The 114,024-nt window shown below is 64.5% G+C and carries 98 protein-coding genes, 1 tRNA gene and 1 pseudogene (2 of these 100 cut by a window edge); 44 read left to right on the forward strand and 56 right to left on the reverse strand.

Annotation, left to right across the window (positions count from 1 at the left end):
* Positions 1-441 carry the 3' end of a DNA topoisomerase IV subunit A gene (gene parC / locus ASF04_RS02465; protein WP_056137821.1) on the forward strand. 1,905 nt of this gene lie to the left of the window's left edge, so 441 of the gene's 2,346 nt are visible here — the last part of the coding sequence; the start codon falls outside the window, past its left edge; it ends in the stop codon at positions 439-441.
* Positions 442-508: 67 nt separating this feature from the next.
* On the opposite strand, the gene ASF04_RS02470 is transcribed toward parC, so the two are convergent.
* From ASF04_RS02470 to ASF04_RS02495, 6 genes are all read right to left on the reverse strand, one after another.
* A complete protein-coding gene (locus tag ASF04_RS02470; RefSeq protein ID WP_056137823.1) occupies positions 509-811 on the reverse strand; it encodes a hypothetical protein in 303 nt (100 codons plus the stop codon).
* 68 nt (positions 812-879) lie between these two features.
* Positions 880-1,347 carry a hypothetical protein gene (locus ASF04_RS02475; RefSeq protein WP_056137824.1) on the reverse strand — a complete coding sequence of 156 codons (468 nt, stop codon included), beginning with the start codon at positions 1,345-1,347 and terminating at the stop codon, positions 880-882.
* Positions 1,348-1,512: 165 nt separating this feature from the next.
* A complete protein-coding gene (locus ASF04_RS02480; protein ID WP_056137826.1) occupies positions 1,513-3,039 on the reverse strand; it encodes an IgA Peptidase M64 in 1,527 nt (508 codons plus the stop codon).
* Positions 3,040-3,103: 64 nt separating this feature from the next.
* Entirely contained in the window at positions 3,104-4,363 is a 1,260-nt protein-coding gene (locus ASF04_RS02485; protein ID WP_082488502.1) for a cyanophycinase, read from the reverse strand.
* 64 nt (positions 4,364-4,427) lie between these two features.
* Positions 4,428-5,735 carry a cyanophycinase gene (locus ASF04_RS02490; RefSeq protein WP_056137828.1) on the reverse strand — a complete coding sequence of 436 codons (1,308 nt, stop codon included), beginning with the start codon at positions 5,733-5,735 and terminating at the stop codon, positions 4,428-4,430.
* Between the two features lie 131 nt (positions 5,736-5,866).
* The gene (locus ASF04_RS02495) at positions 5,867-8,662 is read right to left on the reverse strand and encodes a TonB-dependent receptor (protein WP_229204887.1); all 2,796 of its coding nucleotides are present in this window, start codon (positions 8,660-8,662) and stop codon (positions 5,867-5,869) included.
* Positions 8,663-8,874: 212 nt separating this feature from the next.
* Here ASF04_RS02495 and ASF04_RS02500 point away from each other — a divergent pair, with 212 nt between their 5' ends.
* From ASF04_RS02500 to argH, 3 genes are all read left to right on the forward strand, one after another.
* The gene (locus tag ASF04_RS02500) at positions 8,875-9,999 is read left to right on the forward strand and encodes a succinylglutamate desuccinylase/aspartoacylase family protein (RefSeq protein WP_056137830.1); all 1,125 of its coding nucleotides are present in this window, start codon (positions 8,875-8,877) and stop codon (positions 9,997-9,999) included.
* 24 nt (positions 10,000-10,023) lie between these two features.
* Complete coding sequence (locus ASF04_RS02505) at positions 10,024-11,418, forward strand: YfcC family protein (RefSeq protein WP_056137832.1); 1,395 nt, start codon at positions 10,024-10,026, stop codon at positions 11,416-11,418.
* 122 nt (positions 11,419-11,540) lie between these two features.
* On the forward strand, positions 11,541-12,935 hold the full coding sequence (gene argH, locus ASF04_RS02510; protein WP_056137834.1) for an argininosuccinate lyase: 1,395 nt from the start codon (positions 11,541-11,543) through the stop codon (positions 12,933-12,935).
* Between the two features lie 4 nt (positions 12,936-12,939).
* On the opposite strand, the gene ASF04_RS02515 is transcribed toward argH, so the two are convergent.
* On the reverse strand, positions 12,940-13,596 hold the full coding sequence (locus tag ASF04_RS02515) for a hypothetical protein (protein ID WP_056137837.1): 657 nt from the start codon (positions 13,594-13,596) through the stop codon (positions 12,940-12,942).
* A gap of 303 nt (positions 13,597-13,899) precedes the next feature.
* Here ASF04_RS02515 and ASF04_RS02520 point away from each other — a divergent pair, with 303 nt between their 5' ends.
* A complete protein-coding gene (locus ASF04_RS02520) occupies positions 13,900-16,446 on the forward strand; it encodes a M4 family metallopeptidase (protein ID WP_056137839.1) in 2,547 nt (848 codons plus the stop codon).
* Positions 16,447-16,602: 156 nt separating this feature from the next.
* Entirely contained in the window at positions 16,603-18,459 is a 1,857-nt protein-coding gene (locus ASF04_RS02525) for a M4 family metallopeptidase (RefSeq protein WP_056137841.1), read from the forward strand.
* A 10-nt stretch (positions 18,460-18,469) separates the two neighbouring features.
* Here ASF04_RS02525 and ASF04_RS02530 read toward each other — a convergent pair whose 3' ends face one another.
* Positions 18,470-20,119, reverse strand: coding sequence for a hypothetical protein (locus ASF04_RS02530; protein ID WP_056137843.1), 1,650 nt, complete (start codon positions 20,117-20,119; stop codon positions 18,470-18,472).
* Between the two features lie 112 nt (positions 20,120-20,231).
* Between ASF04_RS02530 and ASF04_RS02535 the strand changes: the two genes are divergently transcribed.
* Positions 20,232-21,455 carry a Xaa-Pro peptidase family protein gene (locus ASF04_RS02535; protein ID WP_056137845.1) on the forward strand — a complete coding sequence of 408 codons (1,224 nt, stop codon included), beginning with the start codon at positions 20,232-20,234 and terminating at the stop codon, positions 21,453-21,455.
* On the opposite strand, the gene ASF04_RS02540 is transcribed toward ASF04_RS02535, so the two are convergent.
* The 13 genes from ASF04_RS02540 to paaA form a co-directional block, all read right to left on the reverse strand.
* Positions 21,452-21,880, reverse strand: a complete 429-nt coding sequence (locus ASF04_RS02540; RefSeq protein WP_056137846.1) for a hypothetical protein — start codon at positions 21,878-21,880, stop codon at positions 21,452-21,454. The two genes, ASF04_RS02535 and ASF04_RS02540, sit on opposite strands and share 4 nt — an antisense overlap.
* 85 nt (positions 21,881-21,965) lie before the next feature.
* The gene (gene paaZ / locus ASF04_RS02545) at positions 21,966-24,011 is read right to left on the reverse strand and encodes a phenylacetic acid degradation bifunctional protein PaaZ (RefSeq protein WP_056137849.1); all 2,046 of its coding nucleotides are present in this window, start codon (positions 24,009-24,011) and stop codon (positions 21,966-21,968) included.
* Positions 24,012-24,038: 27 nt separating this feature from the next.
* Positions 24,039-24,650, reverse strand: a complete 612-nt coding sequence (gene paaY / locus ASF04_RS02550; RefSeq protein WP_056137851.1) for a phenylacetic acid degradation protein PaaY — start codon at positions 24,648-24,650, stop codon at positions 24,039-24,041.
* 2 nt (positions 24,651-24,652) lie between these two features.
* Entirely contained in the window at positions 24,653-25,867 is a 1,215-nt protein-coding gene (gene pcaF, locus ASF04_RS02555; protein WP_056137853.1) for a 3-oxoadipyl-CoA thiolase, read from the reverse strand.
* Positions 25,868-25,877: 10 nt separating this feature from the next.
* Positions 25,878-27,209, reverse strand: a complete 1,332-nt coding sequence (paaK, locus tag ASF04_RS02560) for a phenylacetate--CoA ligase PaaK (RefSeq protein ID WP_056137856.1) — start codon at positions 27,207-27,209, stop codon at positions 25,878-25,880.
* A 15-nt stretch (positions 27,210-27,224) separates the two neighbouring features.
* Entirely contained in the window at positions 27,225-27,674 is a 450-nt protein-coding gene (gene paaI / locus ASF04_RS02565) for a hydroxyphenylacetyl-CoA thioesterase PaaI (protein ID WP_056137858.1), read from the reverse strand.
* The gene (paaH, locus tag ASF04_RS02570) at positions 27,667-29,244 is read right to left on the reverse strand and encodes a 3-hydroxyacyl-CoA dehydrogenase PaaH (RefSeq protein ID WP_056137860.1); all 1,578 of its coding nucleotides are present in this window, start codon (positions 29,242-29,244) and stop codon (positions 27,667-27,669) included. Before paaH ends, paaI begins: the two co-directional genes overlap by 8 nt.
* A 1-nt stretch (position 29,245) precedes the next feature.
* The gene (gene paaG, locus ASF04_RS02575; protein ID WP_056137862.1) at positions 29,246-30,052 is read right to left on the reverse strand and encodes a 2-(1,2-epoxy-1,2-dihydrophenyl)acetyl-CoA isomerase PaaG; all 807 of its coding nucleotides are present in this window, start codon (positions 30,050-30,052) and stop codon (positions 29,246-29,248) included.
* A gap of 12 nt (positions 30,053-30,064) precedes the next feature.
* A complete protein-coding gene (gene paaE / locus ASF04_RS02580) occupies positions 30,065-31,150 on the reverse strand; it encodes a 1,2-phenylacetyl-CoA epoxidase subunit PaaE (protein ID WP_056137864.1) in 1,086 nt (361 codons plus the stop codon).
* Positions 31,151-31,160: 10 nt separating this feature from the next.
* A complete protein-coding gene (gene paaD, locus ASF04_RS02585; RefSeq protein ID WP_056138405.1) occupies positions 31,161-31,754 on the reverse strand; it encodes a 1,2-phenylacetyl-CoA epoxidase subunit PaaD in 594 nt (197 codons plus the stop codon).
* Positions 31,755-31,859: 105 nt separating this feature from the next.
* Positions 31,860-32,612 carry a 1,2-phenylacetyl-CoA epoxidase subunit PaaC gene (paaC, locus tag ASF04_RS02590; protein WP_056137866.1) on the reverse strand — a complete coding sequence of 251 codons (753 nt, stop codon included), beginning with the start codon at positions 32,610-32,612 and terminating at the stop codon, positions 31,860-31,862.
* 9 nt (positions 32,613-32,621) lie between these two features.
* The gene (gene paaB, locus ASF04_RS02595) at positions 32,622-32,930 is read right to left on the reverse strand and encodes a 1,2-phenylacetyl-CoA epoxidase subunit PaaB (protein WP_056137868.1); all 309 of its coding nucleotides are present in this window, start codon (positions 32,928-32,930) and stop codon (positions 32,622-32,624) included.
* Positions 32,927-33,916, reverse strand: a complete 990-nt coding sequence (paaA, locus tag ASF04_RS02600; RefSeq protein WP_056137870.1) for a 1,2-phenylacetyl-CoA epoxidase subunit PaaA — start codon at positions 33,914-33,916, stop codon at positions 32,927-32,929. The genes paaB and paaA overlap by 4 nt, the downstream gene beginning before the upstream one ends.
* A 144-nt stretch (positions 33,917-34,060) precedes the next feature.
* Here paaA and paaX point away from each other — a divergent pair, with 144 nt between their 5' ends.
* From paaX to ASF04_RS02615, 3 genes are all read left to right on the forward strand, one after another.
* The gene (gene paaX, locus ASF04_RS02605; protein WP_082488504.1) at positions 34,061-34,999 is read left to right on the forward strand and encodes a phenylacetic acid degradation operon negative regulatory protein PaaX; all 939 of its coding nucleotides are present in this window, start codon (positions 34,061-34,063) and stop codon (positions 34,997-34,999) included.
* Between the two features lie 107 nt (positions 35,000-35,106).
* A complete protein-coding gene (locus tag ASF04_RS02610) occupies positions 35,107-36,237 on the forward strand; it encodes a M14-type cytosolic carboxypeptidase (protein WP_056137872.1) in 1,131 nt (376 codons plus the stop codon).
* A gap of 104 nt (positions 36,238-36,341) precedes the next feature.
* On the forward strand, positions 36,342-37,730 hold the full coding sequence (locus ASF04_RS02615) for a hypothetical protein (protein WP_156368507.1): 1,389 nt from the start codon (positions 36,342-36,344) through the stop codon (positions 37,728-37,730).
* Between the two features lie 88 nt (positions 37,731-37,818).
* On the opposite strand, the gene pmbA is transcribed toward ASF04_RS02615, so the two are convergent.
* The gene (gene pmbA / locus ASF04_RS02620) at positions 37,819-39,171 is read right to left on the reverse strand and encodes a metalloprotease PmbA (RefSeq protein WP_056137876.1); all 1,353 of its coding nucleotides are present in this window, start codon (positions 39,169-39,171) and stop codon (positions 37,819-37,821) included.
* Between the two features lie 94 nt (positions 39,172-39,265).
* Between pmbA and yjgA the strand changes: the two genes are divergently transcribed.
* The 3 genes from yjgA to ASF04_RS02635 all read left to right on the forward strand — a co-directional run bounded on the left by yjgA (position 39,266) and on the right by ASF04_RS02635 (position 41,257).
* Entirely contained in the window at positions 39,266-39,865 is a 600-nt protein-coding gene (gene yjgA, locus ASF04_RS02625) for a ribosome biogenesis factor YjgA (protein ID WP_019923207.1), read from the forward strand.
* Positions 39,855-40,475 (forward strand): molybdopterin adenylyltransferase, encoded by a 621-nt coding sequence (mog, locus tag ASF04_RS02630; RefSeq protein WP_056137877.1) that lies wholly within the window; start codon positions 39,855-39,857, stop codon positions 40,473-40,475. Before yjgA ends, mog begins: the two co-directional genes overlap by 11 nt.
* A gap of 116 nt (positions 40,476-40,591) precedes the next feature.
* Positions 40,592-41,257, forward strand: coding sequence for an alpha/beta hydrolase (locus ASF04_RS02635; RefSeq protein ID WP_056137879.1), 666 nt, complete (start codon positions 40,592-40,594; stop codon positions 41,255-41,257).
* Positions 41,258-41,457: 200 nt separating this feature from the next.
* Here the strand turns inward: ASF04_RS02635 and ASF04_RS02640 are convergent, their stop codons facing one another.
* On the reverse strand, positions 41,458-42,012 hold the full coding sequence (locus tag ASF04_RS02640) for a carboxymuconolactone decarboxylase family protein (protein WP_056137881.1): 555 nt from the start codon (positions 42,010-42,012) through the stop codon (positions 41,458-41,460).
* A gap of 118 nt (positions 42,013-42,130) precedes the next feature.
* Here ASF04_RS02640 and ASF04_RS02645 point away from each other — a divergent pair, with 118 nt between their 5' ends.
* Entirely contained in the window at positions 42,131-43,489 is a 1,359-nt protein-coding gene (locus tag ASF04_RS02645) for an aspartate aminotransferase family protein (protein WP_056137882.1), read from the forward strand.
* Positions 43,490-43,545: 56 nt separating this feature from the next.
* On the opposite strand, the gene ASF04_RS02650 is transcribed toward ASF04_RS02645, so the two are convergent.
* The 5 genes from ASF04_RS02650 to ASF04_RS02670 form a co-directional block, all read right to left on the reverse strand.
* Positions 43,546-44,256 carry a hypothetical protein gene (locus tag ASF04_RS02650; RefSeq protein ID WP_056137883.1) on the reverse strand — a complete coding sequence of 237 codons (711 nt, stop codon included), beginning with the start codon at positions 44,254-44,256 and terminating at the stop codon, positions 43,546-43,548.
* 95 nt (positions 44,257-44,351) lie between these two features.
* Positions 44,352-45,209, reverse strand: a complete 858-nt coding sequence (locus ASF04_RS02655) for a fumarylacetoacetate hydrolase family protein (RefSeq protein ID WP_056137884.1) — start codon at positions 45,207-45,209, stop codon at positions 44,352-44,354.
* Positions 45,210-45,253: 44 nt separating this feature from the next.
* The gene (locus tag ASF04_RS02660) at positions 45,254-46,135 is read right to left on the reverse strand and encodes a 2OG-Fe(II) oxygenase (RefSeq protein WP_056137885.1); all 882 of its coding nucleotides are present in this window, start codon (positions 46,133-46,135) and stop codon (positions 45,254-45,256) included.
* Between the two features lie 4 nt (positions 46,136-46,139).
* A complete protein-coding gene (locus ASF04_RS02665; RefSeq protein WP_229204888.1) occupies positions 46,140-47,498 on the reverse strand; it encodes an MFS transporter in 1,359 nt (452 codons plus the stop codon).
* A 4-nt stretch (positions 47,499-47,502) separates the two neighbouring features.
* Entirely contained in the window at positions 47,503-49,023 is a 1,521-nt protein-coding gene (locus tag ASF04_RS02670; protein ID WP_229204889.1) for a KamA family radical SAM protein, read from the reverse strand.
* 230 nt (positions 49,024-49,253) lie between these two features.
* Here ASF04_RS02670 and ASF04_RS02675 point away from each other — a divergent pair, with 230 nt between their 5' ends.
* Positions 49,254-49,721 (forward strand): cache domain-containing protein, encoded by a 468-nt coding sequence (locus tag ASF04_RS02675; RefSeq protein WP_156368508.1) that lies wholly within the window; start codon positions 49,254-49,256, stop codon positions 49,719-49,721.
* Positions 49,722-49,744: 23 nt separating this feature from the next.
* Complete coding sequence (locus ASF04_RS02680; protein ID WP_056137886.1) at positions 49,745-51,442, forward strand: methyl-accepting chemotaxis protein; 1,698 nt, start codon at positions 49,745-49,747, stop codon at positions 51,440-51,442.
* On the opposite strand, the gene ASF04_RS02685 is transcribed toward ASF04_RS02680, so the two are convergent.
* Positions 51,344-51,922 (reverse strand): DNA-3-methyladenine glycosylase, encoded by a 579-nt coding sequence (locus ASF04_RS02685; protein WP_056137887.1) that lies wholly within the window; start codon positions 51,920-51,922, stop codon positions 51,344-51,346. The genes ASF04_RS02680 and ASF04_RS02685 overlap by 99 nt on opposite strands.
* A gap of 200 nt (positions 51,923-52,122) precedes the next feature.
* On the opposite strand from ASF04_RS02685, the gene ASF04_RS02690 reads away from it, so the two are divergent.
* The 3 genes from ASF04_RS02690 to ASF04_RS02700 all read left to right on the forward strand — a co-directional run bounded on the left by ASF04_RS02690 (position 52,123) and on the right by ASF04_RS02700 (position 55,557).
* A complete protein-coding gene (locus ASF04_RS02690) occupies positions 52,123-52,989 on the forward strand; it encodes an HDOD domain-containing protein (protein ID WP_056137889.1) in 867 nt (288 codons plus the stop codon).
* Positions 52,990-53,004: 15 nt separating this feature from the next.
* A complete protein-coding gene (locus ASF04_RS02695) occupies positions 53,005-54,225 on the forward strand; it encodes a DUF2863 family protein (RefSeq protein ID WP_056137891.1) in 1,221 nt (406 codons plus the stop codon).
* 129 nt (positions 54,226-54,354) lie between these two features.
* Complete coding sequence (locus ASF04_RS02700) at positions 54,355-55,557, forward strand: tetratricopeptide repeat protein (protein ID WP_056137893.1); 1,203 nt, start codon at positions 54,355-54,357, stop codon at positions 55,555-55,557.
* Between the two features lie 22 nt (positions 55,558-55,579).
* On the opposite strand, the gene ASF04_RS02705 is transcribed toward ASF04_RS02700, so the two are convergent.
* Positions 55,580-56,212, reverse strand: a complete 633-nt coding sequence (locus ASF04_RS02705) for a hypothetical protein (RefSeq protein WP_156368509.1) — start codon at positions 56,210-56,212, stop codon at positions 55,580-55,582.
* A 96-nt stretch (positions 56,213-56,308) separates the two neighbouring features.
* On the opposite strand from ASF04_RS02705, the gene ASF04_RS02710 reads away from it, so the two are divergent.
* Positions 56,309-56,995 carry a GNAT family N-acetyltransferase gene (locus ASF04_RS02710; RefSeq protein WP_056137897.1) on the forward strand — a complete coding sequence of 229 codons (687 nt, stop codon included), beginning with the start codon at positions 56,309-56,311 and terminating at the stop codon, positions 56,993-56,995.
* Positions 56,996-57,005: 10 nt separating this feature from the next.
* On the opposite strand, the gene ASF04_RS28655 is transcribed toward ASF04_RS02710, so the two are convergent.
* From ASF04_RS28655 to ASF04_RS27810, 4 genes are all read right to left on the reverse strand, one after another.
* A complete protein-coding gene (locus tag ASF04_RS28655) occupies positions 57,006-57,299 on the reverse strand; it encodes a type II toxin-antitoxin system RelE/ParE family toxin (RefSeq protein WP_082488505.1) in 294 nt (97 codons plus the stop codon).
* A complete protein-coding gene (locus tag ASF04_RS02715) occupies positions 57,296-57,520 on the reverse strand; it encodes an addiction module protein (RefSeq protein ID WP_056137898.1) in 225 nt (74 codons plus the stop codon). Before ASF04_RS02715 ends, ASF04_RS28655 begins: the two co-directional genes overlap by 4 nt.
* Positions 57,521-57,611: 91 nt before the next feature.
* Positions 57,612-58,118: a DNA-deoxyinosine glycosylase gene (locus ASF04_RS02720; RefSeq protein WP_056137901.1), complete on the reverse strand. Its 507-nt coding sequence runs from the start codon at positions 58,116-58,118 to the stop codon at positions 57,612-57,614.
* A gap of 39 nt (positions 58,119-58,157) precedes the next feature.
* Positions 58,158-58,295, reverse strand: a complete 138-nt coding sequence (locus ASF04_RS27810) for a hypothetical protein (RefSeq protein WP_164474757.1) — start codon at positions 58,293-58,295, stop codon at positions 58,158-58,160.
* 164 nt (positions 58,296-58,459) lie between these two features.
* Here ASF04_RS27810 and ASF04_RS02725 point away from each other — a divergent pair, with 164 nt between their 5' ends.
* On the forward strand, positions 58,460-59,368 hold the full coding sequence (locus ASF04_RS02725; protein WP_056137904.1) for a DMT family transporter: 909 nt from the start codon (positions 58,460-58,462) through the stop codon (positions 59,366-59,368).
* Positions 59,365-59,856, forward strand: a complete 492-nt coding sequence (locus ASF04_RS02730; protein WP_019923227.1) for a GNAT family N-acetyltransferase — start codon at positions 59,365-59,367, stop codon at positions 59,854-59,856. Before ASF04_RS02725 ends, ASF04_RS02730 begins: the two co-directional genes overlap by 4 nt.
* Before the next feature lie 186 nt (positions 59,857-60,042).
* On the opposite strand, the gene ASF04_RS02735 is transcribed toward ASF04_RS02730, so the two are convergent.
* The 8 genes from ASF04_RS02735 to ASF04_RS02770 form a co-directional block, all read right to left on the reverse strand.
* A complete protein-coding gene (locus ASF04_RS02735) occupies positions 60,043-61,623 on the reverse strand; it encodes a glycine betaine ABC transporter substrate-binding protein (protein ID WP_082488540.1) in 1,581 nt (526 codons plus the stop codon).
* Between the two features lie 97 nt (positions 61,624-61,720).
* A complete protein-coding gene (gene hutI, locus ASF04_RS02740; protein ID WP_056137907.1) occupies positions 61,721-62,941 on the reverse strand; it encodes an imidazolonepropionase in 1,221 nt (406 codons plus the stop codon).
* Between the two features lie 9 nt (positions 62,942-62,950).
* On the reverse strand, positions 62,951-63,526 hold the full coding sequence (locus tag ASF04_RS02745; RefSeq protein ID WP_056137909.1) for a HutD family protein: 576 nt from the start codon (positions 63,524-63,526) through the stop codon (positions 62,951-62,953).
* Entirely contained in the window at positions 63,523-64,887 is a 1,365-nt protein-coding gene (locus tag ASF04_RS02750; protein ID WP_056137910.1) for a formimidoylglutamate deiminase, read from the reverse strand. Before ASF04_RS02750 ends, ASF04_RS02745 begins: the two co-directional genes overlap by 4 nt.
* Positions 64,884-65,672, reverse strand: coding sequence for an N-formylglutamate deformylase (gene hutG, locus ASF04_RS02755; RefSeq protein WP_056137912.1), 789 nt, complete (start codon positions 65,670-65,672; stop codon positions 64,884-64,886). Before hutG ends, ASF04_RS02750 begins: the two co-directional genes overlap by 4 nt.
* 14 nt (positions 65,673-65,686) lie before the next feature.
* A complete protein-coding gene (gene hutH, locus ASF04_RS02760; protein WP_056137914.1) occupies positions 65,687-67,231 on the reverse strand; it encodes a histidine ammonia-lyase in 1,545 nt (514 codons plus the stop codon).
* The gene (gene hutU, locus ASF04_RS02765; protein WP_056137918.1) at positions 67,228-68,919 is read right to left on the reverse strand and encodes a urocanate hydratase; all 1,692 of its coding nucleotides are present in this window, start codon (positions 68,917-68,919) and stop codon (positions 67,228-67,230) included. The genes hutH and hutU overlap by 4 nt, the downstream gene beginning before the upstream one ends.
* An 86-nt stretch (positions 68,920-69,005) precedes the next feature.
* Positions 69,006-70,685 (reverse strand): amidohydrolase, encoded by a 1,680-nt coding sequence (locus ASF04_RS02770; RefSeq protein WP_056137920.1) that lies wholly within the window; start codon positions 70,683-70,685, stop codon positions 69,006-69,008.
* Positions 70,686-70,781: 96 nt separating this feature from the next.
* On the opposite strand from ASF04_RS02770, the gene msbA reads away from it, so the two are divergent.
* Positions 70,782-72,629: a lipid A export permease/ATP-binding protein MsbA gene (gene msbA, locus ASF04_RS02775; RefSeq protein WP_056137922.1), complete on the forward strand. Its 1,848-nt coding sequence runs from the start codon at positions 70,782-70,784 to the stop codon at positions 72,627-72,629.
* Positions 72,630-72,654: 25 nt separating this feature from the next.
* Here the strand turns inward: msbA and ada are convergent, their stop codons facing one another.
* Complete coding sequence (gene ada, locus ASF04_RS02780; RefSeq protein WP_056137924.1) at positions 72,655-73,752, reverse strand: bifunctional DNA-binding transcriptional regulator/O6-methylguanine-DNA methyltransferase Ada; 1,098 nt, start codon at positions 73,750-73,752, stop codon at positions 72,655-72,657.
* A gap of 130 nt (positions 73,753-73,882) precedes the next feature.
* On the opposite strand from ada, the gene hutC reads away from it, so the two are divergent.
* From hutC to ASF04_RS02810, 6 genes are all read left to right on the forward strand, one after another.
* A complete protein-coding gene (hutC, locus tag ASF04_RS02785) occupies positions 73,883-74,614 on the forward strand; it encodes a histidine utilization repressor (RefSeq protein ID WP_056137926.1) in 732 nt (243 codons plus the stop codon).
* A gap of 288 nt (positions 74,615-74,902) precedes the next feature.
* Entirely contained in the window at positions 74,903-79,129 is a 4,227-nt protein-coding gene (locus ASF04_RS02790; protein ID WP_229204890.1) for a PAS domain S-box protein, read from the forward strand.
* Positions 79,130-79,328: 199 nt separating this feature from the next.
* Positions 79,329-79,655 (forward strand): thioredoxin TrxA, encoded by a 327-nt coding sequence (gene trxA / locus ASF04_RS02795; RefSeq protein WP_019923242.1) that lies wholly within the window; start codon positions 79,329-79,331, stop codon positions 79,653-79,655.
* A 171-nt stretch (positions 79,656-79,826) separates the two neighbouring features.
* A complete protein-coding gene (gene rho / locus ASF04_RS02800; protein ID WP_026637540.1) occupies positions 79,827-81,089 on the forward strand; it encodes a transcription termination factor Rho in 1,263 nt (420 codons plus the stop codon).
* Between the two features lie 168 nt (positions 81,090-81,257).
* Entirely contained in the window at positions 81,258-81,527 is a 270-nt protein-coding gene (locus ASF04_RS02805; RefSeq protein WP_056137927.1) for a type B 50S ribosomal protein L31, read from the forward strand.
* Between the two features lie 115 nt (positions 81,528-81,642).
* Positions 81,643-83,367: a glycosyltransferase family 39 protein gene (locus ASF04_RS02810; RefSeq protein WP_056137929.1), complete on the forward strand. Its 1,725-nt coding sequence runs from the start codon at positions 81,643-81,645 to the stop codon at positions 83,365-83,367.
* A gap of 44 nt (positions 83,368-83,411) precedes the next feature.
* On the opposite strand, the gene ASF04_RS02815 is transcribed toward ASF04_RS02810, so the two are convergent.
* Positions 83,412-83,804 carry a hypothetical protein gene (locus tag ASF04_RS02815; protein WP_056137930.1) on the reverse strand — a complete coding sequence of 131 codons (393 nt, stop codon included), beginning with the start codon at positions 83,802-83,804 and terminating at the stop codon, positions 83,412-83,414.
* Between the two features lie 27 nt (positions 83,805-83,831).
* Positions 83,832-84,212, reverse strand: a complete 381-nt coding sequence (locus ASF04_RS27265; RefSeq protein ID WP_156368510.1) for a hypothetical protein — start codon at positions 84,210-84,212, stop codon at positions 83,832-83,834.
* An 89-nt stretch (positions 84,213-84,301) separates the two neighbouring features.
* Here ASF04_RS27265 and ASF04_RS02820 point away from each other — a divergent pair, with 89 nt between their 5' ends.
* The 5 genes from ASF04_RS02820 to ASF04_RS28660 all read left to right on the forward strand — a co-directional run bounded on the left by ASF04_RS02820 (position 84,302) and on the right by ASF04_RS28660 (position 88,465).
* The gene (locus ASF04_RS02820) at positions 84,302-86,221 is read left to right on the forward strand and encodes an AAA family ATPase (protein WP_056137932.1); all 1,920 of its coding nucleotides are present in this window, start codon (positions 84,302-84,304) and stop codon (positions 86,219-86,221) included.
* A 78-nt stretch (positions 86,222-86,299) separates the two neighbouring features.
* Positions 86,300-86,384, forward strand: a tRNA-Leu gene (locus tag ASF04_RS02825).
* A 178-nt stretch (positions 86,385-86,562) separates the two neighbouring features.
* Positions 86,563-86,814 (forward strand): Arm DNA-binding domain-containing protein, encoded by a 252-nt coding sequence (locus ASF04_RS27270; protein ID WP_156368511.1) that lies wholly within the window; start codon positions 86,563-86,565, stop codon positions 86,812-86,814.
* Positions 86,815-87,367: 553 nt separating this feature from the next.
* The gene (locus tag ASF04_RS27275) at positions 87,368-87,841 is read left to right on the forward strand and encodes a hypothetical protein (protein WP_156368512.1); all 474 of its coding nucleotides are present in this window, start codon (positions 87,368-87,370) and stop codon (positions 87,839-87,841) included.
* A gap of 309 nt (positions 87,842-88,150) precedes the next feature.
* Entirely contained in the window at positions 88,151-88,465 is a 315-nt protein-coding gene (locus ASF04_RS28660; protein WP_373922120.1) for an ankyrin repeat domain-containing protein, read from the forward strand.
* A 152-nt stretch (positions 88,466-88,617) separates the two neighbouring features.
* Here the strand turns inward: ASF04_RS28660 and ASF04_RS26465 are convergent.
* Positions 88,618-88,734, reverse strand: a pseudogene (locus tag ASF04_RS26465) (IS3 family transposase); the annotation flags it as partial.
* A 526-nt stretch (positions 88,735-89,260) separates the two neighbouring features.
* On the opposite strand from ASF04_RS26465, the gene ASF04_RS02830 reads away from it, so the two are divergent.
* The 3 genes from ASF04_RS02830 (at position 89,261) to ASF04_RS02840 (ending at position 91,368) form a co-directional block, all read left to right on the forward strand.
* Entirely contained in the window at positions 89,261-89,845 is a 585-nt protein-coding gene (locus ASF04_RS02830) for a hypothetical protein (RefSeq protein WP_156368513.1), read from the forward strand.
* Positions 89,846-89,948: 103 nt separating this feature from the next.
* A complete protein-coding gene (locus tag ASF04_RS02835) occupies positions 89,949-90,455 on the forward strand; it encodes a hypothetical protein (RefSeq protein ID WP_229204891.1) in 507 nt (168 codons plus the stop codon).
* 214 nt (positions 90,456-90,669) lie between these two features.
* Positions 90,670-91,368, forward strand: coding sequence for a choice-of-anchor J domain-containing protein (locus tag ASF04_RS02840; RefSeq protein ID WP_229204892.1), 699 nt, complete (start codon positions 90,670-90,672; stop codon positions 91,366-91,368).
* A 13-nt stretch (positions 91,369-91,381) separates the two neighbouring features.
* On the opposite strand, the gene ASF04_RS02845 is transcribed toward ASF04_RS02840, so the two are convergent.
* The gene (locus tag ASF04_RS02845) at positions 91,382-92,701 is read right to left on the reverse strand and encodes a BNR repeat-containing protein (protein WP_056137941.1); all 1,320 of its coding nucleotides are present in this window, start codon (positions 92,699-92,701) and stop codon (positions 91,382-91,384) included.
* Positions 92,702-92,796: 95 nt separating this feature from the next.
* Between ASF04_RS02845 and ASF04_RS02850 the strand changes: the two genes are divergently transcribed.
* From ASF04_RS02850 to ASF04_RS02860, 3 genes are all read left to right on the forward strand, one after another.
* The gene (locus ASF04_RS02850) at positions 92,797-93,243 is read left to right on the forward strand and encodes a hypothetical protein (RefSeq protein ID WP_056137944.1); all 447 of its coding nucleotides are present in this window, start codon (positions 92,797-92,799) and stop codon (positions 93,241-93,243) included.
* A 134-nt stretch (positions 93,244-93,377) separates the two neighbouring features.
* The gene (locus ASF04_RS02855; RefSeq protein ID WP_056137946.1) at positions 93,378-96,863 is read left to right on the forward strand and encodes an MHYT domain-containing protein; all 3,486 of its coding nucleotides are present in this window, start codon (positions 93,378-93,380) and stop codon (positions 96,861-96,863) included.
* A gap of 4 nt (positions 96,864-96,867) precedes the next feature.
* On the forward strand, positions 96,868-97,866 hold the full coding sequence (locus ASF04_RS02860; protein WP_056137948.1) for a two-component system response regulator: 999 nt from the start codon (positions 96,868-96,870) through the stop codon (positions 97,864-97,866).
* On the opposite strand, the gene ASF04_RS02865 is transcribed toward ASF04_RS02860, so the two are convergent.
* The 8 genes from ASF04_RS02865 to ASF04_RS02900 form a co-directional block, all read right to left on the reverse strand.
* Positions 97,863-99,083 carry a pyridoxal phosphate-dependent aminotransferase family protein gene (locus tag ASF04_RS02865; RefSeq protein ID WP_019923831.1) on the reverse strand — a complete coding sequence of 407 codons (1,221 nt, stop codon included), beginning with the start codon at positions 99,081-99,083 and terminating at the stop codon, positions 97,863-97,865. The genes ASF04_RS02860 and ASF04_RS02865 overlap by 4 nt on opposite strands.
* A 75-nt stretch (positions 99,084-99,158) precedes the next feature.
* Positions 99,159-100,568, reverse strand: coding sequence for a HAMP domain-containing sensor histidine kinase (locus ASF04_RS02870; protein WP_056137950.1), 1,410 nt, complete (start codon positions 100,566-100,568; stop codon positions 99,159-99,161).
* Positions 100,561-101,277 (reverse strand): response regulator transcription factor, encoded by a 717-nt coding sequence (locus ASF04_RS02875; RefSeq protein WP_040378091.1) that lies wholly within the window; start codon positions 101,275-101,277, stop codon positions 100,561-100,563. Before ASF04_RS02875 ends, ASF04_RS02870 begins: the two co-directional genes overlap by 8 nt.
* A 200-nt stretch (positions 101,278-101,477) precedes the next feature.
* Positions 101,478-102,599: a glycosyltransferase family 4 protein gene (locus ASF04_RS02880; protein ID WP_056137952.1), complete on the reverse strand. Its 1,122-nt coding sequence runs from the start codon at positions 102,597-102,599 to the stop codon at positions 101,478-101,480.
* A gap of 11 nt (positions 102,600-102,610) precedes the next feature.
* Positions 102,611-103,783, reverse strand: a complete 1,173-nt coding sequence (locus ASF04_RS02885; protein WP_056137954.1) for a glycosyltransferase family 1 protein — start codon at positions 103,781-103,783, stop codon at positions 102,611-102,613.
* A complete protein-coding gene (locus ASF04_RS02890) occupies positions 103,780-104,712 on the reverse strand; it encodes an NAD-dependent epimerase/dehydratase family protein (protein WP_082488509.1) in 933 nt (310 codons plus the stop codon). Before ASF04_RS02890 ends, ASF04_RS02885 begins: the two co-directional genes overlap by 4 nt.
* Positions 104,713-104,722: 10 nt before the next feature.
* Positions 104,723-105,766 (reverse strand): GDP-mannose 4,6-dehydratase, encoded by a 1,044-nt coding sequence (gene gmd / locus ASF04_RS02895; protein WP_056137956.1) that lies wholly within the window; start codon positions 105,764-105,766, stop codon positions 104,723-104,725.
* Positions 105,767-105,935: 169 nt separating this feature from the next.
* Positions 105,936-108,251, reverse strand: a complete 2,316-nt coding sequence (locus tag ASF04_RS02900) for an NADP-dependent malic enzyme (RefSeq protein WP_056137957.1) — start codon at positions 108,249-108,251, stop codon at positions 105,936-105,938.
* Between the two features lie 291 nt (positions 108,252-108,542).
* On the opposite strand from ASF04_RS02900, the gene thiL reads away from it, so the two are divergent.
* A complete protein-coding gene (thiL, locus tag ASF04_RS02905; protein WP_056137958.1) occupies positions 108,543-109,517 on the forward strand; it encodes a thiamine-phosphate kinase in 975 nt (324 codons plus the stop codon).
* Here thiL and ASF04_RS02910 read toward each other — a convergent pair.
* Positions 109,502-112,138, reverse strand: a complete 2,637-nt coding sequence (locus ASF04_RS02910; RefSeq protein ID WP_056137959.1) for an EAL domain-containing protein — start codon at positions 112,136-112,138, stop codon at positions 109,502-109,504. The two genes, thiL and ASF04_RS02910, sit on opposite strands and share 16 nt — an antisense overlap.
* 212 nt (positions 112,139-112,350) lie before the next feature.
* Between ASF04_RS02910 and ASF04_RS02915 the strand changes: the two genes are divergently transcribed.
* The 3 genes from ASF04_RS02915 to ASF04_RS02925 form a co-directional block, all read left to right on the forward strand.
* Positions 112,351-112,836, forward strand: a complete 486-nt coding sequence (locus tag ASF04_RS02915; protein WP_056137961.1) for a CinA family protein — start codon at positions 112,351-112,353, stop codon at positions 112,834-112,836.
* A gap of 94 nt (positions 112,837-112,930) precedes the next feature.
* A complete protein-coding gene (locus tag ASF04_RS02920; RefSeq protein WP_056137963.1) occupies positions 112,931-113,671 on the forward strand; it encodes a hypothetical protein in 741 nt (246 codons plus the stop codon).
* A 6-nt stretch (positions 113,672-113,677) separates the two neighbouring features.
* Positions 113,678-114,024, forward strand: the 5' portion of a protein-coding gene (locus ASF04_RS02925) for a hypothetical protein (RefSeq protein ID WP_082488510.1). The gene runs 184 nt beyond the window's last position; 347 of the gene's 531 nt are visible here — the first part of the coding sequence; the start codon lies at positions 113,678-113,680; the stop codon falls past the right edge of the window.

Consider the following 114,024-nt stretch of genomic DNA (forward strand, 5'->3'; position numbering starts at 1 on the left):
ATGCTGACCACCAGCGCCGGTTTCGGTTTCCTCGCCAAGGCGGCCGACATGGTCAGCCGCATCCGTGGCGGCAAATCGTTTATCACCTTGGACGAAGGCGACGTGCCGCTGCCGCCATCGGTGGTCGGTCCGGAAGCTTCCGCCGTGGCAGCGCTGTCGGCCAATGCCCGCGTGCTGGTGTTCGGACTGGACGAGATGAAGGTGCTGACCAACGGCGGTCGCGGCGTGATCGTGATGGAGCTCGAGGACAAGGAAACGCTGGTCTCGGCCAAGCCGATCAGCCAGAAAGGCGTGATCGTCAGCGGTATCGGCCGTGGCGCCAAGCCGCAGGATGTGCGACTGTCGGCGTCCGGGCTGGCAGAGCACATCGGCAAGCGCGCCCGCAAGGGCAAGGCACTGGCCACCCGCATCAAGCCGAGCGGACTGACGCCGATCGTGTAACGACAACGCGCAGCAACAAGCCGTCATCCCGCAGCAGCGGCATGACGGCTTTTTTTATATCAGCGAATCAAGAGGATGCTGCCAGCAGCCAGTCGCGGCCCCGGCCGTCGAGCGCGACTGCGATCACGTCTTCGGGCAGGGTGTACACGGTCGCCCAGGTTGCCCGGCCATCGGCGCTATTGGACGGAAAGCTGGCCGTTTCGATCGGCCAGTGATACTTGCGCTTCAAGGTCCGCACGATGGCGGCCAGAGTGACCCGGCCGCGCAGCGGTTCGGCGCCGGTCTGGTCGGCGTTGGAGAGTAAAACAGCCAGCACCGCACCGCGCGCGGTGCGGGGGCCGGGAAATACGGGAGAGAGTTTGCGGATCATACAGGTATTCTAAATAAAAAACGGGCACACCCTCACAGGTGCGCCCGTTCTTCTAACCGCGCAGCTGATTAGTGCTTGGCAGCGGCTTCTTTGACGTCGGCAGCGGCTTTGGCGCGCACTGCGTCGGTCTTGTTGGCGGCCAGCGCTTTGTCTTCGGTGGCGTCAACGGTTTTCTTGATGGCTTTGGCGTCCGCTTTCACGGTTTTCTTTTCAGCCTTCTCGACTGCCTTGGCGACGTCTTTCTGGCCTTCGGCAGCAACTTTGGCTTTGTCTTCAGGATCGGCTTTGGCCACTTTTTCGTTGGCTTTGGCAGCTTCGGTGTTTACCTTGGCTTGCTGTTCAGCGTGGACCTGGTCGGCCTTGTTGACAGCCTTGTTGGCTTTTTTGTCGGCCTTGGCTTCAACCTTGGCTTCTTTTTGCTGGGCCTTGGCGATGTCTTTGTTGGCTTCGGTCTGGGCGCGGGTTACTTCCGGCGTTTGGGCGAAGGCAGCGGTAGCGAACAGGCCGGCGATCAGGGTAGCGACGATTTTGCTCATGATAGTTCCTCTCAATTATGTTTGGATACGTTCTTATTTAGGTGGGCAAGACCATCAAAGGCCCCGCCTGCTAAACGCTTTCCGCTTTTTGGTAGAAGCGCTAGGTCACGTAACCAGAATATCCAAAACCCCGAAAGTTGACTGTTCGGTACCGTACCAAACCCTTTATTTGATTGCAGGACGGGAATAAAGGTCGATGATGGTGGTCACCGCATCGGCGCACACCGAACAGAACTTGTCGCTGCGATCGAACATCAAACATTGCATCTCGGGCCGGTAATAACCGGTGGCTTCGTAGTTGGCGCCTTCGAATGCGCCCACCGTGTGCCGGTGCGGATCGCGCGAGAACAGTGCGTTGCTCTGCTCCAGGTCGCGATGAAACAGTGCGCTCATTTCCGACTCGGGACGGTTGGCCGCCCGCAGCGCGGCGCGTTCCTTCTGATACGCGCGCGACGCGGTTTCGTACGCTTCCTTCGGCCATGGGGTGGGTAGCGGGGTGCCGTCCTTGACGAATTTTTTCCATTTCAGTTTGGCCGGGTCGCGCAGCGCCGTGGCGTTGGGTTCCCACGGTTCGCGGCGGGCGCCACCGGTGGCGTAGGCCACGGGCGACGTGTAGTACTCGTCGGCCAGGCCGGCAAAATGGTGGCCGAATTCGTGCACGAACAAATAATTGGCCCAGTCGTTGTTGGCCGCCGCCGTGCTGAACTGGCCGAAGATGCCGCCGCCGCCATAGGTGTCGTTGTTGACCAGGATTTCGATGAACTCGTACGACGCGTTCTGCGCCAGCTCGCGCAGCGCGCGGTTATCCAGCGTGAGCACGTAGCGCTCGCTGCCGAAGATGTCGTAGCGCGTGCCCAGCGGCGACGCATGGTGCACGCCGGTCGATGGCCGCGACACGCCCGATTCAGCCGTGGGCAGCGCCAGCGCCCACACATTGAAGTCATTGGCGCGCTCCTTGAACGGCGAGACACTGAACAAGTGGTCGGCCAGCTTGCGCGCGGTCGCTTCGAATTTTTTCATCTCGCCGGCGGTGTAGCCGTCGCCGAGGATCAACAGGTCCACCTTGTCCTTCGGCGCGCCGTTGACGCGGATGCCGATCGGCTTCACCGGGGCGGCGGCCTGCTTGCGCACCACGTCCATGGCGTTGGTATCGACGCGCGTGGACCACACCACCGAGAACGCGCCGCGCTCGTCGCGCTTCAGGATGCGCACACGCACCGGCTTGTCGGGCTTGGGGAAGCGTACCGATTCCTGGAAGCCGCGATTGGTATGGGCAGCTTCTTCGGTGCTGGCCCATTCGGCAAACACCGTGGAAAAACCGCGCGAATACAGCAGCTCACCCGATTCGGCATCGACCACTTCCACCAGGTTGTTGCCGCGATTGGTGTCGTCGATGGTGCTGCGCATGTCGCCGGGCCACGGCAGCGGCTCGATCACCACGCGATCGACCGCGTATTGTTCGTTGAGGGCGTTGCCGCTGTGGATATAGTCGAGACGGACGGTGGCCGGTTGTGCCGATGATGCCGCAGCGTTGGCGGTGGTAGCGGTGTTGGTAGCGGCGGTGGCGCTGGCGGTTGCTGTGGTGGCGGTCGCAGCGATCACAGCATTGGCGGCGGTGGCGGTGGCAGCGGTGAAACCGGCAGCGGCAATGCAGGCAGCGGCAAGCGCGCCGATCAGGTTGTTACGGGACATGCGGGCCTCGCGAAGGTCGAAACGTCCATTCTAGTGCCTGCATCCCGCGCGGCCAATACCTGAATCAGTTGCGCCGCGCCGGCACGGGCCCGGGGTCGAGCTGGCGGATATCGAGCCGCATATTCAGGATCGAATAGCTGTGCGTCTCGGGTTTTACATAGCCCACGCTGTCGGGCGTCTTGCGGAAGGTGAACTGGAACCCGGGCGCGAGTGCGCCCTCGCCGCCCATCTCGCGGCCGCTGGTGGCGATCCCGATGGCCTCGTTCTCGTGGTTGTTGATCAGGTTTTCCATCAGCTCGACCACCGCGTTGCGGCCGAGGATGTCGCTTGAATACACGGGCTGGCGCAGCAGTTCGCGGCCATCGGCCAGGCGGCCGCCGGCCTTGTCGGGCGCCGGCGTGAACGTGTGCGTGGCCAGGTCGTAGCGGTCGCCCCGGTCCAGGTAACTGAGCACCGCGTTGGAGACGTTGAAGCCGGCGCGGGCGCTGTCGGTAGTGGCGCGCGTGAGGTCGATCAGCAGCGCACCCTTGACGCCGATGATTTCCACCTGCCGCCGCCGGTCCACCACCATGGCCGTGTTCTCGTCGATGCCGAGGCCGAACTTGTAGCCCTTCTTGAGCATGGCCGGTATCATCCGGGCGAACCGGCCGCGCACCAGCAGGTGCTGGTCGACGAAGACGTCGTCGCCGATGAAACCCAGGCCGGGGGCAATGTCGCGACCGTCCGCTACGCCCTGGTGCAAGGTGGCCAGCACCGAGTTGGGCGCGTAAAACATGGTGCTGCTCATGATGGCGGCGCCGGCGCTGTCGCCGGCCACCACGCCGCCGCGCCGGTACACGTCCCATACGGCGTCGAGCACGGCGGTGCGGCTGCCGTCGGCGCGCACCAGCGCCTCGGTGATGCGCGACTGGTCGCCGCCGACGAAGAACACGCCGCCGGCGCCGCGCACCGCGCCGGCCAGTTCCGCATCCTCGGCCACCTTGCGAAAATCGGTATCGGCCAGGCGCACCGACAGCGGCACCACGAAGGCAGCCGCGCCATAGCTGTTGAGGCGTTCGGAGATCCACTGGCCGGCGCGTTCGGGATTGGCGCTGGCCGACGGCAGCACGGCAATGCGCGCGCCCGGCCCGCCGGCAAGGTTGACGATGCGTTGCCAGATCTCGGCATTGTCGGCTTTCAGGCCGCCGCCGACGATCACCAGCGATCCTTGCGGCGCGGCCGGGGTGGCAACTGAGGGCGCAGCGGCGGCAGCGTGCGCCAGCGGCATGGCCGCCAGCAGCGCGGCCTGGAACAGGGATCGCAATCGCAAGGAGAACATGCGCATGTGGGCTCCAAAAGAAAATGGGATGGCCGAGTGCCATCCCATTCAAGTGTAGCTCAACTGTGATTTACCTGTAGCGGTAGAGCGGCTGCTGCAGCTGGATCGGCCGGATATCCATGCGCAGTTTCAGTACCGAATACGCTTCCACCTCGGTCGAGCTGTACCCGACGCTGTTGATGGTTTTGCTGAAGCGGAATTCAAAGCCCATGTCCGGATACGAATCGCGCGGATTGCCGAAGGCGATGCCGATGGCGTCCTGCTGGGCGTTATCGATCAGGTTGACCATCAGGTCCAGCACCGCGTTATTGCCGAGAATATCGTTGGTATAGACCACGCCCCGGGTATCGGGCTGGTTGGGGTCGAGCTTGTTGTCGGCCTTGTCGGGCGACGGCGTGAAATCGCGCGTGACCAGGTTGAACTTGTCGCCCCGGTCGAGGTAGCTGATGGTGGCGTTGCTGATATTAAAACCCTTGATGGCGCGGTCGGTGATCGCCGCCGACAGGTCGAGCAGCAGCGCACCGCTGTAGCCGATGATCTCCACGTCGCGCTTGGCGTTGACCACCATCGCCGTGTTTTCGTCGATACCAAGGCCGATCTGGTACCCTTTTTTCAGCATCACCGGGATCATGCGGGCAAAGCGCCCGCGCACCAGCAAGTGCTGGTCGATGAAGACGTCATCGCCAACAAAGCCGAGGCCGGGGGCGATTTCGTTGCCGTCGGTTACGCCCTGCTTGAGCATGTCGAGCGTGGACTTGGCGTCATAAAACATGGTGGTGCTCATGATGGCCGCGCCGGCCGACGAACCGGCCACCACACCACCGTCGCGGTAGACGTCCCACACGGCTTCGAGCGCAGCGGTACGGGTGCCGTCCTGGCGCACCAGCGCCTTGGTGATGCGGGCCTGGTCGCCGCCGGTAAAATAAATGCCGGTGGCCGAATGGATCAGGGCGACGACCTCGGGGTCTTCGGCCGCCTTGCGGTAGTCGCTATTGGGCAGCGTGACGCCGAGCGGAATGAAAAATGCCTGGGCGCCATATTGGTTGAGCTTGTTGACCGTGTTCTGGGCGGCGTTTTCAGGATTGATCGAGGCCGAGCCGAACACGCCGATGCGCGCGCCCTTGCCACCAGCCAGGAGCACGATCCGTTGCCAGACTTCCGCATTATCGGCACGCAAGCCGCCACCGATAATCACCAGGTTGCCCGCCGGCGGTGCCAGGACCGGCTTGGGCGGGGGGACCGCCTTGGCCGGTTTGACCGCCTTGCCGGTGGGTTGGGCCTTGGCTGCGGCGCCTTGCGCCGCGTGTACGCCGAAGCTGGCAAACACCAGCAGCCAGAGCACGAACAGGCGCTGGCACGTAAAACCTGAAAAATTCATGTTGCCCTTCCAAAGTGAAACCGGCGCCGGGGCTTGCGCGCGGCGCCGTTGCATTGCAGATGATACCAATCAATTACTTAAGGCTATATTACATTGTTGAGGGGCAGTAGAAACCATGAATTTAATCGTGCTCACTTGAAAGCGTAGTTAGCGGATGCAAAGAAGCGGCGGCCACGCGGGTCGGTGTAGGTTGGATCGTAGCCCGACAGGAAGTAATACGCCTGGTTGGAGAACGGTGGCGAGCGGTCGAACATGTTCTGTATGCCGGCGCGCAACTTGAAGTTCTTGTTGATCTGCCAGGCGCTGGTCAGGTCCCACAGCGAGTACGAGGTGACCTTGTTGGGGGCCACCACCGAGCCGTCATCGGTATTGATGGCCGAGTTCTGGTCGTGGTAGCCGCTCGAGAACGTGTTCGACAGCGTGGCCGACAGCGGGCCATTGTCCCAGTCCACCGAAATGGTATGGCGCCAGCGCTGCACCACGCCGTCGGTGACGAAGCGACCGAGGTTGCTCACGAACGGATCGCCCTTGGCGTTCTGGATCTTGGAATCGAGCACATAGGTGCCGGACAGGCGGCCGCCGAAACGACCGGCAAAGGTCTTGACGCCACTGTAGTCGAGTACCAGGTCCAGGCCCGAGGCGATCTGGGCGCCACGGTTTTCCTTGCGCAGTTCGATGTAATCGATCTCGTTGTCCTCGTCGCGGATCACCAGGTTGCCGTACTTGGCCGGGTTGTTGAGAATGATGTCGTCGCCGATTTCGCTGATCAGGTCGGTACGCTTGATGCGCCAGTAGTCGAGCGTCATCGATGCGTTGCGCGACGGCTGGATCACCATGCCGATCGAGGCCTGCTTGCTCTTTTCAGGTTTCAGGTTGGCGTTGGAGTAGCGGCGCGTATCCCAGTTGAACGCGCATTCGGCGTAATCGTTGTTGACCGTGGCGCAATACACCGGATCGGGCAAGGTGGCGGTGGCGCTGTACACGGTTGGACGATACAGTTCGTTCATCGACGGCGCGCGGAAGCCACGGCCGGCCGACGCGCGGAACAACATGGTCTTGGTCGGCGTATAAGTCAGGCCCACCTTGGGGCTGGCTGCGCCGCCCACTACCTGGTAGTGGTCGTAACGGGCGGACACTTGCGCTTCCCACTGCTTGCTAAATGGCAGCAACAGCTCGCCGAAGATGGCCTTGACCTTGCGGCTGTTGGCCGTTGCCCCGCCGCCTTCCGGCGCGAAGTCGTCGTTGATGTTGTCGCTCATCAACAGTTCGGACGGCGTAAACGTGTTGCGTTCGCGGCGCCATTCGCCGCCGATGGCCAGGCCGGCGTCGCCGCCGGCCAGGGTGCCCACCGAGTGCGAAACCTTGAAGTCGATCGAATCCATGGTGCCCTTGGCGCGGCGCACTTCGTCGTTGACCTGGATGCTGTCGAGCAGGGCCACGCCGGCCGCGCTGGAGGGGCCGAACGGGTTGATCAGGCCGTCGATAATGCCCTGGCGCACTTCGTTGTACAGCACGTAACCGTGGGTATCGCGGTCCTTGATGGTGTTGACGCTGTGGTTGAGACCCACGTCGTAGTCCCAGCCGTTGGCACTGCCGGTCAGGCCCACCACGTAGCGCTGGCTTTCGCTGGTCAGTTCGCTGGTACGGCGGCCGGCCTCGTTCAGGCGCACGCGCAGTTCCACTTCGCCGGGCACGTCGTCGTCGGCGCTCGCTTCGGGCGAAAGCATGTTGTAGCCGGCCAGCGCCGGGATCACGCTGTAGTCCACGTAAGCACGCACGCGTGCCGACGACCCCACGTACGAGGTGCGCGAGCGGCTCAGCGCCACCTCGGCGTACAGCTGGGTGCTCGGGGTGATCTGGAACACGCCGCGCGTGAGCGAGTTGAGCTTGTTCGATTTCGGGAACAGCTCGGTGTCGCCCATGTAATCATAGGTGCACGCCTCGGAGCCGCCGGTACCCCCCGGCAGGTACAGATTGGCCGGTGGCGAGCAGTTGGGCACCGACGGGTTGATGGTGGTCTTGGTGATGGGCTGGCCATTGATGGTGAAGCCCTGCTCGTTCAGATAGTCGCGCTGGGCGCCGGTCAGGCGAATATTGGCCGGCGACGTAAAGCCCGACAGCAGGTGCGGCAGGCGCTCGGGCACGCGCAGGTCGCCGATGAACTTGCGCTGCGACGTCGATAGCGCGCTGGTGGCCTGGATGTCGGCCACGGTGAAGATATTGAAACCGTTTTTATCGAGGTCGCCAAAGCCGGCCGTGATGGTGGCGGTGCGCTTGCCGGCGCCGCCTTCCTGGGTCTTGTTGCCGTAGGTGCTCAACTCGATGCCCTTGAAGTCCTTGCGGGTGATGAAGTTGATCACGCCGCCGATGGCGTCGGTGCCGTACAGGGCCGAGGCGCCGTCGAGCAGCACTTCCACGCGCTGGATGGCCGACGCCGGAATATTGTTAAGATCGACGCCGGTGTCGTCACCAGGCGAGGCGAAATTGGCCATGCGGCGGCCGTTGAGCAGCACCAGCGTGGACGAGGTACCGATGCCGCGCAGGTTGGCGCTGTTGAAGCCGCGCTGGTCGCCGCCGACGTTGATGCTGGCGCCGTCGGTGAGGCCGCCCACGTTGGACGACAGCCGGGCCAGGATTTCGGACGCGGTGGTGACGCCTACTTTTTCAATGTCGGCGCGGCTGATCACCTGCACCGGCAGCGCGGTTTCCGATTCGATACGCTTGATGGCCGAGCCCGTGATTTCCACGCGCGGCACCGGCTTGACGACCGCCGTGTCGGCCTCGGCGGCGGTGACCGGGGTGCCTGGTGCTTCCTGTGCCAGCGCCTGCTGACCTGCCAGTCCCATCAATCCGACCATTCCCAATCCCAGGGTGCGGCGCACCGCGTGAGCCATCGTCGAAATTCGCATGCCGTGCAGGTCAGCCATAATTTTCTCTTCTTAGGTGGTAATGTGATAAACAAATACATCTGTTAAAACTGACTGTACGCACAAGTAGCCAAAAACTCAAGAATGTGCCGCCCGATACACGCACTATGATTTACTTTGTGAAAATAGTGCTACATACTCAAGCGATTTCAGGCGCTTCGCGCCGTTTTTGCCTTTCTTCAGCCCACTTTTATCACCTGCCGCCCGCCACCATGCAAGCACAAAAACACCCTCTTTCCGGCCTGCACAGCGCCAATACCTTCGAACTGACCAGTTTTCATTTCGGTACGCCCGGCGCCGGCAAAAAAGTCTATATCCAGGCCTCGCTGCACGCGGACGAAGTACCCGGCATGCTGGTGGCGCAATTTTTGCGCAAGCAGTTGACCGCGCTGGAACAGGCGGGCCGCATTACCGGCGAGATCATCCTGGTACCGGCCGCCAACCCGATCGGCCTGGCGCAGGCGATCCAGGGCGCCGCCTTCGGCCGCTTCGATCTGACCACCGGCATCAACTTCAACCGCAATTACAAGCACGTGTTCGACGATGTGAAGGTATCGCTCGATGGCCAGCTGGGCCAGGACGCCCAGCAGAACGTGCGCCTGATCCGCGAGCACGCGCGCGCCTCGATCGCCACCTGGCAACCGAAGACCGACGCCGAAACCCTGAAAAAAGTGCTGATGACGCTGGCGGTGGACGCCGACATCGTGCTCGACCTGCACTGCGATAACGAAGCCGTGATGCACCTGTACGCAGGCACGCCGCTGGCCGACGCGGTGGCGCCACTGTCCGCCCTGCTGGGTGCGCACGCGCTGCTGCTGGCACTGGAAGCGGGCGGCGAACCGTTCGACGAAGCGTGCAGCCGCCTGTGGTGGGACCTCGACAACCACTTCAAGGGCAGCGTGCCGATCCCGCCCGCCTGCGTGGCGGTGACGGTGGAACTGCGCGGCGAGGCCGAAGTGAGCTACGACCTGGCCGAACGCGACGCCAACGCCCTGCTGCGCTACCTTGCCCTCAATGGCGTGCTGACCGACGACGATGCGGCGGCCGATCTGCCGGCCCCGCTGTGCGCGGCCACGCCGCTGGAAGGCGTGGAACCGCTGTACGCGCCGCACCACGGCGTGCTGGTCTATACGCGCGACCTGGGCGCCCAGCTGCAGCCGGGCGACGCCATCGCCGACCTGATCGACCCGGTGAGCGGCATCACCACCGTGCTGCGCGCCAGCGTGGCAGGCGTGTTCTTCGCCCGCAGCGCCCACCGCCACGTGCTGCGCGGCATGAACGTGGGCAAGGTGGCCGGCGCCACCGCCTTCCGTGCCGGCGACCTGCTGAGCCAATAAGCCCACCTCTACCGACAATAAAAAATGGCCATCAAAAAATTCAAGCTGCCGCACACGTTTGTCCTGCTGTTCATCATCCTGGCGCTGATCGCCGCCGCCACCTGGCTGGTCCCGGGCGGCAAGTACGACACCCACCTGGTCAACGGCAAGCAGTTGATCGTGCCCGACAGCTTCCACTACGTGCCGAGCGCGCCGCAAGGCGTGGTCGCCCTGCTCAAGGCGCCGATCAAGGGTTTTGTGGAGGCGGCGCAGATCATCGCTTTTGTCCTGATCGTCGGCGGCGCTTTTGCAGTCTTGCACAAGACCGAGGCGGTCGATTCGATGATCAAGGCGCTGGCCGCCGCACACAAGAATTCGCGCTTCATCCAGAAGGCGCTGATCCCCGTGTTTGTCACACTGTTCTCGATCGGCGGCGCCACCTTCGGCATGAACGAGGAGGCCATACCGTTTATCCTGATTTTCGTGCCGCTCGCGCTCGCCTTGGGCTATGACACGATTACCGGCGTGTCGATCCCGTTCCTCGGTTCGCAGGTCGGCTTTTCCGCGGCGTTTTTGAATCCGTTCAACGTCGGCATCGCCCAGGGCATTGCCGGCGTGCCGGTGTTTTCAGGCTGGGGCTACCGCCTGATCGCCTGGACGATTGCCACGGCCATTACCGTGGCGTTCCTGATGTGGTACGCGGCACGCGTGAAAAAGAATCCGCAACTGAGCCCCACCTACGCGCTCGACCTGGAAAAGCGCAAGGAACAGCCCGAGGGCCTGGGCGAGTTTACCGGCATGACCGCGCGCCATAAACTGGTGCTGTGGATGTTTGCCGGTTCGCTGGCGATCATGGTGGTGGGCGTGGTCCACTACGGCTGGTACATCGACGAGATTGCCGCCCTGTTCCTGACCATGGGCGTGGTGATCGGCCTGGTGGGCCGGCTCGACTCGGGCCAGATCGTCGATGGCTTCATCCAGGGCGCGCGCGACCTGGTGGGCACGGCGCTGGTGATCGCACTGGCGCGCGGCACCATGATCCTGGCGCGCGACGCCCAGATCATCGACACCATGCTGCACGCATTGACGCCGCTGGTGCAGTCGTCGTCGCCGATCTTCACCGCCTGGAAAATGTTCGGCATCCAGACCGTGATCAATTTCTTCATCCACTCCGGCACCGGCCAGGCCGCGCTGACCATGCCGATCATGGCGCCGCTGGCCGACCTGGTAGGCGTCACCCGCCAGACCGCCATCCTGGCCTTCCAATTCGGCGAACTGACCACGCCGATGATCCCGACGTCCGGCATCACGGTGGGCGTACTGGCGCTGGCGCGGGTGCCGTGGATCACCTGGGCCAAGTGGATGATTCCGCTGCAACTGATCTATGCGGTGATGGCGCTGGCGCTGCTGGTGCCGCCGGTGCTGATGCATTGGCAGTGACGAGCAAACCTATGCGGCACGGTTAATTTTAAGGCCACAACAACAACGTTGACCGATTTTTGTACGGCTGGCGGTTTATAATCCGTCAGTTCTGACTTACGTGCCCACTACTCTTCCTTATCATGACTGATCAATTCTCCAAAAAAAGCGAAGCCTGGTCGGCCCGCTTTAACGAACCTGTTTCCGACCTGGTCAAGCGCTACACCGCTTCGGTCTTCTTCGACAACCGCCTGGCCAAGGCCGATATCCAGGGCTCGCTCGCCCATGCCGAGATGCTGGCCACCCAGGGCATCATCAGCGCCGCAGACCGCGCCGAGATCGAGCGCGGAATGGCGCAGATCCTGTCCGAGATCGAAGCCGGCAAGTTCGAATGGCTGCTGGACCTCGAAGACGTACACCTGAATATCGAAAAACGCCTGACCGAGCTGGTGGGCGACGCCGGCAAGCGCCTGCACACGGGCCGTTCGCGTAACGACCAGGTCGCCACCGACATCCGTCTGTACGTGCGCTCGGCCATCGACGACGTGGTCGGTCTGCTGAACGCCCTGCGCGGCGCGCTGACCGATCTGGCCGAGAAAAACGCCGACACCATCATGCCGGGCTTTACCCACATGCAGGTGGCGCAGCCGATCACGTTCGGCCACCACATGCTGGCGTACGTGGAAATGTTCGGCCGCGATGTCGAGCGCATGCAGGATTGCCGCAAGCGCGTCAATCGCCTGCCGCTGGGCGCCGCCGCGCTGGCCGGCACCACGTTCCCGATCGACCGCCTGCGCGTGGCCGCCACGCTGGGCTTCGACGATGTGTGCCACAACTCGCTCGACGCCGTGTCCGACCGCGATTTCGCGATCGAGTTCACCGCTGCCGCGGCGCTGGTCATGATGCACGTGTCGCGCATGTCGGAAGAGCTGATTATCTGGATGAGCCCGCGCGTCGGCTTCATCGACATTGCCGACCGCTTCTGCACCGGCTCGTCGATCATGCCGCAAAAGAAAAACCCCGACGTTCCGGAACTGGCGCGTGGCAAAACCGGCCGCGTCTATGGTCACCTGACCGGCCTGCTCACCCTGATGAAAGGCCAGCCACTGGCCTACAACAAGGACAACCAGGAAGACAAGGAACCGCTGTTCGACACCGTCGATACGCTGGTCGATACGCTGCGCATCTTTGCCGACATGGCCGGCGGCATCACCGTCAAGCCCGACAATATGCGCGCCGCCGCGCTGCAAGGCTATGCCACCGCCACCGACCTGGCCGACTACCTGGTCAAGAAGGGCCTGCCGTTCCGCGATGCCCACGAAGCCGTGGCCCACGCCGTGCGCGCCTGCGACGATTTAAAAGTCGACCTGTCGGAAATGTCGCTCGAGCAGCTGCGCGCCTACTCGCCGCTGATCGGCGACGACGTGTTTGCCGTGCTCACGCTCGAAGGTTCCGTCGCCGCGCGCGACCACGTGGGCGGCACCGCGCCGAACCAGGTACGCAAGGCGATCGCCCGCGTGCGCTCGCAATTGTCGTAAACTTTCAATGCATCTTGAACCGGGCCAGCGTGGAAAACGCCGGCCCGGTCTGGTCTTGTTCGAGCAGCACCGTCAACTCGGTATTGGTGCAGATCATGTTCACCAGGTTGATGCGGTCCCAGGCCAGCTGCTTGAGGATGGCCTGGTAAGTGCCCGGTTCGCGCCCTGCGCCGGGAGCCAGGTGCAGCGTCACCGCATTGAGGTCGTCGAGCCGCGCCAGCAATTGCTCGCCGTCGAAGGCCTGCTCCACCAGCGGCGCCAGCGTGCGGCTGCAAATCACCATCACTTCATTGACCCCGCGCGTGACCGTCACGAACGCGCCCGGCAGCGGCTCGGTCGCAGCCAGCAGCTTGCGATGGCATTCGTGGATGCGGTCGCTGTGGCGAAACGTGTACTCGGTCAGCTCGGTGCGCGTGGTGAGCTCGCCAGTTTTTTGCACCAGCACGATGTTGCCGCCCGGCGGCTCGGGCAGGCGCTCGGCCAGGCGCCGCAAGGCCGTCACCACGGCGGCCTGACCCACCGGCTTCCATAAATCGTTTTCGAGCTGCGGCTGCAACTGCCGCGCCAGCTCCGACAGGTTGATCAGCCCCCGCTTCAGCCCTTCCGTCAGAAAGGCCGATTCCCGCACGATACGTTCAACTTTAGTGGCAATCGACAACATGAACTATCTCCACACTGTGTAGATGGCCGGCGGACCATTATCGTCTCGTTCGGCTTCTGGCAGTGTAATTCGGACGAGTAACAATCTAAACGATTTTCACTGATTAATTTTGCAGAGTGTTGCATCGCGGCCCACTCAAAATTGCAGAGTTCGCCTTTAGGTACAGGCGCTACGCCATGGCTTATTTGAGCCATTTTTTCTTTGACGACCCATTTTCGATGTTTTTTGACTTGCCAATGGCAAGCGGAATAGTGTCGCCGTTCCGGTCGGCATCACGTCGCCGTGCAACCATTGGGAGAAGAGATGAACCTACGTAAGACCCTGCTAGCCGCCGCCATCGCCGCCATGCCGCTGATGGTCACGACGCCTGTTTCAGCTGCCGAGCCAGCTGTCGCCGTCACGCCACAGGACAAAACGTTGCTGGCCAAACTGGCCGAACGCGACGCCCGGCTCGGCCTCGGCGCCGACAGCAATTTCCGCATCGCCAACCAGCACCCAGGCGCCGATGGCCAGAAAATCACCCGCGTGCAACACACCTACAAGGGCTTGCGCGTGTTCGGCTCGGAGGAAGTCGTGGTGACCGATGGCGGCGGCAACATCGTCAGCCTGTCGGTGGCCGACAAGCGCGCGGGCCTGGACGCCAGCGTGGCCCAGGCCAGCAGCCCCGACCGTGCGGTCGCCCTGGCCGGCCCGCAAGCCACGCCGCTCGACAACATCAAGCCCGCCTTCAATGCCGACGCCGCGATTGCCCGCGTGGCCAAACAAGTCGCGCCTACCGGCGAACACCGCTGGCCACCGACGGCCGAGCTGCTGATCTACCCGGTGATGGCCACCGTGCGTATGGCCGAGGCCGCCGACAAGGCCGAAGACGAACTCAACGCACTCGACCTGCAAGACATGGTGCAACGCTACGCGCTGGCCTATTACGTGCAAACGCGCATGATCGTCGATCGCAAGCCGGTGTACCACGACACCATCATCGACGCCAAAACCGGCGAAGTGATCGCCCAGTGGCAGGCGCTGCAAACCGTGATTGGCACCGGCAACAGCCAGTACAACGGCGCCGTACCGATCAGCACCAGCCAGAACGGCAGCGGCTTCCAGATGCTCGACGCCACGCGCGGCACCGGCGGCAAATTCGGCGGCATGGCAATCACCAACGCCAACCACAGTTCGCAGCAAAACCCCAGCCCCGGCAACGTCTATACCAACAGCACCAACACCTGGGGCGACGGCAAGCAGTATATTCCCGGCGGCAGCACCACCAACGCCAACGGCCAGACCGCCGCCGTCAACGCGCTCTGGGGCCTGATGAACACCTACGACACCAACAAGAATGTGCTCGGCTGGAAGTCGCTCGACGGCAACAATACCGCCACCTATATCGCGGTGCACGTCGATAATGCCTACGACAACGCCTTTTACGATTCGGGCTGCAAATGCATGTTCATCGGCGACGGCGGCCAGTATTTTTATAACCTCGGTTCGATCGACGTGATCGGCCATGAAATGTCGCACGGCATTACCGATGCCACGTCCAACCTGGTGTATGCGGGCGAATCTGGCGGCCTCAACGAATCGCACTCGGACATCGGCGGCGACATGGTGGAAGCGTATGCGCGCGCTGGCGGCACCGGCACCGCGATTCCCGCCAGCGGCAACGACTGGATGACCGGCAAGGAAATCGCCCGCGACGGCCAGCCGCTGCGCTGGCTGTACAAGCCCAGCAAGGATGGCCGCAGCCCGGACGCCTGGAGCAGCAACCTGAAAAACATCGACGTCCATTACTCCAGCGGACCCAACAACCGCATGTTCTACTTCCTGTCGCAAGGCTCCAAGGCCGACTCCGGCAGCGACTACTACAGCCAGTACCTGAACAAAAGCCCGGCCGCGATGACCGGCATCGGCAACGACAAGGCTTACCGGATCTGGTTCAAGGCGCTCACAACGAAATTTACCTCCGGCACCAACTACGCCGACGCCCGCGCCAAGGTGTTGCTGGCGGCGCAGGAACTGTACGGCGCCACGTCCAAGGAAGCGATTGCCGTGCAGCGTGCCTACGCGGCCATCAACGTCGGTGCTGACGTGGACGAGGGCGGCAACAGCGGTGGTGTCAGCATCACGACGCAACCGGCCAGCGTGGCAGTGACGGTGGGCGCCACTGCGTCGTTCAGCGTGGCCGCGAGCGGCGGCACGCCGCCATACACCTACACCTGGTACCGCAATGGTGCGCTGATCGCGGGCGCCACCGGCGCCACCTACTCGCTCACGGCCACCCAGGCCGACAACGGCGCCGTATTCAAGGCGCAGGTGCGCGACGCGTCGTCGCCGGCCAAGACCGCCACGTCGGGCGAAGCCACGCTGACGGTGGTCACCGCTGGCAGCGGCGGCGAGCGGATCACCAACGGCGGCTTCGAATCGGGCACCACCGGCTGGACCGGCAACACCGACGCCATCGGCAGCTTCAGCGGCCAACAGCCGTACGAGGGCCAGCGCTACGCCTGGCTGGGCGGCAACGGCAAACGCAACACCGAGACGCTGACCCAGAGTGTGACGATCCCGTCGTCGGCCGCCAGCGCCAAGCTGAGTTTTGCGCTGCACATTGATACCGATGAAATCGGCCGGGCCAGGTATGACCGGCTGGTGGTGGCAGTCAAGAGCAGCTCGGGCGCGGTGCTCGGTACGCTGGCCACGTACTCGAACGCCGATGCCGCCGACGGCTACCAGGTGCGCACCTTCGACCTCTCTGCGTACAAGGGGCAGACGGTGACCCTGTCGTTCGTCTCGACCGAGGATAGCTGGAAGCAGACGTCGTTCGTGATCGATAAGGTCAGTTTGATTGCCCAGTGATCAAGTACCGGCGGGATGGTGGTTGCGCCCTCCCGCCTTTGATCTGCCACAGTACCGCCTCCCCTCCTCCGTTCTAGCGTGGACTGTCCGCTCAGGCGGCCTCAGCGCCATCATCCGGTGCGCGCTGGAATCGGAATCAGGATTCAGGAGGACAAGATGAATCTGCACATTTCCCTGCTATCGGTCTCCACCCTGGCAGCCGCCGTCATGGCCGCCACCACAACCATGGCCCAGCCGCTGTCGCCAAAAATGATGCGCGGACCGGTGGCGCCGCCCTCGTCGCAGGAAAGCGCCAGCCTGCTGGCGCGCCTGGCCGCGTTCGACCAGGCCCGTGAAACGACGCGCACGCTGACCGCGCCCCGGTACAGCTTCCGCCTGGCCGCCCACCACCCCGGCGCGGAAGGCCAGAAGATCTCGCGCGTGCAGCACACCTACGAGGGCCTGCGCGTGTTCGGCTCCGAAGCAGTGGTGGTGACCGATTCCACTGGCGCCATCGTCAGCGCCTCGGTCACCGACCGCCGTCCCGGGGCGCACAGCCTGGCCGCCGGCACTGCGGCAGCATCGGCGCCGGCGCCCGCCGACCTGAAACCGAAACTCTCGCCGCAGCAGGCGATCACCGTGGCGATCCGCTCGGTGCGCGACGGCATGCCAAAAATCGAGCATCGCTGGCAACCGGTCGCCGAACTGCTGCTCTACCCCGTGGTGACCAGCACGCGCACGGCGGCCGCCGCCAACAAGCAGGAGGCCCAGCTCAATGCGCTCGATGTGCAGGAAGTGGTGCAGCGCTACGCGCTCGCTTACTACGTCAAAACACGCATGGTCAGGGACAGGCAGCCGGTCTATCACGACACCATCGTCGATGCCAGGACCGGAGAGATTATCGCCCAGTGGCAGGCGCTGCAAACGGCCGGCGACGCCGGTGGTGGCACCGGCACCGGAACCGGGACCGGGACCGGCAACAGCCAGTACAACGGCGTGGTGGCGCTGTCCACGTCGCCCAGCGGCAGCCAGTTCCGCATGCTCGACGCCACGCGCGGCAAGGGCGGGCGCTTCGGCGGCATGGCGATTACCAACGCCGACCACAGCTCGATGTACAACCCCGATCCCGGCGACGTCTATGTCAACGCCACCAACACCTGGGGCGACGGCAAGCAGTACAACGGCGGCAGCACCAGCGACGCCAACGGCCAGACCGCCGCCGTCAACGCCTTCTGGGGCCTGATGAACACCTACGACACCAACCGCAACGTCCTTGGCTGGCAGTCACTGGACGGCAACAACACCGCCACCCACATCGCCGTCCACGTCGATCGCGACTACGACAACGCCTTCTACGACGACCGCTGCAAGTGCATGTTCATCGGCGACGGCGGTTCGTATTTTTATAATCTTGGATCGATCGACGTGATCGGCCACGAGATGTCGCACGGCGTCACCGCCGCCACGGCGGACCTGGTGTACTCGGGCGAATCGGGTGGCCTCAATGAATCGCACTCGGACATCGGCGGCGAGATGGTGGAAGCGTACGCGCGCGCCGGCGGCACCGGCGCCGTGATACCGGCCAAGGGCAACGACTGGATGGTGGGCCAGGAGATCAGCCGCGACAAGAAGCCGCTGCGCTACATGGTCAAGCCCAGCCTGGACGGGCGCAGCGCGGACGCCTGGAGCACGTCGCTCAAGCAGCTCGACGTGCACTATTCGAGCGGGCCGAATAACCGCATGTTCTACTTCCTGGCGCAGGGCTCGAACGCTGATCCGGCCAGCGACGCCCACAGCAAGTACCTGGTGAAGTCGCCGCAGGCGATGACCGGCATCGGCAACGACAAGGCGTACCGCATCTGGTTCCGGGCCCTGAGCACCAAGTTCACCTCGAGCACCAACTACGCGGTGGCACGCGCCAAGGTGCTCGAGGCGGCGCAGGAACTGTACGGCGCCGGCTCGAAGGAAGCCGTGGCCGTGCAGCGCGCCTACGCCGCCATCAACGTCGGCGAGGACATCGACGAGGCCAAGTAAAGCCGGACGATCAACGCACCGTGACAAACACCGGATTCGAATAGAACCACAGGCTGCGGTAGTTGCGGTCGTTGATGTCGTTGAAGCGCTGGGTGGCGTCGGCGGTGCTGGTGCGCTGGTCGGCCAGCGGTTCGCCGCCCTGCGTGAGGCCCGCCACATCGGTGCCCAGGTTGGTGCCGCGCAGGCGGAAGTACTGGCTCTTCGTGGCGGTGGTTTCGTAGGTGATGGTGTTGTAGCCATCGGCGTCCGTCTTCCAGTCGGCACTGGTAAAGCGCTTGACCACGCGGGTGCTGGCGTTGGTGGCCACCGCGTAGGCGGCGGTGCCTTGCGCAGCCTTGGCGCCCACGTCGCCGACGATCAGGTCCACGTGGTCCACCACCGGCTTGACGCTGGCTGAAGCGCCGCTGTCCACCGGCTTTTCATAGTTGTTCTTCGTCGGGCTCTTGAAGCGGATGGTGACCACCACGTTTTCACCATTGGCCACTTTCAGCTCGCCGCCCATTTCCTTGCGATCACTGGTACTGGCCAGGTTGAAGTCGAGCGCGTTCACCAGGTCGCCGTACACCGAGAACATTTTCCCCGAACGCAGGCCTTGCAGCAGGTCTTTTGCGGTCGGCGCGCCGGTGGCGCTGTTGAACACGTAGTTCTTGGCATACTCGCCCGGGAAGTAGCCGCTGCTGTTGTTGCCGACGATTTTGAAGTGGGTGTCGGAATCGGTCAGGTTCCAGACGCGACGGCCCTCGCCCAGCAGCGCATCCCACACGCCACCGAGTTTGGCCACCACGTAGTCGGCGCCGCCATAGGCGCGCAGCGGCGCATTCTCTGGCGTGTAGGCGGCGGTGTAGCCGCCACGGTCCGGCTCCATCTGGTTGCCGACCATGCCTTCGATGGCAAACATGATGTCGGGCGCGGTGTCGTTGAAACGGCGGAAGTCTTCCACCGTGTAGCTGCCCTTGTTGCGCGATGGGTGGTTGATCACCGCGTAGCTGGTGTTGGGGTAATTGTCCTTGAGCCAGGAGATCGCCTTCAAGGCATCGTCGGCGGTCTTGTTGTAGCGGGTGTCGCCGTATTTGGCCTTCCACGCCGTGACGTCGGCCGCGTCGAACATGGCGGGGTCGCGGGTGGTAAACAGGTATTCGAATTCGCGCACGCCTTTGGTGCTCACGGCCAGCGGAGCGCCGGCCGACTTGTCGGCGCCCTCGAAAATGCCGATGCCGATGTGGTCGTGGGTAGGCATGTCCCACTCGAAGCCCGAGAAAATCAGCTTGTCGGCATAGGTGCCGGCCGATTGCAGTGCGGCCAGGCGCGGCTGCTCGTAGCGCTCCACGCCGGTGGCCATCGGGATCGGCGCGGCCAGCAGCGCGCCCTTGTCGTCGCGGGTGGAGACGCGCAGGTGGTTGGTCACTGCCATCCAGTCCAGGCCATAGCTGGTGAAGGCCTTGCCGAGGATTTTGTCGAGGGTCTGGCTCACGTCGGCGTCGGCCGACTGCGTGGTGTGGGTGTGCAGGTCGCCGGCGATCCAGCGGCCCTGGGCGATCGGCGGCACGTTGTTCTGGATGGTGTCATCGTCGCCGCCGCCGCACGCAGCAAAGGTGATGGCAATGGCGATCGCGGTCGGGATGAGCATATAACGGGGAGACAAGCGGGGGCGGTGCAACATAATATCATCCTGAAAGTAGGTTCATGGTGCCGGCACGATAACAGCGCCCTGTTACGGCTTGATGACAGCTGCTATCATCGCGGACCATTATCCAATTTGTGCAGGGACAGCTATGACCATAGGCGGCAAGACCATCGACGAGGCGCTGGCCTCTTTATCGGACATGACGGCGGGCGCAGTCCCGATCGCCAAAGACGAGCACCTGGAACGCGTGGCGCGCGCCCAGGCCTTCATGCGCGCACAGGGCGTGGCGGCGATCTACATCAACGCCGGCGCCAATCTCACCTACTTCACCGGCACCAAGTGGCACGCCAGCGAACGCATGGTGGGCGCCATCCTGCCCGCCAGCGGCGCCATCGAATACATCGCTCCAGCCTTCGAGGAAAGCACGCTGAAGGACTTCATGCTGGTGGACGGCCCGGTCAACTGCTGGGAAGAGCACGAAAGCCCGTACCAGCTGTTCATCGACACGCTGGCGCGCATGGGGATTGCGCCCGATACTGTCGCCTCGCCGCGCATCGGCATCTGCGAGAGCGCCGCCTTCTTCATCTACGACGGCATCCGTCCGCTGGCTGCGGGCTATGCACTGGAAAACGCCAGCCTGGTAACGGCCCACTGCCGCACCCGCAAGTCCGCCAACGAGATCGCGCTGATGCAGCGCGCCAAGGACATGACGATGGCCGTGCACGTGGCGGCCGCCTCGATCCTGCACGAGGGGATCACCACCACCGAGGTGGAACAGTTCATCGACCGCGCGCACCGCAAGGTGGGCGCTTCCGGCTCATACTTCGTGATCGTGCTGTTCGGCGAGGCCACCGCGTACCCGCACGGCGTGAGCTATGTGCAGACCTTGAAGCCCGGCGACACGGTGCTGATCGACACCGGCTGCAAACTGCACAACTACATCTCCGACATCACCCGCACTTATGTGTACGGCGAGATCAGCGAACGTCAGCGGTCGGTGTGGAACAGCGAGAAGAAGGCGCAACTGGCGGCGTTTGCGGCCGCGCAGCTGGGCGTGCCGTGCGAAGCGGTGGACCAGGCGGCCCGCCGTGCGCTGGAAGAAGATGGTTTCGGTCCCGGCTACAAGCTGCCAGGCCTGCCGCACCGCACCGGCCACGGCATCGGCCTCGATATCCACGAGTGGCCGTACCTGGTCGGCGGCAACAAGACGCTGCTGGACGTGGGCATGTGTTTTTCGAACGAACCGATGATCTGCATCCCCGGCGAATTCGGCGTGCGCCACGAGGACCATTTCTACATGACGGAACATGGCCCGAAGTGGTTTACCGAACCGGCGTACAGCATCGACGATCCGTTCGGCCTGAAGGTTTAAGCCTTTAAGTCTTTTACTGCGCGGTAGAAGCGCAGCGGCACGGTGGCGGTAAAGGTGCTGCCCACCGTGCGGCCCACCACGATCGGGCTATAGATATGGCGCATCGGCGACGCGCTGCGGTGGGTGAACACCTGGCCCTGCGCCGACTCGCCGGTAGGCACATAGCCGAACATGGCGATTCGCGCCAAAAAGGCCGTGCTGTCGGCTACCAGCACGGTACCGCGCACGGGCAGGTGTTCGATGGCGGCCGCACCGATATAGCCGGCCACGCCCAGCATGGCAATGCGCAGTATCCCCACGAAATCGAACCCGCGCGGCAGCAGCCCCACCGCCAGCAGGCAAGCGATGGCTACGCCAAAAGTCACCCAGGTACGCGGGTTCTCCATCGGATTGAGGACGAATTGAGTCTTGGTGAAAAGTGCCATGGCGCCGCCTGCTGAGAGAAAGCGCTATTGTGCAGGGTGGGCGGGGAAAAGGAAAGCGCCGCCCGCAACGCCGGGCGGCGTTGTTTTATGACCGCTTCATCACCAGGGTCAGGATGTCATAACTGGCCACCAGCTCGTCATGCTGGTTGGTGACCTGCACGTCCCAGGCCACCACGCCCTGCCCCACGCCCTTGTCGTCAGTGCGGTTGCGGTCCACCTTGCGTTTGCAGGTAAGGCGGGCGCGAATGGTGTCGCCGATGGCGACCGGCGCCACGAAGCGCAGGTTGTCCAGGCCGTAGTTGGCCAGCACGGGGCCGGGCGCCGGTGAGACGAACAGGCCGGCGGCGGCCGACAGCACGAAGTAGCCGTGGGCGATGCGCTTGCCAAACTGGGTGTCCCTGGCGGCGATGTCGTCGAAGTGCATGTAAAAATAGTCGCCCGAGACGCCGCCGAAGTTGACGATGTCCGCTTCGCTGACGGTGCGCCGGTGCGTGAGCAGCGAGTCGCCGATGTGCAGTTCCTCGAAGTGCTTGCGGAACGGGTGTACTTCGCTCTCCTGCACCCGGGCACCGCGCACGTATTCTCCGGTGACCGCCGCCAGCATGGTGGGCGAACCCTGCACCGCCGCCCGTTGCAGGAAATGGCGCACCGCGCGGATGCCGCCCAGTTCTTCGCCGCCGCCGGCGCGACCAGGCCCGCCGTGCTTCAACTGCGGCAGCGGCGAGCCGTGGCCGGTGGAGTCCACCGCCGCTTCGCGCTCGAGAATCAGCACGCGGCCATGCGAGGCGGCGGCCATCGGCACGGCGTAGGCGGCGATCGCCGGCTCCTTCGTCACCAGCGTCGATACCAGCGAACCCTTGCCGCGCGCGGCCAGCGCCAGCGCCTGGTCGATGCCGTGGTAGCTGATGATGGTGCTCACCGGCCCGAACGCCTCCACGTCGTGCACGGCGTCGTTGGTCATGCCGTCGCGGCACAGCAGCAAGGTGGGCGCAAAAAACGCGCCATCGGCCACGCCGTCGCCGACCGGTTTAAAGCCATCGCGCGCGCCGAACAGCACCTCGTTACCGTGCGCGAGCAGCGCCAGGCGCTCGCCCACGTCGCGCTGCTGGTCTTTCGAGGCCAGCGCGCCCATGCGCACGCCTTCCACGGCAGGATCGCCCACGCTGACCTTGGCCAGGCGCTCGCGCAAGCGCGCGCCCACCGCATCGACCAACGCCTCGGGCACGATAATGCGACGGATGGCCGTGCACTTCTGCCCCGCCTTGCCGGTCATCTCGCGCGCCACTTCCTTGACGAACAGGTCGAACTCGGGGTCGTCAGGCGTGATGTCGGGCGCCAGGATGGCGCAGTTGAGGGAATCCGCTTCGGCGGTAAACGGCACCGAGTGGGCAACCAGGTTGCGATTCACGCGCAACCTGGCGGCCGTATCGGCCGAGCCGGTGAAGGTGACGGCGTCGAATCCTTCCAGGCGGTCGAGCAGGTCGCCGGTGCTGCCGATCACCAGTTGCAGTGCCCCCTCAGGCAGCAAGCCCGATTCGTGCATCATGCGTACCACGGCTTCGGTCAGGTAGCTCGTGGCGGTGGCCGGCTTGCCGATGCATGGCATGGCGGCCAGGAAGCTCGGCGCGAATTTTTCCAGCAAACCCCAGATCGGGAAATTGAAGGCATTGATATGCACCGCCACGCCGCCGCGCGGCACCAGGATGTGGGTGCCGGCAAAGCCGCCGTTTTTACCGAGTGCCATGGCCGGCCCCTCGTGCAGCACGTTCGACGACGGCAGCTCGCGCCCGCCCATACTGGCGTACGCGAACAGGGTGCCGGTGCCGCCTTCGATATCGACCCAGCTGTCGGCGCGGGTGGCGCCGGTAAGGTGCGAGATCGCGTACAGCTCTTCCTTGCGCTCCAGCAGATACAGCGCCAGGGCTTTGAGGATGGCGGCGCGCTGCTGGAAGTCCAGTTTCATCAAGCTCGGCACGCCAGTCTTGCGCGCGTAATGGACCGCTTCACCGAAGTCGATGGCATCGGCATGGGTGTGGTAAATCAGGCCGCCAGTCAGGGCGTTGTGCAGCGGCGTGGCCGCCTCGCGGCCGATCCAGCGGCCGCCGATCAGGCTTTGCAGTGTTGGTATCATGGTCAGTTCTCCTTGTTTATGGTCCCCTTATGCCGAGGCGTTCTTGTGCAGGTGGAGCGGCAAAGCGCTATCCCACTGGACGCGCGGGCGGTCAGGCTCGATGTCGGTGAGTGCGTCCACCTCGCGCATGGTATTCATCGAGCGCACCGCCAGTTCGTGATAGTGGCCGGTACCAGTAGTTTTCCAGGCGACTTCGTCGTCGCGCAGCGGCCGCACCACCTTGGCCGGCGTGCCGACCACCAGGCTGCGTTCCGGTACTTCCATGCCGGCGCGGACAAAGCTCATGGCCGCGACGATGGACTCGGCGCCGATCACGGCGTTATCCATCACCACGCTGTTCATGCCGACCAGCGCATTGTGGCCGATGCGGCAGCCGTGCAGCACGGCGCCGTGGCCGATGTGGCCATCGACGCCCACCACCGTATCGGCGCCGGGAAAGCCGTGCATCACGCAGGTGTCCTGCAGGTTGGCGCCTTCCTCCAAAATCAGGCGGCCGAAGTCGCCGCGCAGTGCGGCCAGCGGCCCGATGTAGCAGCGCGGGCCGACAATGACGTCGCCGATCAGCACCGCGCTCGGATGGACGTAGGCGGTGGGGTGCACCACTGGTGTGACGCCGTTGATTTCATAGACCTTGACCATGACTATGCCACCCGCTCGATGACAACCGCGATGCCCTGCCCCACGCCGATGCACATGGTGCACAGCGCATAGCGGCCACCGGTGCGCTCCAGTTGCGTAAGGGCGGCCAATACCAGCCGCGCGCCCGAGGCGCCCAGCGGATGGCCGATGGCGATCGCGCCGCCGTTGGGGTTGACGTGGGGCGCATCGTCGGCCAGGCCCAGGTCGCGCGTGACGGCCAGACCCTGGGCGGCAAACGCCTCGTTCAATTCGATCACGTCCATCTGGTCGATGGTCAGGCCCACCAGCGCCAGCACCTTGCGCGACGCCGGTGACGGGCCGAAGCCCATGATGCGCGGCGCCAGGCCGGCGGTAGCCATGCCCAAGACGCGGGCGCGCTTGCGCAGGCCGTATTGCTCGGCGGCGGTGTGCGAGGCGAGCAGGATGGCGCAGGCGCCGTCGTTGACGCCCGAGGCATTTCCGGCGGTAACGGTACCGTCCGCGCGCACCACGCCTTTGAGTTTTGCCAGCGTCTCGATGGTGGTGTCCGGGCGCGGGTGCTCGTCGGTGTCGAAGATTTGGGGGGCGCCCTTCTTTTGCGGCAGCGTCACCGGCACGATCTCGTCGCGGAACACGCCAGCCGCGTGGGCGGCGGCCCAGCGCTGCTGGCTGCGCAGCGCGAACGCGTCCTGGTCGGCGCGGCTGATGTGGAACTGCGCGGCCACGTTTTCCGCCGTCTCGGGCATGCTGTCGATGCCGTACTGCTCCTTCATGCGCGGATTGACGAAGCGCCAGCCCAGCGTGGTGTCCTCGATCTTGGCGCTGCGCGAGAACGCGCTGTCGGCCTTGCCCATCACGAACGGCGCGCGCGTCATGCTCTCCACGCCGCCGGCGATGACCAGGTGTGCCTCACCCGCGCGAATGGCGCGCGCTGCGCTGCCCACGGCGTCCAGGCTGGAGCCGCACAGGCGGTTGATGGTGCTGGCCGGGACCTCGACCGGCAGGCCGGCCAGCAGCGCTGCCATGCGGCCAACATTGCGATTGTCCTCGCCGGCCTGGTTGGCGCAGCCGTAATACACGTCATCGACCCTGGCCCAGTCCACCCTGGAATTGCGGGCGATGAGGGCGGCAATGGGCAGCGCGGCCAGGTCGTCGGTGCGCAAGTTGGCCAGGGCGCCGCCGTAGCGGCCGAACGGGGTGCGGATGGCGTCGCAGATGTATGCGGAATTCTCGGTCATTGCATGTCCTTTATGACTTGGGGCGCTGGTCGATCACGCGGCGGGCCTTGCCGGTGAGCGTGCGTTCGATGCCGTTGGGGGCCACCAGCCTTACCCGGGTGGAGACGCCCACGTTGGTCTTGATGCGGATTTCCAGCTCATTTGCCAACTGCTGGGCCAGTGCTTCGTTGTCGCCGGTGAGCATGTTGCCCGCCTCCGGACGCAGCTCGGCCAGCACCTCCAGTTGGTCGAGGTGGCCGTCGCGCTTGATGATCAGCTGGTACTGGGGCGCCAGCAACGGCATCTTGAGGATCAGTTCCTCGATCTGCGACGGGAACACGTTTACGCCCCGGATAATCAGCATGTCGTCCGAGCGGCCGGTGATCTTGCCGATGCGGCGCATCGCGCGTGAAGTAGGTGGCAGCAGCCGCGTGAGGTCGCGCGTGCGATAGCGGATGATCGGCAGCGCCTCCTTGGTCAGCGAGGTGAATACCAGCTCGCCTTCATCGCCGTCTGGCAGCACTTCGCCGGTGTCGGGGTCGATGATCTCCGGGTAAAAATGGTCTTCCCAGATCACCGGGCCGTCCTTGCTCTCGATGCATTCGCTGGCCACGCCGGGGCCCATCACTTCGGACAAGCCGTAGATGTCCACCGCGTCGATGCCGGCGCGCTGCTCGATTTCGCGGCGCATGGCGTCGGTCCACGGCTCGGCGCCGAAGATGCCGACTTTGAGCGAACTGGCGGCGGGGTCGAGCCCTTGCCGCTGGTATTCCTCGATGATGTTGAGCATGTACGACGGCGTCACCATGATGATGGACGGCTTGAAGTCTTCGATCAGCTGCACCTGGCGCTCGGTCTGGCCGCCGGACATCGGCACCACCGTGCAGCCAAGCCGCTCGGCGCCGTAGTGCGCACCGAGGCCGCCGGTGAACAGTCCGTAGCCGTAAGAGATATGCACCATGTCGCCGCGCCGCCCGCCCGCCGCGCGGATCGAGCGCGCCACCACGCTGGCCCAGGTGTCGATATCATTCTGGGTGTAGCCCACCACGGTAGGCTTGCCGGTGGTGCCGCTCGAAGCATGCACCCGCACGACCTGCTCGCGCGGCACGGCAAACATGCCGAACGGGTAGTTTTCGCGCAGCTCCTTCTTGCCGGTGAACGGGAATTTTGCAAGGTCGGCCAGCGATTTCAAATCGGCAGGATGGACGCCGGCCGCGTCGAACGCCTTGCGGTAGTGCGGCACGTTGTCGTACGCGTGCTGCAGCGTCCACTGCATGCGTTGCAGTTGCAGCGCTTGCAGTTCGTCGCGGCTGGCGCGTTCGATCGGCTCCAGGTCCGACGGTTCGGGTGTGCGTTGTACCATGTCTGCTCCTGTTTTTTATTCGGTTGCCAGTACGTGGCCGCCCACGCGCAGCGATTTGCCGCGAAACAGGGCAACCGTGCGCCCTTCCTGGTTGACTACCGTGACGTCATAGACGCCACTTTTGCCGGCCAGCGCCTGTTCGCGCGCAGTGGCAGTAAGCACGTCGCCCTGCCGCCCCGGCGCCAGGTAATCGATGGTGCACGCTGCGCCCACCGTGTTGAGGTTGTAGCTGTTGCAGGCAAAAGCGAACGCGCTGTCGGCCAGGGTAAAAATAAAGCCGCCGTGGCAGCTGCCGTGGCCATTGAGCATGTCGGCACGGATCGTCATCGACATGGTGGCGCAGCCGGCGCCAACACCATCGAGCATGATGCCCAGCCCCTGCGAGGCGGGATCGCGCGCATACATGGCGGCAGCGACTTTTTCGGCCAGGGCCTGCGGAGTGAGGTCGGTCAGTGTCTCATGCATGGATGGTCGCTCCTGCCGCGTGTTTGCGCCGCAGCAGCGGCGACACACGATATCGGTCTTCGCCATAGCTGGCGGCCAGGTTGTTCAATACGGCGACCACGTGGCCCACGCCGATGGCATCGGCCCAGGCCAGCGGCCCGCGTGGATAATTGACGCCCTTCTGCATGGCGACATCGGCGCCATCGGCACTGCACACGCCCTGGTTGACGGCATCGGCCGCCTCGTTGGCCAGCATGGCGACGGTGCGCATGACGGCCATGCCCGGTACGTCGTCGAGCCGGGTAACGGTGAAGCCGGCCGCTTGCAGCAGGCCCACCACCGCCTGGTACGCCTGCGGTGCGCACTGGTCGGCGCAGGCGATGGCGATGCGGGTGGCGCTGGCATAGTCGAACGCCAGGTCCACGAGAACCGTGTCCGGATGCTGGTTGTCGGCGGCGCGCTGCGTGGCGCTGCGGCCATCGGTCAGATAGACGGCGGCGCCGTTGCAGTGGAAGGCTGGCGCATCGTCCACGGTCTTTTCCACCTTGCGGTGGGCCACCTCGATACCGGCGGTGCGCAGGCGCTGCGCCAGCGCGTCGGTCACAGCCCCGCCGTGCGGATGCGTGGCGGCGGCCAGGGCACCGGCATCCCGGGTGTAGCTCACAAAAGCGGGCACCGGTTGCGGCGCTTCCTGCTGTGCCGGCTCGTTGACGGCGCCATCGCCGTAGCGGTAGCAGCCACGCCCCGCCTTGCGGCCCAGGAAGCCGGCGTTGACCAGTTCCTGCTGCAAGACCGACGGCGTGAAGCGCGGATCGTTGAAGTACGCCTCGAACACCGACTGCGTGACAGCGAAATTGACGTCGTGACCGATCAGGTCCATCAGCTCGAAAGGCCCCATGCGGAAGCCACCGGCCTCGCGCAGCACGGCATCGATGGTAGCCACGTCGGCAGCACCTTCGGCCAGCAGGCGCCAGCCTTCGGCATAGTACGGGCGCGCCACCCGGTTGACGATGAAGCCGGGCGTGGAGCGCGCGTGGACCGGGTGCTTGCCCCAGGCGGCGGCGGTATCGTGCACGGTCTGCGCGACAAAGCTGTCGGTCGCCAGGCCACTGATCACTTCCACCAGCGCCATCAGCGGCACCGGATTGAAGAAGTGCATGCCCACCAGCCGGGCAGGGGCGTGCAGTTGGGCGCCGATGGCGGTGACCGAGATCGACGAGGTGTTGGTGGCCAGGATGCAGCCGTCGTCCAGCAGGCTTTCCAGCTGGGCGAACAGGGTGCGCTTGGCGTCGAGGTTCTCGACGATGGCTTCCACCACCAGGCCCGGTTTGGCGGCGGCGATGTCGTCGAGCGTGAGCGCCGGTTGCAACCGGGCCAGCGACGCGGCAGCGTCCACGGGGCTCATGCGCTGCCTGGCCACCAGCTTATTCAGGGCCAGCGCGATATCGGACATGGCCTTGGCCACCGGTTCGGGACGGCTGTCGTACAGCTTGACGGTGTAGCCGGCGATCGCCGCCACCTGGGCAATGCCGGCGCCCATGGCGCCGCTGCCGATGACGGCCACCACCCGGTCTTGAGACAGTGCGGTCATGTCATTTCCCCGTAAATTGCGGTGCGCGCTTTTCCATGAAGGCTGCCACGCCCTCGCGGTAATCGCTGGTGCGTCCCAGTTCGCTCATCATGGCGCATTCGAGCGTGAGCTGCTGCTGCAAGGTGTTGTGGGCACTGGCGTGGATGGCCTGCTTGGTGAATGCCAGTCCCTGGGTGGGCGCGCTGACAAAATGGCGCGCCAGCTTGTCGGTCTCGGCGGCCAGGTCGGCATCGGGCACGGCTTTCCAGATCAGGCCCCACTGCTCGGCTTTTTCGGCGGTGAGCTTTTCGCCCAGCATGGCCAGGCCCATGGCGCGCGCCGTGCCGACCAGGCGCGGCAAAAAGTACGTGCCGCCGGTGTCGGGGATCAGGCCCAGTTTGCAGAACACTTCCACGAACGAGGCGGAACTGGCAGCGAGCACGATATCGCAGGCCAGCGCCAGGTTGGCGCCGGCGCCGGCAGCCACGCCGTTGACGGCGCAGATCACCGGCATGGGCAAGGCGCGCAGCGCCAGCACCAGCGGCGCATAGTTCTTCTCGACCGAGTCGCCCAGGTCCACCTGCCGCGTGCCCGGCGCATTCGATACGGCGCGGTCGGACAGGTCCTGGCCGGCACAGAAACCGCGCCCGGCGCCGGTGAGCACCAGCACCCGCACGCTCCTGTCGGCGCCGACCTTGCGCAATGCGTCGCGCACTTCCTCGTGCATGGCCTGGGTGAAGCTGTTGAGCTTATCGGGGCGGTTCAGGGTAAGCGTGGCAACGCCGGCGTCGATCCCGAACAGGATGTTTTGATAATTTTTGGCGTTCATGGTGTCTCCTGGTTATTCGGCCTGGTCGAAGTCGAGCACCACCTTGCCGGTGATGGGGAAGCTCTGGCAGCTGAGCACAAAGCCGCGCGCCACCTCGTAGTCTTCCAGCGCGTAGTTGATGTCCATGTCCACCTGGCCTTCAACCAGTTTGCAGCGGCACGTGGAACAGACGCCGCCCTTGCACGAGTAGCGCATGTCGATGCCGGCGCGCAGGCCGGCGTCGAGCAGCGACTCCTGGTCCTGCGCCATGGTGAAGCTGGTGGCGCTGCCGTCCATGATCACCGTGACTTCCGTGTGCTGGTGTGCGCTGTCCGGTGTGGCCGCGTGAGTGCGGGCTTTTCTCGGGCCGTTGGCGCCCGTGGCAGCAAACAGTTCGACCTTGATCGCGTCCTTCGGCATGCCTGCTGCCTGCAATGCAGCGGACACGCCCAGCATCATGTCTTGCGGCCCGCAGATAAAGGCGACATCGATATCGTCCACGCGGGCCCAGTAGCGCAGGAATTCGGTGCACTTGTCCTGCGTGATGCGGCCGTTGAACAGGTCGATGTCCTGCTGTTCGCGGCTCATCACATAGGCGATGCGCAGGCGGTCCAGGTAGACATCCTTGAGATCGGCCAGTTCTTCGCGGAAGATCACCGACGAGCTGGCGCGGTTGCCATAGAAGAGCGTAAAGCGGCTGTGCGGCTCGAATGCCAGCGTGGTCTTGATGATCGACAGGATGGGCGTGATGCCGCTGCCGGCGGCAAAGGCCAGGTAGTGCTTGCGGCTGGCGGCGTCGAGCGGCACGTTGAAGTGGCCGGAAGGCGGCATCACGTCGAGCACGGCGCCCGGCTGCAAATGGTCAACGGCCCAGGCGGAGAATACGCCGCCGGGCGTGCGCTTGATGGCTACGCGCAGCGCGTCGTCCTGCACGGCCGAGCAGATCGAGTACGACCGGCGCACGTCTTCACCGTCGATCTGCGCGCGCAGGGTCAGGTGCTGGCCCTGCTGGTAGGCGTAGCTGGCGCGCAGCTCCGGGGGCACGGCAAAGGTGACAGCGATGGTGTCGCGCGTTTCGTGGCGCACCTGGGACACGGTCAGTGGATGGAATTGGCTCATGGTGGTTGACCTAGTGACACTTGAAGTAATCGAACGGTTCGCGGCAGTCCAGGCATTTATAGAGCGCCTTGCAGGGCGTGGAGCCAAACTGGCTGGTGACTTCGGTGTGGGTGGAGCCGCAGTGGGGACAGGCTATCGCCGGTTTGGGGACAGCGTGCATCCCCCGGCGCGAGACTGCTGACGCGGCGGATACAGACGTAACAACGGCTGCGGCGCCCGCGCGCAGGCGGCTGATGTCGATCACCTGCGCCTGTTCGGCCGGGGGCGCAATGCCGTAAGCGCGCAGCTTTTGCTTGCCGCTGTCCGTCATCCAGTCGGTGGTCCAGGCAGGCGTGAGCTGGGTGTGCAGCACCACTTGCTGCACACCTTTTACACGCAGCGCTTCAGTGATGGCGTTGGCGATTACCTGCATGGCGGGACAACCACTGTAGGTGGGCGTGATCGTGATGTGGCAGGCGCCATCGTCGGCCACGCGCACGCCGCGCACGATGCCCAGGTCGGTGATACTGATAACAGGGATTTCTGGGTCGGGGATTTCGGCGAGCCAGCCGTTCACCTGCTCCTCGTCGAAGCCTTCATCCTCAGATCCGTCATCCTCGCGCATGCGGCGGTCCGCCGGCGCGGGATCCATAGCCCGCTTGATGGGACGCTCAGTAAGGATCCCAGAGTTCGCGAGGATGACGGCTTCAGGTACGCTCATATCGCCTCCTCACCACTGCGCATTCGGATACGCGCGCTGCAAAAACTGCATCTCGGCCAGGATATAGCCCAGGTGCTCGGTGTGGCGCCCCTGCTTGCCGCCGCTCTGCATCCAGGCGTCCTTGGGTGGCATTGCCAGCGTGGCTTCGGCGAAAATCTCCGCCACGTGCGCCAGCCCTTGCGTGCGCAACTCGTCCGCCGGTGGGGCGATGCCGGCATCGACCATGGCGTGATCGACCGCGTCATACGTGAATGCTTCGCCGCTGTACATCCACAGCGCGTCGGCGGCGGCCTGGGTTTTGGCGTGGCTGATGGCGGTGCCGTCACCCATGCGTACTACCAAGTCGCCGCTGCGGCGCAGGTGGTACGTGACTTCCTTCAGCGATTTTTCGGCGATGGCGGCAATGCGCGCGTCATTGCTGTGCGCGAGGCCGGCAATCAGGAAGTAATGCCAGGTGTCGAAATAAAACTGCCGCATCATGGTGTCGGCGTAGTTGCCGTTCGGTTGCTCGAGCAGCAGGCAGTTCTTGAAATCGTGGGCGTCGCGGTGGTAGGCCAGGCGGTCTTCGTCGCGCCCCGCGCCTTCCAGTTCGGCCGCGTACTCGTACCACAGGCGGGTTTGGCCCAGCAGGTCGAGCGCCACGTTGGACAGCGCCATGTCTTCTTCCAGCGCCGGGCCCTTGCCGCACAGGCGGCACAGCTGCTGGCTCAGGATCAGGGCGTTATCGCCCAGGCGCAGCAGGTAGTTTACTTTCGGGTCCATCGCCGCTCCTTACAAATTCTTCACTTCTTCCGGCATCGGGAAGAAGGTGGGATGGCGATAGACCTTGCTGTTGGCCGGCTCGAACAGGGCGCCCTTGTCGGACGGGCTGCTGGCGACGATGTCGGCCGCGCGCACCACCCAGATGCTCACGCCCTCGTTGCGGCGGGTATAGACGTCGCGCGCGTTGTTGACCGCCATTTCGGCGTCCGGCGCGTGCAGGCTACCCACGTGCTTGTGCGCCAGGCCATGCTGGCTGCGGATGAACACTTCCCACAACGGCCATTCTTTGCTCGATTGCGGGTTCGTTTGCGTTGTCATGCGACCTCCTTCACTGCTGCGTGTTTGTCGGCGTGCGCCACCAGCGCCTCGCGGAACCAGGCGCCCTCCTCCCAGGCATCGACGCGCATGCGCAAGCGCTCGCGGTTGCACGGGCCATTGCCCTTGAGGACATTCTGGAATTCGGTCCAGTCGATGGCGCCGAATTCGTAGTGGCCCGTCTCGGCATTGAAGCGCAGGTCGGGGTCGGGCACGGTCAGGCCCAGGAACTCGGCCTGCGGCACGGTCTGATCGACCATGCGCTGGCGCAGTTCGTCGTTGGAGAACAGCTTGATGCGCCACTGCGCCGACTGCGCGCTGTTGACCGATTCGGCGTCGGACGGGCCGAACATCATCAGCGACGGCCACCACCAGCGATTGAGCGCATCCTGCGCCATGGCCTTTTGCTCGGGCGTGCCGCGCGCCAGCGACAGCATGATGTCGTAGCCCTGGCGCGCATGGAACGACTCCTCCTTGCACACGCGGACCATGGCGCGCGCATACGGTCCGTACGAGCAGCGGCACAGCGGGATCTGGTTGATGATGGCCGAACCATCGACCAGCCAGCCGATGGCGCCCATGTCGGCCCACGACAAGGTGGGGTAATTGAAGATGCTCGAATACTTGGCTTTGCCGCTGTGCAAGGCAGCGAGCAGTTCGTCGCGGGTAACGCCCAGCGTCTCGGCGGCGCTGTACAGGTACAGGCCGTGGCCGGCTTCGTCCTGGATCTTGGCCAGCAAAATCGACTTGCGCTTGAGCGTGGGGGCGCGCGTGACCCAGTTGCCTTCCGGTAGCTGACCGACGATTTCCGAGTGGGCGTGCTGGGAAATCTGGCGGATCAGGGTTTTGCGGTAAGCGTCGGGCATCCAGTCCTTGGCCTCGATGCGCACGCCGGCGTCGATGCGGGCCTGGAAGGCGCGTTCGTCGTCGGCCATGTCGGCGATGGTGCGGACCGTGCTCAGGCCGGTCTCTACTTGTTGGGCGTACATATCGTCTCCTCCTCTGTACTGGCTTGAAATCATAATACGATACACAAATCTTTTTCGCTACAGTTTTTTTGAGTCATATCAAAATTCCGCATTTGATACCCTTAAAATGCGTTTCACCCGGTAAACTGCTGTTTTCAGACATTGTTGGCCGATATGCACTGCTCCGACTGGATCACCGACTTCCTTGCCCACGACCCGCCGCGCTCGAAATCGCTGGTGGTGACCATCTTCGGCGACGCCATCGTGCCGCACGGCGGCATGGTGTGGCTCGGCAGCCTGATCGAGTTGCTGGCGCCGTTCGGCGTCAATGACAGGCTGCTGCGCACGGCCGTGTTCCGGCTGGCGCAGGAGGGCTGGCTTGGCGCCCGGCGCGACGGCCGCCGCAGCGCCTACGCAATCACGCCCGACGCCATGGCGCGTTTTTCCCACGCCTACCGCCGCATCTACGCCGAACCGCACGCGCACTGGGACGGCAGCTGGACCCTGGTCATCAGCGGCGAAGGCGCGCTGACGCCGGCCGAACGCACGGCCGTGCGCAAGGAACTGTTGTGGGAGGGCTACAGCGTGATCGCGCCCGGCATCCTCGGCCATCCGGCTGCCGAGCCGGCCGCGCTGGCGGAAGTGCTGGCGCGCCTGGGCGTGACCGGCAAGCTGTTCGTGGTGCGCGCGGCCACCGTGCCGGGCGTGGGTGCGCGGTCGCTGGGCGACCTGGTAGCGACCGGCTGGGACGTGCGCGAAGTGGCGGCCGGCTACGAACAATTTCTGGCGCGCTTTGCGCCGCTCGCAGAAGGGCTCGACGGCGGCGTGGCCGACGAACTGACGCCGGAGCAGGCCTTCGTGATCCGCACCCTGCTGATCCACGCCTACCGCCGCGTGCAACTGCACGACCCGCAACTGCCGGCAGAACTGCTGCCCGCACCCTGGCCCGGCACCCAGGCCTACGCGCTGGCGCGCCAGCTATACCTGGCCGTGCACGGTGCCGCCGAGCAGCACATCGACAGCGTGCTGCGCCGCGAAGACCCGGAGGCGCCGGCTGCGGAAGCGGCGTTTTATGCGCGGTTCGGGGGCTTGCGTCAGGGGTGAGCGGCTATGCGCCATACCGAGACGAGTGTCGCCAAGGGCTGCCACCCTGTATGATGTCGCCACTGCGCCACAAGCGCTCGACACTGAATTCAACGGGACTATCCACCATGCCTATCAAAATCAGCCAGCAGTTCGACGCCGGCGCCATCGACGTCATTTCCGCCGACAACCCGGCCGCGATCGACCTGAACATCCGCAAGGACTCGCACGCCGACATTACCCAGTGGTTCTACTTCCGCGTGCAGGGCGGCGCATCGACCCCGCTGGCGCTGCGTTTCCTCAACGCCGGCAAGACCGCCTACCCAGATGGCTGGAAAGACTACCAGGCCGTGGCCAGCTACGACCGCGACAACTGGTTCCGCGTGCCGACCTCGTTCGATGGCGAAGTGATGACGATTAACCACACGCCCGAATATGACAGCGTCTATTACGCCTATTTCGAGCCGTATTCGTGGGAACGTCACCTGGCGCTGCTGGACAACGCGCAACTGTCGCCATTGGTCAAACAGATCGACCTGGGCAGCACCATCGACGGCCGCGACCTGAACATGCTGGTCATCGGCGATCCGGAAGCCGAGCAAAAAGTGTGGGTGATCGCACGCCAGCACCCGGGCGAGACGATGGCTGAATGGTTTGTGGAAGGCATGGTCGAAGCGCTGCTCGATCCGGCCAACCCGTTCGGCCGCAATTGCCTGAAGGAAGCCGTGTTCTACGTGGTGCCGAACATGAATCCGGACGGCTCGGTACGCGGCAACCTGCGCACCAACGCCGCTGGCGCCAACCTCAACCGCGAGTGGCTGAATCCGACCATGGAGCGCAGCCCGGAAGTATTCCTGGTAAAAAGCAAGATGCTGGAAACCGGTTGCGACCTGTTCCTCGACATCCACGGCGACGAAGGCTTGCCGTATGTATTCGTGGCGGGCAGCGAGTCGCTGCCGACCTGGACCCCGGACCAGGCCGAAGGCCAGCAATACTTCATCGACAACTTCCTGATAGCCAGCCCGGACTTCCAGGACGAGTACGGCTACGGCGAAACCCCGTACACCGACGAAACGCTCACCATGGGTTCGCCCCATATCACGCACCAGTTCGGCTGCCTGTCGCTGACGGTGGAACTGCCGTTCAAGGACAACGCCAACGATCCGGACGCCGACACCGGCTGGAACGGCGCCCGCAGCGCCGAGCTGGGCAAAGCTGTGTTGCAACCGGTACTGCAAACGCTGGTCGCGCAGCAGTAACGCTTTGCTTGTCCTGGTGCTGCGCCAGGACAAGGCGGACGCCGTCCGCAAAAATACACTGGCCTCCAGCAGGCGCCACCCGGCGCCTTTCCCGGAGGTTCAGCATGAACATTCTGTTATCTGCGCGCCGCAGGACTGCCGCCTTGTTCCGCCTCACCGGTTTTACACACGTCCACCACGTCCGCCGCGTCACGAAACACATCACCCGCATCGATCACACCAGCCGCTGCCATCCTGTTGGCCGCCTCGTGTCTGCTGCGGCGCCGGGCTGCCTGGTGTTGTTGGCCGCCTGTAGCACGCCGTACAGCCCGCCACAGATCCTCGACGCCGATACCCGCTTCCCCGGCCTGGCGGATCTGCCTGCGCAGGCCGAGATTCGCGCTGCCGCTGATGCGGGGCGCCCCGCCAGCGCCGACGCGGACTTCTTCGCCACCACTGCATCGGGGCCCCGCTTCGGCGCTCAAGCACAGACCCGTGCTCTCGCCGAAACGGGCTCCCGCACCACCGATGTCCTGCTGGTCCACGGCATCTGCACCCACGACGCCCGCTGGGCGCAGCAGGTGGTGGCGCAGCTGACGCAGGCGATCGACAGCACCACCATGTCCACCGCACGCGCCGCCGTCCCTGACGCCGGCGGCATCGAGATCGTGCCCACCACGGTCGAGACGCCTGCCGGCCGCCTGCGCTTCAACGCCCTGATCTGGTCGCCGCTGACCACGCCGCTCAAGCGCCAGCTGTGCTACGACCAGACCGGCAAGTCGGCCATCTGCACCGGCGCGCCACCGTATCCGCATCAACGTGCGCTGCTGAACGCCCGCCTGAAAGACACCCTGATCGACGATTGCCTGCCCGACGCGCTGATCTACCAGGGCGTGGCGCGCGATGCGATCCAGCTGCGCATGCGCGACGCCATCCTGCACGTGCTGGCCGGCGACGAAGCGGCCGACAATGTGCCGCTGGTGGTGATCGCACATAGCATGGGCAGCAAGATCATGTTCGACACGCTGCTGCGCATGACGCTGGAAGCCCCTGCATCGCGCGCCGCCGCCACGGCCCGGCGCACCATGGAGCGGATGCGGATACTGGTGATGGCGGCGAACCAGATCCCGCTGCTGTCGCTGGCCGATCAGGCGCTGGATGGTGCCGCTGCCGGCAGTATTGCAGTACCTGTCCCGGGTGCGGCACCGGCGGCGGCGCCCGACAGTCTGCAACTGCTATTGCAACAACGCGGCAGCGGCGACCGGCGCCGAGTTCCAGCGCCGCTGACGCTGGTGGCATTCAGCGATCCCAGCGATGTGCTGTCATACACGCTGCCAACGGAGCGCTACGCCAGCGAGAGCGTCAAGGTGTTCAACATCCTGGTATCGAACGCGCGGACCTGGCTCGGTTTGCTGGAGCGGCCCGACCGCGCCCACCTCGATTACCTGAAAAATCCGGACGTCGGCCGGCTGGTGGCCTGCGGTGTGCCCGCCAGCGCCTTGTGCAAGCAATAAATGATCGTGCCCCCCCTGGCTAACCCGCCAGCGATACGCGTGCAGTACGCATGCAGCACGAGATGGGGCCGGCCCTGGCCGTGCAGGTTCAGGCGCCGCCCACCACCATCTTCTCGATCAGGATCGAGCCAGTCTGCTTGGTGCCACGCATCATGGTGTCGGCGCCAACCGCGACGATTTGCGCCAGCATGTCTTTCATGTTGCCGGCGATCGTGATCTCCTCGACCGGGTACTGGATCACGCCGTTCTCCACCCAGAAGCCCGACGCGCCGCGCGAATAATCGCCGGTGACATAGTTGGTGCCCTGCCCCATCAATTCGGTGACCAAGAGGCCGGTACCGAGCTTGCGCAGCATGGCGGTAAAGTCATCGCCGGGCGCCGTCAGCGACGACGACAGCGTGAGGTTGTGCGAGCCGCCCGCGTTGCCGGTGGTTTGCATACCCAGCTTGCGCGCCGAATACGTGGACAGGAAATAGCCCTGCACCACGCCATTCCTGACCACGTCGCGCGCACGGGTTTTCACGCCTTCGTCGTCGAACGGGGCCGAGCCCACGGCGCCGAGCACGTGCGGGTCTTCATGGATTTGCACGTGAGACGGCAGCACCTGCTGACCGAGGGAATCGACAAAAAACGTCGATTTTCGATACAGCGCCCCGCCCGACGTGGCCTGCACATAGGCGCCCAGCAGGCCGATGGCCAGCGGCGCCTCGAACAGCACCGGGCAGGTGCGCGTGGTGAGGCTGCGGGCATTGAGTTTGGCCAGTGCGCGCTCGGCGGCGTACCGGCCGATCGCCTCGGGCGAGGCCATGCGCGACGCATCGCGCACCGACACGTACCAGTCGTCGCGCTGCATGCCGGCGCCGCGTCCGGCAATCGCCGCCATCGATACCGTGTGGCGCGAATACGGATACCCGCCGATGAAGCCGCGCGAGTTGGCCGAGACGAAATGCGACTGCTGCACGTGCACGCCCGCGCCTTCGCTGTTGGTCACGCGTGCATCGACGTCGAATGCGGCCGCTTCGGCGCGCTTGGCCAGTTCCACGGCGCCGGCTGTGTCGATTGCCCACGGATAAAACAGTTGCAGGTCGGGCGGCGCCATTTCCAGCAGTTCCGCCTCGGGCAGGCCGCCGCAATCGTCATCGGCGGTGAAGCGGGCGATGTTGTAGGCCGCTTCCACCGTGGCTTTCAGGGCGGCGGTGGAAAAATCGGACGTGCTGGCATTGCCCCGCCGCTGGCCGATGTGGACCGTCACACCCATGCCCTTGTCGCGGTTTTGCTCGATGGTTTCGATCTTGTTCTTGCGTACCGATACCGACAAGCCGCTGCCCTCGCTGAAATCGACCTCGCAATCGGTGCCGCCCTGCGCTTTTGCGTAGCCCAGCACGTCGCGTGCGAGCTGTTGCAACTGGTCTTGGGTGTGGCTGAAATGGGGATCGGACATGGGCGGTTTTCGTCGGTGAGGTAACAAACCGGGTATCATAGCAGTCGTTCACAGTTTACAGGGACGGCTGCGCGCCGGACCGAAAGTTAATAATATGGTAAATCCAAACCGCGGCGCCGTCGGCTTCAGCTCGACCGAATTCGAACAGGAATACGAGCGCCCTTCCAAATCCGAGATGAAACGCCAGGTCGATGCCCTGCAAAAGCTGGGCGAAGCGCTGGTGGCCGAGCCGCGCGACCGCGTCAAGCGCGTGCCGATGCCCGAGGACGTGCGCGACGCCATCCTCGAGTGCCAGACCATCACCAACCACGAAGGCCGCCGCCGCCAGATGCAATTCGTCGGTAAAAAGATGCGCACCCTGGACGAAGCGGAAATCGCCGCCATCCAGCAAACCATCGACGGCTGGAAAGGCGCCTCGAAATCCGATACCGCCGCCATGCACGCGCTGGAACGCCGCCGCGACAAGCTGCTGGCCGACGACAAGGCGCTCACCGTGCTGCTGTCCGAAAACCCGGAACTCGATGTGCAGCACCTGCGCACGCTGATCCGCAATGCCCGCAAGGAGCAGGCCGAGAACAAGCCGCCGAAGGCCTACCGCGAAATCTTCCAGATCCTCAAGCAGGTCGAGGCCAAGAAGAAGAAAGACGCCGCCGCCGAAGCTGACGACGCCGACAGCGAAGAAGATGACGAGTAACGTCGAACCTGTACTGGTGATCGGCCTGGTGTCGGTCTCGGACCGCGCCAGCGGCGGCGTGTACCAGGACCAGGGCATTCCCGCCCTGCATGACTGGCTCGCCCGCACCATCACCACGCCTTATCGCGTCGAAACGCGCCTGATCGCCGACGAGCGCGCGCAGATCGAAGCCACGCTGGTCGAACTGGTCGATACCGCGCGCTGCCACCTGGTACTGACCACCGGCGGCACCGGCCCGGCGCGGCGCGATGTCACGCCCGAAGCGACCATCGCCGTGGGCACCAAGGAAATGCCGGGCTTCGGCGAGCAGATGCGCCAGATCAGCCTGCATTTCGTGCCAACCGCCATCCTCTCGCGCCAGACCGCCGTCATCCGCGAAACGCCAGACCACGCCGCCCTGGTCATGAACCTGCCGGGCCAGCCCAAGGCGATTGCCGAAACGCTGGGCGGCCTGAAAGACGCCGACGGTAACACCGTCGCTGGCGGCATCTTTGCTGCCGTGCCGTACTGCATCGACCTGATCGGCGGACCGTACATGGAAACCGATCCCGCCGTGTGCAAGGCGTTCCGGCCGAAATCGGCGCTGCGCCCTGCTGCTCCGGCCGCGTGACGCACACCGCCCCCGCGCGGCGGCGCCGTCTGCTGGCGGGCGCGGCGCTGCTGGCGCCGTTGCTGCCCCTGATACCTGTTTTGCCTGCCACTGCAAACGCTAAACCGAGGAAACCTATGAGCCTGCTGCAAACCATCGAAAAAGAAACCGGCGCCAATCCCGCCGTCGCCATCATCTGGATGCACGGCCTGGGCGCCGATGCCAACGACTTCGTGCCAATGCTCCAGGAACTGGACCTGCGCGGCCTGCCGCCGATCCGCTTCATCTTCCCCAATGCGGACACCATGCCGGTCACCGTCAACGGCGGCTACGTGATGCGCTCGTGGTACGACATCGTCGCCACCGACCTCGGTCGCCAGGAAGACGAAGCAGGCCTGCGCGCCTCGCAAGTCAAAGTGGAAGCGCTGATCGCGCGCGAAAAAGCACGCGGCATCGCCGCCGACAAGATCATCCTGGCCGGCTTCTCGCAGGGCAGCGCGATGACCATGCAAACCGGCCTGCGCCAGAAGGAAAAACTGGCCGGCCTGATGTGCCTGTCAGGCTACCTGCCAATCGCCGCCAAGGCCACGACGGAATTCACCCAGGAGAGCCTGGCGACGCCGGTGTTCATGGCCCACGGCCGCATGGACCCGGTGGTCCCGCTCGCCCGCGCCACCGCCTCGCGCGACCTGCTGCAACAGTGGGGCTACAACGTGGAGTGGCATGACTACCCGATGCAGCACTCGCTGTGCCAGGAAGAGGTCAATGACATCAGCGCCTGGTTAAAGCGCGTGCTGGCCTAGCGCGCCCGATTCCAGCGATGTTCGACCGTAATGCAGCTCGAACGCCACTTCGCCGTGGTCGAGCACGAGGCGCTGAAGCCGGGGCCGGCGGCGGTGAGTGTGGCCTGCAGGTTGTGAAAGCATTGCGGGAGTGAGGTGGGCGAGGCGCCGAAGTTGACAGTCAAATCACTATTTTCTCGTTCTGTCGCAGTCACCTCGAATCACTCCGGCAACAACGGCGCCTCCGTCTGCGGCACCGCCGTCTGCGCCGCGTTCATCACCATCGCCAGAAACGTGTAGTAGCCGTTGATGCCCATCAGGTCCACCACGCCGTGTTCGCCGAAGGCGGCCAGTGCGGCGGCGTAGGTGGGGTCGTCCACGCGCTGTTGCTGGTGCAGTTGCAGGCAGAATTCAACCACCAGCGCCTCATCGGGCAGCAGTCCCTGCGGCCTGCGCCGCTCGGCGATGGCCGCGATGGTGTCGTCGGCGATGCCGTATTCGCGCGCGATCGGGGCGTGGATCGCCCACTCCACTTGCTGGCTCCACTGGCGTGCCGTGACCAGGATGGCCAGCTCCGTCAGGCGGGTGCCGATGGCGCTGCGGTAGCGCAGGTATTCGCCCATGCGCTGGGCGGCGGACATCAGTTCGGGACTGCGGATCAACGGCACGAACGGCCCGTAGAGCGCACCGCGCGGGCCGTCGATCACCGCCTGCGCCGCGACTTGCTGGCTGGCGCTCATCTGCGCGAACGTTATCGGTCCCAGGCGATCGGTCATGTCCTTGCTCCTAGTAAAGTTTTTTGGCCATGGTGCGGCATGGATCAACAGAAGACAAGCTGAACGCGGCTATTGTCTGTTGGCAATCATAACAATCCACTTGCCAGAAAGGTTGTCCATGAACCGCCCCTACCCAGCCAGTCACCCGACTCACCTGATCCACCGTAACCTGCGCCACACGCCGCCCGTCGTCGGCGCGGCATCCGGCATGATCGTATACGACCGCGAAGGCAACCGCTATCTCGACGCCAGCGGCGGCGCCGCCGTGTCGTCGCTGGGGCATGCGCACCCGGAGGTGCTGGCGGCCATGCACGCCCAGATCGACCGCAATGCCTACGCCCACACGGCCTTTTTCACCTGCGAGGCGGCCGAGGAACTGGCCACGCGGCTGGCCAGTGACGCGCCGGGCGACCTCGATCACGTGTACCTGGTGTCGGGCGGGTCGGAGGCGATGGAGACTGCGCTGAAACTGGCGCGCCAGTATTTCGTGGAAGGCGGCGAGGAGCAGCGCAGCGTGTTCATCGCCCGCCGCCAGAGCTACCACGGCAACACGCTGGGCGCGCTGGCCATCGGCGGCAACGCATGGCGCCGCAAGCCTTTTGCACCCCTGCTGATCGACGTGCCGCACGTGGCGCCGTGCTTCGAGTACCACGACCGTGCGCCGGACCAGACCACCGAGGAATACACGGCCGCACTGCTGCGCGAGCTGGAAGACACCATCATCGCCACGGGCCCGCAGCGCGTCATCGGCTTTTGCGCCGAAACCGTGGTGGGCGCCACCGCCGGCGCCGTGCCGCCCACGCCCGGCTATTTTCGCGGCGTGCGCAGCCTGTGCGACAAGTACGGCATCCTGTGGATTGCCGACGAGGTGATGTGCGGCATGGGCCGCACCGGCACCCTGTACGCGTTCGAGCAGGAAGGCGTGCTGCCCGACCTCGTGGTGCTGGGTAAGGGGCTGGGTGCCGGCTACCAGCCGATCGGCGCGGTACTGGCGCGCACGCCCATCATCGACCGGCTGAGCGACGGCAGCGGCGTATTCATGCATGGCCATACCTACATGGGCCACCCGGTGGCCGCCGCCGCCGCGCTGGCGGTGCAGCAGGTGATCCGGCGCGACAACCTGCTGGGCGCGGTGACCGGCCGTGGCGCCATGCTGCGCACGCTGCTGCGCGAGGCGCTGGGCCGCCATCCCCACGTGGGCGATATCCGTGGCCGGGGCCTGCTGATCGGGGTGGAACTGGTGCGCGACCGCGCCACCAAACAGCCGTTCGATCCCGCGCTAAAACTGCACGCGGCGATCAAACAGCACGCCATGGCGTGCGGGCTGATGGTGTACCCGATGGGCGGCACCATCGACGGCGTGCGCGGCGACCACGTGCTGCTGGCGCCGCCGTTCATCGCCAGCGATGCCGACCTGGCCGAGATCACCGACAGGCTGGCACAAGCCGTGGCGCGTGCCATTACCACTGTGCAATAAACAACATGGTTGGGGAAGATTATTTCTATTGAAAAACATTATTAAAAAAATATTTATTATTTAAATATAATTAATATTTCCTCAACTGCCCCTGCTCTATTCATGAAAAAAAGTATCGCCGCCCTGCTGCTCACCGCAGCGTTTGCCACTGTACCGCTGCAAGCGCAAAACCTCGACAATCTGACGCCCGAGCAGCAAAAGCAGTTGCTCACGCTGCTGCTGAAACAGCAGATGGGCGGCGCCGCGCAGCCGGCACAGGCACCGGCGACATCGCCAATACCGGCTACATTTTGCTCGAACGCACGCCGGAGTCGAACGGCACCCAGCCGGGCAACTCGCTGGGTGCGCTGTTCAGTTCGGTGAAGAGCCTCGGCAATACGCTCGGCCTGGGCAAGAAGGAAGATTACGCGCTGCTCCAGATCGAGAGCAACCGCCTGGTACCCGTCAGCGTGTCGCTGGAGGACAAGCAGGTGCAGGTGATGAGCATGTGCAAGCAAAAAAATATATTGATCGCGAAGTGCCAGCAGATGGACACCTTCGACAGCGCATACGAACCGGACGGCTCGCGCCATCTCAGCCACTACTTCTGGCGCATCAACTGGTTCAATGTGCCGGGCCGTCCGATCCTGGTGTCGCAGGAAGGTGGCCTGTCGAAAATTTCGGCAACTGACCTCAACAGCGGCAAAAAAGTGATCCTGTTCGAACGCACGCTGGGCATCGCCAACTTTAATACCGTCCAGCACGCCAACGGCAAAATCAGCGTCCACCGCCCAACTGGGCTTTTCCGGCGAAACCCGCGACGACGTGCTGGCCCTGCTCGACAGCCTGCGGGATGTGGCAGCCAAGACTGCCGCCAACTAGATCAAGCTTTACGCGGCTTCCAGTCGATCACTTCCTGCTGCTGCTCGCCGAGACCGGGAATGCCCAGGCGGACCTGGTCGCCTTTTTTCAGGAAACGCGGCTTCGGCAGGCCCATGCCCACGCCCGGCGGCGTGCCGGTAGCGATCACGTCGCCCGGTTCCAGGGTCATGAATGTCGACAGGTAGCTGACGATCTGCGCCACCGTGAAAATCATGGTGGACGTGTTCCCGGTCTGCATGCGCTTGCCGTTTACTTCCAGGTACAGGTCGAGGTCCTGCACGTCGCCGATGTTTTCCGGCGTGACCAGCCACGGGCCGACCGGGCCGAAGCTGTCGCAACCTTTGCCCTTGTCCCATTGCGGACCGCGCTCGAGCTGGTACGAACGCTCGGAGACGTCATTGACGACCGTGTAGCCGGCCACGTACTTGAGCGCATCTTCTTCGGTCACGTACTGCGCGCGCGAGCCGATGATGATGCCCAGTTCCACTTCCCAGTCGGTTTTCTTCGAGCCCTTGGGCAGCATGATCGGATCGTCCGGGCCGGTAAGCGCGGTGATGGCCTTCATGAACACGATCGGTTCCTTGGGCAACGGCATGCCGGCTTCGGCCGCGTGGTCCGAGTAATTGAGGCCGATGCACACGAACTTGCCCACGTGCTTGACCGGCACGCCGAAACGGGGGTTGCCGCGCACCAGCGGCAGCGTGGCCGGGTCGATCTTTTCCAGCTTGCGCAGGGCCTTGGGAGCCAGTTGCGCGGCGTCGATATCGTCGATCACCGCGGACAGCGAGCGCAGCTTGCCCTCGTCGTCGATCAGGCCAGGTTGTTCTTTGCCGGGACGGCCGTAGCGCACAAGTCTCATGGTTTGCTTTCAAATGGTACAGGACCTGGCATTCTACCTCTGGCTCAGCCGTAGCGCTCCTGGCGCAACCATTTGTTGGCGATGATCTTGGTGCCCTTGACCACCGGTGCGCCGCCGTGCAGGGTCTGGCGGTCGGGCTGGTGGTTGCTGTCGGTATTGAGGAACCACAGCGCGCTGCCCTTCTTCGGATACACCTCGAGGCCCAGCCCGGGGAAGATGGTGCCGCCGCCCTGTTCCACGTTGGTCAGGTACAGGATGAAGGTGGCCAGGCGCTGGCCGCCGCGCGCCAGGTGGCTGCGGTGGCCGGTGGTGTCCGGGTCGAGCCAGTCGTAGTGGGGCCGGTATTCCTGCGTGCTCGCGTATTTTTGCAGCTGGAACGGCTCGCCGCATTCGGCCGGCCAGTGCGCCAGCGCCGCCAGGCGCCGCTCGATGCGCTCGGCGATTTCGGCCTCGCCACGCTCGATGAACGCCATGTCGCTGGTGCGGCCCTCGTGCACCACGCTCGAACCGTCGTCGGCGCCGGTGACGGTGGAGCGCGTATAACGGGTGCCGCAATGCGCCACGATGGCGTCGCATTCTTCGCTGGCGAGTACATTGCCGAGCAAGATCACCTGCGGATTTTTAAGCACGAACAGCACCTCCACTTCACGCTGATCGACCACGATCCGGTTGCGCGTGGTGTCGATGAACGGCATCACCTGGGCTGGCGTAAAAATGCTGGCGCCGGCGTCGCTGCCCGTTCCGCGCTGGCGCACGGCCTCGTCGAGGGCGGCGCGCGCCACGTCCATGGTGTACTGGCCCGAACGCGCCATGCTGTTGGCCATGTCGAGCGCACTGCAGCCGCGCGCCAGGTTATCGGTGATCCAGTCCTGCCATGACGACGGCAGGGAAGCGAGCACGGAAGATGGGGCGGAGGCGTCGGTCATGGTCTTATCTGGTGCTGGTGGCCGGGTGATGGTCCATTCTACCGGAACGCGCCGGACGCCTCCAGCGCCGCCAACCGTACCACGCCAGCCCCGGCACCTGCAGCGCGACCAGCAACGCAAACCCTGCCTGGTAGGCCTGCGCCGGATACTGGCCGTGGCCATTGGGCCGCCAGCAATCGAGCACCAGCCCGAAGCCGGCCTGCACCGCGAACGCCCCCAAGAAAATCAGGAGGTTCAGGCAGGTGGCGGCGCGCCCGGTCAACCGGCCCGGCAAGCCTTGCGCCACCATCGTGTACTCGATGCCGGTGACCGTGCCCACCAGCGTAAACAGCACCGCCAGCAAGGCGTAGCCGGGCCGCCAGCCGCACACCAGACCCGCCTGCACCAGGATGAACAGCGCGACGCCGGCCGCCGCCACCCGCACCGGCCGCACGCCCCGGCGCCCGGCCCACTCGGTGATCATGCCCACCGCGATGGCGCCCGCGATCACCGCGGCCATGCCCACGTACAGCAGCCAGCTGACCTGGTCCTCGGAGTAATGGGCCACATCGCCGAGCCAGCGGCCGATCCACAGGCCCTGGATGCCGAAGAACACCATGTGCGGCACCAGCACCAGTTGCGCCGCCTCGCGAAACGACGGATGGCGGCAAATCTCGGTCATGGCCGCGCGCAGCGGCTGGCGCTGCACGGTGGCCGCTTGCGGCGGCGCCAGCAGCCGGATCAGCGCCGCCGTAAACATCAGCGCCGACGCCAGGCCGATGAACAGGCTGCGCCAGTCGCTATGTTCGAGCACGATGCGCACCGGCAGCGTGGCCGACGCCGCACCCAGGCCGCCGACGGCGATCAGGTAGCCCTGCACCGACGGCAACCGCGCCGGCTCAACCCAGGTGGACAGCGCTTTCACCGCCGCCATGAAGCAGCCGCCCACGCCCAGCCCTATTACCGCGCGCGCCACCAGCAGCTGGGCGAAATCGCGTCCCCCCGCGAACGCCAGCGCGCCCAGCGCGGCGATCACCAGCATCGGCAACTGCACCCGCGCCGGTCCCCAGCGGTCGAGCGCCACGCCCACTGGCAACTGGGCCAGCGCAAAGGCAAAGAAGAACGCGCTGGTGAGCAGGCCCAGCTGGCCGGGCGTGAGCGCCAGCGCGGCGGTCAGGTCCGGCGCCAGCGTGGCATTGATCATGCGCATCAGGGTGGACAGGTAGTGGCCCAGCGCGAACGGCAGGAACACCACCAGGAACACCATGCGCCGCGACAGGGTCGGCGCGGTGGCGGCCGGCGCCGGTGAGCCGTGGTCGGCGTGGCCGGCATGGCTGGTGCGCTTGGCCTGGCTGGCGTGGCCGGCGTGGTCGCTCTGGCGCATGCGGCTACGCGGCGCTGGGTGCGCTGGCCGTGCTGCCGGTGGCGCTGGCGGCACCAGCGGTGCCGGTGCTGACGGCGGCGCCGATGGTGCTGATGGTGCTGGTATTACTTGAAGCGCTCGAGGCGCCTGAAGTGCTCACGCTGCCGGCCGCGCGGCTGCTGGCCGGCACCAGCTGGATCACCTTGCGGTCGCCCGATACATGCCCATGCTCGCTGCGGCTGCCGCCGTCTTCCTCGAAGAAGAATTTGTCGTGGCCAAAGGCCGGTTTCAAATCATCGAGCCAGGTCGCATGCGGGTCGAATTTGGCGTAGAACGGCCGCCGTACCCAGTCCGGGTTACGGGCTTGCAGGAATTGCAGCGCAAAGACTTTTTCGCCGCCGAGGGTGACCACGCCGTCGATCACCACCTTGCCCGGGAAGGCGCTCATCGACGGTCCGCGCACGGTGCGCGCCAGGCCCGACACCATCTGGTACGCGGCCTGGAAGATCTCGTGCGCGCGCACCAGGGGCAGCTGAAAATAGTCGTGCGGTCCGGTGTCGCGCTCGACGAACATGTAATAGGGGATCGCGCCCAGGCGTACGCCGGTCTGCCACAGCTCGGCCCAGCTTTTCGGGTCTTCGTTGATGTGGCGGATCAGGGGGCCCTGCATGCGCAAGGTGGCGCCGGTGTTCACGATGCGTTTCACCGCCTGCCGGGCGACTTCCTGGCGCAGTTCCACCGCGTGGTTGTAGTGGCCCATGATGGCCATGTTTTTGCCACTTGCTACCACCCGCTCGAACAGGCGCAGCAGGTCGTCGGCATCGCGGTCGGTGACGAAACGCTGCGGCCAATACGCCACCGACTTGGTGCCAATGCGGATGTTCTGGATGTGCGCCAGCTCGGGCGCGAGCAGCGGTTCGATGAACGCTTCGAGCGAGCGGGTGTTCATCACCAGCGGGTCGCCGCCGGTGATCAGGACATCGGTGACCTGCGGCTGGGTTTTCAGGTAGGCCGCCAGTTCGGTCGATTCGCGGGCGTCGAATTTGAGGTCGTCCATGCCGACGAACTGCGGCCAGCGGAAGCAGAAGGTGCAATAGGCGTGGCAGGTCTGGCCGGCGCTGGGGAAGAACAGCACGGTCTCCTTGTACTTGTGCTGCAAGCCGCGCAGCGGCACGCCGTCCAGGTGCGGCACGTTGTGCGTCATCTGCCCGGCCGGATGCGGGTTCATCTGCAAGCGCAGCTTGCGCACCAGCGCGGCCAGCGCATCCGGGTTGGCGTTGCCCAGCACCAGCTCGCGCAGTTGGGCGTAATCCCGGGGCGCCAGCATGTCGCGGTGCGGGAACACCAGCCGGTAAATCGGATCGTCGGGGATGTTGTTCCAGTCGATCAGTTGATCAAGCACGTATTCGTTGGTGCGAAACGGCAGCACGTGCGACACCACTTGCACGGCTTCCTGCAGGTCGGGCGTGAGCCATTCCCATTGACGGGCGTGGCTGATGGTCTGTCGGGTATAGGGTTTGAACTTGGCAGGGGTGGCGGTGGTCATGGCGGATTCCTGTGGCAGTGATCAATCGGAGACTGGATGCTAGGACTCTCGCGCCGCGCCGAAATTGCCAGATATCAAGTGATTCATGGAAAAATTTGAGGCTTTGTGGCAAGTTGCGGCTTGGCCACAGATGGAATTTCCTTACGGCTATTACTTGAGGCACCGCAATTTGGCCGCACAGGCGCGCCGGTAGAGTTCAAAGCTCCCTCCCCTTTGCAAGGACATCCGTCATGAAACTGCAACCCGTACTGGCCACCTTTACCGCTGCCGCCATGCTGTCGCTTTATTCCCTGCCGGTGCGCGCCGCCGACCCCACCGAAAAAGACGCCATCGCCATGGCCGAACGCGGCGCCGCCTTCATCAAGGCCCACGGCAAGGACGAAATGATCCGCAAGGTGGCCGCGCGCGACCCGAGCTTCATCCAAGGTTCGCTGTACGTGGACATCCGCGACCTGAAAACCGGCATCGTGCTGGCGCACCCGGTCAACCCGTCCATCGTCGGCAAAGACCTGACCGACGTACCGGACGCCAGCGGCAAAAAATACCGCCGCGAGATCATCGACCTGGCCGCCAGCAAGGGCAGCGGCTGGGTCGATTACCAGTACAAGAATCCCACCTCCGGCAAGCTCGAACCGAAGACCACCTACATCCTGCGCGTGGGCGACGTCGTGCTCGAAGCCGGCATCTACAAGAAGTAACGCCACATTTACCGGAGAGCGCCATGCTGAACAAACTACGGATCGGCCCCAAACTGCTGCTCGCACCCGGCCTGGTGCTGGTACTGCTGATCGTCACGGCAGGCGCCGCGTCGATCGGCATGGTGCGCCAGAACGCCTCGCTGGAAAACCTGGTGCAGGTGCGCGCCGCGCGGCTGAAAACCACGGCCGACGTGGCCGGCGAGGCGCGCTACGCCCATGCCCATATCTACCAGTTGCTGGCGTGGGTCAACGGCAGCTTCGCCCAGAGCCGCCTCGACGAACTGGGCCTGCAGATCAAGACCCGCCACGCCGGCATCGAAGACCAGTTGCGGCGCCTTGCTTCCGCCGCGACCCAGGGCGACGAGCGGCGCTACGTCGAGCAGTCGTTGAAGGCGCTGGCCGAGTACCGCAAGGCGGTGCTGGAAACCATGGACATGGCGCAGATGGACCAGAGCATCGCCACCAACGCCATGGCCCGCGCCGAGAAGCAGTTCCTGGTGCTCAACGACCAGTTGGCGCAGTTGTCGAACCTGGAGAAAAAGCTGAGCGAGCAGGCCCACGCGCGCGCCAGCGCCGACTTCCGCACGCTGACCACCGCCATGGCGGTGCTGGTGCTGCTGTCGATCGCACTTTCCCTGGGTGTGACGATGGCGGTGCGGCGCGCCATGCTGCGCGATATCCGCGGCATCGGCGCGGTGGTGATCGCACTGGCCGAAGGCCGCCTGGGCGCAAGCAGTACCAACAGCGGCCGCGACGAAATCGCCGACACCGCGCGCCTGCTCGACCAGAGCATGGGCAACCTGACTAAAACCATTTCCACCATCCTCGGCGCAGTGCGCTCGATCGACACGGCCGCCCACGAAATCGCCAGCGGCAACCAGGACCTGTCCACCCGCACCGAGATGCAGGCCAGTTCGCTGGAACAAACCGCCAGCGCCATGGACAGCCTGACGCAAGCGGTGCGGCAGACCGCCACCAACGCCAGGGAAGCGTGCCAGCTGGCGGCGGGCGCCAGCGACATGGCGCAGCGCGGCGGCGCCGCCGTGCAGCAGGCGGTACAGACCATGGCCACCATCCGCGCCAGTTCGCGCCAGATCGTCGACATCATCAGCGTGATCGACGGCATCTCGTTCCAGACCAATATCCTGGCGCTGAACGCGGCGGTGGAAGCGGCGCGCGCCGGCGAACAGGGACGCGGCTTCGCGGTGGTGGCGTCGGAAGTGCGTACGCTGGCGCAGCGCTCGGCGGCGGCCGCCAAGGAGATCAACGCGCTGATCTCGGCGTCGGTGGCCACCATCGACAGCGGCAGCGCCTCGGTGCACCAGGCCGGCGAACGGATGGTCGATATCGTCGCGTCGGTGCAGCAGGTGAACGACATCATCGCCCGCATCAGCGCGGCCAGCGCGGAGCAGGCGCAGGGCATCGCGGAAGTGAACCAGGCGGTGGGCCAGATGGACGACGTCACCCAGCAGAACGCCGCACTGGTGGAGCAGGCGGCAGCTGCGGCGGAAAGCCTGCAGGAGCAGGCCGTGCACCTGTCGCACGCGGTGTCGGTGTTCCAGGTGGGCGGTGCTACCGCCAGCGAGGTGGCGGTGGCCGAAGCAATGGAACAGGCGCCGCCGTCACTGGCGGAACGGCTTGCTCAGAAAGCGCGAGCCCGCCAGGCCAAAGCGCCACGGCAGCTCCATGGCTTTCGAAATGCCGATGCGCGGGCCGGTTAATACAGTCGGCACGTCCACCGCCTGATCGCTTGCCAGCAGAGTGAACGGCGCGCCGTCGAGCGGCAGGTTGTTGTCGGCGCGCGTAATGCCCAGCGCCTGCGCCAGCCGGCCCGGACCCGAACACAGCAAGCGCGCATCCTCGAGCCCGCGCCGGGCGCGCATCTGGTCGAGTCCCGCCAGCGGTTCGATCGCGCGCAGCAGCACCCCGGCGCCGTGGCCGTTCTCGCGGCAAACAAAATTGAGGCACCAGTGCAGGCCGTGCGATCGGTACACGTAGCTGCGCCCGGGCGGCCCGAACATGGAGAAATTGCGCGGCGTTTCGCCGATATAGCAATGCGAGGCCGGTTCCTCGCGGTCGTAAGCTTCGGTCTCGACGATGCGCCCGCCCACGCCGTTCACCAGCACGGTGACGCCGATCAGCTGGCGCGCCACCACCTCCGAAGGCGCTTCGAAATCAATTCCGGCAATAATTTTGCTCATGGCTACATTGTAAGGGAAGCCACAAAAACGCTGACAAAACGTTATTAAACGTGCGCACGCGATACACCTGACGGGCAAAATATGGTCATAAAGCAATAAAAAAACCAGAAAATCACGCAGCGGGCCGGCGCTTGCGGCGATAATGACGGGTACGCATGTGCCGCTTTTGCGCCTCCCACCCATTCCAATGATCCCGTACCATGACCACAGTTGCAGCCCCAGCTTTGCCAGTAGAAAACGCGGTGGAAGACGCGCTGATGCGTTCCATCCGGATTCCGCCACGGCCGAGCCTGCTGGTGGACTTGCAGCGCGAGCTGGCCAAGGCCGATCCATCGCCGCGCAATATGGCCCGCATCATCGGCAACGACGTCGGCATGTCCGGCGCCCTGCTCAAGCTGGCCAACTCGCCGTTCTTCGGCGCCGCCCGCAAGGCCAAGTCGGTCGAGCAGGCCATCAACTTCCTCGGCGTCGATATGTGCGCGTCCACCCTCACCGGCTTGCTGGCGCGGCGCGCCATCGACGGCCAGGGCGCCGACCTGAGCGCGTTCTGGGAAATCTCGATGCGGCGCGCGCAAGCGCTGATGTTCACGTCGCGCAAGCTGCGCATCGCGCCGGCCGACATCGCCCATACTTTTGGCCTGTTCTGCGACATCGGCGTGCCGCTGCTGATGGACCGCTTTGCCGACTACGCCGCCACCTACGACGACGCCTGCGACGAACCGGTCCGCCGCTTCACCGAGATCGAAGATGAGCGCTACAGCACCAACCACGCGGCCATCGGCTGCCTGCTGGCGCGCAACTGGGGCCTGTCGCCCGACGTTTCGTGGGCCATCCTGCTGCACCACGACTACCGCGTGCTCGACGATCCCGCCACCGACGACGCCGTGCGTTCGCTGGTGGCGCTCACGCTGCTGGCCGAAAAAGGCATCGCGCGCTTCTTCGGCCGCACCCTGTCCCACGAATGGGAAAAAGGCGGCGAACTGGCGTGCCAGCACCTTGGCCTGACCGAAGACGAAGCGGCCGACCTGCTCGACGAGCTCAACGAAGCCTTCCACAACGAACGATAAAGATCCCCCATCCGCATGCCCAAGAATAAGCGTCCCGTCCCCCGCAAATCCGCCACCTCGCCTGAAGTCAAGGACGAGCAGAACACCACCGAACTGTGCGCGCTGGCGCTGGACCTGTCGGACGGCGAAGCCAATCCCGACATCGTCGCTGCCGCCACCCGCGCCGACCTGGCGCAAAAAGCCATCGAGTTCCAGCGCCTGCTGCGCCGCCTGCTCACGCAAGGCAAGGACGAGGTACTGTACGGCGCGGTGGAACTGGCGCGCGACGAATCGGTGGACGGCTATCGCTACCTGAAAAACGCCATCGAGGAAGGCGCGGCCAACCTGGTGCTGCGCCGCGAAGGTGCGGCCGATATCGAGATCGACGCGTTTGCGATTCCCGTGTTCGTGCACAGCCAGGGCGGCCTCGATCCCGCTTTTGATTTCCAGGACAGCGCCGCCTACGACGCAGTGCTCGACAGCCTGACCGCCGCCGGCCTGGAAAGCCCGAAAGCGAAAGTCGTACTGGTCAGTCACGCCTACGACCTCGAAGAAATCGAACGCATCAGCTACGGCCAGTTGCACGCCATGCTGCGCGAAGCGGCCAACTCGCTGACCGAGAAAAAACTCACGGCGGCTCCCGCCCTGGAGCGCAGCATGTCGCACGGCTGGACGCCCACCGCCTTTGGACCGGACGACAGCGCGGTGGAAGTACGCTTCCTGGTCGGCTTCGCGTTGAAACGCGCCGACGATCCGTTCTACCAGGTGCCGAAAAGCGAAAAAGCGGCCGATGCCTATTTCGCCAAGCGCGCCGACGCCTACCAGCAATGGACCGCCGACTTCGCTCCGATGGTGGCGCGCTGCCTGGGCTGTGGCCGTGGCGCTGACGGCGCCCTCACGCTCAATTTCCTGTACCAGGATTTGTTCTTCGGCGCGCGCGAGCAGGCGCTGGCCGAATACGCCACCCTGCAAATCCTCGCCACCATGAATGGCGCCATGGCCGGCCACGCGCCGGAGCAGCTGTCCGCCATCATCGCCCCCACCGACATCGACGACGAGATGCTGCTGCGCGTGCAGCTTGCTGCTGGCGCCACCGTGCTGGCCACGGCCGACAAGCCGCTCGACCTGACCGCCGACCTGGAAGTGGAAGTGGACGACCTGCGCGATGCGCTGGCCAGCATCGGCCTGACCGACATCTCGGTGGCGCTGCGGTTCGATGCCGACGGCAATGCCGTGGACGTGCGGCCGCTGGGCTGAGCACGCTTTTTTTATCTTTGACTTCGGGCCAATAGCGGCGGATACTTTTCCTTCAAGCGGAACATAGAGTCCGCTGCCTTGCGGTGCCGGCATGGTGCGCCGCAGCGGCGTACGCCGAAGGAGACGATCATGAAGGCATCGACACCACTGCGGCTGGGGCTGTTCGCGTCCCTGCTGCTGACTTGCAGCCTGTTATCGGGTTGCGCCAGCCTCGGCGCCACGCGCTCGCCACCGCCCGGCCTGTTCCAGGACCAGGCGTTCCACCAGCCGGACAAGCCGATCGACACGGCCAATATCTTCGCCCTCGACGACGCCATGCGGCGCTACCTGCACGACGAAATCGACAGCGCCAAAAAGACCACGGACAAGCGCCAGGCCCTGTTCAACGCGCTGTACCGGCGCGACCAGCTCAAGCTCGAGTACGATTCCGTCATCACCCGCACCGCAGCAGAAACCTTCGCGGCGCGCTCGGGCAACTGCCTGTCGCTGGCCATCATGACCGCCGCGCTGGCGCGCGAACTGAATTTTGCGGTGCAATTCCAGCAGATCGACGTGGGTGAAGTGTGGAGCCGCAGCGGCAATCTGTATTTTTCCAGCAACCATGTGAACCTGGTGCTCGACCGCAAACGCATCGATGCCGGTAGCGCCAGTGCCAGTTATACGCTGCAATCGAACCAGCCGCTGGTAGTCGATTTCATTCCGACTCCAGACACCGCGCGCAGCCGCGCTATACCGCTGGCCGAACGCACGGTGGTGGCCATGTACCTCAACAACCGGGCGGCCGAACTGCTGTCCGCCGGACACGTGGACGACGCCTACTGGGCCGCGCGTCAGGCCATCGCCGCCGCCCCGGATTTTCTCAATGCCTACAACACCCTCGGCGTGATCTACCAGCACCACGGCGACCTGGCGGCAGCCGAGCTGGCCCTGCGCCACGCGCTGGGCGAGGCGCCCGACAACACCATTTATTTATCCAACCTGGCGCAGACGCTGGAGAACGCGCACCGTCCGCAGGAAGCGGCACTGCTGCGCGCGCGGCTGCGCCTGCTAGAACCGTATCCGCCGTTCTACTTCTACAACCAGGGCCAGGAAGCGATGGCGCGCGGCGACTACAGCCGCGCCCGCACCCTGTTCCAGCGCGAACTGGACCGTGTGCCCGACTACCACGAGCTGCACTATTTACTGGCGGTCGCCAGTTACCAGTTGCACGACGTACGCGCCGCCGAACGCCACCTGCAAGCAGCGATCGACAACAGCACCTCGCGCGATACCCACGACCTGTATGCAGCCAAGCGCAACCGGCTGCGGGCGGCGGCTGCCAACCCGAACTGAGGCGCTTGCGCTTACTTTTCTTTTACTCCTGCGTTTCCAGGCGCATCTCTCCCGGCGGCAGCATCAATGACGGTGCCGGTTGCCCGGCCTGCACCAGTACGGCATCGACCGCCAGCGCATCGGCGCCGTGCGCCTTGTCGTACGCCAGGACCAGGCGCCGGCCGGTGGCCGGCAGCAGCGTGGCAGGCACCGGCGATGCGGTGCGGCCGGCCAGGCCGATCAACCAGGCGGGACGGCCGTGCTGGTGGCCGTAGTCGGGGAAGATCACCTGCATATCGACGAAACGGGACTGGTTGAGCAGCACCGCGCGCTTGTCGCGCGCGGCGGCGACGATCGCGCGGATGGCGTCTTCGGCGTGCACGTCAGTCAATGCCGCCACCTCCACCGCGCTGCCGGCAACCGGTACTCCCGCCGCCTTCCTGCCTTCGTCCAGCGCAGCCATGGCGCCCTCGGCGTCGCCAGCGAAACTGAGCACGTTGCCGTACGTTTGCAAGGTGCCAAACAAGCGCCCCTTGTTTTCCGGCTGCAAGCGGGCGTTTGTCACCGCCTGTTCGCTCTGCCGCAATTGTTCCATCAAAGATTGCATCGGCGGCACCGGCTGCGCATACGCCGCGCCCGTCAGCAACAATCCCACGACACATGACGCCGTTTTCATCGGATGCTCCATCGGCTAAAGTTGCCGTGAGTGTAGCGACATGGCCTGCTCGAGGTGATCAGCCGCCTGACTATTTTGTGTACGTTAAAATAAGATATGGAACGCAACCAACTACTCGACGATATCTTCTGGCACACACTGACCGGTGCGCATGCCTGCCATGCCAGCGGCGACGGCGGCGCGCGCCGCTACACCTCCGGCTTCTCGCCCATCCTGGCCTTTGCCGACAGCAATGCGCCGGACTTTGCCGCGCTGCTGCCACACTGCGCGCCGGGCGAACATTTTTACTGCGAAAACTGGACCGGCGCCGCCCCGCCGGGCTGGCGCATCGAGGCGGAAACCACCATGTATCGCATGGCCTGGGCCGGAGGCATGCCGCCATCGGATCCGGCGCCCGATGCGGTGCGCTTGCAACCGCACCATGCGCCGCAAGCACTGGAGTTGGCCAACCTGTGCAAGCCCGGTCCGTTCGGCATCCGCACCATCGAGCTGGGCGACTACTTCGGCTATTTCGACGGCGACCGCCTGATGGCCATGGCCGGCGAACGCCTGCGCGCACCCGGCCTGTGCGAAATCAGCGGCGTGTGCACGCACCCCGACGACCAGGGCCGCGGCCTGGCCCGCCAACTGATCGGCAAACTGGTCCACCGCCACCAGGCACGCGGCGACACCTCGTTCCTGCACGTGATGCGCAAAAACGAAGCGGCGCACCAGTTATATTTGCGGATGGGGTTTGTGGATTACCTGGAGACGGTGGTGCGGGTGGTGGCGCGGGAGGAATGATTAGCTCACGCTAATTACGAATCTGCCAGTAACCCGGCCGTCGTCGTTGATGGGCAACTGCGATCACCCTGACTTCATCCGCAGTCAATTGGTTAATCAGATTATAAGGAAACCTGCGCAGAGCGTAACGGCGCCGCTTGCCTCGAAACACTGACCCCAATTGAGGCGAAGTAAGGATTAGTGTCACAGCCCTCTCGAACTCGGCCAGGAATGCTTGCGCTAATCCGACAGTCGCTTGGGATCTGTAGAAATCAGCCGCTTCCTGCAACTCTAAAAGTGCTGCAGGAGCAATCGTCAGTTTCACTTTAAACTCGCCCGAACCTGCGCCAATGCTTCATCCATGGGAATAGCCCTGACGGTTCCATTTTCAATTTCGGCGATACGACGCTCGACCTCAACCGCCAGTGCTTCGTCAGCCGCTGCATCGTGCTCAAGACTGGCGATCAGCACTTGCACGATCGCTTCGCGTTCATCCGACGTAAGCTTCATTGCCTCTGTAGTGATCAATTCGACTGGTGTTTGCATGTCATCCTCCTTGAAGCCTTATCCTACTCCTTGGAAGCGCTGCTCAGTTCGGTCCGAAAACAATCGCTGCAACTAAATTCTGATTTCGGCATCAAATCTCAGGCAAACCAAGCAACTCTCTCAACGGTATCCACTGCGCCAGCTTCTCCCCATACGCCAGGGTGTACGCCGGGCTGCTCGACGGCAGCGCCGCGATGCGGTAGCGCGTGGCATGTTCGCCCAGCACTTTCAGGCCCAGCTTGTGGGCGGTGCCGCCGTTGAAGGCGATGGCCGTGATGTGGGGGTGGTTGGCCAGCAGGGCCGGCAGGTCGTTGTCGTCGCGGTGGCGGATGGCGCTATCTAAGCTGCCGGTGCGGTGGGCTTGCGCTACCACATCCCACAAGCCGACGCCTTGGCGCAGCAGGGTTTGCAGGCGTTCTTCATAGGGCAGCGGCACCAGGCCGATGCCGATCACGGCCGACATCAGCATCCAGAAGCGGTTTTGCGGGTGGGCGTAGTATTGCGCCTGGGCCAGCGATTTTTCGCCGGGCAGGCTGCCCAGCACCAGCAGCCGCGTGTTGGCATTCACGACCGGGGCAAAGCACTGTTTTCGTTCCATTGCGCCATCCTTGACTGAAGATGGCGACAATTGTAGCGGTCAACGGAACAACGAGTGGCCGAACAGGGTTTGGACTGCGCTCTGGATCGGTTCTTCGGACAGCATCAGCACCAGGGAGGTGCTCACGGCAACGTAGAGAATCACGGAAACAACTTTAATTTGCAGCGCGGTGTTCATGACCGCCTCCGGTTCAAGTGGGTAGATACAAATTCATCATAGTTCATTTTTGATAATTTTCTCTTGTCTTTACATAATTTAATGAGAGAAGCCAACACGGCTGTTGCACCGTTTTAAAAAATGGCGGCTAGGCAAGTTACCGGCCGGACAGCTATACTTGTTCGATGTCAACGCCCCTGCTCTTCGTCACCGCCTGCCTGATCTGGGGCTCCACTTTCTTCGCCATCACGCTGCAATTGGGCGACGTTGCGCCTGCTGTCTCGGTGGCCTACCGCTTCGGTCTGGCCGGTGCAGTGCTGTTCGCCTGGTGCGCGATACGCGGCGACAAGCTGTGGCTGCCGTGGCGCGCCCAGCGCTGGCTGCTGGCGCAGGGACTGGCCACGTTTGCGCTCAGCTATATCTGCACTTACACGTCCGAGCAATACCTGGTCTCCGGCCTGGTAGCGGTGCTGTTTGCCTTGATGGTGTTCTGGAATCCGCTGTTCAACCGCTACGCCTTCGGTACCCCGGTCAGCCGCCGCACCTTTGCGGCCGGTGGCGTGGCCATCCTCGGCGTGATCCTGCTGTTTTCGCACTCGATTGCAGGCGCCTGGCGCGACCTGTCCGCCGGCGGCAATGGCCACTTCCTGCTGGGCCTGGTCCTGGCGCTGCTGGCCACCATCGCCAGCACGGTCGGCAACCTGCTGGTGATCAAGGTGCGCGAACAGTCGCCGAATGTGCTGCTCGGTATGGCGTGGGCCATGACCTGGGGCAGCCTGCTGGTGGCGGCGTGGGTGCTGGTGAGCGGCCAGCGGTTCACCGTGTCCGGCGCGCCGCAGTACTGGGCAGGCTTGCTGTACCTGTCGCTGTTCGGCTCGGTAATCGCGTTTGCCGCTTACTTCACGCTGATCCACCGCATCGGCTCGGACAAGGCCGTGTACATCGGCGTGGTCACGCCGGTGATCTCGGTGCTGCTGTCGATCCAGCTGGAACATTACCGTCCCGGCGCGATCGAATGGGCAGGCATGGTATTGTGTCTGTCCAGCGTCGCCTGGGCGTTGCAACCACCTTCTGTTACCGTCAAAACTACATGAGTACATCAGAACTGATCATCCGCCCGGCCGAACCGGCCGACATCCCTGCCATCTTCGGCATGATTTTTGAGCTGGCCGTGTTTGAAAAGCTCGAACACATGGTCGTCGCCGACGAAGCCATGCTGCACGAAGCGCTGTTTTGTGACAAGCCCACCTGCGAGGCCATCGTCGGCGAAACCGACGGCGAAGTCGTCACCTTCGCGCTGTTCTTCCATAATTTCTCCACCTTCCTGTGCAAGAAAGGCCTGTACCTGGAAGACCTGTACGTCAAGCAGACCATGCGCGGCCGCGGCTACGGCAAGCAGATGCTGGTCGCGCTGGCGCAAATCGCCACCGAGCGCGACTGCGGCCGCTTCGAGTGGTCGGTGCTGGACTGGAACGCCAGCGCCATCTCGTTCTACGAAGGCATGGGCGCGACCATCATGCCCGACTGGCGCATTTGCCGCGTCACCGGCGACGCGCTGACCCACCTCTCCGCTCAGCGCTAAAAAAAAATTCCCGCGACACGGGAAGTTATCGCGGGACTGAACCCGGTGTCAGGGGGAAGGGAGATGTTTCGACGGCTTCACTATAGCCGCGCCCTGCCCGCATCAGGCTCGCCATTACAAACCCTTACGCGCCGTAAAACCTGCTTACACGGCTTTACATAAACCGGCAGCCTTGCACCGCCGGCTTTACAGCCGTGGCGCAGGCGCGCGGCTGGCGATGCGTTCGAGCAGTTCGAACACGGCTTGCGTGAGCAGCGCCAGCACCGCTGCCGGAATCGCGCCGGCCAGCAGCATCTGGTTGTCGTTGAGCGCCAGGCCGATGGTGATGCGCTCGCCGAAACCGCCGGCGCCGATAAACGCGGCAATCGTGGCCGTGCCCACGCTCATCACCGCTGCCGTCTTCACGCCGGCCAAAATCACCGGCAGCGCCAGCGGCAGCTCGATCAGCCACAGCCGCTGGCCTGGACGCAAACCCAGCGCCAGCGCCGCCATGCGCAAGCCGGGCGACACTTGCAGCAAACCGGTGCACGTGTTGCGCACGATGGGCAGCAGCGCGTACACCACCAGCGCGATCAGCGCCGGCACCGTACCGATCATGCCCAGCAAGGGAATGAGCAAGGCCAGCAGCGCCAGCGACGGCACCGTCTGCAGCACGCCGGTCACGCCCAGCACCACTTGCCGCAAGCGCGGATACACCGCCGCCAGCACCCCGAGCGGCACGCCGGCGAGGCAAGCCAGGCCCACGGCTACCAGCACCAGCGTGAGGTGCTGGCGCGTGAGGCGGCCCAGGTTGTCGTCGAAGATCTTGCCGGCCAGGCCGGTGCGCCAAGACGACGGCAGCCGGGCATCTGCGGCGGTCGATGCGCCAGTGGTCGGTGCCGACGTCGTCGATGCTGCTGTGGTCAAAGCGGCAGTAGAGGGTGCGGCTGTATTGCTTGCCCCCTTGGCAGTGGCGCCAGTCAGGCCGCCAGCCGCCAGCCACGCGCGCGCCACCTCGGTAAAATTCTTGCCGTCGATTTCGGCGGAGGCATTCATGGCGATCATGGCGTCGGCGCTGATCCGTCCTTCCAGTTTCTCGATGGCTTTCCATGCAGCGGGAAAGCGCTTGGCGGCGTCCAGCCGGTACAGCAGCATGGCGTCGTAACGGGGGAAGTAACCGAGGTTATCGTCGAGCACGCGCAGGCCGTACTGGCGGATCTTGGCGTCGGTGGAATAGATGTCGATGACGTCGGTCTGGCCCTGGCGCAATGCTTCGTAGGCCAGGCCGTGGTCGAGCCCCTGCGGGCGCTGCGGCAGGCCGTAGCGCTGGGCGAGGCCCGGCCAGCCGTCGGCGCGGCCGATGAATTCGTGCGACAGACCGAAGCGCAGCGCCGGCTGCCGGGCCAGGTCGGCGACGGTCTTCACGCTGGCCGCGTCGCCGCGCATCGCCAGCGAATAGGTATTGTTAAAACCCAGCGGCACGGCCACACCGAGGCCCATGGTCGCGAGCTCTTTGCGGATCTGCTCGAGCGACGTCGCCTGCGGGTGCCTGAGAATTTCCAGGTCGATGGTGCCCAGGTATTCGGCATAGACGTCGATACGGCCGGCCTGCAGGGCAGCGAGCACGATGGCGGTGTTGCCGAGGCCTTGCAGGTGCGTGACTTTCGCGTGCGGCGCAGCCACTTGCGTGAGCACCTCGCCCAGGATGTACGACTCGGTAAAGCGCTTGGAGCCGACATGCAGGGTATCGTCAGCAGCATGCGTTGTGCGGGCCAGGGCACACAGCATGAAAATCAGGGTCAGCCAGGCTGGCAGGCGTGCGCGCACAAAGTCTCCAGATGTATGGTCAATCCGGCCAGCTTACCATTGCGCACGCGAACCCGGCTCAAAGCCCCCGTGGCGAACGCCACACGCCGGCATTGACCACGCCCTGGCACGGATTGAAGCCGATCGCATACGCCAGCTCGCCCGGACGGTCGATGCGCCACAGCGCGAAATCGGCGCGCTTGCCCACGGCCAGCGTGCCCACCTGGTCGTGCAGACCCAGCGCGCGGGCCGCGTGCACGGTGCAGCCGGCCAGCGCTTCCTGCGGCGTCAGGCGCCACAAGGTACATGCCATGTTCATCGCCAGCAGCACGGAGGTCATGGGCGAGGTGCCGGGATTGCAGTCGGTCGATACCGCCATCGGCACACCGAGCGCGCGCAAGGCGCTGACTGGCGGCGCGTTGGTGTCGCGTAAAAAATAATAGGCGCCGGGGAGCAGTACGGCCACGGTGCCGGCGGCGGCCATGGCGGCGACGCCTTCGGAGCTCAGATGTTCGAGATGGTCGGCGGACAGGCCGTCGTAGCGCGCCACCAGTTCGGCGCCGCGCTGGTCCGATAACTGTTCGGCGTGCAGCTTGACCGGCAGTCCGCGTGCATGCGCCGCCTGGAATACGCGCTCGGTCTGCTCGTGCGAAAAGCCGATGCGCTCGCAGAAGGCATCGACCGCATCGACCAGCCCCTCGCCGGCCAGCGGAGCGATCATCGCGCACACGGCGTCGATATAGTCGTCGGCGCGGCCCGCGTATTCGGGCGGCAGCGCGTGCGCGCCTAAAAACGTGGTGGCCACCTGCACCGGCAGCTCGCGGCCGATGCGGCGGGCGACGCGCAGCATCTTCGCCTCGTTCTCCAGGTCGAGGCCATAGCCGGACTTGATTTCGATGGTGGTCACGCCTTCGGCCAGCAGGCTGTGCACGCGCGGCAGGCTTTGCGCCAGCAGTTCGTCTTCGCTGGCGGCGCGCGTGGCGCGTACGGTGGACATGATGCCGCCGCCCGCACGGGCGATGTCTTCATAGGTGGCGCCGTTGAGGCGCGCTTCGAATTCGCCGCTGCGGCTGCCGGCGTGGACGATGTGGGTGTGACAGTCGATCAGGCCGGGCGTGAGCCAGCAGCCGCCGCCGTCGTGCACGACGGCGGCCTGGCCGTCGGGCAGCGCTGCCAGTGGCCCCAACCAGGCGATGCGGCCGTCCCTGACCGCAATTGCGGCGTCGAGGATTTCGCCATAACCGTCATCGTTGGCCATGGTGGCCAGGTGCACATTGGTAAATAACACATCCCACGCCATGGGCAGCCCTTAGTTGGCGATCAGATCGACTACGAACACCGTGGCCTGGGCCGATTCCAGCGTCCAGGCCTGTTCGCCGTCGAGCACCAGCAGGTCGTAGCGCACCAGCGCCAGCCGCTCGCGCGCACTGCCCACCGACAGGCTCTCGCCGTCGGCCAGGAAGACCAGCGTGGTACCGCTGCGGCGCGGCAGCGGCACGCTGCCGCACACCACGAACGGTTCGATCCGGTGACGGTAGCGGCCACGCCGGGTCAGAACGTTGAAGTCGAGCGTGGCCTGGCCATGGACGGTGGCGTGGACCGGGTCTTCTCCGGCAAATTCCACCAGCGGCTCGCTGGGACTGAGCACGACGCGTTCATCGCCGAAGTCGAGCAGCACGCCGTCGCCGGCGACCAGCACCAGCGTGCGGTCCACGCCAGGAAACTGCGAGAACGGGCCATCTTCGGCGATGCTGGCAAGGCTCACGCGCCAGTCGAAATCGTCGAGCCCCGCGCCGGGCGGCGACATCGCCAGTTCGGTGGTGACGCCGCCGCCGTTCTTCCATGGCGTGGGGCGCAGGCTTGCGTACTGGATTAACCGGTTCATCGGAACTCCCTCAGTTCTGCCATCGTGTGCTTGAAGCGCGCAGCAATCGCCTGCTGCGCCACGTGTTGCGCGTTGCGTACCACCCACCGGCCGCCGACCATGACGTCGCGCACCAGGTTGTCGTTGCCACTAAAAATCAGGCTGCCCAGCACCTCGTGCAGCGCCAGGCCGCACAGGTTGGGATGGGCATCGTCGAGCACCAGCACGTCGGCGCGGCGGCCCGGCGCCAGCGCGCCCACCGGCCGCCCCGCCGCCTGCGCCCCGCCCTGCAAGGCGCCTTGCCACAGAAACTCGCCCACCTGGCGCTGTTCTTTCGACACCGCGATATTGCGGCGCTGGTGGTGCAGCCGTTGGCCGTATTCGAGCCAGCGCAATTCCTCCACCGGGCTTTGCGACACATGGCTGTCGCTGCCGATGCCGAACCGTCCGCCCGCCGCCAGAAAATCCTCCAGCGGAAACAGGCCATCGCCCAGGTTGGCCTCGGTGGTGGGACACAGGCCCGCCACCGCACCGCTGACAGCGATGCTGCACACTTCAGTGTTACTCAGGTGCGTTGCATGGACCAGACACCAGCGGCTATCGACCGCCACCTGGTCGAACAATAATTGCACCGGACGCCGGCCGGTATGGGCCAGCGCTTGCTGCACCTCCGCCTGCTGCTCGGCAATATGCACATGCACCGGCCGCTCGGACGGCAAGCTCGCCAGCACCGCGTTGATCTGCGCGATGGACGCCGCGCGCAGCGAATGCGGCGCCACGCCCACCTCGGTCTGGCCATCGCGCATGGGCGACAAGGCGTCGATCACGCGCAGCACATCGTCGGCATCGGTGCGAAAGCGCTGCTGCTCCGGCGTCAAGGGACTGTCGTTAAATCCCGAATAACTATACAACACCGGCAGCATGGTGACGCCGATTCCCGCCAACCGTGCGGCAGCAATCACGCGCTCGGCGGTTTCGGCCGGCCGGTCGTACCAGGCGCCATCGGGCTGGCGTTGCACATAGTGGAATTCGCATACCGAGGTGTAGCCGTGGCGCAGGCATTCGGAAAACAGCTGGGTGGCAATCGCCTCGAGTTGGTCGGGCGTGATGTTGCGTGCGAAGCGGTACATCAGGTCGCGCCAGGTCCAGAAGCTGTCATGGCTGTCACCGGCGAACTCGGTGCGGCCACCGAGCGCGCGCTGGAAGCTGTGCGAATGCAGGTTGACCATGCCGGGTAGCGCGTATTCCACGCATTCGATGCCTGCTGCCGGTGCGCTGCCGGGCGTGACGGCAACCAGGTCGCCGGCCTGGTTCCATTCCAGCAGCACGTCAGCGCGCCAGCCATCGGGGAGCAAGGCGTGGCGGGCGAACAGCTGGTTCATGACTGCACCCAGTCGGCCGCCGCCTGCGTCATCGCGCGCAGCAGGCCCTGCACCTGCGCTGCCAGGTCGGGACGGTAGCCATAGGGCGCCTCCTCGTCCATGTACACCGACTGGCACATTTCAAGCTGGATTGCCTGGACGCCGGCGTCGGGCCGGCCGTAAAAGCGCGTGATATGGCCGCCCTTGAAGCGGCCGTTGACCGCCACGCTGTAGCGATCCTGAGCCAGTGCGCGCGACACCACGGCATGCGCCAGTCCCGGCGCGCAGGTGGCGCCGTCGGCGGTGCCGAAGTTCAGGTCGGGCAGCTTGCCCTCGAAAAAGCGCGGCACCCTGGACGCGATCGAATGCGCGTCCCACAGCGCCACCCGGCCGTGGATGGCCAGCAGGCGGTCGAGTTCCGCGCGCAGCCGCGCGTGATATGGCTGCCAGTAGTGTTGCAGGCGCCGCTCCACTTCGGCCTGGTCCGGCACGCGGCCATCGACGTACAGCGGCTCGCGGTGAAACGTATCGACCGGGCACAGGCCGGTGGTGTCCTGGCCCGGGTACAGGTTGGTGTTCTCGGGCGGGCGATTGAGGTCGATCGCGTAGCGCGACCAGCGCGCCGAAATGGTCGATGCGCCCATCTCCTGCAAAAAACCGTACAGGCGCGCCAGGTGCCAGTCGGTGTCCTGGCGGTCGGTGGCAGCTGCCGTCATGGTAGCCGCGATTTCGTCGGGGATGTCGGTGCCCACGTGGGGCATGGACACCAGCAACGGGATGGTGCCGGCCTGGAACTGGTAGTCCATAGTGCCTCCGCAGGTTAAGGGTGCAAGGAAGTGAACAACTCGCGGCACGAGGCGCTCAGTTCACCGCGCATGACCATGCCCTTGGCGGCCTCGATATCGGGCGCGAAGAAGCGGTCGACATCAAAAAACGGCACCGACTGGCGCAGTTGCGCGTGCACGTGTTCCAGGTGCGGCGCGGTGGTGAGCGGGCGGTGGAAGTCGATGCCCTGCGCCGCCGCCATCAGCTCGATGCCGATGATGACCGCCGTGTTCTGCGCCATGTCGTCCAGGCGCCGGGCCGCATACGTGGCCATGCTGACGTGGTCTTCCTGGTTGGCGGACGTCGGGATGGTATCCACGCTGCCCGGGTGCGCCAGCGATTTATTCTCCGACGCCAGCGCGGCAGCCGTGACGTGGGCGATCATGAAGCCGGAGTTTACGCCCGGCTCGGGCACCAGGAACGGCGGCAGGCCCGATAAGGTCGCGTCGATCAACAGGGCGATGCGACGCTCGGCGATGCTGCCGATTTCGGCAATCGCCAGCGCCAGCGTGTCGGCCGCAAAGGCCACCGGCTCGGCGTGGAAATTGCCGCCCGAGACCACCACCGACAGTTCGCCGTCCTTGAACAGCAGCGGATTGTCGGTGACGGCGTTCGCTTCGATCAGCAGCGTGCGCGCGGCGTTGTTGATGATGTCCCAGCAGGCGCCCATCACCTGCGGCTGACAGCGCAGGCAGTAGGGGTCCTGTACCCGCTCGTCGCCCACCAGGTGCGAGGCGCGGATCGCACTATCGGCCACCAGTTGGCGGTAGATGGCGGCGGCGGCGATCTGGCCCGGCTGGCCGCGCACTTCATGCACGCGGGCGTCGAACGGCGCATCGCTGCCCTTGGCCGCGTCAAGCGACAGTGCGCCCGAGACAAAACCCGCCTCCAGCAAACGCTCGGCCATGAACAGGCCGTGCAGCGCCAGCGCGGTCGAGACCTGGGTGCCGTTGATCAGCGCCAGGCCCTCTTTCGCAGCCAGCACCACCGGCGCGATGCCGGCGGCCTGCAAGGCCTCGGTGGCGTCCATCAGCACCCCGTTCATGCGTACCTGGCCCACGCCCAGCATGGCCAAGGTCATGTGCGACAGCGGCGCCAGGTCGCCGGAAGCGCCCACGGAACCCTTGGCGGGAATGGCGGGCATGATGCCGGCGTTGTACAGCGCGACCAGGGTGTCGATGATGAGCGGGCGCACGCCCGAGTAGCCGCGCGCCAGGCTGCCGATCTTCATCAGCATGATCAGGCGGCACACGGCGTCGGACACCAGCTCGCCGGTACCCACCGAGTGCGACAGGATCAGGTTGCGCTGCAGTTGTTCGAGCTTGTCGTCGGGGATGCGGGTTTTGGCCAGGAGGCCGAAGCCGGTGTTGATGCCGTAAGCGGCATCGCCCTTGGCGACGATGGCGCGCACGGCAGCAGCCGACGCTTCGATCACTGGATACGCTTCCGGCGCCAAAGCCATTGGGGCGGCTTCGTTCCAGACAGCGCGCAATTCGGAGAGCGTCAGCGCGCCCGGTTTCAAGGTGAGGGTCATGGTCATTTGATCATTGGAAGGTTGAGGCCATTGCGCCGGGCGCAGGCGATGGCGGTGTCGTAGCCGGCGTCGGCGTGGCGCATCACGCCCGAGCCGCTGTCGTTGACCAGCACCCGCGCCAGCCGTTTGGCGGCAGCATCGGTGCCGTCGGCCACGATCACCACGCCCGAGTGCTGCGAGTAGCCCATGCCCACGCCGCCGCCGTGGTGCAGCGACACCCAGGTGGCGCCACCGGCAGTATTGAGCAAGGCGTTCAGCAGCGGCCAGTCGGAGACGGCGTCGGTGCCGTCTTTCATGCTTTCCGTCTCGCGATTCGGGCTGGCGACCGAGCCGGTATCGAGGTGGTCGCGGCCGATCACGATCGGCGCTTTCAGCTCGCCGTTTTTCACCATCTCGTTAAAGGCCAGGCCGGCCAGGTGGCGCTCGCCGAGACCGAGCCAGCAGATGCGCGCCGGCAGACCCTGGAAGGCGATGCGCTCGCGCGCCATGTCGAGCCAGCGGTGCACCTGCGCGTGGTGCGGGAACAGTTCCTTGATCTTGGCGTCGGTTTTATAGATGTCTTCGGGGTCGCCGGACAGCGCCACCCAGCGGAACGGTCCGCGCCCCTCGCAGAACTGCGGCCGAATGTACGCGGGCACGAAGCCGGGGAAGTCGAAGGCGTTGGCCACGCCGTGGTCGAACGCCACCTGGCGGATGTTGTTGCCGTAATCGACCACCTTGCAGCCGAGCGCCTGGAAGTCCAGCATGGCCTGCACGTGTACCGCGCACGAGCCGGCAGCGGCAGCTTGCAATTCCGCGTGGCGGGCCGGATCGGCTTGCGCCGCCTTCCACTGTTCCACGGTCCAGCCCTGCGGCAGGTAGCCGTTGATCAGGTCATGGGCGGAGGTCTGGTCGGTCACCAGGTCGGGCGCCAGGCCACCCGCGCGGGCGCGGCGCACCAGTTCGGGCAGCACGTCGGCGGCGTTGCCGAGCAGACCGATGGAAATGGCGTCGCCATTGGCCAGGTGGGCTGCGATCATGGCCAGCGCCTCGTCGATGCTGGCGGCCTGTTTATCCAGGTAGCGGGTGCGCAGGCGGAAATCGATGCTGCTTTGCTGGCACTCGATGGTGAGCGAGACGGCGCCGGCCATGGTGGCGGCCAGCGGCTGGGCGCCGCCCATGCCGCCAAGGCCTGCGGTCAGCACCCAGCGCCCCTTCAAATCGCCGCCGAAGTGCTGGCGCCCTGCTTCGGCAAAGGTTTCGTACGTGCCCTGCACGATGCCCTGGGTGCCGATGTAGATCCACGAGCCGGCCGTCATCTGGCCGTACATGAACAGGCCTTGGCGGTCGAGTTCATTGAAGTGCTCCCAGTTGGCCCACTTGGGCACCAGGTTGGAGTTCGCAATCAGCACCCGTGGCGCGTCTTCGTGGGTCTGGAACACGCCGACCGGCTTGCCGGACTGGATCAACAGGGTCTGGTTGTCTTCCAGTTCGCGCAGCGAGGCCAGGATCTGGTCGTAGCAGGCCCAGTCGCGGGCGGCGCGGCCGATGCCGCCGTAGACCACCAGGTGCTGCGGATTTTCCGCCACTTCCTTGTCGAGATTGTTCTGCAACATGCGGTATGCGGCCTCGGCGCCCCAGTTCTTGCAGGTACGCTCGGGGCCGCGCGGGGCGCGGACATCGCGGGTGGGGTCGAAACGCGGATCTTGGCTCATGGTCGCTCCTGCTCATGGGGATAAGGTGCCCCTAGCATAGGTTGTCTATACAACCAAGTCAACCGCCTTGACGGTATTTTTAGCCGCTATTTTTTATAGACCCGTTTGCCGCCCATCCAGGTTTGCAGCACCACCGTCTTGCCCAGCTGCTCGGGCGGCGCCGTGAAGATATCGCGGTCGATCACAATGAAATCGGCCCACTTGCCCGGCTCCAGCGAGCCGATCACATTTTCCTGGCGGGCCGCATAGGCCGCATCGAGCGTGAAGCACCTTAGCGCCTCGGTCAGGGTCATGGCCTGGTTCTTGTACCAGCCGCCCGTCGGCGCGCCGGCCGCGTTCTGCCGCGTGACCGCCGCGTGCAGGCCTTCGAACGGGTCGGGCGGCTCCACCGGGAAGTCCGAGCCGCAGGCGATGCGCGAGCCCTGGTCGAGGAAGGTGCGCCAGGCGTAGGCGCCCTTGATGCGTTCGTGTCCCACGCGCTGCTCGGCCATGTTCTGGTCCGACGTGGCGTGGGTGGGCTGCATCGACGGGATGACGTCCAGCGCCTTGAAGCGCGGGATGTCCTCGGGCGCGACCACCTGCGCATGCTCGATGCGGTGGCGCAGGCCGCCGGCCTGGTACTTGGGGATCAGCTGGGCGTAGGCGTCGAGGATCTGGTGGTTGCCGGCGTCGCCGATGGCGTGCACGTTGACCTGGTAACCGGCCTTCATCGCTTTTTCCATCTTGGCCTGCATGGCCGCGTTCTGCTGGAACAGCAGTCCTTTCGTCGATGGCATGTCCGAGTACGGGGCGATCAAGGCGGCGCCCCGGCTGCCCAGCGCGCCGTCCGAGAACAGCTTGACGGCGGCCAGCGCATAGGTGTCGTTGGCGTAGGTTTTCAGCGGTCCTTCCTTCGATAATTCGTCGAAGGCGGCGCCGGTGTCGCCGATCATCGCGTACACGCGGGCGGTAAGCTTGCCATGGTCGGCGTAGTCGCGGTAGATGCCATCCTCGGCCACCGAAATGCCGGCGTCGTGCACGCTGGTCAGGCCCGACTTGGCCAGCAGCGCCAGCGCGTTGTCGAGCATGGCGCGCGCCTGGCTTGGGGTGGGCAGCGGCACCACCTTGTCGGCCAGCGCCATGGCGCTGTCCACCAGCACCCCGGTGGGGTTGCCTTTGGCGTCGCGCTCGATCTTGCCGCCGGCGGGGTCCGGCGTGTCCCTGGTGATGCCGGCCATGGCCAGCGCAGTGCTGTTGAGCCAGGTGGCGTGCACGTCCACCCGGCGCAGCAGCACCGGGCGGTCGCCCACCACCGCGTCGAGGTCGGCGGCGGTGGGGAAACGGCCCAGCTTCCAGGCTTCCTGGTTCCAGCCATGTCCGATGATCCAGGCGTTTTTCGGGTGGGCGCGGGCAAAGTCCGCCACCGCGCGCAGGGCCGCCGGCAGCGAGGTAGGGGAAAACAGGTCCACACCCGAGGCGATCTCGCCCAGCCCGAACACGTGGCCGTGGGCGTCGATCAGCCCCGGCAGCAGGGTCTTGCCCTGGGCATCGACGTGCTTTGCGCCCGGCAGCGCGGCAGCCGTTTGCGCCTCGCTGCCGGCCACCACTACCTTGCCCTGGGCGTCGAACGCCAGCGACGTGAAGCGCTGCAAGGCGCCCGCCGCCGTCAGCGTGTAGCCGTTGGCGTGGTCGATAATGGTTTGGGCGTAGGCCGCCGGGGCCAGGGCGGTGAAGGCAAGCGCCAGGGCGGCGGCCAGCGGCAGGCGCCGCTTGAGGGTGGTGCGCATCGTTTTCTCCATTCGGTACCAGGCTGCCAGTGTAGCGAAGTTTGCAGATCGACAGGACGGGTACAATGGCGGTTTCGCCGAAATCACCACAACCCAGTGAACAGCCGCCAACTCTATCACCGCCTGCTCAACGAATTCCGCCCTTACCTGTGGATCGGGTTCTTCACCCTGTTCGCAGTGGGTCTGGCCGCCGCCACCGATGTGCTCCTGATCCGCCAGCTGCAAACCGTGATCGATGCACTGGCGCCGTCGCACGTGGTCGGCGCCGTGCGCCCGCCTGCCACCGGCATGCTGGCCGTGGCGCAGCAGTGGCTGACCGACATCCTGCCCAAGAATACTGCCGACGCGGCGATGTGGAGCATCCCCGCCGTGATTTTCGGCCTGGCCGTGATGCGCATGGTGTCGAGTTTCATCGGCGAATACGGCGCTGCCTGGCTCAGCAGCCGGGTGCAGGCCAACCTGCGCGAGGCCATGTTCGCGCGCATCATGCGCCTGCCCAATGGCTTTTTCGACCAGTCGTCCACCGGCACCACGCTCTCGCGCGTGGCGTTCGACGCCGCCCAGGTGGCGCAAGCCGGCCTCACGGTGGTCAACGTGGCGGTGCGCGATTCGGTGCTCACCATCGGCTACCTGATCACCATGTTCGTCTCGGACTGGCAACTGGCCCTGTTCTGCCTGATCCTGATGCCGCTGGTGGCTGCCGTGGTCACCTTTGCCGGGCGCCGCATGCGCAAATTGAGTAAAAGCGCCCAGGCCGCCATGGGCGAACTGACCAATGTGCTCGACGAGAGCATCAGCGGCCAGCGCGTGGTGAGAATTTTCGGCGGCCAGGAATACGAACAGACCCGCTTCGACCGCGTGGTCAAGCTCAATCGCCAGCTGGCCGTCAAGCACGCGGCCACGTCCGCCCTGAACTCCGGCGTGATCATGCTGCTGATCGGGATCACGCTGTCGTCGGTGATCTATTTTTCGCTGCTGCGCCACCAGGCCGGGGCGCTCACGGCCGGCGACTTCGTCTCGTTCATCGTGGCGCTGATGGCGATGCAGTCGCCGATCAAGAACCTCACCAAGATCAACGAGCCGCTGCAACGGGGCCTGGCCGCCGCCGATTCGGTGTACAGCCTGATCGACACCGAAACCGAAGCCGATACCGGCCAACACACCACCACCCGCGCCCACGGCCAGCTGTCGCTCAAGGACGTGAGTTTCCAGTACCTCGATGCCGACGGCAAACCGCTGGTGGCCGACGCCAGGCTGGCGCTCGATAAGGTATCGCTCGACATCCGCGCCGGCGAAACGGTGGCGCTGGTCGGCAGCTCGGGCAGCGGCAAGACCACGCTGGCCAGCTTGTTGCCGCGCTTTTACGATGTGAGCGGCGGATCCATCACGCTCGACGGCGTCGATCTGCGCGAGTATGCGCTCGCTTCACTGCGCCGGCAGATCGCGCTGGTGAGCCAGGACGTGGTGCTGTTCAACGATACGCTGGCCGCCAATATCGCCTATGGCGATCCGGCGCCGTCGCAGGAGCGCATCGAAGCGGCCGCGCGCGCGGCGCACGCGCACGAGTTCATCGTGCGCCAGCCGCAGGGCTATCAATCACCGGTGGGAGAAAACGGCTTGCGCCTGTCAGGCGGCCAGCGCCAGCGCCTGGCGATCGCCCGCGCCATCTACAAGGATGCGCCGATCCTGATCCTGGACGAGGCCACCAGCGCGCTCGACACCGAATCGGAACGCCTGGTGCAGCAGGCGCTGGAACGCCTGATGCAGGGCCGCACCACGGTGGTCATCGCCCACCGCCTGTCCACCATCGAGAACGCCGACCGCATCGTGGTGCTTGACGGCGGCAAGATCCGCGAAGTGGGCAGTCACGACCAGTTGCTGGCCAACGACGACATGTATGCGCGCCTGTACCACACGCAAAAAATCACTCAGGTCGCGTCGTAAAGCGTGATGCCCGGCGCATGGCGCGCTACTCCTGCCGTTCGCGGTCGAGCAGCGCTGCCTTGCGGTCGACGCCCCAGCGGTAGCCGGAAATCGAACCGTCGTTGCGCACCACCCGGTGGCACGGGATCGCCACGGCCAATGCATTGGCCGCGCACGCCCCGGCCACGGCGCGCGCGCCCTTGGGCAGGCCCACCAGTTCGGCCAGCTCGGCGTAGCTGACGGTGCGCCCGGCGGGAATCGCGCGCAGCGCCTGCCACACGCGCTGCTGGAATGTCGTGCCGCGCACGTCGAGCGGCAGGTCCAGGCCCAGTGCCGGGCGCTCCACCATGCCAACCACGCGCGAGACCACCTGCTCGTAGTCGGCCTCGGCGCCGAGCAGCTCCGCCTTCGGAAAGCGGTCCTGCAGGTCCCGTACCAGGAAATCGGGATCGTCGTCGATCAGGATCGCGCAAATGCCGTGGTCTGTGCTGGCCACCAGGATCGCGCCCAGCGAGCAGGCGGCAATCGCAAAGCGGATCTGCGCGCCCTGCCCGCCCGCGCGAAACGCCGACGGCGTCATGCCCAACACCGCTGGCGCCTGCGCATAAAACCGGCCACTGGAATTGAAACCGGCCGCGTAGAGCGTGTCGGTGACGGAAACCTGCTGCGCCAGTCCCTGTTGCACCCGTCGTGCGCGGCCAGCGTTGGCGTACGCCTTGGGCGTGATGCCGGTGGCCGCCTTGAAGATGCGGTGAAAATGAAAACGGCTGACGCCGACCGCCGCCGCCAGCGCGTCGAGGTCGGGCGCGTCGTCGCCGGCCTGGGCGGCGGCGTCGATCAGGGCGCAGGCACGCGCGGCGATGGCGGCCTGGCGCGCGGCCAGCGGCGGCTGGTCGGGCTTGCAGCGCAGGCAGGGGCGAAAGCCGGCCTGCTCCGCCTCTGCGCGGCTGGCGTGGAACGCGACGTTGCGGCGCAGCGCCGGACGGGCTGCGCATGAGGGGCGGCAATACACGCCGGTGCTGCGCACCGAGTACCAGAACACGTCGTCGGCGCCGGCATCACGCGCCTGCACGGCGGCCCAGCGCGCGGTATCGTCGGCATACGCCAGGTTGGACAAAGCTGAGTTACCCATCTCGTACTCCATGAATGAATGGCAATGCGGCCATCGTAGCCACCGGCGCCGGTACGCACACTCCGGCGCTTGCTTTCGAATTGTATGTCGATGCTAGAATGCCGGTCAGCCGCCTGCCCGGGGGCGCCTACGGAGACGCGGTTTGGACCAGCAAGCAAACAATCAACCATCTGACCATACCCCGATTTTCCAGCGGATCAAGGATTATTTACTGGCGCAGATCGGCGCCGGCGTGTGGAAGGAAGGCGACGTGATTCCGTCCGAGCAGGCGCTGGTCAAACAGTTCGGCGTCTCGCGCATGACCGTCAACCGCGCCGTGCGCGAGCTGACCGCCGAACAGGTCCTCACCCGGCGCCAGGGTTCCGGCACTTACGTGGCCCAGCAAAAATACCAGTCCACGCTGCTGCAGATCAAGTCGATCGCCGAGGAAGTGCGCGCGCGCGGCCACGTCCACCGCAGCAGCCTGCAACACCTGGAACAGCTGAAGGCCAGCGATTTGATGGCCAAGCAGTTCGAGCTGCCGTCCGGCCACCCGCTGTTCCACTCGGTGATCATCCATTTCGAGAATGGCGTGCCAATCCAGGTGGAAGACCGCTGGGTCAATCCCGACTGCGCGCCCGACTACATGGAACAGGACTTCAGCGCCATCACCCCCAACGAATACCTGATGCAGGCCGCGCCGCTGCAAGGCGCCAGCTACAGCATCGAAGCGCTGCCGGCGCCGCGCGAAATCGCCGACATGCTGGCCATCGAGGTGCGCCAGGCCTGCCTGGTGCTACGCCGCCAGACCATGTCGGGCGGACGCATCGCCACCATCGCCACCATGTGGCACCCGGGACACCGCTACCAGTTCGCCGGCAGCTTTACCCAGTAGCCCACCTCTATCACTAGCAAACAACAAGTAACAGGTGCCAAAAAGCGCCGGGGGAATCTCACCCTTTGTCACGAAAAACCGCAAAAATCCGATCTTTTGCAATGGCCTTTTCACGTCCGCGCAACACATCTTGATCTGGATCATATGGTGGTAATTGCGGCCATTAAAGCTGATATAGTTGCCCGCAGACAGAATAATTCGTCCCCAGAAAGGCCTACCTTGTTCCGCACGCGCACCTGCATCGCTTCGCCATCGTGGCGCCAGATGGCGCGCCGGTGGGCCATATGCATGCTCATGGCGGCCGGCGCGCTCACCGCCACCGGCGCGGACGCGGCGGAAAAAGTGACGATCCAGCTCAAGTGGCAGCACCAGTTCCAGTTCGCCGGCTACTACGCGGCGCAGGACCAAGGCTACTACCGCGACGCCGGCCTCGAGGTGACGCTGCTCGAAGCGACCCCGGGCAACGACCCGGTGCAGGCCGTGGCCGAGGGCCGCGCCCAGTACGGCGTGGGCAACACCACGCTGTTGCTGGCGCGCGCGCTGGGCCAGCCGGTGGTGGTGCTGGCGTCGGTGTTCCAGCACTCCGGCGCGGCGCTGCTGGTGCGCCTGGGCTCCGATGGCAAGCCCCGTCCCTGGCCCGGCAGCCGCATCATGATGGCGCCCAACAACGAGGAACTGACCGCCTACCTGAAAAAGACCGGGGTCCGTTACGACAGCATGTACCAGCTGGCCCACACCTACAACTTCGACGACCTGATTGCTGGCCGGGTGGATGCGATGTCGTTCTACACCACCCAGGCGCCGTTCGCGCTCGAACGCAGCGGGGTGCCGTTCGAGGTGCGCTCGCCGCGCAGCGCCGGCCTCGATTTCTACGGCGACGTGCTGTACACCACCGAAAGCGAGCTGCGCGAACATCCGGCGCGCGCCGAGGCGCTGCGCCAGGCCACCCTGCGCGGCTGGCATTACGCCATGGCCCATCCGGCCGAAATGGCCGACCTGATACGCGCGCGTTATCCCGCGCGCCGCAGCCGCGAACAACTGGTGTACGAGGCCGCGCAAATGGTGCCGCTGCTGCAACAGGACTTGGTGGAACTGGGCTACAGCAATCCGGACCGCTGGCAAACCATTGCCCGGGCCTACCGGGAACAGGGCATGCTCCCGGCGGACTTCCGTCTCGACGGCTTTTTGTACCAGCCGCGCGGGGTGCACCCGCTGCTGCGCTACGGCTTGCCGATCCTCGGGGCCCTCCTCCTGCTTGCTGCGGCCATCGCCGTCTGGCGCCTGCGCCGCCAGGCACAGGCGCTGCGGCGGGCGCGCCTGGAGCTGGCGCGCTCCGAGAGCATGGCCAGCCTGGCGCTGGAAGGCTCGGGTGAAGGCGTGTGGGAGTGGCAGATGGACACCGGCCAACTGGTCCTGTCGGCGCGCTCGCGCGAACTGCTGGGACAGGATGAACATTACCCGTCCGCCATCGAACAATGGCGCGCCGACATCCATCCCGACGATATGGCGCGCGTGGACCGCAACGTGGCCGAATACCTGGCGGCCATAAGCGAGCACAACGCCCGGTTCATCGTCGAGCACCGCATGCGCTGCCGCGACGGCAGCTGGAAGTGGCTGCTGGCGCGCGGCATTGTCGTCGAACGCGCCGCCGACGGCCGCCCGCTGCGCGCCATGGGTACGTTTGCCGACATTACCGAGCGCGCCAACGACGAGGAGGCGCGCCTGTGCGCGGTGATCGACGCCACGCCCGGCGCCATGCTGATCGCCGACAAGGGCGGGCGGGTGCGTTACGCCAATCCGGTCTGCGCACGCAGCTTCGGCATCGAGGGCAGCCTGGCCGGGCACAGCATGGACCAGCTGGCGCCCGACAGCATGCGCAGCACCGGGCGCGCACGCGAGCTGTTCGCCCGCCCCGGCCTGCCGGGCCGGGTAATGAACGCCCACCGCGCCGACGGCAGCACCTTCCCCGCCATGGTGCACCTGGCGCCGCTGGACCTGGGCGGCCAGCACCTGGTGGTCGTGACCCTGCGCGACATGACCCAGCGCCAGCGCGCCGAAGAAGCCATGCACGCCAGCTCCGAACGCTATCGCCTGATCGTGCAGACCGCCGCCGAAGGCATCTGGATGACCGACGCCGACGACCGCACCACTTTCGTCAATCCCACCATGGCGGCCATGCTGGGCGTGGACGTGGACCAGGTGATGGGCCACGGCATGACCGAGTTCATGGACGACGCCGGCCGCCTGCTGCTCAAGCAGCACCTGCAGCGCCACCTGGCGGGCGAAGCAGTCCAGGGCGACATCCGCCTGCGCCGCGCCGACGGCAGCGCGTTGTGGTGCCTGCTCTCGACCACTGTCATCAGCTCCGACGCCGGCCATTACGCGGGCACGCTGGCCATGCTCACCGATATCACCGCGCGCCGCTCCGCCGAGAATGCGCTGCGCCTGACCGGCCAGCGGCTCGCATCGATTTTCAACGCGGTCACCAACGGCCTGGTGATGGTCGATGGCGGCGGCGCCATCCTGGAGAGCAATGCCGCCGCCGCGCGCATGCTGGCGTACGCGATGGAACTGGAGCAGCGCGGCGAATGCGACGGCTTGTGGTGCGGCGTGCGCGAGGATGGCAGCACTTTCGATCGCGTCAGCCACCCGGTGCGCCTGGCCATCGTCACCGGCCTGCCAGTACGCGACGTTGTGATGGGCATCACTCAGCCCGACGGCGCCATGCGCTGGCTGTCGATCAACGCCGAACCGATTCTTGATCCCACCGGCGCCGTGCCGCTGGTGGTGGTGAGCCTGACCGACATCAGCGACCGCAAGCGCGGCGCCGACGAGCTGCGCGAATGGAACGAACACCTCGAGGAACGGGTGCTGATGCGCACCCGCGAGCTGGAACAGGCGCGCCACCAGGCCGAGGAAGCGAGCCAGTACAAGGGCCAGTTCCTGGCCCACATGAGCCATGAGATCCGCACCCCGATGAACGGCGTGATCGGCATGGCCTACCTGGCCCTCAAGACCGACCTCGATCCGCGCCAGCGCGACTACCTGGAAAAGATCCGCTTTGCCGGCGAACACCTGCTGGGCATCATCGACGACATCCTCGACATTTCGAAGATCGAGGCCGGCAAGCTCGATATCGAGCAGGTCGATTTCGCGCTCGACCACGTGATCCAGACCCTGACCACGGTGGTGGCGCCCAAAGCGGTCAGCCGCGAACTGGAACTGGTGTTCGAACTCGATCCGGCGTTGCCGCGCGTGCTGCGCGGCGATCCGCTGCGCCTGGGGCAAGTGCTGATCAACTACACCAACAACGCCATCAAGTTCAGCGAAAAGGGCCGCATCGAGGTGCGCGTGCGCCAGGTGGTGGCCGACGCCAGCAGTTGCCTGCTGCGCTTTGAAGTGAGCGACTGCGGCATCGGCCTCTCCGAGCCGGAAATCGACCGCCTGTTCCAGTCGTTCCAGCAGGCCGACACCTCCACCACGCGCGAGCATGGCGGCACCGGCCTCGGACTGGCCATCTGCAAACAGCTGGCGCAACTGATGGGCGGCGAGGTGGGCGTGCGCAGCGAACCGGGCGTGGGCAGCACGTTCTGGTTCACCGCGCGGCTGGGCATTTCCGACGCCAGCGTGCCGCAGGTGATCGAGCGGGTGCAGGATGCCGCCGCCGAACTGCTGGCCTCCACCCAGACCGCCGCCGTCATCACCACGCTCAAGGACGCCCGCATCCTGCTGGTGGAGGACAACACGTTCAACCAGCAGATCGCGCTGGAGATGCTGGAAGACGTGGGCTCGTCGGTGTGCCTGGCGGCCAACGGCCAGGAAGCGCTCGACCTGCTGCGCCAGACCGCATTCGATTGCGTGCTGATGGACGTGCAGATGCCGCTGATGGACGGCCTGGAGGCGACCCGCCGCATCCGCGCCGATCCGCGCCTGAACGGCCTGCGGGTGCTGGCCATGACCGCCACCGCCACCAGCGAGGACCGCGCCCGCTGCATCGCCGCCGGCATGGACGACTTCATCTCCAAGCCGATCCAGCCGGCGCTGATGTACCGCACCATCGCCAGCTGGCTGCCGGTGCAGCGCCTGGGCGTCGCGCCCGAGCGCGAGCGGCCCGCCGTACGCCCCGCCTTCAAGCCCACCCTGGCCGGCGACCCGGCCGTGATCGACCTGTCGATCCTGGCCAAGCTGCTCGGCTACCACCCGGAAAAGGTGCGCAAGTTCGCCTTCAAGTTCCTGCACAATGCCCAGGAGGGACTGTCGGCGATGGAAGTGGCAATAAAGCGCGGCGACCTGGCGCAGGTGCGCGAACTGGGCCACCGGCTCAAGTCGCCGGCGCGCACGGTGGGGGCGCTGGGCATGGGCGAAATGTTCGCCAGCCTGGAACTGCTGCCTGCAAGCGCCAGCGACGCCGTCAACCTGGCCACCGCCCGCGCCAGCCTGGCCAGGCTATGGCCGCTGCTGGAACAGATTACCGAGCAGATTATGAATAACACCACGTTTGCCGACGAAAATTGACGTCAAAACTCAATCTCCGCACATTTATAAAAAATGGGTTATGATTTGATCCATTCCCGCCTGCCGACCCTTGTTGCCTTCCCTATTCCAGACATTGAATTCGCGCACATAGTCGCCATGTATTCTCTGTAACTGGCTTAACGGCAACACTGGCATCATCCCCAGGCGTTATTGATCCCACACCTCGATTGAGGAAAATATGAGCGAAAATATCAAACACATCACCGATACTTCTTTTGATGCCGACGTGCTGAAATCCGACCGCCCAGTGCTGGTCGACTTCTGGGCCGAATGGTGCGGTCCTTGCAAGAGCATCGCCCCGATCCTGGAAGAAGTCGCCAAGGAATACGACGGCAAGATCACCATCGCCAAGATGGACGTCGATTCGAACCAGGCAGTGCCTGCCAAATTCGGTATCCGTGGTATTCCTACCCTGATCCTGTTCAAGAACGGCGTGCCAGCGGCACAAAAAGTCGGCGCCATGGCCAAAGGTCAGTTGACTAGTTTCATCGACAGCAATATCTAAGTAAGATAGTATTGCGGACAGACGGCTGATTCTGCGCCCGCAGAAACAGCCGCCTCAGATCCGGAAAACAGCGTACGGCCCGACCGCAACGCGTTTTATATAAATAAACAGACAACACCACGCAGTTCCCTCCCCTACCTTTACTTTCCCGTCACGGGACACTCAACACATATGCATCTATCTGAATTAAAGGCCTTACACGTCTCGGCGTTGCTGGAGATGGCCATCGGTCTTGATATCGACAACGCGGCCCGCCTGCGCAAGCAGGAGCTGATGTTCGCGATCCTGAAAAAGCGCGCCAAATCCGGCGAACAGATTTTCGGCGACGGCGCCCTCGAAGTGCTGCCGGACGGCTTCGGCTTCCTGCGCTCGCCCGACGCCAGCTACATGGCCTCGACCGACGACATCTATATCTCGCCATCGCAAATCCGCCGCTTCAACCTGCACACCGGCGATTCGATCGAAGGCGAAGTGCGCACCCCGAAAGACGGCGAACGTTATTTCGCGCTGGTCAAGGTAGACAAGGTCAACGGCGAATCGCCGGAAGCCTCGAAACACCGCATACTGTTTGAGAACCTGACGCCGCTGCACCCGAACGAGCCGCTGCGCCTCGAGCGCGACATCAACGGCACCGAGAACATCACCGGCCGTATCGTCGACCTGATCGCGCCGATCGGCAAGGGGCAGCGCGGCCTGCTGGTGGCGTCGCCGAAGTCCGGTAAATCCGTGATGCTGCAGCACATCGCCCACGCGATCACCTCGAACCACCCCGACGTTACCCTGATCGTGCTGCTGATCGACGAACGTCCGGAAGAAGTGACCGAGATGCAACGCTCGGTACGCGGCGAAGTGGTCGCCTCGACCTTCGACGAACCGGCCACCCGCCACGTGCAGGTTGCCGAGATGGTGCTGGAAAAAGCCAAGCGCCTGGTCGAAATGAAAAAAGACGTGGTGATCCTGCTCGACTCGATCACCCGCCTGGCCCGCGCCTACAACACCGTGATCCCGGCCTCGGGCAAGGTGCTGACCGGTGGTGTGGACGCCAACGCGCTGCAACGCCCGAAACGCTTCTTCGGCGCTGCCCGTAACATCGAAGAAGGCGGTTCGCTGACCATCATCGCCACCGCGCTGATCGAAACCGGCTCGCGCATGGACGACGTGATCTACGAAGAATTCAAGGGTACCGGCAACATGGAGGTGCACCTGGAGCGCCGCCTGGCCGAGAAACGCGTGTACCCGGCGATCAACCTGAACAAATCGGGCACCCGCCGCGAAGAACTCTTGATCAAGCCGGACCAGCTGCAAAAAATCTGGATCCTGCGCAAGCTGCTGTACTCGATGGACGAGATCGAAGCGATGGAGTTCATCCTCGACAAGATGCGCGCCACGAAGACCAATACCGAGTTCTTCGACATGATGCGCAGAGGCGGTTAATTACCTCCGCCCCGACAGGCAACCCGAGTGGTTGCCTGTGTCCGTATACCGCTGTATAATCGGCGGTTGCACTATTTTTAATCACTGGCAAGTGATCAGCAATCGGGTCGAGAAGCAGTACAGACCGACGAAGTGCTGTTTGGCTACCAAACTCACCGAGGCTTCAAAATGAAAGCAAATACCCATCCAGATTACCGCGAAGTTGTTTTCCACGACCTGTCGTGCGACTTCAAATTCGTTACCCGTTCGACCATCGCCACCCGCGAAACGATCAATCACGAAGGTAAAGACTACCCTCTGATCAAGATCGAGGTGTCGGCTGAATCGCACCCGTTCTACACCGGCAAACACAAAATCGTCGACACCGCTGGCCGCGTCGAGAAGTTCCGTCAGAAATTCGGTACCGTCGGTTCGAAAACCGCTGTCGCGGCAGGTTAATTCCCCCCGCTTCGATGAAAAAAGCAGCCTCTGGCTGCTTTTTTTATTTGTGGCTCCCTGCCGGGCGCCCGGTTTTCCTTCATACTCCCGTCTACCTCAATTTGCACTCTGATCGATGAAGCCAGTCCGTCTTCCCGCCGCCGCCACGCTGGCCCTGCCGCGCCTGGCCCTGTTTGCCCTGGGCCTGCTCTATATTCTGCCCGGACTGATTGGCCGCGAGCCGTGGAAGAACGACGACGCCGCCAGCTTCGGCATCATGTGGACCATGGCGCACGGCACCTGGCAAGACTGGCTGGTACCGAATATCGCCGGCCTGGCAATTCCCGACGACGGCCCGCTGGCATTCTGGATCGGTGCGCTCGGCATCAAGCTGTTCGGCTGGCTGCTGGGCGATGTGCTGGCCGCCAGGGTCGGCACGGTGGCCATCTTCCTGTTCGGCGTACTGTCGCTGTGGTACGCCACCTTCAACCTCGGCCGGCGCCAGGATGCGCAGCCGCTGCGCCTCGCCTTCGGCGGCCAGCCCGAACCTGACGATTTCGGCCGCACCCTGGCCGATGCCGCCGTCCTGATCTACCTCGGCTGCCTCGGTTTGCTGGTCCACAGCCACGAAACCACGGCCGACGCGCTGCGCGTCTCGCTCACCGCCTTCATGTTGTACCGTACCGTGCGCTACGTGGAAGCGCCGTCGCTACGCAACGCGGCGCTTAGCGGCCTGGCCATCGGCCTGCTCACGCTCACCCATGGCTGGGTAACGCCGGTGTGCTTCATGCTGGCCGTGTTCGCCTGTACGCGCCTGCTGGCCCAGCCCGTGGGCCGCGCGCTGCGCGACCTGGGCCTGGCGTTCCTGGTGGCTGCCGCCGTGACTGCAATCTGGATCTTGCCAGCGCACTTGCTGCAACCATATCACCAGCACCCGGTGCAGAACTGGAGCGCGCTGCACCTGGCGCAGTTCGGCTTGCCGACCGTGGTGGCCTATAAATTCTTCTTCCGCGTGGGCGTGTGGTTCTTCTGGCCGGCCTGGCCGTTTGCCGGCTGGGCCATCTGGGCCTGGCGCCGCCAGCGCCTGGCGCTGCACATCGTGGTGCCGCTGGCGTTCGTCACCATGGGCGCCATCATGGCGCTGTGCGCCACCGCGCCCGAACAGGGACAACTATTGATCCTGCTGCCGCCGCTGGCGGTCATGGCTGCCTTTGGCTTGCTCACCATGAAGCGCGGCGCCATCAACGCCATCGACTGGTTCTCGGTAATGGCGCTGACCTTGTGCGCAGCCGTGATCTGGATCTTCTGGTTCGCCAAGCTGACCGGCTGGCCGGCGCAGGCGGCCAAGAACGCCCTGAAACTGGTGCCGGGCTTTACGCCGGAAGTGGGCGCGGTCGCGTTCCCGGTGGCAGCGATTGCCACTGCCGGCTGGTTCGCGCTGGTGCACTGGCGCGTGGCGCGCCGGCCGACCGTGCTGTGGCGCGCCGTGGTGCTGTCGTCGGGCGGCTTGATCCTGATCTGGATTTTGCTGATGACGCTGTTCCTGCCCGATCTCAACTACAGCAAGAGCTACGCCGGCGTGGCGCGCCAGATCGCCCAGAAGCTGCCGCCAAGCGCGGACTGCATCGAAACCAATGTAGGACCGGCGCAGCGCGCCTCGTTCGCCTACTATGCGCAACTGCCGTTCACCGGCGTCGAAGGCGGGCGTTGCAGCCTGTTGCTGCTGCAGGAAAGCACGCGCGCACGCGACAACCGCGACGTCGCGCCGCACCATCGCGGCAAGCAGTGGATTTTATTGTGGGAAGGCCGGCGTCCGGCCGATCGGGATGAGCGTTTCCGCCTGTATCGGCGCGCTGACTGACTACTTGGCCAGGATCGGCGGAACCGCCGATCCTGCGCGCCGTCTCAACGGCGTGCTACGACCATGGTGTTGGCCGGCAAGACCTGCGCCATCGGCAGTTTCTCGAAATTGCTGATGCCCACTTCGTCGCCATAGTCGCGGAACACGATGCGGGCGCCTTCTTCGCTGATGAATTCTTTATTCGATACAGGTATGACCCGGACGCGACGGCCTTTGTCCACCTGGGTATACAAGCGATTGCCGCTCTGGGTAAAACGCACGATCTGGCCATTGGTCAGCCGGTAAGCGTTGGTGTAATCGGCCAGCTCGCTGGGCGAAACATAAAAGCTGCTGCTCACTTTTACTTGCGGAATATTTTCCTGGAGTTGCTGGGCGTGGACGGCAGGCACGGCGGAAAAAGCGAGGGCGGCGGCGAGGGCGATCAGTGTGGTTTTCATGGTGAGCTCCGTAAGTGGTTGAGGCAATCAAGGGGTTTCGACATCACCGCTGTGCTTCTTGTTTGCAGCGGCTGATGTAAGCACCTTAACAAGCCCGGACCATAAAATCCGGCGTTTGCGACCAGCCGCCAATCCGCCGGTATCAACTGCAAAATCGCGCGATGAATGGACGCTGTCTGAAAATTCCAGGCAATGTCGACAAGTTGATAACGCCAGCGGCGCACAACGCGCCGAAATACTTGCAAGCCCTGCCACGAAAGGCGCCGTTGCTGTTGCGAGCGCCATTTTTTTTCGCCGCAGTGCGATACAAACGCCGGTAAGCCAGCTATAGTGCTGAACAGGACGAGTTGCCGCAGGGCATGTTATTTTCATAATATCCGTCCAGAAACGCAATTCCGGCTGCGCCACACCGCGCGCCGGCCCTTGGCGGCCTCGGCTGCTGCGCCCTACCCCCGCGCCCAGCCCGACACCAGCTGCCCACACTGGATAGCGCCCACATGTTTACACTGCATAAGCTTCAAACTGCCTTACGAAACAACTACGTCCGTATCGCCCTGCTGATCGTCGCGATCGGCATCGCGGTCATCGTCGGCTGGCGCAAGGAAGTGCCGCAAGATACGAGCCCGCTGCTGCGCACCCAGGACATTTCCGTCATCACGGCGCTGGCCGGCCAGCGCAACAAGCTCGAGTACCTGCTGATCGCCGCACCGCTGTCGGAGGCGCCGCGCTACATCATCAAGCTCAAGGACGACCCGCTGCTGCGCGTGGTGAAAGTGCCCAGCACCTCGCACCTGAGCCTGGAGCGCGAAGTCCTGCTGCGTAATAACATTCCCTACGCCATTGCCCGTGAAGACTACCTGGCGTCGCACAAGGCCGTGCTGGTGGACGAGGAAGACAGCGCCATGGCGCGCGCCGGCGGCTTCCTCAAGCGCCACGCGATCGACATCCTGCTGGTGTGCGTGGTGCTGTTCCTGCTGCGCCACGGCCTGCCCGGCACCGGCGTCAACGCCACCGTGCTCACCCCCGACCAGCTGACTGGCAGCATGGACGACCTGATCGGCATGGAAGACATCAAGCAGGAAGTACTGCACCTGGAAGACATGATCCGCAACCGTGCCGTCTACCGCGAGCACGACATCGACAAGCCGTTCAACGTGATGCTGACCGGCCCGGCCGGTACCGGCAAGACCAAGCTGGCCGGCTACCTGGCCAAGCGGCTCGACATCCCGCTGATCCAGGCCTCGGGCTCGGCGCTGGAGTCGGGCTATATCGGCGGCGGCTCCAAGGCGCTGCACGCGCTGCACCGCAAGGCATGCGCGCGTGGCAGCTGCATCATTTTCCTCGACGAAGCGCAAGGCTTGTTCATGCCGCGCGGCCGCGGCGAAAAGAAATGGGAAGACGACACCGCCAACACCCTGCTCGGTCTGCTCGACGGCGTGCGCAGCGACAAGGGCGCCGGCGTGATCTGGGTAGTGGCGTCCAATTTCGACGACGCTTCGACCAAGATGGACGAAGCGATGCTGCGCCGCTTCTCGGTCAAGATCAACTTCCGCCTGCCCAACAAGAACGAACGCAGCGAACTGCTGCGCTCGTTCCTGGCGCGCAAGGCTGACGGCTGCGTCGATTGGGATCATCTCAAGCTTGACCACGTGGCCGAGATCACTGCCAACCTCAGCCCGGCGTTGTTGCAAACGGTGGTCGAGCGCGCCAGCATGATCGCCATCCAGGAAAACAAGGTCATCGATACCGACCTGATGTTCCGCGCCTTCGAGCGCGCCACCATCGGCCTCACCGACCGTGCCACCACCGCCGAGAAGACGCGCCAGCGCGAGCGCGTGGCGTTGCACGAACTCGGCCACTTCTTCATGCAGATCGACCCGTGGCTGCGCGAAGGCATGACCCTGGCGGAAGTGAAAGAGCGCTCGCCGTTCCTCAAGATCAGCACCGAATCGGTCTCCAAGCTGGGCGCGCTCGGCTACGTGCTGTCGGCCTCGGACGACGTGGCGCTGCGCACGCTGGAAGAGCTCGAGCGCGACGTGATCCAGCTGTACGGCGGCGTCGCGGCGGAAGAACTTTTCTACGGCGCGCGCGGCATCTCGGTGGGCAGCCAGAACGATATCCAGAAGGCCACGTCGATGCTCGACATGATGGTGAACCAGCTCTCGATGTACTCGCGTTCCAAGCTCGACTACACGCAGTTCAAGCACAAGGATACCGACCTCGACCAGGTACAAGCCAAGTCGGACGAACTGTACACCTACACGCTGCAGGCAATCGCCGACTACCGCGAGCAGATCCTGGAGCTGAAGGACGTGTTGATGGACCAGTACGTATTGTCGAAGGACGCCATCTTCGACCTGCTGGAAGAGCAACAGCAACGCCTGGTCCGCCAACCCGCCCTGGTTGCGCTTGGCTGATCAGTAAAATTTCCAGTCACGAGTCTTGCGGCTGGGGGGCAAATCAGTGATAATGTACCTCGCATTGCATGCAGGCCTGCCTTGGTGGTGGAACTGGTAGACGCAGCGGACTCAAAATCCGCCGCCGAAAGGCGTGCCGGTTCGATTCCGGCCCGAGGCACCATTAGGTCGTAAGCAAGCGCATCAGTAACAGTCAAAAACCCGCCCATCTCCTATGACGGCGGGTTTTTTTATGGCTCTGTCCGTCTCCCATTGAATCGCAGTCACTTTGACTTTTGACGGTATATTTCACGGTAGCTTTGCTAACGTGATCGCGTATACCGTCACAAAGGGAGGCTGCGATGAGTCTGACAGACACCTTCATCAGGAAGGTCAATTCCATCAAGAAAACCGGCGACAAGTACACGGACGTGGACGGCATGTACCTGCTGGTGACCCCGACCGGGAAATATTGGCGGCTTGACTATCGGCACCTGGGCAAGCGCAAAACCTTAGTGGGACCACTTCGTTTTGAAAATAGTCCTATTTCAGATTGCTGTCGTGACCTGCGAGACAGAGTGATATTTTATGCATATTTTTCAAATGCAAGATGATATCCTTACGGCATCTCGACTTTCGGCCAGAAGCAGATATCGACCCATCACATGAGCAATTGATGATGACTATGGATTTCCAATTTTCTTATGTTGATAATTGGCTCATCGCCCCTGGTGCTTTCTGGGTCCATGTGCCGGTGTTGGCAAGCCCGGAACGTTTGAACCACCGGCCCCCACTGAGGTTCTTCATAAAGGTTATGCACTGCTACAGGTTGATTTCCAGTCGGCCACACTTGTCTTCAGCTCTGCAGCTCAGTTAGAGCATTACATTGATATATTGTCTCGAAAGTTACTGCCGACCACCCGTCAGCTGTCTGTGCAAAGAACCAATAATGCTGGAGCAAATGGGCACTGGCTGAGCAAACTACCAAGTAATTTGAAGACTCCTAGGGCGCGTTCCGAGTTGGTTCGTACGTTAAAGGCGGCCCGAAACTTCGCTACCTCAAGCGCTCCGAGCGGATGGTTTTCCAGATGAGCCGCCGACACCTATCGGCCATCAGCACACCTAAAGGGCGAGGTCGCACAATTTTCATGAAACGTTGGAGATAAAATGTCTGTCGGGTCGCGCCCATTCCTCATGCTTGCTTCGCTCTCATTGGCATTGGCATCGATACTATGTCCATCGATCGCGCTAGCGTGTAAAGATCGAATCTATCCGACGACGTTTCCTGCCGTAGAGCTTCAAGCTTATGAGCATGTGTATGTGATTCGGGTGGACCAATTGATTTATGCAGCTTCGTCGGGAGAAGGCCGATATGCCAAGCCTTTCAGCTTCGGGGGAAAAGTCATTCGTGTAATCAAAGGAACGAAGCATGCAGGCGACGTAATTCGCGGAGCCACCAGCACCGGTGAGGAAGCTCATGCGCGCTGCCCAATTTCTTTGGAGTCTGGGAAGACATATTTGTTGATGCTCAATGGCAGCGGATTGACCTATACATTGCCGCGCTACGGATCGCTCTACGTCGCGTCTGACAGGCCCGAGTTTAAAAGCTATCTCTCTGACCTGACAAAGAAATCGCGATAGATGCTGCATGAAGTCCCGATTCGGTCAACAGCGGCCATCTTGCAAGTCGAGTAAATGATGCCATTCATGCTACTAAAAGATCCATATCGTTGGAGGAAGTTTGGTTATCGGCTACGGGAGCGATTCGGGCGAATTTTTCGCCACGCGATTTTTACCGCGATTGAACGTGGAGCTGATGAAGAAGCGCTTCGCCTTGGTAGTCAGCGTGTCCTGATGCGAGCACGCGACGAATGGGGCAGGAGTCCACTCGTCGCCTCCATCAACAAATGCAGGCCAATGCTGGTACATGAATTCATCCGACGCGGAGGCATGCGACCAGGTGACGGCTCGCTCGCCCATGCATCAATCGCGGGGGATATTGCGGCCGTCCGGATGCTGCTTGCTGCCAACAAGGATCCAGACGAGTCCCTTCCTCCTGCCGACACACATGACAATCGCTACACGCCTCTCATGTGGGCAGCGAGTCGAAGGTTTGTTCCAATTGTCCAGGCACTACTTGAAGCAGCGGCTGATGTTAACGGGGGGGGGGCGCTGACGGCACTACGGCAATCATGTGCACCCTCAGAGCAGAGCCGGCCGACTTGGAAGTACTCGACATGCTTTGCCGCTACAAGGCCGACGTGACTGTGACGGATTGGCGTGGTCGAAACATCATCCATGAGGCCCGCGATAGAGCACGCTGTTCGGGAAAGCCCGAGATGCAAAAAATTCTCGGACGGTACTATCCAAACATCAATTTTGACTAGTCGGGAATGCGGACCTTTTCTTGGACTGGTTTACATCGTTAAACCCAAGCTTCCACGATACTCGATCGGGCTCAGATAGCCAAGAGAGCTCTTGATGCGCTTTTCGTTGTACCAGCGAATGTATTTATCGAGCACCTCCACGAACTGACGTCGAGGAAGTCACCAATTATCTGCAAGCGTTTCGACTGGTGCGCAAAAATATGCGCGATGAACATGGCTTGCCGCTCAGCGTGCGGCTGCTGTGCAATGCGCATCGACTGCCGCTCAGCGTGCGGCTGCTGTGCGATGCGCATCGACTGCTGCTCAGCGGCACACGCGGTGCGAGCAAATAGCCGGGAGAGATACGGCGGTCGCAAAACTGGATCGGCGGCAGCCGTCCAGGCAATGCGGCGTTTGTATCACCGCCTCCGGAACACTTGGCTGTGCTCCGGCAAAAACTCGCAACCAGTTTCCCGACTGCCAATGCCGCAGTCAAGTCACTGGTCGCTTTAGGTATCGTGGAAGAGCGCAGCGGGCAACGCAAGAATCGGGTGTTCAGCTACCAGCGCTACATCGATATCCTGTCCCAATAACATTGCCAATCTGTAATGAGGCATTTGTTGACGCCCCTGAACCAACTACCTAGCATGGATTGCAATTGCGGCAACCCGCCCGCATACCACCGGACCTTTCCATGCGAATTTCCCACCTCCCGCGCCAGCTGGCACAGATTGCTGCCGCCTGTCTGCTGACTTTTGCCGCCTCGGCAGCGAGCAGCGCCGCTGTTCCCGCTGTTGCCACCTCGGCTACCACGCCCCCGGAGGATACGGTTCCCCCAAACACGCCGCCGACGTCGCAAGCGGATGTGGACAAGATCGTTGCCTACGCAAACAAGCATGGCGTGCAAACGCCCACCGGCTGGATGGCAATGCATTTGCCCAGTATCAGGGGGCATATTCAAACAGCGGACACCGACGATGTGGTCCAGCTGATGTACAACGACGAGCAGAAGCTGGCCGGTGCAGTGATGGTCACTTTTACGCCCGGCGGCGGCTACGCCGGCATCCTGAAAACCTTCGGCTATGAAGACAGCGACGCCAACCCGCCACGCCTGTCGATAATCCAACCGGGCGACTACCTGCCGGCCTGCCATCCTGGCAACCCGTGCGAGAAAGTGCATATCGCCCAGCAGGCAGTTGGTCTATGCTTCGGCGAAGCGTCGTGCCGGATCCTCTATTTCGAAGGCAGGGAACTGCGCGACATCGTCATGACCGATTAACAGCGAGGCAGCGGGCCCGACCATGCATAGTGCATGGTGCGACTGCGAACAGACCGCCCCACCACCCCGGACTATGCTGCGATTTTTACCTCCGGGAGCTGTCATGGGATTCGATCTGGGAAGTTTATTGCAACAACATGCCGGCCACGTCACTGCCGCCGATCCCGACGGCGTGGCGCAAGCCTTCAAACATATCGTCGGCGAACAATCGCAATCGTCGGTCGCCCAGGGCATTGCCCGGGCCTTCCTGTCCGACGACACGCCGCCGTTTGCGCAAATGGTCAGCCAGCTGTTCTTCCGCAGCGACAGCGGCCTGCGCACCGAACTGCTGAACTTGCTGCTGGACAATGTCAGCCCGACCATGTTGTCCGCGCTGGCCGGCAGCGTCGGTACGCTGTTTACCGAGAATGGCCATCCGCATCTTTCCACAGAGCAAATCGCCGATATCACGCCGCCGCAGGTTGCCGAAATCGCCGTTGTGGCGCAGCAACACAACCCTGGCATTGTGGAACGGATAGCAACGCTGTTTGCACGGCATCCGAACATCTTTAACGGACTCGACAGCGACACCCTTAAAGTGGCGCTCGGCTCTATGGCACAGCAGCGTTAAGTGCTGCCAGCCAGGCTGATCAACCGAGCTCCAGCGTAAGGTGCGCCGCGTGTAAACTGTCTGAAATATAATAAAAATGATACAAAAGTTGCTGTAAGTTTCATCGGATTTCAAGCAGTATACAAACTTTGACCATCGGCATTAGTCGAATCACAACTTACATTGGAGGTCTCAGATGGCTGTTTCGTTTAAATCCGCATTAATGCCGTTGGCAATGGCCGTAGCCCTGTCGTTCAGCGCAGTTGGCACCGCTTCGGCCGATGCGCTCACCGAAAACTTCGACAACGGCGTACCGTTGGGTTGGACAACTGTCAATAACAGCGCTCCGACCGGTTTCACCAGCTGGACTACGGGCAGCACCAACGTATTCGGCGCCCACGATGGTGCGGCCGATTCCTATGTTTCGTCCAACTACAATGCAGTGCTGGGCTTGGGTACCATCAGCGACTGGCTGATCCTGCCAACGTCAACGTACCGCAACGGCGATACGCTGTCGTTCTTCACCCGCACCGACGCAAACTCGTCATTCCCGGACAACCTGGAAGTTCGTTTCAGCACGGTCGGCGGTGTCGATGTCGGCAACACTGCAACCAGCGTCGGCACCTTTGACACCTTGCTGCTGACCATCAACCCAGCGCAAAACGAAGGCGGCTACCCGGAATTCTGGACCCAGTACAGCGTCTCGCTGAGCGGCCTGACCGGCGACACCACCGGCGCGTTCGCCTTGCGCTACGTACTGACCGATGCTGGCATTAATGGCAACAACGGCAACTACATCGGCATCGACAGCCTCGACATCACTTCCACGCCGCTGGCAGCCGTGCCGGAAATGGAAACCTACCTGATGATGGCTGCCGGCCTGGGCCTGATCGGCTGGATGCGCAAGCGCAAGTCGCGCGCTGTCCAGGCGTAACAGCAAGCGTAAGTTACTCTGGGTGCCAGTCGAGCACCCGCACCGGCTGGGCCGCCACGGCGGCCTGGCCTTCTCCATCGACTTGCTGGACGTCCTGCACAAACAGGCTCAGCACGCCGCTCCGGCGCCACCACTCCGTATCGAAACTCGGTTCCCATGAACCCACCGACGCTACCGTCAGGTCGCTGACCTGCCATTTGCCGTCCGCGATATCCGTGGTGCGCGCCACCGATACCTTGCTGCCGCGCTCCTCGTCGCGAAACACGAGTACCGCGCCAGGCCGCTTGTCGTCCAGGCTGACCATGATTTGCGGCCGCGCGATCGGAATCCGCTTGGTGCCCTGCCCGCTCAGGGAAAACGCCGTCCGGCGAAAGCCGAGATTGCGCATCTGCCAGCCTTTGGCGTCGCGGTACACCACGCGGTACTGCGGCACCGTCGAACCGGCGTCGCGCCAGTAGCTGGCAATGTAGGGCCTGCCACCGGCATCGGCTGCCATCGAGGTTTGGTTGATCAACTCGCTGTTTTGCGGGATGCGCAGCGCGTATTCGGCGCTGGCCGCGCGGATCGGCAATGCATACGGCTTGCCGGTGGACGTTTCCCACGTGACGCCGCCGTCGCGCGAACGTGCATAGGCCAGGTCGTGGTTGCTGGCCACGTCCGGCGATTCGCGCCATACCCACGACACGTGCAAGGTGCCCTGGTGGTCGAGAAACGCCTGCCAGTAGGCGTTGCGCTTGCCCTCGCCCGTGATCAGGTTCGTGTGCAGCCGGGTCCAGGTGGCGCTGGCCGGGTCGTAGCGGTTGATCACCAGATCGCCCCGGCCCGAGCCGCCCAGGCGGTAGAAGAACAGCAGTCGGCCATCAGGCAGGCGGTAAAACTCGGGGTATGAGACGGTGTCTTCGTCCTGGCCCACCATCGACTGCTTCGGCCCCAGTTCGAGCGACCCCGGCTGCACGCCGCGCGCATAGCGCAGCGCGTTATTGTGGTGGTCCCACGCCACGTGCAGGATGCCGGCGCCGTCGAGCATCAGGCTGATGGCGTTGTGGGCATCGGCAGCGTTGCCCTGGTATTGGGTGCGATGCACGGTCCAGTGCGCGTCACCGAGCTTGCGCTTGCCCAGCACCAGGTAGCGTTCGGCGTCGTAGTAGCCGACGTACTGGTAGTCGCGGTCGGACACCAGCGAATTCTTGCGAAACACCACGGCGTTGACGGAATTATTGGCCCAGCCCGGGCCGACCAGCGTCTCCACGGGCGCCGCTGTGACAACGGTGACAACACTGGCGGCCAATATGCCCGCCAGCAGATATTTATCAATCAAATCAATACCATACATGCAACATGTCTCCTCTGATACTCTTATTTCTGCACGGGAAATATGCGATAATATCCAACCTGCGTATCCGACCACGCCGCCCATTTTTTCAACCCATGAGCACCGACAGTTTCGACCCCGCCCTGCATGCCGATCCCCTGCAATTCTGGGAACAGCGCGTCAAGGCAACCCGCTGGATGATTACCAAGACCGTTTTGCTGGGCGTGTTCGCCGGGGTGCTGGGCATACTCGGGCAAGGGTGGCTGGAACGCGCCGCACCGCTGTTTCCCATTATCAGCCAGAACTATGGCGTGTGGCAGCTGTGCTACCTGCTGGCGCTAATACTCATCTTCGTGATCTGGGCGCTGGCCATGCGCCAGAAAATGGCGCTGCTGGAAAACAGCAAGCAAGGCATGCATACCCAGCAGCGTATTGCTCAGCACAACGCGCGCCGCAAGCAGGCGGCAGCCGAAGCGCGCCAGCGCCGGGCCGAACAGGAGAAGGCACGTGCGCTGGAACTGGCTGCCAAACAGGGCGCCAAAAGCAAAAAATTCGACTACTGACCGGCTACTCACCGAGTAGCAATTGAGTAGTCTCAGCACCAGATTCAGAGCCGCCGCGCAACACTCGGAAGGTCTTGCAGCGGCCCTTTTGTGATATGGTTTCTGCTCCAGATCGGCGCACAACCTACTATCATATGACTACCGCCACTCTGCTTCAATTGTTCTCTCCGCCGAGCGATCCTTCGCTGCTTCAATACGGCATTTATACCCCCACGCTGGTTGTGCTCTCGATCCTGGTTGCCATTTTCTCATCATGGATGGGATTGCAAGTCGTCGACCAGGCCAAGTCGACCACTACGCGCGGCCTGCGCGCTACCATGCTGGCCACCGGCAGCCTGGCGCTGGGCTGCGGCGTGTGGGCCATGCACTTCATCGGCATGCTCGCCTTCGACCTGTGCACGATCGTCGAGTACGATCCCGGCGTGACCATGCTGTCGGTGCTGCCCAGCCTGGGCGCCTCGTGGGTTGCGCTCAACATCATCGGCCAGCGCGAGCTGACCACCGGCGCCCTGCTCACCGGCGGCGTGCTGACCGGTGCCGGCATCGGCGCCATGCACTACACCGGCATGGCCGCCATGCGCACCAATCTGTACCTGCAATACGACCCGGCCATGTTCGCGCTGTCGATCGTGGTGGCCGTGGCCCTGGCGACGCTGGCGATCTGGATCCGCTTCGGCGTGCGCAGCCTGCGCCAGCATGTGCGCCCCAGCTTCCTCGGCGTGCTTGCGGCATTCGTGATGGGCTGCGCCATCGCCGGCATGCACTACACCGGCATGGCCGCGGCGCGCTTTACCGGCGTGCCGATCGCGGGCGATGGCGGGAGCCAGAACACCGGTTTCCTGGCGCTGTCGATCGCGGTCATCACGGTGGCCATCACGGTATTTGTCCTGGCCGCCAATGGCGTGCTGCGCTACCGCGACCTGTACCGCCAACTGAGCGAGAGCGAGCGCTGGATGCGCGCCCTGCTCACCACCACCATCGACGGCGTGGTGACGGTGGACCGCGACGGCGTGGTCCACGAATTCAACGCCTCGGCCGAGCGCATCTTCGGCTGGCGCCGCGACGAAATCGTCGGCCGCAATATCCGCCTGTTGATGACCGATGGCGACCGGTCGGAACAGGACGGCCTGCTCAAGTTCCTGCACCAAGCCGACGATGCCGGCGCGAATGCGGGTGCCAACACGGTCAACGAAGTGATCGCACTGCGCAAGGACGGCGGCGTGATACCGATCCGGCGCGCCATCGGCCACGCGCGGGTGGAACACCGCGACCTGTTCGTGCTGTTCATTACCGACATCAGCGAGCGGCGCGCCATCATGCAGGCGCTGCGCGCCAACGAACAGCAGTTCCGCTCCCTGATCCGCAACATCCCCGGCATCTCGTTCCGCAGCAGCATGGGCTACGACGCGCCGCCGGTATTCGTCAGCGACGGCATGGAGCGCCTGGCCGGTTTTCCCGCCGGCGATTTCGTCGGCCCGCAGCGCACCCGCACCCTCGGCACGCTGGTGCTGCCCGAGGACCGCGAGTACGTCGAGGCGGAGATCAGCCGCAGCGTCGAGCGGCTGTCCGCCTACCAGGTCGAGTACCGCATCCGCCACGCCGACGGCAGCATCCGCTCGATGTGGGAACACGGCGCCGTCACCCGCGACGAGAGCAACCCGGCCATCGTCTGGATCGACGGCGTAATCCTCGACATCACCGAGCGGCGCCAGATGGAAGAGGAACTGCGCCAGGCCAAGGAGACCGCCGAGCAGGCAGCCGCCGCGCGCGCCAGCTTCCTGGCCAATATGAGCCACGAAATCCGCACGCCGATGAACGCCATTCTCGGCTTCACGGACGTGCTGCTCGATACCGAACTCGATCCGGCCCAGCGCCGCCACCTGGGCACCGTGCGCAAGGAAGGCCGTTCACTGCTACGGCTGCTCAACGAAGTGCTCGACACCGCCAAGCTCGATAAAGGCGCGGTGGAACTGGAGCCGGACGATTACAGCCTGCTCGGACTGATCGACGAACTGGCCTCCACTTTTGGGGGCAACGCCCGCGCCAAGGGCCTGACCATCGACATCGAATACGACCCGTCGCTGCCCACCTGGCTGCACGGCGACGAGCTGCGCATGCGGCAAATCCTCGGCAACCTGCTGGACAACGCGATCAAGTTCACCAGCGCCGGCAAGATCACGCTGCGCGCCGGCGCGCGCCACGGCCAGTTGCAGATCGCGGTGCAGGACACCGGCATCGGCATCGCGCCAGAGCGCCAGGCCGCCATCTTCGATCCGTTCACCCAGGCCGACGCGTCGATGACGCGGCGCTTCGGCGGCACCGGCCTCGGCACCACCATCAGCCGCCAGCTGGTCGCCCTCATGGGCGGCACCATTGGCGTGACCAGCGTGCCCGGCGAAGGCGCCACCTTTACCGTGCTGCTGCCGCTGGAACCTGCGCACGCCCACGATGGCCCCGGCCAGAGCGCGGAGCGCAGCGACTATCCGCTGCCGCCGCTGCGCTTCCTGGCGGTGGACGACGTGCCGCAGAACCTGGAACTGCTGTCGCTGATGCTGGCCCGGCGCGGCCACACCCTGCAGACGGCCAGTGACGGCGCCATCGCCGTCCAGCTCACCGGTGACCACACGTACGACATCGTGCTGATGGACGTGCAGATGCCGCTGATGGACGGCCTGGCCGCCACCCGCGCCATCCGCACCCGCGAGCGCGAACGCGCGCGCCTGTCGGGCCAGCCCCTGGCCCGGGTGCCGATCGTGGCCATGACCGCCAGCGTGCTGGCCGCGCACCGGCAAGCCACTACCGACGCCGGCATGGACGGTTTCGCGTCCAAGCCGGTGGACTGGTTCGCGCTGTCGCACGAGATCGCGCAGGTGCTGCGCATGCCGCCGATGGAACACGGCACGCAAGCCGACGCGCCGGCGCGCCAGCGCGTGCTCAATCACAAGGCCGGCCTGCAGCGCTGGGCCGGCAAGGAAACCGTGTACCAGCACGCACTGGGCCGCTTTGCCGCCGACTACAACGACGGCGCCGCCACCCTGGCCACGCTGCTGGCAGCGCCTACTGCCTCGCGCCTGGCGGACGCGCAAGCCTGGTGCCACCGCGTGCGCGGCGTGGCCGCCAACCTGGGACTGGAGCAACTGGCCGCCACGCTGGCCCACATCGAAAAACTGTGCGGCGCGCCGCCGCGCGACGCCGACGTGCCGCTCGACGCCGAACTGGCGCAACAGCAGCGGCAACTGGCCAGCCAGCTCGAAGCGGCGCTGGGCGCCATCCACGCCATGCAGGCGATCACCACCCGCCGCGACGCCGCCAACGCCCGCACCCGCGACGACGACCACAGCGCCGCCGGCCAGGGCGCAGACACGCCTGCCACTGCCGCCGCCACACCGGCAGCTTTCGATGCGGCCGCCGCGCGCGCCCGTGCCGCGGCATTGCTGCCGCCGCTGCGGCGCGGCGCGCTGGACGACGCCGCACTGGCGGCGCTGGTCGCCAGCCTGGCCGGCGCCCCCGCCACCCCGCTCAAACACCTGGCGGCGCTGCATGGCGCCCTTGACGATTTCGACTTCCCGCTGGCGGCATCCACGCTGGAAGCAATACTGGACAGCCTGTCCAAGGAGTAGATAGATGCCCCTGATGGAAAAGAAGCTGCCGCTGATCCTGGCGGTGGACGACGAAGCGAGCAACCTGCAACTGCTGCGCCACATCCTGCAAGACCAGTACCGGCTGCTGTTCGCCAAGGACGGCCAGCGCGCGCTGGAACTGGCGGTGCAGGAGTCGCCGCAACTGATTTTGCTCGACGTGATGATGCCGGGGATGACCGGCTACGAGACCTGCCGCCTGCTCAAGCGCGATCCGGCCACGCACGATATCCCGGTGATTTTCGTCACCGCCCTCGGCGACGCCACCGACGAGGTAGTGGGCTTCGAGGCCGGCGCCGTGGATTACATCACCAAGCCGGTCAGCCCGCCCATCGTGCGCGCCCGCGTGCGCACGCACCTGACACTGGTGCGCGCGGACGAACTCAAACGCACACGCCTGGAAATCGTCCAGCGCCTGGGCCTGGCCGCCGAATACAAGGACAACGAGACCGGCCTGCACGTGATCCGCATGAGCCACTACGCGCGCATCCTGGGCCTGGCGCTGGGCATGAGCGAAGAAGAGGCGGACGACCTGCTGCACGCGGCGCCGATGCACGACGTGGGCAAGATCGGCATCCCCGACAGCATCCTGCAAAAACCGGGACCGCTCGATGCCGAAGAATGGAAAGTGATGCAGTCGCACGCCTCGATCGGCGGCGACATCATCGGCCGCCACGAAAGCGGCATGCTGGCCATGGCGCACCTGCTGGCCGTCACGCACCACGAAAAATGGGATGGCAGCGGTTATCCGGCCGGCTTGAAGGGAGAAGAGATTGCACTGGTGGGAAGGATCGTGGCGATTGCCGACGTGTTCGACGCGCTGACGTCGGCGCGGCCCTACAAGCAGGCGTGGCCGGTGGAACAGGCGGTGGAATATCTGCAGCAGCAGCGCGGCAAGCACTTCGAGCCACGGCTGGTCGATCTCTTTATTGAACAGATGCCCGCGCTCCTCGCAGTGAAGGAGCGCTGGGCAGAGCATTCTTAGGCGACGAGCCGCACCTGGCGCCCGGCCAGGCGCGCCATCACGGCAACGACGTGGTCGATCTGGCGGAAGGTGTGGCCGGCGTTCATCATGAAGCGCAACCTTGCCTGGCCCACCGGCGCGGCCGGGAACTGGATCGCATCGACGTGAATGCCTTCGCGCCGCAACTCGATGGCGTAGCGCTGGCAGGTTTCGGCGTCGCCGATCAGCACCGGCAGGATCGGCGTGGCGGTCGAGATGATGGTGTAGCCCAGCGGCGCCATCTGCTCGATGAAGTAGCGCTGGTTGTCCCACAGGCGCTGGCGCCGCTCCGGTTCCTCTTCCAGCAGATCGAGTGCAGCCAGCAGCGCCGCCGCCTGGTCCGGCGGTGGCGGGCAGGTGAAGCCGTAGGCGGAACTGGTCAGGCGGATCACGTCGGCCACGTCGCGCTCCACCGCCACGAAGCCGCCGATCGAACCGAGCGCCTTGCTCAGGGTCCCCATCTGCATGATGTTCTGGCTGTAGCAGCCGAAGTGCTCGGAGGTGCCGCCGCCGTTGGCGCCGAGGATGCCGGTGGCGTGGGCATCGTCGATGTACAGCAGCGCGCCGAAGCGTTCGGCCAGCGCTACCAGGTCGGGCAGCGGCGCAATCGTGCCTTCCATGCTGAACACGCCGTCGCTGACGATGATCGGCGTAGTGCCTTCCTGCGCGCCCGCCTGCAGCAGCGATTCGAGATGGTTCATGTCGCAGTGGCGGTAGTTATAACGCAGCGCGCCCGACATCTGGATGCCTTCGCGGATGCTGATGTGGTTGTACTCGTCCGAGTAATACGCGTACTTGTGGCGCTTCTTGGCGCGGAAGCCATGCAGGCGCGCCAGCGTGGCCGCCTTGACGATCGACGACAGCACGCCGATATTGGTCATGTAACCGGTGACGAACAGCACCGCGTCGCTCTTGTGCTTGAGCGCGCCCAGGCGTGCTTCAAGCTCGCGGTACACCTCCAGGTCGCCGCCCAGCAGGCGCGACTCGCAGTTGCCCACGCCGTAGCGATCGAGGCCCCGCTTGGCCGCCGCCACCAGCCGGGGGTGGTTGGCCAGCGCCAGGTAGTTGTTGGTGCTGAAGGAGACCACTTCCTGCCCGCCGCTGATAAACGTGGGATCGGGCAGCGTGGTGTGGACGGCGGAGTCGTGGTGCACCGGATGGTGCTGCAGCCAGTGGGCGATATCGGTCAGATCATGCATGGTCGGAGGGTTTCAGTGAACGTGAAGCCATCATAGAACCGGGCGACTCTCCGCAAGCTTGCGATCACATTACAGTCAGGATAGCTGGGAGCCCGCCAATGGCAGCACCAGCCGCGCCACCAGTCCCGGCGCATTGTCCTCCAGCGCCAGCCGGCCGCCGTGCGCGGTGGCGGTGGCAGCGACGATCGACAGTCCCAGGCCGTTGCCCGGCAGGTGGCGGCTCTTGTCGAGCCGGTAGAAGCGCTGCGTCACCTTGTCCAGTTCCTCCGCCGGAATGCCGGGGCCATTGTCGCTGACCGCAATCGCCGCCATGCCGTGGTGCAGGCCGGCGCGGATGCGCACCACCGATCCCGGCCCGGCGTACTTGATGGCGTTTTCCAGCAGGCTGGCAATCGCGCTGGCAAGCAGGTTGCGGTCGCCGTCCACGTACAGCGACTCCGGCGCGTCCACGCTCAGGCTGATGTTGTCGTCTTCCGCGCTGGCTTCGTACATCTCGCCGATGTCGGCCACCACGCGGCCCAGGTCCAGCCGTTCGAACATGCTGGTGCGCATGCCCGACTCCACTTCGGCAATTTGCAGCAGGCGTTCGAACAGGCGTATCAAATCGTCGATATCGTCGATGGCGTCGTGCGAGGCGCCCGCCAGCCGTTCCACGCTGGCTTCGTGGCGCAGCGCGTCGTCGAGCCGGCCGCGGATGCGCGAGAGCGGCGTGCGCAGGTCGTGGGCGATGGCGTTGGACACGTGGCGAATGCCTTCCATCAGCAGCTCGATGCGGTCGAGCATGCGGTTGATGTCGCGGTTCAGGCGCGCGAATTCATCGTCGCCGCTGACCGCGATGCGGTGGCTCAAGTCGCCGGCCTCGATGCGGGCGGCGGTGCCGCGTATCTCGCCCAGCTTGTTCTCGATGGTGCGGCGGAACAGCAAGGCGCCGGCCACCGTCAGCAGCAGCGACACGCCGGCGCCGGCCAGCAACGCATCCCAGATCAACTCGCGCACGGCTTCCTGCTCGCTCAGGTCGCGGCCGACGATCAGCATGCCGCCGCCGTCGAGCGGGCGCAGGTACAGGCGTGCCGGTTTCAGGTGGCCTTCGCGCACGACGTCGGCGCTGAGCATTTGCGGGCGGGTGCTCGCCTCGGTTTCGCCCTCGGCCTGCGGCCACGAGCCGAGATTGCCGGCCAGGGTATTGCCCTCGCTGTCGAGCAGCTGGAAGATCTCGCGGTCGCTATCGATACCATCGGCCAGCAGGCGCCGCACTTCTTCGATCAGGTGCGCATGGCCATCGGCGTTAGCGCGGTGCAGCAGGCGCTGGGCCTGGGCGACGATTTTTCCATCGAGGTTCTGATCAAGCACGCCGATGGTGCCGGTATAGAACACCACCGACACCACCGCGATCGAGATGGTGCCCAGCAGGCCGTAGCCCAGCACCAGCTTGGCGGCGATCGACGCGCCCCAGAGCCGCGATGGCTGGCGCAGCCAGTCAGCCAAGCGCGCGCTCCCCACCGTCGCTGTCGCCGGGCGCGGTGGCGCCCATGCGGTAGCCCACGCCGCGCAGGGTGTGGATCAGCATCACTGGAAAATCCTTGTCCACCTTGGCGCGCAGGCGGCTGATCTGGACGTCGATCACATTGGTCTGCGGGTCGAAGTGGTAGTCCCACACCGATTCGAGCAGCATGGTGCGGGTGACCACCTGGTTCTCGTTGCGCATCAGGTATTCGAGCAGCCGGTACTCGCGCGGTTGCAGCGTGATCACCTTGGCGCCGCGCGTAACGCGCATGGTACGCAGATCGAGCTTGAGGTCCGCCACTTGCAGCTGGGTGCTGTCGGCGCCGGGCGCACTGCGCCGCAGCAGCGCTTCTACCCGCGCCAGCAGTTCGGAAAACGCGAACGGTTTCGGCAGATAATCGTCGGCGCCGCCGCGCAGGCCCGTCACGCGGGCGTCGATGGTGGACAGGGCGCTGACGATGATGACCGGCGTGTGCTTGCCCAGCGCGCGCAGCTTGTCGACGATGGACAGGCCATCGATACGGCCCGGCAGCATGCGGTCGAGGATGATGATGTCCCATTCCTCCGCAATGGCGTAATCGAGTCCGTCCGGGCCGGTGGCGCAGGCGGTGACCAGGTAGCCCGCTTCGCGCAGGCCCTTGCAGATGTAGTTCGAGGTTTCGGCTTCATCTTCGATGACCAGGCAGCGCACGCGTTTCTCCATCAGGGGGTGATGGCGTATTTTAACCGCATTAATCGCAAATGCTGGGGGTGAACCCCCGCCGGGACGCCGTCGTTGCGTCGCACAGCAAGTGGTGCCATCTTGGTGGCGTCAATGGTGAGGACCGTCGTCAGGGCGCAGAGTTCGGATGCAATGATAGGGCGTTGCCCTATAAAAAGATTTGCGCCAGATCAAATGGCGGCCAGCTCTTGGTAAAGTCCGTGGTAGTTCAGCGCCATGCGTTCGGCCGTGAACAGCTCGCGGTAGCGCGCCTCGGCGCGCCGACCCATGTCGGCGGCGCGGGCCGGGTCGTCCCACAGCGCGCGCATGGCCGCGCCCAGGGCTGGCGCATCGTCGGGCGGCACCACCAGCCCGGTCACATTGTCGATATTGATGTAGGTGGTGCCGGTGCCGATCTCGCTCGAGATCATCGGTTTGCCGAACATGGCGCCTTCCAGCAGCGAGATACCGAACGCCTCCGAGCGCAGGTGCGACGGGAACACCATCGCGTAGCACGCCTGCAGCAGCGCAATCTTGTCATCCTCGTCCACCGCACCGACGAAGTGCACGTGCTGAAGTCCCAGGCGCGCGGCGTGCTGCCTGAGTTCCTGCTCGATCGGGCCGGCGCCGACGATCACCACCGGATAGCGAGAATTTTCAGGATGGGCCAGCGCGTCGAGCAGGATGTGCAAGCCCTTGTAGTAGCGCAGCACGCCCACGAACAGGAAAAAGCGCTCGCCGAAGCGCGCGCGCCACTTGTCGGTCACTGCCGCCGGCGGCTGGTGGTAGCCGGCCTTGTCGAGGCCAAAAGTGATCACGCGGGTCTTGTCGGCAAACTGTTGCAGCACCGGCGACGAGGCCAGGTAATTGGGTGAGGTGGCCACGATCGCATCGACGCTGCGCAGGAAGCGGCGCTTGAGCGGCGCGTAGAGGCGCAGCAGGTTTTTCTGGCGCACGATGTCGGAGTGGTACGTGACCACGCTGGGCTTGTCCACCCGCGCCATGAAATGCGCCAGGTCCATGAACGGCCACGGAAAGTGGTAATGCACGACGTCGGCCTGGCGCGCCAGCTGCGCCAGCTGGCCGATGGCGCCGACCGAAAAGCCGGTGGACGCGATCTCGAAGTTTTGCCGCGCGCGGTGCACCACGTGGCCTTCGAAATCCATGCGCGCCGGTCCCGGGTGGCGGCCGAGCGTGAGCACGGTGTTGTCCACGCCGAGGCGGGCGGTACCCACGCACATCTGGCGGATGGCCTGCTCCACCCCGCCCCACGAGTCGGGATAATAGGTTTTGTAGAAATGCAGGACACGCATGGCCGGCCTCCTCACGCTGCCAGCACTTGCCGGTAGACGGCGGCGGTGCGGCGCGCCGCCTCGTCCCACGTCATCTCCAGCGCGCGGATACGGCCGGCAGCGATCAGCCGCGCCCGCGTGCTGTCATCACGCGCCAGCGTGGTCATGGCGGCGGCAATGTCGCCCACCGACAGCGGATCGAATTCCAGCGCCGCGCCCTGCGCCACCTCGGGCAGCGACGTGGCGTGGGCGCAGGCCACCGGCACGCCGCTGGCAAACGCTTCGAGCAGCGGCAGGCCGAAGCCCTCGTGCAGCGACGGGAACACGAATACACCGGCGCCCGCGTACAGGTGGCGCAACTGGTGGTTGTCGGTAAGGGTGTCGAGCCAGACGACGTTTTCGCCGCGTTCGTGCGCCGCCCTCAATCGCTGTATCAGTTCGGCGCTGCGCCAGCCCGGCGCACCGACGATCACCAGCTGGCGCGCCGCGCGCAGCACCGGCGGCAGCGACAGGTAGGCGTCCAGCAGGCGCTCGACGTTCTTGCGCGGCTGCAGGGTGCCCACAAACAGGTAATAGCCTGCCTGCAGACCATGCTGCGCCAGGGTGGCGTCGCGCGCCTGCGGCGTCGGCGCATCGAACCATTCGGCGCGCACGCCGTGATAGAGCACGCTGATCTTGCGCTCGTCGATGCCGAAGAATTCCACCAGCTCGCGCACCGAATAATGCGACGACGCGATCACGTGCTGCGCCTTGCGCGCGGCGCGGATCTGCAGCCAGTTTTTCAAACGCCGCCACTTGGGATTGCACCACTGCGGGTGCGAGATCGGCAGCGCGTCGTGCAGGGTCGCCACCACCGGGCAGTCCATGCGCACGATGCGGTAGTCGGTGGCGTGGAACAGGTCCAGCGGTGCGGCGCCGGCACTGGTCAGGGTGCGGCTCACGTCGAGATAGGCGCTGGCCGGCAGCAGCATGTCGCCCAGCGTGGCGACCGGGAACGACAGCGGCAGCGCGCGGCCCGCGCTCAGCTTCTGCAAGCCGCCGGGTGGTGCAAAGCTGAACGGCACCACGTCCACGCCGGCGCCCGGCAAATGGTCGAGCAAGGCGCGCGTGAAGACGCCGATGCCGTCGAACCGGCCACCGGTCAGCGCCGGTTCGATCGTGGTGGTGGACAGGCCTACCCGCAATGGCGTTACAGCGCCGGTCACGCCTGATACATCCAGCGCAGGGTGTCGGCCAGCGGCACCGGATCGACTACGCCGGCAGCGCCGATCACACTGGCCAGGCGGCGGTTATCGCCCACCAGGCGCACCACTTCGTTGGCGCGCACAAAGGCCGGATTGACGTGGACGTCGATGCGGTAGCCGGCAATGTCGGCCATCAGGTCCAGCACCTCGCCCAGCGAGTGCGCATTGCCCGAGCAGATGTTGAAAGCGCGGCCGGCGGTGGCGGCGGCAGGCGCCGCCAGCAGGCGGCGATAGCTGTTCGCCACCATGCGCACGTCGGAAAAATCGCGCCACACGTGCAGGTTGCCCAGCTCGATGCGTGCTTCGCGACGGCGGAAGTGGGAGACGATTTTTGGCAGCAGGAAGTTCTCGTCCTGGCCCACGCCGGTGTAATTGAACGGACGCGCGATGATCAACGGCAGGCGGTCGCTCCACAGGCGCGCCATGTATTCCATGGCCAGCTTGCTGACCGCGTAGTCGTTGGCCGGCGCGGCCGGCACGTCTTCACCGATCACGCCGACGTCGGTGTTGCCGTAAATGTTGGCGCTCGACGCCAGCAGCACGGCCGCCGGCCGCTGTGCCAGGCCGGCCAGCGCTTCGAGCAGGTTGCGGGTACCGGCCACGTTGACGCGGTAGATTTGCTCGGCGTCGCCATGACCGACAAAGGCGATGGCCGCCAGGTGCACCACAACGTCGGGCTGTACTTGCTGCACCACGGCCGCCAGCCCGGCGCGGTCGTTCAGATCGACACTGAACTCGTCCATGCCGGCCGCACTGCCGGGGGCGACGAGGCCGTGCACCTGGTAGCCCGCCGCGCGCAGTTCCTGCGCCACGTAGCGGCCCGTAAACCCGGCGCTGCCGGTGATCAGCGCCCGCTTGCCGGCGCCTTCCAGGGTGGCGTGGGGAGTCACCGGCCGCTCCCTAGAACGACAGGCCGGCGCGGTTGCGGCGCAGGTCGGCTTCGACCATCATCTGGCACAGCTGCTCCAGCGTGGTCTGCGGCTTCCAGCCCAATTCGCTCAAGGCCTTGCCGGCGTCGCCAATCAAAAGTTCCACTTCGGCCGGGCGGTAGAATTTCGGGTTGACGCGCACCAGCACGCGGCCGGTCTTCCGGCACGTGCCGGTTTCGTGCTCGGCGGCGCCGCTCCAGGCCAGGTCGATCTCGACCGCTTTAAATGCCATGGTGACGAAGTCGCGCACGGTCTCGGTGCGGTTGGTGGCCAGCACGTAGGTGTCGGGCGTGTCGGCCTGCAGGATGCGCCACATGCCTTCCACGTACTCTTTCGCATAACCCCAGTCGCGCTTGGCGTCCATATTGCCCAGTTCGAGCACGTCCTGCAGGCCGAGGTGGATCTTGGCCACCGAGTCGGTGATCTTGCGGGTGACGAATTCGCGCCCGCGCAGCGGCGACTCGTGGTTGAACAGGATGCCCGAGGCGCCGAAAATGCCGTACGACTCGCGGTAGTTAACCGTCATCCAGTGCGCATACAGCTTGGCCACGCCATACGGGCTGCGCGGGTAAAACGGCGTGTCCTCTTTTTGCGGCACGGCCTGCACCTTGCCGAACATCTCCGACGTGGACGCCTGGTAGAAGCGGATCTTCGGGTTGACGATGCGGATCGCCTCGAGCAGGTTGACCGCGCCCAGGCCGGTGATTTCGCCGGTGGTAATCGGCTGGTCGAACGACACGCCCACGAAGCTTTGCGCAGCCAGGTTGTAGATTTCGTCCGGCTGCACACGCTGGATCAGGCGGGTCATGGAAGACAGGTCGGTCAGGTCGAATTCCACCAGTTCCAGCTGCGGATGCGACGCGATGCCCAGCTCCTCGATACGCCAGAAGTTGACCGAGCTGGTACGGCGATAAGTACCGGTGACCTGGTAGCCCTTGTCGAGCAGCAGCTGCGCCAGGTAGGCGCCGTCCTGGCCTGTGATGCCGGTAATAAGGGCTTTCTTCGAGTTCGTCATGGTGTGAGCGTGGCAACAATAAGATCGGTGATTGTAACCGAGCGCTCACCCCTGCCCCGCGCGCTAGCTCATACGCTTACACTCGTTACATCCGGTTACAGTCAGCTTGATACTGACGAAAAAAAACCGCTTCCGGAGAAGCGGCTTTTTTGCCAAAGCAGGGAATGCTTTACGACTTGCCGGCCACCGCATCGACCACGCACAGCGCGGTCATGTTGACGATGCGGCGCACGGTAGCCGACGGCGTCAGGATGTGCACGGCCTGCGAGCAGCCCAGCAGGATCGGACCGACCGCGATACCGTTGCCGGCTGCCGTTTTCACCAGGTTGTAAGCGATGTTGGCAGCGTCGATGTTCGGCGCGACCAGCAGGTTGGCGTCGCCGGTCAGGGTCGAATCGGGCATGATGGCGTGGCGCAGTTTCGAGTCGAGCGCGGTGTCGCCGTGCATTTCGCCGTCGATTTCCAGGGTCGGATCGAGCTGCTTCACCAGCGCCAGAGTGGCGCGCATTTTTTGCGCCGATTCGCTGTTGGACGAACCGAAGTTCGAATGCGACAGCAGTGCTGCACGCGGCGACAGACCGAAGCGGCGCATCTCTTCGGCAGCCATCACCGTGATCGCGGCCAGCTCCTTGGCGTTCGGGTTTTCGTTGACGTGCGTATCGACCATCACCAGCTGGCGCTCCGGCATGATCAACACATTCATGCCTGCGTACACGCAGGCGCCATCACGCTTGCCCAGCACCTGGTCGATGTATTTCAGGTGCAGCTCGGTGGTGCCGAAGGTGCCGCAGATCATGCCGTCGGCGTCGCCCTTCTTGATCATCATGGCGCCGATCAGGGTGTGGCGGCGGCGCATTTCCAGCTTGGCGTATTCCTGGGTTACACCGGCGCGCGAGGTCAGCGCGTAGTACGACTGCCAGTAGTCGCGGTAGCGGTCATCCTGGTCCGGGTTGATGACGTCGAAGTCCACGCCGTGTTTCAGGCGCAGGCCGAACTTGGCGATGCGCGCTTCCAGCACGGCCGGACGACCGACCAGGATCGGGCTGGCCAGTTTTTCATCGACGATCACCTGCACCGCGCGCAGCACGCGCTCTTCTTCGCCTTCGGCGTAGACGATGCGCTTGAGTTCCTTGGCGGTCTTCTTCGCCACCTGGAACAGCGGCTTCATGAAGGTGCCGCTGCGGTATACGAACTGCTGCAGGCTGTCGGCGTACGCTTGCAGATCCTGGATCGGACGCGTTGCCACGCCCGAGTCTTCGGCCGCCTTGGCCACGGCCGGCGCGATCTTGATCAGCAGGCGCGGATCGAACGGCATCGGGATCAGGTATTCCGGGCCGAACGACAGGTTGGTAAAGCCGTAGGTGGTAGCGACGATGTCCGACTGCTCGGCGTGGGCCAGCTCGGCGATCGCGTGCACCACGGCGATTTCCATTTCGCGCGTGATGGTGGTGGCGCCGCAATCGAGCGCGCCACGGAAGATGTACGGGAAGCACAGCACGTTGTTCACCTGGTTCGGGTAGTCCGAACGGCCGGTGCAGATGATGGCGTCGTCGCGCACGGCCTTGACGTCGTCGGGCAGGATTTCCGGGTTTGGATTGGCCAGCGCCAGGATCAGCGGGTTCGACGCCATGGACTTGACCATGTCCTGTTTCAGTACGCCGCCGGCGGACAGGCCCAGGAAAATGTCGGCGCCAGGGATCACTTCGGCCAGGGTACGGGCGTCGGTCTCGCGGGCGAAGCGTTCCTTGTCCGGGTCCATCAGCTCGGTGCGGCCTTTATAGACCACGCCGGCCAGGTCGGTCACGAAGATGTTCTCGAGCGGGAAGCCGAGGTCGACGATCAGGTCGAGGCAGGCCAGTGCGGCAGCGCCGGCGCCGGAGACGACCAGTTTGCAGTTCTTGATGTCTTTGCCGACCAGCTGGATGCCGTTCAGGATGGCGGCGCCCACGATGATGGCGGTGCCGTGCTGGTCGTCGTGGAAGACCGGGATCTTCATGCGCTCGCGCAGCTGGCGCTCGATGTAGAAGCACTCGGGCGCCTTGATGTCTTCCAGGTTGACGCCGCCGAAAGTCGGTTCCAGCGCGGCGATGATGTCCACCAGCTTGTCCGGGTCGAGCTCGTTGATTTCGATGTCGAAGACGTCGATGCCGGCGAATTTCTTGAACAGTACGCCCTTGCCTTCCATGACAGGCTTGGCGGCCAGCGGACCGATGTTACCGAGGCCCAGCACGGCGGTGCCGTTGGTGATCACGGCCACCAGGTTGCCGCGCGCCGTGTATTTATAGGCAGCGGCCGGGTCGATGACGATTTCTTCGCAAGGCGCAGCCACGCCCGGGGAGTAGGCCAGCGCCAGGTCGCGCTGGTTGGTCAGTTGCTTGGTCGGCGTAACACTGATTTTGCCGGGAGTCGGGAACTCGTGGTATTCGAGCGCCGCGAGGCGGAGTTGTTGACGAATTTCTTCTTTCTTCTCTGCTGACGAATCCATGCTTTACTGCCTTCCTGTTTGTGCGGTCGGAAAGCTTACGATTTTATCAGACCCAACTTTGAGCAGAAGTAGGTATTTTCACGCAGAGTGATAATGGATATCAGCATTTCTTATGATGAAAACGACAAAATCGCCGAATTTTTGCCGCTTTTAGGCACTTTAGCCGCATAGATGCTTCCATATAATCCTTTTTTGGCAATTATGCGATTTGCCTATCCAAATGCCGAGTTCCATTGAAAATAGCAATCAAGACGTTGTGATCGGCGCAGTGGGCGCCGTTTACAATGGCGGATGCTCTCCGAATTCGACCTCATACAAGAATATTTCCAGCGCCCTCATCACGCCTCGCGCGCGACCCTGGGCATCGGCGACGATTGCGCGCTGCTCACCCCTGCGCCCGGCATGCAGACGGCCATCTCGTCCGACATGCTGGTCGAGGGCCGCCATTTCTTTGCCGGAGAAGATGCGCTGCGCCTCGGCCATAAAAGCCTGGCCGTCAACCTGTCCGACCTGGCCGCCATGGGTGCGCGCCCGGTCGGTTTTACCCTGGCGCTGGCCTTGCCCAGTGCCGAGCGCGACTGGCTGGCCGGTTTCTCGCAAGGCCTGTTCGCGCTGGCCGACGCCCATAACATCGAACTGATCGGCGGCGACACCACCCGCGGCCCGCTCACCATCTGCATCACCGTGTTCGGCGAACTGGCGCCGGGCCGCGCGCTGCGCCGCAGCGCCGCCCTGCCCGGCGACGATCTCTGGATCTCCGGCACCCTGGGCGACGCCCGCCTGGCGCTGGCCGCCTATCGCGGCGAATTGGCCACGCCGCTCACCGATGCCGAGCATGCCCTGGCAGCAGTGCGCATGCATACCCCCATCCCGCGCGTGGCGCTGGGCGTGGCGCTGGCGGAGTCCGGCATGGCCCACGCGGCCATCGATATCTCGGACGGCCTGGTGGGCGACCTCGGACATATATTGAAACGCTCGGGCGTGGGCGCCACGCTCGACGTCGATGCGCTGCCGCCGGGCCAGGTGCTGGCCACGCAGAATGCCGCCTTGCGGCGCGCGTACTGCGCTGCCGGCGGCGACGATTACGAACTGTGCTTCACGGCGCCGGCCAGCGCCCGCGCAGCGATCCTGGCCATTGCCGGCAGCACCGGCACGCCGGTCACGCGCGTGGGCAGCATCGATGCGCAAGCCGGCCTGCGGCTGGTCGATGCGCAAGGCGCGGCGCTCGACCTGGGGTTAGCGGGCTTCGATCACTTCAAGTCCTGAACCACCGCAGCGGCGACGTCTTTCACATCGACCGCCGTCTCGTCTTCCTCGGGCAGGCCCACCTTGCGGCCGCTGCCCTGCATCAGCCAGTAATGGTGGAACGCCAGGCGGATGTTGTCGCGCAGCTGCACGTCGTCCCACGGCTTGGTGTAGAAGCGGTAGATGGCGCCCCGGTTGATCGATTCGAGCACGGCGTCCACGCCCAGGTAGCCGGACAGGATGATGCGTATCGTCTGTGGATACAGGTCCTTGACCTGGCTGAGGAACTCGGTGCCGCTCATGCCGGGCAGGCGCTGGTCGCACAGGATCACCTGCACGTCGTGCAGCGCCAGCTGCTCGAACGCTTCTTCCGCGGTGCCGGCCATCAGCACATTGTAGCGATCCGGCTCGAACAACTGACCCAGCGCCCACAGCACGTCCGGGTTGTCGTCCACGATCAGCAGGGTTTGCGCCGGTTGCAGCGGCGTGTCCGGATCGACCGGCAGGCAGCGGCCAGATTCCACCAGCACGCCCATGTCGCGCGGCGCCACCGGGCGGCTGAAGAAATAACCCTGGATTTCGTCGCAGCGGCCACGGCGCAGGTATTCGAGCTGGCCGCGCGTTTCCACGCCCTCGGCGATCACGCGCAGCTTCAGGCTGTGCGCCATGCTGATGATGGCGGTGGCAATCGCTGCGTCATTCGGATTGGTGGTGATGTCGCGCACGAAGGCGATATCGATCTTGAGCTTATCGATCGGGAAGCGCTGCAAATACGCCAGCGACGAGTAGCCGGTGCCGAAGTCGTCGATCGCCACCTTGATCCCCAAGGCTTTCAAGCGCGTGAGGACGTCGATGGTGCGCTCGGTGTTGGACATCAGCGCGGTTTCTGTCAGTTCCAGTTCCAGCAGTTCGGGCGGCACGTCGTGGCGCGCCAGCGCGCCGCGCACCACCTGCTCCAGGTCGCCCTCGGAGAACTGCCGGCTGGCGACATTGACCGCCACCCGTACCGCTCCCACCGAGCCGCGCAGCCAGGCGCCGATCTGGCGGCAGGCGGCGTCGATGATCCAGTCGCCGACCTGCACGATCAGCCCCGTGTCTTCCATCACCGCGACGAAATCGGCCGGGTGCACCAGGCCGTAGCCGGGCCGCTGCCAGCGCAGCAGCGCTTCGGCGCCGGCAATCGCCCCGGTGTGCAGGTTCACTTTCGGCTGGTAGTACAGCAGCAGTTCGTCGTTTTCGATGGCGCGGCGCAGGGCCAGTTCGAGGTCCAGGCGCGCCAGCACCTGCACGTTCATGCCGGGCGTGAAAAAGCGGTAGCCGTCGCGGCCGGCCTGCTTGGCGCGGTCCATGGCGGTGTCGGCGTACTTGATCAGGGTTTCGGGGTCGCCCGCGTCGTCCGGGTACATGGCAATGCCGATGCTGGCGCTGAGCACGGCCTGGTGGCCGTCGAGCTCGAACGGCGTACGCAAGGTTTCGCGCACTTCGTTGGCCATATGGACGGCTTCCTGCTGGTCGCGCGGCATGGTCATGATCAGCGCGAACTCGTCGCCGCCGATGCGGCCCACGGTGTCGCGCAGGCGCGCCGCCTGCATCAGGCGATTTGAAAACTGGCGCAGCAGCTCGTCGCCGGCGCTCGATCCGAGCATGTCGTTGATGCCCTTGAAGCGGTCGAGCGCGATCATCAGCACCACCACCCGGCATTTTTTCTTTTCCGCCGACGCCAGCGTATCGGCCAGGGTCTGGAAGAACAGCGTGCGGTTGGGCAGGCCGGTAAGGCTGTCGTAGTGCGCCATGTGCTGCAACAGTTCTTCCGACTGGCGGCGTTCGCTCACGTCGCGCGCCACGCCCAGCAGCACGGCGGCCTCGCCCGGGCGCTTGAGCAGTTGCCAGTAGATTTCCACCGGCACCGAGACCAGGTCGCGGCGCATCAGCTCTCCCTCTGCCAGTTCGGGCGCACGTGGCTGGCCGACGGCGGCGGCGTAGTCCTCGAGCCGCAAGGCTTGCGCGCGCAGCGACGCCATGGTGCCGAGGCCGAGCCGGCTGGCGGTCTGGCCGAGGATATCTTCACGCGTGTAACCCAGCATGCGGCAGGCGCCGTCGTTCACGTCGAGCAGTTCGGCGGTGGCCGCGTCGAGCAGGAAGATGGCGTCGGCGGTGGCGTCCATGGCGCTACGGAAGCGCTGCAGTTCGGCGGTCCGTTCGCGCACCGTGTTTTCCAGCCGGGCGTTGTAGTCGCGCGCCTCGCGGTGCAGCAGCCGCACTTCGAGCATGTTGCGGATGCGCGTGAGCACCTCCACCGGGTCGATCGGCTTGCTGAGAAAATCGCGCGCGCCGGCTTCGAGCGCCTGCACCTTGTGGTCGGGCTGCGCCGTGACCACCAGCACCGGCAGCCACGCGCCTTTTTCCAGAGGACGCAATTGCTCCATCACTTCAAAGCCGTTCAGGCCCGGCATCTGCATGTCGAGGATGATCAGGTCGTAGTGATGCTCGGCATGCAGCGCCGCCACCTGGTGCGGATCGGTGGTGGAACTGACAGCTTGATAGCCGGTCGAGGTGAGCAGGTATTCAAGTAGTTCCACGTTGACCGGCTGGTCGTCGACAATCAGTATGCGGGCATGGAAGATGTCGGTCTCGCTGATCATAAGGCGCCTCCTGGTTGGCCTCCTGGTTGGCCTGTAAGACCGGCTGCGTTGGTCGGCATAGTCCGTCTGAGTGTACGCATGTTCGACATGAGGGTCTAATGAATTCAAAGAATATTGGCGCGCGGAGAAATTCGTAGTGCACCGCTGGCAACGATTGCGAACTGCATGGTACAGTGGGGCCACCCTTGACCGCCACACCAAAGGAGAGTTCCATGAGCAGCGACACCATCCTCGCACTGGCCGCGCAAGTCGGCAAAGCATTGCAAGAAAAGGGTTTGATACTCACCACCGCCGAGTCGTGTACCGGCGGCGGCGTGGCCCAGGCCATCACTGAAATCGCCGGTTCCAGCGACTGGTTCGACTGCGGCTTCGTCACCTATTCCAACGCGTCCAAGACCGAGATGCTCGACGTTTCCGCCGCGCTGATGGCGCAGATGGGCAGCGTTTCCGAGGAAGTGGCCGCCGCCATGGCCACCGGCGCGCTGGGCGCGAGCAACGCCCACATTGCGCTGTCCACCACCGGGATCGCCGGCCCCACCGGCGCCGTGCCGGGCAAGCCGGTGGGTACCGTGTGCTTCGGCTGGGCCAATGGCGACAGCGTGCATACCGAACGCCTGGTGTTCGCCGGCGACCGCAAGGCCGTGCGCGAGCAGAGCGTGATTCACGTGTTGCAGGGTTTGCTCCGCTTTATCAACTAAACCCGTGCGAAGGCAAGGAAATATTGCCTTCCAGCCATAAAACAATTACTCTCGTCGGGGCGGCGATTTTCCCGACGATTCAGGAGTGATTCAGATGCAAAACACGGTACATTTTATTCTCCAGGGCAAAGGTGGCATCGGCAAGACGCTGGTGTCCACCATTCTTGCGCAGTGGATCGCCAGCAAGGATGTGGCCGAGGGCGCGCAGCCGCTGCGCTGCTACGACACCGACCAGGAGAATGCCACCTTCAGCCGCTACAAGGCGATGGCCGTCAAGCATGTGCCGGTGATGACCGACAGCCGCAACATCGACCCCAAGCGCTTCGACGCCCTGATGATCGACATCCTCGAGCAGGAGGGCAACTGCGTGATCGACAACGGCGCCAACACTTTCTCGCCGCTGATGGGCTACCTGCTCGAAAACGACTGCTTTGCGCTGCTCGAGGAATCTGGCCGCAAGGTGTATATCCACACCATCGTCGGCGGCGGCGATACCTTGCACGACACGGCAATGGGCTTCGTCTCCACCGCCAAGGCCACCAAGGTGCCGCTGGTGCTGTGGGAAAACGAGCATTTCGGCCTGCTGCAATCGGCGGCCGGCAAGCAGTTCACCGAATCGCAAACCTACGCCGACAATTCGTCGCGCGTGCGTGGCCGCGTGGTGCTCTCGGCGCGCAATGCCGACACCTTTGGCGCCGACATCAAGAAAATGAACACGGCGCGCCTGACGGCGGCCGAAGTGCGCGAGAGCGACAAGTTCAACCTGATGGAAAAGCAGCGCATCAAGGTCGTGTTCCGCGACCTGTTCGAGCAACTCGACAAGGTGGAGTGGTAAGCGCCCATGGCCATGGATCAGCACAAGCTGCGCACCCTGGTATTTGAAAAAACCGGCGTCAAGATCGATATCGACGACCCGGTATTCGCCCTGGTGGCACTGAACGAAGCGGTGCTGGAAGACGCGGTGGAGCGCCACATCGCCGCCATCGACAGCGCCACCCGCGAACTGGTCCGCCGCGCCCGCGACGCCGGCGGCCTGGCGCCGGAACGCAGCGTCGAGCACGACGCTTCCAACGAGCTGGACCTGGCAACCAGTGCCTCCTCCGCCTCCCGCGCCGCCGCCGATCCTGCGCCCGTCCCCACGCACGCAGCGGGCACTGGAATCACCCGCCACGAATGGCGCCTGCTGGC

Source organism: Duganella sp. Leaf61, from assembly GCF_001421905.1.
Taxonomy (GTDB): Bacteria; Pseudomonadota; Gammaproteobacteria; order Burkholderiales; family Burkholderiaceae_D; genus Rugamonas; species Rugamonas zoogloeoides.

What these genes read in the sequence shown, in the direction of transcription:
- ASF04_RS02735 (WP_082488540.1), bottom strand. Translation starts at nt 61,623, where the DNA reads ATGCTGTGTGCCCTGGCCCGCACAACGCATGCTGCTGACGATACCCTG.
- ASF04_RS02725 (WP_056137904.1), top strand. Translation starts at nt 58,460, where the DNA reads ATGTCAACGCCCCTGCTCTTCGTCACCGCCTGCCTGATCTGGGGCTCC.
- paaH (WP_056137860.1), bottom strand. Translation starts at nt 29,244, where the DNA reads ATGACCGCACTGTCTCAAGACCGGGTGGTGGCCGTCATCGGCAGCGGC.
- thiL (WP_056137958.1), top strand. Translation starts at nt 108,543, where the DNA reads ATGCTCTCCGAATTCGACCTCATACAAGAATATTTCCAGCGCCCTCAT.
- ASF04_RS02660 (WP_056137885.1), bottom strand. Translation starts at nt 46,135, where the DNA reads ATGACCGACGCCTCCGCCCCATCTTCCGTGCTCGCTTCCCTGCCGTCG.
- ASF04_RS02615 (WP_156368507.1), top strand. Translation starts at nt 36,342, where the DNA reads ATGAACATTCTGTTATCTGCGCGCCGCAGGACTGCCGCCTTGTTCCGC.
- ASF04_RS02490 (WP_056137828.1), bottom strand. Translation starts at nt 5,735, where the DNA reads ATGAATTTTTCAGGTTTTACGTGCCAGCGCCTGTTCGTGCTCTGGCTG.
- paaC (WP_056137866.1), bottom strand. Translation starts at nt 32,612, where the DNA reads ATGGACCCGAAAGTAAACTACCTGCTGCGCCTGGGCGATAACGCCCTG.
- ASF04_RS02525 (WP_056137841.1), top strand. Translation starts at nt 16,603, where the DNA reads ATGAATCTGCACATTTCCCTGCTATCGGTCTCCACCCTGGCAGCCGCC.
- hutG (WP_056137912.1), bottom strand. Translation starts at nt 65,672, where the DNA reads ATGGACTACCAGTTCCAGGCCGGCACCATCCCGTTGCTGGTGTCCATG.
- hutI (WP_056137907.1), bottom strand. Translation starts at nt 62,941, where the DNA reads ATGGCGTGGGATGTGTTATTTACCAATGTGCACCTGGCCACCATGGCC.
- ASF04_RS02700 (WP_056137893.1), top strand. Translation starts at nt 54,355, where the DNA reads ATGAAGGCATCGACACCACTGCGGCTGGGGCTGTTCGCGTCCCTGCTG.
- ASF04_RS02815 (WP_056137930.1), bottom strand. Translation starts at nt 83,804, where the DNA reads ATGAAAACCACACTGATCGCCCTCGCCGCCGCCCTCGCTTTTTCCGCC.
- ASF04_RS02695 (WP_056137891.1), top strand. Translation starts at nt 53,005, where the DNA reads ATGCCCAAGAATAAGCGTCCCGTCCCCCGCAAATCCGCCACCTCGCCT.
- ASF04_RS02535 (WP_056137845.1), top strand. Translation starts at nt 20,232, where the DNA reads ATGACCATAGGCGGCAAGACCATCGACGAGGCGCTGGCCTCTTTATCG.
- paaB (WP_056137868.1), bottom strand. Translation starts at nt 32,930, where the DNA reads ATGACAACGCAAACGAACCCGCAATCGAGCAAAGAATGGCCGTTGTGG.
- gmd (WP_056137956.1), bottom strand. Translation starts at nt 105,766, where the DNA reads ATGACGAACTCGAAGAAAGCCCTTATTACCGGCATCACAGGCCAGGAC.
- ASF04_RS02830 (WP_156368513.1), top strand. Translation starts at nt 89,261, where the DNA reads ATGCGAATTTCCCACCTCCCGCGCCAGCTGGCACAGATTGCTGCCGCC.
- ASF04_RS02645 (WP_056137882.1), top strand. Translation starts at nt 42,131, where the DNA reads ATGAACCGCCCCTACCCAGCCAGTCACCCGACTCACCTGATCCACCGT.
- pcaF (WP_056137853.1), bottom strand. Translation starts at nt 25,867, where the DNA reads ATGACCGAGAATTCCGCATACATCTGCGACGCCATCCGCACCCCGTTC.
- pmbA (WP_056137876.1), bottom strand. Translation starts at nt 39,171, where the DNA reads ATGTCCGATCCCCATTTCAGCCACACCCAAGACCAGTTGCAACAGCTC.
- paaY (WP_056137851.1), bottom strand. Translation starts at nt 24,650, where the DNA reads ATGGTCAAGGTCTATGAAATCAACGGCGTCACACCAGTGGTGCACCCC.
- ASF04_RS27275 (WP_156368512.1), top strand. Translation starts at nt 87,368, where the DNA reads ATGTCTGTCGGGTCGCGCCCATTCCTCATGCTTGCTTCGCTCTCATTG.
- ASF04_RS02680 (WP_056137886.1), top strand. Translation starts at nt 49,745, where the DNA reads ATGCTGAACAAACTACGGATCGGCCCCAAACTGCTGCTCGCACCCGGC.
- ASF04_RS02610 (WP_056137872.1), top strand. Translation starts at nt 35,107, where the DNA reads ATGCCTATCAAAATCAGCCAGCAGTTCGACGCCGGCGCCATCGACGTC.
- ASF04_RS02865 (WP_019923831.1), bottom strand. Translation starts at nt 99,083, where the DNA reads ATGCATGATCTGACCGATATCGCCCACTGGCTGCAGCACCATCCGGTG.
- ASF04_RS02820 (WP_056137932.1), top strand. Translation starts at nt 84,302, where the DNA reads ATGTTTACACTGCATAAGCTTCAAACTGCCTTACGAAACAACTACGTC.
- argH (WP_056137834.1), top strand. Translation starts at nt 11,541, where the DNA reads ATGACTGATCAATTCTCCAAAAAAAGCGAAGCCTGGTCGGCCCGCTTT.
- ASF04_RS02690 (WP_056137889.1), top strand. Translation starts at nt 52,123, where the DNA reads ATGACCACAGTTGCAGCCCCAGCTTTGCCAGTAGAAAACGCGGTGGAA.
- ASF04_RS02810 (WP_056137929.1), top strand. Translation starts at nt 81,643, where the DNA reads ATGAAGCCAGTCCGTCTTCCCGCCGCCGCCACGCTGGCCCTGCCGCGC.
- ASF04_RS02845 (WP_056137941.1), bottom strand. Translation starts at nt 92,701, where the DNA reads ATGTATGGTATTGATTTGATTGATAAATATCTGCTGGCGGGCATATTG.
- ASF04_RS02530 (WP_056137843.1), bottom strand. Translation starts at nt 20,119, where the DNA reads ATGTTGCACCGCCCCCGCTTGTCTCCCCGTTATATGCTCATCCCGACC.
- ASF04_RS02710 (WP_056137897.1), top strand. Translation starts at nt 56,309, where the DNA reads ATGGAACGCAACCAACTACTCGACGATATCTTCTGGCACACACTGACC.
- ASF04_RS02520 (WP_056137839.1), top strand. Translation starts at nt 13,900, where the DNA reads ATGAACCTACGTAAGACCCTGCTAGCCGCCGCCATCGCCGCCATGCCG.
- ASF04_RS02750 (WP_056137910.1), bottom strand. Translation starts at nt 64,887, where the DNA reads ATGAACCAGCTGTTCGCCCGCCACGCCTTGCTCCCCGATGGCTGGCGC.
- ASF04_RS02915 (WP_056137961.1), top strand. Translation starts at nt 112,351, where the DNA reads ATGAGCAGCGACACCATCCTCGCACTGGCCGCGCAAGTCGGCAAAGCA.
- ASF04_RS02670 (WP_229204889.1), bottom strand. Translation starts at nt 49,023, where the DNA reads ATGACCACCGCCACCCCTGCCAAGTTCAAACCCTATACCCGACAGACC.
- ASF04_RS02840 (WP_229204892.1), top strand. Translation starts at nt 90,670, where the DNA reads ATGGCCGTAGCCCTGTCGTTCAGCGCAGTTGGCACCGCTTCGGCCGAT.
- rho (WP_026637540.1), top strand. Translation starts at nt 79,827, where the DNA reads ATGCATCTATCTGAATTAAAGGCCTTACACGTCTCGGCGTTGCTGGAG.
- ASF04_RS02640 (WP_056137881.1), bottom strand. Translation starts at nt 42,012, where the DNA reads ATGACCGATCGCCTGGGACCGATAACGTTCGCGCAGATGAGCGCCAGC.
- ASF04_RS02470 (WP_056137823.1), bottom strand. Translation starts at nt 811, where the DNA reads ATGATCCGCAAACTCTCTCCCGTATTTCCCGGCCCCCGCACCGCGCGC.
- ASF04_RS02485 (WP_082488502.1), bottom strand. Translation starts at nt 4,363, where the DNA reads ATGCGCATGTTCTCCTTGCGATTGCGATCCCTGTTCCAGGCCGCGCTG.
- paaI (WP_056137858.1), bottom strand. Translation starts at nt 27,674, where the DNA reads ATGCATGAGACACTGACCGACCTCACTCCGCAGGCCCTGGCCGAAAAA.
- ASF04_RS02685 (WP_056137887.1), bottom strand. Translation starts at nt 51,922, where the DNA reads ATGAGCAAAATTATTGCCGGAATTGATTTCGAAGCGCCTTCGGAGGTG.
- ASF04_RS02900 (WP_056137957.1), bottom strand. Translation starts at nt 108,251, where the DNA reads ATGGATTCGTCAGCAGAGAAGAAAGAAGAAATTCGTCAACAACTCCGC.
- ASF04_RS02790 (WP_229204890.1), top strand. Translation starts at nt 74,903, where the DNA reads ATGCTCATGGCGGCCGGCGCGCTCACCGCCACCGGCGCGGACGCGGCG.
- ASF04_RS02705 (WP_156368509.1), bottom strand. Translation starts at nt 56,212, where the DNA reads ATGAAAACGGCGTCATGTGTCGTGGGATTGTTGCTGACGGGCGCGGCG.
- ASF04_RS27270 (WP_156368511.1), top strand. Translation starts at nt 86,563, where the DNA reads ATGAGTCTGACAGACACCTTCATCAGGAAGGTCAATTCCATCAAGAAA.
- hutH (WP_056137914.1), bottom strand. Translation starts at nt 67,231, where the DNA reads ATGACCATGACCCTCACCTTGAAACCGGGCGCGCTGACGCTCTCCGAA.
- ASF04_RS02855 (WP_056137946.1), top strand. Translation starts at nt 93,378, where the DNA reads ATGACTACCGCCACTCTGCTTCAATTGTTCTCTCCGCCGAGCGATCCT.
- ASF04_RS02635 (WP_056137879.1), top strand. Translation starts at nt 40,592, where the DNA reads ATGAGCCTGCTGCAAACCATCGAAAAAGAAACCGGCGCCAATCCCGCC.
- ASF04_RS02495 (WP_229204887.1), bottom strand. Translation starts at nt 8,662, where the DNA reads ATGGCTGACCTGCACGGCATGCGAATTTCGACGATGGCTCACGCGGTG.
- ASF04_RS02880 (WP_056137952.1), bottom strand. Translation starts at nt 102,599, where the DNA reads ATGCGTGTCCTGCATTTCTACAAAACCTATTATCCCGACTCGTGGGGC.
- ASF04_RS02850 (WP_056137944.1), top strand. Translation starts at nt 92,797, where the DNA reads ATGAGCACCGACAGTTTCGACCCCGCCCTGCATGCCGATCCCCTGCAA.
- ASF04_RS27810 (WP_164474757.1), bottom strand. Translation starts at nt 58,295, where the DNA reads ATGAACACCGCGCTGCAAATTAAAGTTGTTTCCGTGATTCTCTACGTT.
- ASF04_RS28660 (WP_373922120.1), top strand. Translation starts at nt 88,151, where the DNA reads ATGCGACCAGGTGACGGCTCGCTCGCCCATGCATCAATCGCGGGGGAT.
- ASF04_RS02715 (WP_056137898.1), bottom strand. Translation starts at nt 57,520, where the DNA reads ATGCAAACACCAGTCGAATTGATCACTACAGAGGCAATGAAGCTTACG.
- mog (WP_056137877.1), top strand. Translation starts at nt 39,855, where the DNA reads ATGACGAGTAACGTCGAACCTGTACTGGTGATCGGCCTGGTGTCGGTC.
- ASF04_RS02540 (WP_056137846.1), bottom strand. Translation starts at nt 21,880, where the DNA reads ATGGCACTTTTCACCAAGACTCAATTCGTCCTCAATCCGATGGAGAAC.
- paaK (WP_056137856.1), bottom strand. Translation starts at nt 27,209, where the DNA reads ATGGTACAACGCACACCCGAACCGTCGGACCTGGAGCCGATCGAACGC.
- ASF04_RS02480 (WP_056137826.1), bottom strand. Translation starts at nt 3,039, where the DNA reads ATGTCCCGTAACAACCTGATCGGCGCGCTTGCCGCTGCCTGCATTGCC.
- hutU (WP_056137918.1), bottom strand. Translation starts at nt 68,919, where the DNA reads ATGAGCCAAGATCCGCGTTTCGACCCCACCCGCGATGTCCGCGCCCCG.
- ASF04_RS02505 (WP_056137832.1), top strand. Translation starts at nt 10,024, where the DNA reads ATGGCCATCAAAAAATTCAAGCTGCCGCACACGTTTGTCCTGCTGTTC.
- ASF04_RS02665 (WP_229204888.1), bottom strand. Translation starts at nt 47,498, where the DNA reads ATGCGCCAGAGCGACCACGCCGGCCACGCCAGCCAGGCCAAGCGCACC.
- trxA (WP_019923242.1), top strand. Translation starts at nt 79,329, where the DNA reads ATGAGCGAAAATATCAAACACATCACCGATACTTCTTTTGATGCCGAC.
- paaE (WP_056137864.1), bottom strand. Translation starts at nt 31,150, where the DNA reads ATGAGCCAATTCCATCCACTGACCGTGTCCCAGGTGCGCCACGAAACG.
- paaD (WP_056138405.1), bottom strand. Translation starts at nt 31,754, where the DNA reads ATGCGCGAGGATGACGGATCTGAGGATGAAGGCTTCGACGAGGAGCAG.
- paaA (WP_056137870.1), bottom strand. Translation starts at nt 33,916, where the DNA reads ATGTACGCCCAACAAGTAGAGACCGGCCTGAGCACGGTCCGCACCATC.
- ASF04_RS02475 (WP_056137824.1), bottom strand. Translation starts at nt 1,347, where the DNA reads ATGAGCAAAATCGTCGCTACCCTGATCGCCGGCCTGTTCGCTACCGCT.
- yjgA (WP_019923207.1), top strand. Translation starts at nt 39,266, where the DNA reads ATGGTAAATCCAAACCGCGGCGCCGTCGGCTTCAGCTCGACCGAATTC.
- ASF04_RS02835 (WP_229204891.1), top strand. Translation starts at nt 89,949, where the DNA reads ATGGGATTCGATCTGGGAAGTTTATTGCAACAACATGCCGGCCACGTC.
- ASF04_RS02655 (WP_056137884.1), bottom strand. Translation starts at nt 45,209, where the DNA reads ATGAGACTTGTGCGCTACGGCCGTCCCGGCAAAGAACAACCTGGCCTG.
- ASF04_RS02500 (WP_056137830.1), top strand. Translation starts at nt 8,875, where the DNA reads ATGCAAGCACAAAAACACCCTCTTTCCGGCCTGCACAGCGCCAATACC.
- ada (WP_056137924.1), bottom strand. Translation starts at nt 73,752, where the DNA reads ATGGAGTACGAGATGGGTAACTCAGCTTTGTCCAACCTGGCGTATGCC.
- ASF04_RS02745 (WP_056137909.1), bottom strand. Translation starts at nt 63,526, where the DNA reads ATGAACCGGTTAATCCAGTACGCAAGCCTGCGCCCCACGCCATGGAAG.
- ASF04_RS02675 (WP_156368508.1), top strand. Translation starts at nt 49,254, where the DNA reads ATGAAACTGCAACCCGTACTGGCCACCTTTACCGCTGCCGCCATGCTG.
- ASF04_RS02805 (WP_056137927.1), top strand. Translation starts at nt 81,258, where the DNA reads ATGAAAGCAAATACCCATCCAGATTACCGCGAAGTTGTTTTCCACGAC.
- paaG (WP_056137862.1), bottom strand. Translation starts at nt 30,052, where the DNA reads ATGAACGCCAAAAATTATCAAAACATCCTGTTCGGGATCGACGCCGGC.
- ASF04_RS02515 (WP_056137837.1), bottom strand. Translation starts at nt 13,596, where the DNA reads ATGTTGTCGATTGCCACTAAAGTTGAACGTATCGTGCGGGAATCGGCC.
- ASF04_RS02920 (WP_056137963.1), top strand. Translation starts at nt 112,931, where the DNA reads ATGCAAAACACGGTACATTTTATTCTCCAGGGCAAAGGTGGCATCGGC.
- ASF04_RS02720 (WP_056137901.1), bottom strand. Translation starts at nt 58,118, where the DNA reads ATGGAACGAAAACAGTGCTTTGCCCCGGTCGTGAATGCCAACACGCGG.
- ASF04_RS02770 (WP_056137920.1), bottom strand. Translation starts at nt 70,685, where the DNA reads ATGCGCACCACCCTCAAGCGGCGCCTGCCGCTGGCCGCCGCCCTGGCG.
- ASF04_RS02860 (WP_056137948.1), top strand. Translation starts at nt 96,868, where the DNA reads ATGCCCCTGATGGAAAAGAAGCTGCCGCTGATCCTGGCGGTGGACGAC.
- paaZ (WP_056137849.1), bottom strand. Translation starts at nt 24,011, where the DNA reads ATGATACCAACACTGCAAAGCCTGATCGGCGGCCGCTGGATCGGCCGC.
- ASF04_RS02910 (WP_056137959.1), bottom strand. Translation starts at nt 112,138, where the DNA reads ATGATCAGCGAGACCGACATCTTCCATGCCCGCATACTGATTGTCGAC.
- ASF04_RS02730 (WP_019923227.1), top strand. Translation starts at nt 59,365, where the DNA reads ATGAGTACATCAGAACTGATCATCCGCCCGGCCGAACCGGCCGACATC.